This window comes from Rhodoferax bucti, assembly GCF_005876985.1.
GTDB lineage: Bacteria > Pseudomonadota > Gammaproteobacteria > Burkholderiales > Burkholderiaceae_C > Allorhodoferax > Allorhodoferax bucti.
The window spans coordinates 394,427-507,368 of sequence record NZ_VAHD01000002.1 but is presented as its reverse complement, the minus strand read 5'-3'; the positions used below and the strand labels follow the sequence as shown (position 1 = coordinate 507,368).

At 62.0% G+C, this 112,942-nt stretch carries 115 protein-coding genes and 1 pseudogene (2 of these 116 cut by a window edge); 64 read left to right on the top strand and 52 right to left on the bottom strand.

The window, feature by feature from the left end:
• Positions 1–444, bottom strand: the 5' end (the start) of a protein-coding gene (locus tag FDM28_RS09000; RefSeq protein ID WP_138514815.1) for a sensor domain-containing protein. It extends 2,466 nt beyond the left edge of the window; the window shows 444 of its 2,910 coding nt (coding positions 1–444); its start codon is at positions 442–444; its stop codon lies off the left edge, out of view.
• A complete protein-coding gene (locus FDM28_RS08995; RefSeq protein ID WP_138514814.1) occupies positions 441–3,368 on the bottom strand; it encodes an EAL domain-containing protein in 2,928 nt (975 codons plus the stop codon). The genes FDM28_RS09000 and FDM28_RS08995 overlap by 4 nt, the downstream gene beginning before the upstream one ends.
• A gap of 125 nt (positions 3,369–3,493) precedes the next feature.
• Between FDM28_RS08995 and FDM28_RS08990 the strand changes: the two genes are divergently transcribed.
• The 6 genes from FDM28_RS08990 (at position 3,494) to FDM28_RS18115 (ending at position 12,512) form a co-directional block, all read left to right on the top strand.
• Positions 3,494–4,696 carry an MFS transporter gene (locus FDM28_RS08990; protein WP_138514813.1) on the top strand — a complete coding sequence of 401 codons (1,203 nt, stop codon included), beginning with the start codon at positions 3,494–3,496 and terminating at the stop codon, positions 4,694–4,696.
• A gap of 72 nt (positions 4,697–4,768) precedes the next feature.
• On the top strand, positions 4,769–7,396 hold the full coding sequence (mutS, locus tag FDM28_RS08985; protein ID WP_138514812.1) for a DNA mismatch repair protein MutS: 2,628 nt from the start codon (positions 4,769–4,771) through the stop codon (positions 7,394–7,396).
• Positions 7,397–7,718: 322 nt separating this feature from the next.
• Complete coding sequence (locus FDM28_RS08980; protein ID WP_138514811.1) at positions 7,719–8,546, top strand: proteasome-type protease; 828 nt, start codon at positions 7,719–7,721, stop codon at positions 8,544–8,546.
• Between the two features lie 10 nt (positions 8,547–8,556).
• Positions 8,557–9,366, top strand: a complete 810-nt coding sequence (locus FDM28_RS08975) for an alpha/beta hydrolase (protein WP_138514810.1) — start codon at positions 8,557–8,559, stop codon at positions 9,364–9,366.
• 78 nt (positions 9,367–9,444) lie between these two features.
• Positions 9,445–10,323, top strand: coding sequence for a c-type heme family protein (locus tag FDM28_RS08970; protein ID WP_138514809.1), 879 nt, complete (start codon positions 9,445–9,447; stop codon positions 10,321–10,323).
• Positions 10,320–12,512, top strand: a complete 2,193-nt coding sequence (locus FDM28_RS18115) for a protein kinase domain-containing protein (RefSeq protein ID WP_138514808.1) — start codon at positions 10,320–10,322, stop codon at positions 12,510–12,512. Before FDM28_RS08970 ends, FDM28_RS18115 begins: the two co-directional genes overlap by 4 nt.
• A 61-nt stretch (positions 12,513–12,573) precedes the next feature.
• Here FDM28_RS18115 and FDM28_RS08960 read toward each other — a convergent pair whose 3' ends face one another.
• The 4 genes from FDM28_RS08960 to FDM28_RS08945 all read right to left on the bottom strand — a co-directional run bounded on the left by FDM28_RS08960 (position 12,574) and on the right by FDM28_RS08945 (position 16,775).
• Complete coding sequence (locus FDM28_RS08960) at positions 12,574–13,458, bottom strand: undecaprenyl-diphosphate phosphatase (protein ID WP_138514807.1); 885 nt, start codon at positions 13,456–13,458, stop codon at positions 12,574–12,576.
• A gap of 95 nt (positions 13,459–13,553) precedes the next feature.
• A complete protein-coding gene (locus tag FDM28_RS08955; RefSeq protein ID WP_138514806.1) occupies positions 13,554–14,789 on the bottom strand; it encodes an ABC transporter permease in 1,236 nt (411 codons plus the stop codon).
• Entirely contained in the window at positions 14,786–15,478 is a 693-nt protein-coding gene (locus tag FDM28_RS08950; protein ID WP_206021941.1) for an ABC transporter ATP-binding protein, read from the bottom strand. Before FDM28_RS08950 ends, FDM28_RS08955 begins: the two co-directional genes overlap by 4 nt.
• Before the next feature lie 10 nt (positions 15,479–15,488).
• On the bottom strand, positions 15,489–16,775 hold the full coding sequence (locus tag FDM28_RS08945) for an efflux RND transporter periplasmic adaptor subunit (protein ID WP_138514805.1): 1,287 nt from the start codon (positions 16,773–16,775) through the stop codon (positions 15,489–15,491).
• 213 nt (positions 16,776–16,988) lie between these two features.
• Between FDM28_RS08945 and FDM28_RS08940 the strand changes: the two genes are divergently transcribed.
• From FDM28_RS08940 to FDM28_RS08905, 8 genes are all read left to right on the top strand, one after another.
• A complete protein-coding gene (locus tag FDM28_RS08940; protein WP_138514804.1) occupies positions 16,989–17,402 on the top strand; it encodes a DUF2306 domain-containing protein in 414 nt (137 codons plus the stop codon).
• A 25-nt stretch (positions 17,403–17,427) separates the two neighbouring features.
• The gene (locus FDM28_RS08935; RefSeq protein ID WP_138514803.1) at positions 17,428–17,724 is read left to right on the top strand and encodes a 2TM domain-containing protein; all 297 of its coding nucleotides are present in this window, start codon (positions 17,428–17,430) and stop codon (positions 17,722–17,724) included.
• Positions 17,725–17,757: 33 nt separating this feature from the next.
• On the top strand, positions 17,758–18,816 hold the full coding sequence (locus tag FDM28_RS08930; RefSeq protein WP_138514802.1) for a sensor histidine kinase: 1,059 nt from the start codon (positions 17,758–17,760) through the stop codon (positions 18,814–18,816).
• 7 nt (positions 18,817–18,823) lie between these two features.
• Complete coding sequence (locus FDM28_RS08925; protein ID WP_138514801.1) at positions 18,824–19,696, top strand: LytR/AlgR family response regulator transcription factor; 873 nt, start codon at positions 18,824–18,826, stop codon at positions 19,694–19,696.
• 117 nt (positions 19,697–19,813) lie between these two features.
• Positions 19,814–20,974, top strand: coding sequence for a branched-chain amino acid ABC transporter substrate-binding protein (locus tag FDM28_RS08920; protein WP_138514800.1), 1,161 nt, complete (start codon positions 19,814–19,816; stop codon positions 20,972–20,974).
• 48 nt (positions 20,975–21,022) lie between these two features.
• A complete protein-coding gene (locus tag FDM28_RS08915) occupies positions 21,023–21,613 on the top strand; it encodes a hypothetical protein (RefSeq protein ID WP_138514799.1) in 591 nt (196 codons plus the stop codon).
• Positions 21,614–21,836: 223 nt separating this feature from the next.
• Positions 21,837–22,979 carry a branched-chain amino acid ABC transporter substrate-binding protein gene (locus tag FDM28_RS08910; RefSeq protein ID WP_138514798.1) on the top strand — a complete coding sequence of 381 codons (1,143 nt, stop codon included), beginning with the start codon at positions 21,837–21,839 and terminating at the stop codon, positions 22,977–22,979.
• Between the two features lie 187 nt (positions 22,980–23,166).
• Positions 23,167–24,042, top strand: a complete 876-nt coding sequence (locus tag FDM28_RS08905) for a substrate-binding periplasmic protein (protein WP_170211682.1) — start codon at positions 23,167–23,169, stop codon at positions 24,040–24,042.
• Here the strand turns inward: FDM28_RS08905 and FDM28_RS08900 are convergent, their stop codons facing one another.
• Entirely contained in the window at positions 24,043–24,978 is a 936-nt protein-coding gene (locus FDM28_RS08900; protein WP_206021940.1) for a sensor domain-containing diguanylate cyclase, read from the bottom strand.
• Positions 24,979–25,100: 122 nt separating this feature from the next.
• Between FDM28_RS08900 and FDM28_RS08895 the strand changes: the two genes are divergently transcribed.
• The 14 genes from FDM28_RS08895 (at position 25,101) to udk (ending at position 33,989) form a co-directional block, all read left to right on the top strand.
• On the top strand, positions 25,101–26,924 hold the full coding sequence (locus tag FDM28_RS08895; RefSeq protein WP_138514796.1) for a glutamine--tRNA ligase/YqeY domain fusion protein: 1,824 nt from the start codon (positions 25,101–25,103) through the stop codon (positions 26,922–26,924).
• A 68-nt stretch (positions 26,925–26,992) separates the two neighbouring features.
• Positions 26,993–27,928: a pentapeptide repeat-containing protein gene (locus FDM28_RS08890; RefSeq protein WP_138514795.1), complete on the top strand. Its 936-nt coding sequence runs from the start codon at positions 26,993–26,995 to the stop codon at positions 27,926–27,928.
• Positions 27,929–28,669: a hypothetical protein gene (locus FDM28_RS08885; protein ID WP_138514794.1), complete on the top strand. Its 741-nt coding sequence runs from the start codon at positions 27,929–27,931 to the stop codon at positions 28,667–28,669.
• Positions 28,670–28,881: 212 nt separating this feature from the next.
• Positions 28,882–29,025, top strand: coding sequence for a DUF924 family protein (locus tag FDM28_RS08880; protein ID WP_240791957.1), 144 nt, complete (start codon positions 28,882–28,884; stop codon positions 29,023–29,025).
• 85 nt (positions 29,026–29,110) lie between these two features.
• Positions 29,111–29,437 (top strand): type II toxin-antitoxin system RelE/ParE family toxin, encoded by a 327-nt coding sequence (locus tag FDM28_RS08875; RefSeq protein WP_138514793.1) that lies wholly within the window; start codon positions 29,111–29,113, stop codon positions 29,435–29,437.
• Positions 29,430–29,738: a helix-turn-helix domain-containing protein gene (locus FDM28_RS08870; RefSeq protein WP_170211680.1), complete on the top strand. Its 309-nt coding sequence runs from the start codon at positions 29,430–29,432 to the stop codon at positions 29,736–29,738. The genes FDM28_RS08875 and FDM28_RS08870 overlap by 8 nt, the downstream gene beginning before the upstream one ends.
• Before the next feature lie 27 nt (positions 29,739–29,765).
• Positions 29,766–30,296, top strand: coding sequence for a DUF924 family protein (locus FDM28_RS08865; RefSeq protein WP_138514791.1), 531 nt, complete (start codon positions 29,766–29,768; stop codon positions 30,294–30,296).
• 108 nt (positions 30,297–30,404) lie between these two features.
• Entirely contained in the window at positions 30,405–30,695 is a 291-nt protein-coding gene (locus tag FDM28_RS08860) for a nucleotidyltransferase family protein (protein ID WP_138514790.1), read from the top strand.
• A complete protein-coding gene (locus tag FDM28_RS08855) occupies positions 30,692–31,042 on the top strand; it encodes a HepT-like ribonuclease domain-containing protein (protein WP_138514789.1) in 351 nt (116 codons plus the stop codon). The genes FDM28_RS08860 and FDM28_RS08855 overlap by 4 nt, the downstream gene beginning before the upstream one ends.
• A gap of 184 nt (positions 31,043–31,226) precedes the next feature.
• Positions 31,227–32,162 (top strand): DUF6929 family protein, encoded by a 936-nt coding sequence (locus FDM28_RS08850; protein WP_138514788.1) that lies wholly within the window; start codon positions 31,227–31,229, stop codon positions 32,160–32,162.
• Between the two features lie 22 nt (positions 32,163–32,184).
• On the top strand, positions 32,185–32,511 hold the full coding sequence (locus FDM28_RS08845; protein WP_138514787.1) for a hypothetical protein: 327 nt from the start codon (positions 32,185–32,187) through the stop codon (positions 32,509–32,511).
• Between the two features lie 23 nt (positions 32,512–32,534).
• Entirely contained in the window at positions 32,535–32,843 is a 309-nt protein-coding gene (locus tag FDM28_RS08840; protein WP_138514786.1) for a nucleotidyltransferase family protein, read from the top strand.
• A gap of 169 nt (positions 32,844–33,012) precedes the next feature.
• Positions 33,013–33,297, top strand: a complete 285-nt coding sequence (locus tag FDM28_RS08835; RefSeq protein ID WP_138514785.1) for a hypothetical protein — start codon at positions 33,013–33,015, stop codon at positions 33,295–33,297.
• 50 nt (positions 33,298–33,347) lie between these two features.
• On the top strand, positions 33,348–33,989 hold the full coding sequence (udk, locus tag FDM28_RS08830) for a uridine kinase (RefSeq protein ID WP_138514784.1): 642 nt from the start codon (positions 33,348–33,350) through the stop codon (positions 33,987–33,989).
• On the opposite strand, the gene FDM28_RS08825 is transcribed toward udk, so the two are convergent.
• Positions 33,986–34,492: a hemerythrin domain-containing protein gene (locus FDM28_RS08825; protein WP_138514783.1), complete on the bottom strand. Its 507-nt coding sequence runs from the start codon at positions 34,490–34,492 to the stop codon at positions 33,986–33,988. The two genes, udk and FDM28_RS08825, sit on opposite strands and share 4 nt — an antisense overlap.
• Positions 34,493–34,586: 94 nt before the next feature.
• Positions 34,587–35,525: a M14 family metallopeptidase gene (locus FDM28_RS08820; protein WP_138514782.1), complete on the bottom strand. Its 939-nt coding sequence runs from the start codon at positions 35,523–35,525 to the stop codon at positions 34,587–34,589.
• A 225-nt stretch (positions 35,526–35,750) separates the two neighbouring features.
• Here FDM28_RS08820 and FDM28_RS08815 point away from each other — a divergent pair, with 225 nt between their 5' ends.
• From FDM28_RS08815 to FDM28_RS08805, 3 genes are all read left to right on the top strand, one after another.
• Positions 35,751–36,374, top strand: coding sequence for a glutathione S-transferase family protein (locus tag FDM28_RS08815; protein WP_138514781.1), 624 nt, complete (start codon positions 35,751–35,753; stop codon positions 36,372–36,374).
• Between the two features lie 9 nt (positions 36,375–36,383).
• Complete coding sequence (locus FDM28_RS08810; protein ID WP_138514780.1) at positions 36,384–36,944, top strand: hypothetical protein; 561 nt, start codon at positions 36,384–36,386, stop codon at positions 36,942–36,944.
• 121 nt (positions 36,945–37,065) lie between these two features.
• Positions 37,066–38,127, top strand: a complete 1,062-nt coding sequence (locus FDM28_RS08805) for an alkene reductase (protein WP_138514779.1) — start codon at positions 37,066–37,068, stop codon at positions 38,125–38,127.
• A 69-nt stretch (positions 38,128–38,196) separates the two neighbouring features.
• Here FDM28_RS08805 and FDM28_RS08800 read toward each other — a convergent pair whose 3' ends face one another.
• The gene (locus tag FDM28_RS08800; protein WP_138514778.1) at positions 38,197–38,463 is read right to left on the bottom strand and encodes a hypothetical protein; all 267 of its coding nucleotides are present in this window, start codon (positions 38,461–38,463) and stop codon (positions 38,197–38,199) included.
• 122 nt (positions 38,464–38,585) lie between these two features.
• On the opposite strand from FDM28_RS08800, the gene trxC reads away from it, so the two are divergent.
• The 3 genes from trxC (at position 38,586) to FDM28_RS08785 (ending at position 40,188) form a co-directional block, all read left to right on the top strand.
• Positions 38,586–39,035, top strand: coding sequence for a thioredoxin TrxC (gene trxC / locus FDM28_RS08795; protein ID WP_138514777.1), 450 nt, complete (start codon positions 38,586–38,588; stop codon positions 39,033–39,035).
• 238 nt (positions 39,036–39,273) lie between these two features.
• Positions 39,274–39,522, top strand: a complete 249-nt coding sequence (locus FDM28_RS08790; protein ID WP_138514776.1) for a hypothetical protein — start codon at positions 39,274–39,276, stop codon at positions 39,520–39,522.
• Positions 39,523–39,525: 3 nt separating this feature from the next.
• Positions 39,526–40,188 (top strand): DUF938 domain-containing protein, encoded by a 663-nt coding sequence (locus tag FDM28_RS08785; RefSeq protein ID WP_240791956.1) that lies wholly within the window; start codon positions 39,526–39,528, stop codon positions 40,186–40,188.
• On the opposite strand, the gene FDM28_RS08780 is transcribed toward FDM28_RS08785, so the two are convergent.
• Complete coding sequence (locus FDM28_RS08780; protein ID WP_138514775.1) at positions 40,157–40,762, bottom strand: 3'-5' exonuclease; 606 nt, start codon at positions 40,760–40,762, stop codon at positions 40,157–40,159. The genes FDM28_RS08785 and FDM28_RS08780 overlap by 32 nt on opposite strands.
• A 42-nt stretch (positions 40,763–40,804) precedes the next feature.
• Here FDM28_RS08780 and FDM28_RS08775 point away from each other — a divergent pair, with 42 nt between their 5' ends.
• Positions 40,805–41,131, top strand: a complete 327-nt coding sequence (locus tag FDM28_RS08775) for a DUF6172 family protein (RefSeq protein WP_138514774.1) — start codon at positions 40,805–40,807, stop codon at positions 41,129–41,131.
• A gap of 225 nt (positions 41,132–41,356) precedes the next feature.
• Here FDM28_RS08775 and FDM28_RS08770 read toward each other — a convergent pair whose 3' ends face one another.
• Positions 41,357–42,910 carry a sensor domain-containing diguanylate cyclase gene (locus FDM28_RS08770; protein WP_138514773.1) on the bottom strand — a complete coding sequence of 518 codons (1,554 nt, stop codon included), beginning with the start codon at positions 42,908–42,910 and terminating at the stop codon, positions 41,357–41,359.
• A gap of 506 nt (positions 42,911–43,416) precedes the next feature.
• On the opposite strand from FDM28_RS08770, the gene FDM28_RS08765 reads away from it, so the two are divergent.
• Complete coding sequence (locus FDM28_RS08765; protein WP_240791955.1) at positions 43,417–44,052, top strand: thioredoxin domain-containing protein; 636 nt, start codon at positions 43,417–43,419, stop codon at positions 44,050–44,052.
• A 14-nt stretch (positions 44,053–44,066) separates the two neighbouring features.
• Here FDM28_RS08765 and FDM28_RS08760 read toward each other — a convergent pair whose 3' ends face one another.
• From FDM28_RS08760 to FDM28_RS08750, 3 genes are all read right to left on the bottom strand, one after another.
• Positions 44,067–44,741 carry a YitT family protein gene (locus FDM28_RS08760; RefSeq protein WP_138514772.1) on the bottom strand — a complete coding sequence of 225 codons (675 nt, stop codon included), beginning with the start codon at positions 44,739–44,741 and terminating at the stop codon, positions 44,067–44,069.
• A gap of 57 nt (positions 44,742–44,798) precedes the next feature.
• Positions 44,799–45,638, bottom strand: a complete 840-nt coding sequence (locus FDM28_RS08755; protein ID WP_206021939.1) for a M90 family metallopeptidase — start codon at positions 45,636–45,638, stop codon at positions 44,799–44,801.
• A gap of 104 nt (positions 45,639–45,742) precedes the next feature.
• Positions 45,743–46,180 carry a universal stress protein gene (locus tag FDM28_RS08750; protein WP_138514771.1) on the bottom strand — a complete coding sequence of 146 codons (438 nt, stop codon included), beginning with the start codon at positions 46,178–46,180 and terminating at the stop codon, positions 45,743–45,745.
• Between the two features lie 79 nt (positions 46,181–46,259).
• On the opposite strand from FDM28_RS08750, the gene FDM28_RS08745 reads away from it, so the two are divergent.
• Together FDM28_RS08745 and FDM28_RS08740 are read left to right on the top strand one after the other, a co-directional pair.
• Positions 46,260–47,429 carry a toxin-antitoxin system YwqK family antitoxin gene (locus FDM28_RS08745; protein ID WP_170211678.1) on the top strand — a complete coding sequence of 390 codons (1,170 nt, stop codon included), beginning with the start codon at positions 46,260–46,262 and terminating at the stop codon, positions 47,427–47,429.
• Between the two features lie 78 nt (positions 47,430–47,507).
• On the top strand, positions 47,508–48,407 hold the full coding sequence (locus FDM28_RS08740) for a type 2 periplasmic-binding domain-containing protein (protein ID WP_138514769.1): 900 nt from the start codon (positions 47,508–47,510) through the stop codon (positions 48,405–48,407).
• Positions 48,408–48,473: 66 nt separating this feature from the next.
• Here FDM28_RS08740 and ylqF read toward each other — a convergent pair whose 3' ends face one another.
• On the bottom strand, positions 48,474–49,493 hold the full coding sequence (ylqF, locus tag FDM28_RS08735; RefSeq protein WP_138514768.1) for a ribosome biogenesis GTPase YlqF: 1,020 nt from the start codon (positions 49,491–49,493) through the stop codon (positions 48,474–48,476).
• A 186-nt stretch (positions 49,494–49,679) separates the two neighbouring features.
• Here ylqF and FDM28_RS08730 point away from each other — a divergent pair, with 186 nt between their 5' ends.
• Positions 49,680–50,276 (top strand): hypothetical protein, encoded by a 597-nt coding sequence (locus tag FDM28_RS08730; protein ID WP_138514767.1) that lies wholly within the window; start codon positions 49,680–49,682, stop codon positions 50,274–50,276.
• Here the strand turns inward: FDM28_RS08730 and gshA are convergent.
• Positions 50,273–51,811 carry a glutamate--cysteine ligase gene (gshA, locus tag FDM28_RS08725; RefSeq protein ID WP_138514766.1) on the bottom strand — a complete coding sequence of 513 codons (1,539 nt, stop codon included), beginning with the start codon at positions 51,809–51,811 and terminating at the stop codon, positions 50,273–50,275. The two genes, FDM28_RS08730 and gshA, sit on opposite strands and share 4 nt — an antisense overlap.
• 171 nt (positions 51,812–51,982) lie before the next feature.
• Entirely contained in the window at positions 51,983–52,900 is a 918-nt protein-coding gene (locus tag FDM28_RS08720) for an SDR family oxidoreductase (RefSeq protein WP_138514765.1), read from the bottom strand.
• A gap of 119 nt (positions 52,901–53,019) precedes the next feature.
• Between FDM28_RS08720 and FDM28_RS08715 the strand changes: the two genes are divergently transcribed.
• On the top strand, positions 53,020–53,874 hold the full coding sequence (locus FDM28_RS08715) for an NUDIX hydrolase (RefSeq protein WP_138514764.1): 855 nt from the start codon (positions 53,020–53,022) through the stop codon (positions 53,872–53,874).
• 73 nt (positions 53,875–53,947) lie between these two features.
• On the opposite strand, the gene FDM28_RS08710 is transcribed toward FDM28_RS08715, so the two are convergent.
• Entirely contained in the window at positions 53,948–54,898 is a 951-nt protein-coding gene (locus FDM28_RS08710; RefSeq protein WP_240791954.1) for a tRNA dihydrouridine synthase, read from the bottom strand.
• A gap of 346 nt (positions 54,899–55,244) precedes the next feature.
• On the opposite strand from FDM28_RS08710, the gene FDM28_RS08705 reads away from it, so the two are divergent.
• Complete coding sequence (locus FDM28_RS08705; RefSeq protein WP_138514762.1) at positions 55,245–55,517, top strand: hypothetical protein; 273 nt, start codon at positions 55,245–55,247, stop codon at positions 55,515–55,517.
• Between the two features lie 42 nt (positions 55,518–55,559).
• Here the strand turns inward: FDM28_RS08705 and FDM28_RS08700 are convergent, their stop codons facing one another.
• The 12 genes from FDM28_RS08700 to FDM28_RS08645 form a co-directional block, all read right to left on the bottom strand.
• A complete protein-coding gene (locus FDM28_RS08700; protein WP_206021938.1) occupies positions 55,560–56,084 on the bottom strand; it encodes a GNAT family N-acetyltransferase in 525 nt (174 codons plus the stop codon).
• The gene (locus FDM28_RS08695; protein WP_138514760.1) at positions 56,084–56,731 is read right to left on the bottom strand and encodes a dihydrofolate reductase family protein; all 648 of its coding nucleotides are present in this window, start codon (positions 56,729–56,731) and stop codon (positions 56,084–56,086) included. The genes FDM28_RS08700 and FDM28_RS08695 overlap by 1 nt, the downstream gene beginning before the upstream one ends.
• Positions 56,732–56,870: 139 nt before the next feature.
• Positions 56,871–57,356 (bottom strand): hypothetical protein, encoded by a 486-nt coding sequence (locus FDM28_RS17640; RefSeq protein WP_170211674.1) that lies wholly within the window; start codon positions 57,354–57,356, stop codon positions 56,871–56,873.
• A 607-nt stretch (positions 57,357–57,963) separates the two neighbouring features.
• Entirely contained in the window at positions 57,964–59,520 is a 1,557-nt protein-coding gene (gene ahpF, locus FDM28_RS08685; protein WP_138514758.1) for an alkyl hydroperoxide reductase subunit F, read from the bottom strand.
• A 177-nt stretch (positions 59,521–59,697) separates the two neighbouring features.
• Positions 59,698–60,261: an alkyl hydroperoxide reductase subunit C gene (ahpC, locus tag FDM28_RS08680; protein ID WP_138514757.1), complete on the bottom strand. Its 564-nt coding sequence runs from the start codon at positions 60,259–60,261 to the stop codon at positions 59,698–59,700.
• A gap of 174 nt (positions 60,262–60,435) precedes the next feature.
• A complete protein-coding gene (locus tag FDM28_RS08675; RefSeq protein WP_138514756.1) occupies positions 60,436–61,947 on the bottom strand; it encodes a tripartite tricarboxylate transporter permease in 1,512 nt (503 codons plus the stop codon).
• A gap of 23 nt (positions 61,948–61,970) precedes the next feature.
• Positions 61,971–62,459, bottom strand: a complete 489-nt coding sequence (locus tag FDM28_RS08670; protein WP_138514755.1) for a tripartite tricarboxylate transporter TctB family protein — start codon at positions 62,457–62,459, stop codon at positions 61,971–61,973.
• A gap of 53 nt (positions 62,460–62,512) precedes the next feature.
• Entirely contained in the window at positions 62,513–64,297 is a 1,785-nt protein-coding gene (tfpB, locus tag FDM28_RS08665) for a type IV pilus assembly ATPase TfpB (protein ID WP_138514754.1), read from the bottom strand.
• A complete protein-coding gene (locus FDM28_RS08660; protein WP_138514753.1) occupies positions 64,294–65,052 on the bottom strand; it encodes a class I SAM-dependent methyltransferase in 759 nt (252 codons plus the stop codon). Before FDM28_RS08660 ends, tfpB begins: the two co-directional genes overlap by 4 nt.
• Positions 65,053–65,058: 6 nt before the next feature.
• The gene (locus FDM28_RS08655; RefSeq protein WP_138514752.1) at positions 65,059–65,904 is read right to left on the bottom strand and encodes a TatD family hydrolase; all 846 of its coding nucleotides are present in this window, start codon (positions 65,902–65,904) and stop codon (positions 65,059–65,061) included.
• A gap of 22 nt (positions 65,905–65,926) precedes the next feature.
• Positions 65,927–66,700: a lipoprotein-releasing ABC transporter ATP-binding protein LolD gene (gene lolD, locus FDM28_RS08650; RefSeq protein ID WP_138514751.1), complete on the bottom strand. Its 774-nt coding sequence runs from the start codon at positions 66,698–66,700 to the stop codon at positions 65,927–65,929.
• A complete protein-coding gene (locus FDM28_RS08645; RefSeq protein WP_138514750.1) occupies positions 66,693–67,949 on the bottom strand; it encodes a lipoprotein-releasing ABC transporter permease subunit in 1,257 nt (418 codons plus the stop codon). Before FDM28_RS08645 ends, lolD begins: the two co-directional genes overlap by 8 nt.
• 60 nt (positions 67,950–68,009) lie before the next feature.
• Between FDM28_RS08645 and FDM28_RS08640 the strand changes: the two genes are divergently transcribed.
• The 6 genes from FDM28_RS08640 to FDM28_RS08615 all read left to right on the top strand — a co-directional run bounded on the left by FDM28_RS08640 (position 68,010) and on the right by FDM28_RS08615 (position 75,298).
• Positions 68,010–68,954, top strand: a complete 945-nt coding sequence (locus FDM28_RS08640; RefSeq protein WP_138514749.1) for a phosphoglycerate mutase — start codon at positions 68,010–68,012, stop codon at positions 68,952–68,954.
• Between the two features lie 19 nt (positions 68,955–68,973).
• Positions 68,974–70,689, top strand: a complete 1,716-nt coding sequence (gene recJ, locus FDM28_RS08635) for a single-stranded-DNA-specific exonuclease RecJ (RefSeq protein WP_138514748.1) — start codon at positions 68,974–68,976, stop codon at positions 70,687–70,689.
• 45 nt (positions 70,690–70,734) lie between these two features.
• Entirely contained in the window at positions 70,735–72,507 is a 1,773-nt protein-coding gene (locus FDM28_RS08630; protein ID WP_138514747.1) for an ATP-binding protein, read from the top strand.
• Positions 72,504–73,445 carry an NUDIX hydrolase gene (locus FDM28_RS08625; protein ID WP_138514746.1) on the top strand — a complete coding sequence of 314 codons (942 nt, stop codon included), beginning with the start codon at positions 72,504–72,506 and terminating at the stop codon, positions 73,443–73,445. The genes FDM28_RS08630 and FDM28_RS08625 overlap by 4 nt, the downstream gene beginning before the upstream one ends.
• Positions 73,442–74,455 carry a transporter gene (locus FDM28_RS08620; RefSeq protein WP_138514745.1) on the top strand — a complete coding sequence of 338 codons (1,014 nt, stop codon included), beginning with the start codon at positions 73,442–73,444 and terminating at the stop codon, positions 74,453–74,455. The genes FDM28_RS08625 and FDM28_RS08620 overlap by 4 nt, the downstream gene beginning before the upstream one ends.
• A gap of 78 nt (positions 74,456–74,533) precedes the next feature.
• Positions 74,534–75,298, top strand: coding sequence for an SDR family NAD(P)-dependent oxidoreductase (locus tag FDM28_RS08615; RefSeq protein ID WP_138514744.1), 765 nt, complete (start codon positions 74,534–74,536; stop codon positions 75,296–75,298).
• Positions 75,299–75,354: 56 nt separating this feature from the next.
• Here FDM28_RS08615 and ppk2 read toward each other — a convergent pair whose 3' ends face one another.
• The gene (gene ppk2, locus FDM28_RS08610; protein ID WP_138515221.1) at positions 75,355–76,251 is read right to left on the bottom strand and encodes a polyphosphate kinase 2; all 897 of its coding nucleotides are present in this window, start codon (positions 76,249–76,251) and stop codon (positions 75,355–75,357) included.
• Positions 76,252–76,431: 180 nt separating this feature from the next.
• Here ppk2 and bktB point away from each other — a divergent pair, with 180 nt between their 5' ends.
• A complete protein-coding gene (gene bktB / locus FDM28_RS08605) occupies positions 76,432–77,619 on the top strand; it encodes a beta-ketothiolase BktB (RefSeq protein WP_138514743.1) in 1,188 nt (395 codons plus the stop codon).
• A gap of 25 nt (positions 77,620–77,644) precedes the next feature.
• On the opposite strand, the gene FDM28_RS08600 is transcribed toward bktB, so the two are convergent.
• Positions 77,645–78,682: a GGDEF domain-containing protein gene (locus FDM28_RS08600; protein WP_138514742.1), complete on the bottom strand. Its 1,038-nt coding sequence runs from the start codon at positions 78,680–78,682 to the stop codon at positions 77,645–77,647.
• A 158-nt stretch (positions 78,683–78,840) separates the two neighbouring features.
• On the opposite strand from FDM28_RS08600, the gene FDM28_RS08595 reads away from it, so the two are divergent.
• Positions 78,841–80,043, top strand: a complete 1,203-nt coding sequence (locus FDM28_RS08595; protein ID WP_138515220.1) for an NAD(P)H-dependent flavin oxidoreductase — start codon at positions 78,841–78,843, stop codon at positions 80,041–80,043.
• Here the strand turns inward: FDM28_RS08595 and FDM28_RS08590 are convergent, their stop codons facing one another.
• Positions 80,044–81,630 carry a methyl-accepting chemotaxis protein gene (locus tag FDM28_RS08590; protein WP_138514741.1) on the bottom strand — a complete coding sequence of 529 codons (1,587 nt, stop codon included), beginning with the start codon at positions 81,628–81,630 and terminating at the stop codon, positions 80,044–80,046.
• Positions 81,631–81,712: 82 nt separating this feature from the next.
• The gene (locus FDM28_RS08585; protein ID WP_138514740.1) at positions 81,713–82,447 is read right to left on the bottom strand and encodes a 2OG-Fe dioxygenase family protein; all 735 of its coding nucleotides are present in this window, start codon (positions 82,445–82,447) and stop codon (positions 81,713–81,715) included.
• A 101-nt stretch (positions 82,448–82,548) separates the two neighbouring features.
• On the opposite strand from FDM28_RS08585, the gene FDM28_RS08580 reads away from it, so the two are divergent.
• From FDM28_RS08580 to FDM28_RS08565, 4 genes are all read left to right on the top strand, one after another.
• Complete coding sequence (locus FDM28_RS08580) at positions 82,549–83,058, top strand: hemerythrin domain-containing protein (protein WP_138514739.1); 510 nt, start codon at positions 82,549–82,551, stop codon at positions 83,056–83,058.
• A 13-nt stretch (positions 83,059–83,071) separates the two neighbouring features.
• The gene (locus FDM28_RS08575; RefSeq protein WP_138514738.1) at positions 83,072–83,683 is read left to right on the top strand and encodes a YitT family protein; all 612 of its coding nucleotides are present in this window, start codon (positions 83,072–83,074) and stop codon (positions 83,681–83,683) included.
• 52 nt (positions 83,684–83,735) lie between these two features.
• Positions 83,736–84,317, top strand: coding sequence for a DUF1003 domain-containing protein (locus FDM28_RS08570; protein ID WP_138514737.1), 582 nt, complete (start codon positions 83,736–83,738; stop codon positions 84,315–84,317).
• A 109-nt stretch (positions 84,318–84,426) separates the two neighbouring features.
• Entirely contained in the window at positions 84,427–85,482 is a 1,056-nt protein-coding gene (locus FDM28_RS08565; protein WP_138514736.1) for an NADP-dependent oxidoreductase, read from the top strand.
• A gap of 79 nt (positions 85,483–85,561) precedes the next feature.
• On the opposite strand, the gene FDM28_RS08560 is transcribed toward FDM28_RS08565, so the two are convergent.
• Positions 85,562–86,758, bottom strand: a complete 1,197-nt coding sequence (locus tag FDM28_RS08560) for a serine hydrolase domain-containing protein (protein ID WP_138514735.1) — start codon at positions 86,756–86,758, stop codon at positions 85,562–85,564.
• 28 nt (positions 86,759–86,786) lie between these two features.
• A pseudogene (locus FDM28_RS08555) lies at positions 86,787–87,660 on the bottom strand (ion transporter).
• Positions 87,661–87,922: 262 nt separating this feature from the next.
• Here FDM28_RS08555 and FDM28_RS08550 point away from each other — a divergent pair.
• From FDM28_RS08550 to FDM28_RS08530, 5 genes are all read left to right on the top strand, one after another.
• Positions 87,923–88,957 (top strand): amino acid ABC transporter substrate-binding protein, encoded by a 1,035-nt coding sequence (locus FDM28_RS08550; protein ID WP_138514734.1) that lies wholly within the window; start codon positions 87,923–87,925, stop codon positions 88,955–88,957.
• 115 nt (positions 88,958–89,072) lie between these two features.
• Positions 89,073–90,248 (top strand): amino acid ABC transporter permease, encoded by a 1,176-nt coding sequence (locus FDM28_RS08545; protein ID WP_138514733.1) that lies wholly within the window; start codon positions 89,073–89,075, stop codon positions 90,246–90,248.
• A gap of 9 nt (positions 90,249–90,257) precedes the next feature.
• Complete coding sequence (locus FDM28_RS08540) at positions 90,258–91,361, top strand: amino acid ABC transporter permease (protein ID WP_138514732.1); 1,104 nt, start codon at positions 90,258–90,260, stop codon at positions 91,359–91,361.
• A gap of 9 nt (positions 91,362–91,370) precedes the next feature.
• Positions 91,371–92,114, top strand: a complete 744-nt coding sequence (locus tag FDM28_RS08535; RefSeq protein ID WP_138514731.1) for an amino acid ABC transporter ATP-binding protein — start codon at positions 91,371–91,373, stop codon at positions 92,112–92,114.
• 5 nt (positions 92,115–92,119) lie between these two features.
• Positions 92,120–92,422, top strand: coding sequence for a hypothetical protein (locus FDM28_RS08530; RefSeq protein ID WP_138514730.1), 303 nt, complete (start codon positions 92,120–92,122; stop codon positions 92,420–92,422).
• Between the two features lies 1 nt (position 92,423).
• Here FDM28_RS08530 and FDM28_RS08525 read toward each other — a convergent pair whose 3' ends face one another.
• Positions 92,424–93,266 (bottom strand): M14 family murein peptide amidase A, encoded by an 843-nt coding sequence (locus FDM28_RS08525; RefSeq protein ID WP_240791953.1) that lies wholly within the window; start codon positions 93,264–93,266, stop codon positions 92,424–92,426.
• Positions 93,267–93,298: 32 nt separating this feature from the next.
• Between FDM28_RS08525 and FDM28_RS08520 the strand changes: the two genes are divergently transcribed.
• Both FDM28_RS08520 and FDM28_RS08515 read left to right on the top strand, forming a co-directional pair.
• On the top strand, positions 93,299–93,817 hold the full coding sequence (locus FDM28_RS08520; RefSeq protein ID WP_138514728.1) for a flavin reductase family protein: 519 nt from the start codon (positions 93,299–93,301) through the stop codon (positions 93,815–93,817).
• A 2-nt stretch (positions 93,818–93,819) separates the two neighbouring features.
• Positions 93,820–95,157 (top strand): TAXI family TRAP transporter solute-binding subunit, encoded by a 1,338-nt coding sequence (locus FDM28_RS08515; RefSeq protein WP_138514727.1) that lies wholly within the window; start codon positions 93,820–93,822, stop codon positions 95,155–95,157.
• Here FDM28_RS08515 and FDM28_RS08510 read toward each other — a convergent pair.
• From FDM28_RS08510 to FDM28_RS08500, 3 genes are all read right to left on the bottom strand, one after another.
• Positions 95,147–97,549, bottom strand: coding sequence for a DUF1631 family protein (locus FDM28_RS08510; RefSeq protein WP_138514726.1), 2,403 nt, complete (start codon positions 97,547–97,549; stop codon positions 95,147–95,149). The two genes, FDM28_RS08515 and FDM28_RS08510, sit on opposite strands and share 11 nt — an antisense overlap.
• Positions 97,550–97,570: 21 nt before the next feature.
• A complete protein-coding gene (ettA, locus tag FDM28_RS08505) occupies positions 97,571–99,232 on the bottom strand; it encodes an energy-dependent translational throttle protein EttA (RefSeq protein ID WP_138514725.1) in 1,662 nt (553 codons plus the stop codon).
• Positions 99,233–99,296: 64 nt separating this feature from the next.
• Positions 99,297–101,546 (bottom strand): DUF1631 family protein, encoded by a 2,250-nt coding sequence (locus tag FDM28_RS08500; RefSeq protein WP_138514724.1) that lies wholly within the window; start codon positions 101,544–101,546, stop codon positions 99,297–99,299.
• Between the two features lie 255 nt (positions 101,547–101,801).
• On the opposite strand from FDM28_RS08500, the gene FDM28_RS08495 reads away from it, so the two are divergent.
• Positions 101,802–103,592, top strand: coding sequence for a DEAD/DEAH box helicase (locus FDM28_RS08495; protein WP_138514723.1), 1,791 nt, complete (start codon positions 101,802–101,804; stop codon positions 103,590–103,592).
• Between the two features lie 43 nt (positions 103,593–103,635).
• Complete coding sequence (locus FDM28_RS08490; protein WP_240791952.1) at positions 103,636–104,184, top strand: Rossmann-fold NAD(P)-binding domain-containing protein; 549 nt, start codon at positions 103,636–103,638, stop codon at positions 104,182–104,184.
• Here FDM28_RS08490 and FDM28_RS08485 read toward each other — a convergent pair.
• The gene (locus FDM28_RS08485; RefSeq protein WP_138514722.1) at positions 104,181–104,561 is read right to left on the bottom strand and encodes a cupin domain-containing protein; all 381 of its coding nucleotides are present in this window, start codon (positions 104,559–104,561) and stop codon (positions 104,181–104,183) included. The two genes, FDM28_RS08490 and FDM28_RS08485, sit on opposite strands and share 4 nt — an antisense overlap.
• A 39-nt stretch (positions 104,562–104,600) precedes the next feature.
• On the opposite strand from FDM28_RS08485, the gene gloA reads away from it, so the two are divergent.
• Positions 104,601–105,014: a lactoylglutathione lyase gene (gene gloA / locus FDM28_RS08480; protein WP_138514721.1), complete on the top strand. Its 414-nt coding sequence runs from the start codon at positions 104,601–104,603 to the stop codon at positions 105,012–105,014.
• Here the strand turns inward: gloA and FDM28_RS08475 are convergent.
• The 5 genes from FDM28_RS08475 to FDM28_RS08455 all read right to left on the bottom strand — a co-directional run bounded on the left by FDM28_RS08475 (position 105,011) and on the right by FDM28_RS08455 (position 108,978).
• Positions 105,011–105,445 (bottom strand): SRPBCC domain-containing protein, encoded by a 435-nt coding sequence (locus FDM28_RS08475; RefSeq protein WP_170211670.1) that lies wholly within the window; start codon positions 105,443–105,445, stop codon positions 105,011–105,013. The two genes, gloA and FDM28_RS08475, sit on opposite strands and share 4 nt — an antisense overlap.
• Positions 105,446–105,455: 10 nt before the next feature.
• Positions 105,456–105,935, bottom strand: coding sequence for a VOC family protein (locus tag FDM28_RS08470; protein WP_138514719.1), 480 nt, complete (start codon positions 105,933–105,935; stop codon positions 105,456–105,458).
• 111 nt (positions 105,936–106,046) lie between these two features.
• Positions 106,047–106,688, bottom strand: a complete 642-nt coding sequence (gene eda, locus FDM28_RS08465; protein WP_138514718.1) for a bifunctional 4-hydroxy-2-oxoglutarate aldolase/2-dehydro-3-deoxy-phosphogluconate aldolase — start codon at positions 106,686–106,688, stop codon at positions 106,047–106,049.
• A gap of 34 nt (positions 106,689–106,722) precedes the next feature.
• Positions 106,723–108,591, bottom strand: coding sequence for a phosphogluconate dehydratase (gene edd / locus FDM28_RS08460; protein WP_138514717.1), 1,869 nt, complete (start codon positions 108,589–108,591; stop codon positions 106,723–106,725).
• 177 nt (positions 108,592–108,768) lie between these two features.
• Positions 108,769–108,978, bottom strand: a complete 210-nt coding sequence (locus tag FDM28_RS08455; RefSeq protein WP_138514716.1) for a hypothetical protein — start codon at positions 108,976–108,978, stop codon at positions 108,769–108,771.
• Between the two features lie 115 nt (positions 108,979–109,093).
• Between FDM28_RS08455 and pdxH the strand changes: the two genes are divergently transcribed.
• Positions 109,094–109,732, top strand: a complete 639-nt coding sequence (gene pdxH, locus FDM28_RS08450; protein ID WP_138514715.1) for a pyridoxamine 5'-phosphate oxidase — start codon at positions 109,094–109,096, stop codon at positions 109,730–109,732.
• 27 nt (positions 109,733–109,759) lie between these two features.
• Here the strand turns inward: pdxH and FDM28_RS08445 are convergent, their stop codons facing one another.
• The 5 genes in view from FDM28_RS08445 to FDM28_RS08425 are tightly spaced (at most 38 nt apart) and all read right to left on the bottom strand, a layout consistent with a single transcriptional unit that may run on beyond the window.
• Positions 109,760–110,719, bottom strand: coding sequence for an AEC family transporter (locus FDM28_RS08445; protein ID WP_420853009.1), 960 nt, complete (start codon positions 110,717–110,719; stop codon positions 109,760–109,762).
• A gap of 21 nt (positions 110,720–110,740) precedes the next feature.
• Positions 110,741–111,265, bottom strand: a complete 525-nt coding sequence (locus tag FDM28_RS08440; protein ID WP_138514714.1) for a DUF3299 domain-containing protein — start codon at positions 111,263–111,265, stop codon at positions 110,741–110,743.
• Between the two features lie 38 nt (positions 111,266–111,303).
• Positions 111,304–111,546: a hypothetical protein gene (locus FDM28_RS08435; RefSeq protein WP_138514713.1), complete on the bottom strand. Its 243-nt coding sequence runs from the start codon at positions 111,544–111,546 to the stop codon at positions 111,304–111,306.
• 27 nt (positions 111,547–111,573) lie between these two features.
• Positions 111,574–112,776, bottom strand: a complete 1,203-nt coding sequence (locus tag FDM28_RS08430) for an ABC transporter permease (protein WP_138514712.1) — start codon at positions 112,774–112,776, stop codon at positions 111,574–111,576.
• 4 nt (positions 112,777–112,780) lie between these two features.
• Positions 112,781–112,942, bottom strand: partial view of an ATP-binding cassette domain-containing protein gene (locus FDM28_RS08425; protein ID WP_138514711.1) — the 3' end only. The gene runs 519 nt beyond the window's last position; the window shows 162 of its 681 coding nt (coding positions 520–681); its start codon lies beyond the right edge, outside the window; its stop codon occupies positions 112,781–112,783.

Below are 112,942 nucleotides of genomic sequence, written 5' to 3'. Positions count from 1 at the left end.
GCTCTCAGCAACCGCCTCTTGGGCAATGCGTTGCGCGGTGATGTCGGTCAAATACTCGACCACATGCGCCTCACCGCCTATCTGCATCAGCGTGCCGCGCCACTCCAGCAGCAAGTCTTCCCCGGCAGAGGTTGTGAAGTTAATTTCCACCCCGGCAAGCGCGGGGTGGTCTCGCAGCTCGTTCAGCGCCTCATTGCGGGCCTGAAGCGAAACCCAAAAGCCGAGCGCTACCGAGTTGCTTTGCGTGGCCTCTTCCCAGCTATAGCCGGTGAGCTGCTGCCAGCGGGCATTGGCATCGACCAGCCCGCCATCGGCATAACGCTGCACCGAAATGGCAACAGGGCTGCGGGCAAACAAGGCCTCCAGCATGTCGTACTGGCGGCGACTGGCCGCCTCCAGGGACTGCACCTGCGCGCGCAAACGCTCCAGTTCCGTGTCGCTCATGGCTTGTGCAACACCAGTTGCTCCACCGGCACGGGCCGGCCGAAGAAGTAGCCCTGAAATGCCCTGCAGCCTTCGCGCATCAAGAAGTCACGCTGACCCGCGGTTTCCACCCCCTCGGCAACAACCCCCAAATCCAGGCTCTTGGCCAGGCTGAGAATCGTGCGGGCGATGGCCGCGTCGTTCGGGTCGGTCAGCACATCACGCACAAAAGACTGGTCAATCTTGAGCTGGTCCAGCGGCAAACGCTTGAGGTAGGCGAGTGAGGAGTACCCGGTGCCGAAATCGTCCAGCGAAAAGCTCACGCCAATGGAGCGCAACTCGCTCATCTTCTGGATGGCCTCTTCAAAATCCGTGAGCAGCAGGCTCTCGGTCAGCTCCAGCTTCAAACGGTAGGGATTGGCCCCACTGACCCGCAACAGGTTCAGGATGTGGTTCGAAAAATCCGGATGGCGGAACTGGCGGGCACTCACGTTGACGGCAATGCTCAGCCGCTGGGTATGCGGATTCGCGCTCCACGCGACCAACTGGGCGCATGCGGCCTCCAGCACCCATTGCCCCAGGGGCAGAATCAGACCGGTTTGCTCGGCAACCGGGATAAATGCATTCGGGGGCACCATGCCCTTGACCGGATGTTGCCAGCGCAGCAAGGCTTCAACCCCCGTCACGCCTCCTTCCAGGTCCACCACGGGCTGGTAGTACAGCAAGAACTCTTCGTCCTGCAAACCCTTGCGCAAATCGGCTTCCATGCCGGCACGCGCAGAGGCGGCCGCCTGCATCTCGGGGTCGAAAAAGCGCAAGGTATTGCGCCCTGCCCCTTTGGCCTGGTACATGGCCAAGTCGGCCCGCTTGAGCAGCTCCTCCACGCTGAGCTGGCTCTGGAAAAACAGCGTCACCCCGATGCTGGGTGAACTGTGCATGTTGTGATTGCCCAAGGCAAATTGCTTGCTCAGCGACGTCAGCACCTTCTTGGCCACCAGCTCCGCCTGGCTGGCAGCAGCCGTCGCATCGGTGTCCAGCTCCTCCAGCATGACCACGAATTCATCGCCTCCTAGGCGGGCGACCGTATCCACACTGCGCACACACTCCTGTAAACGCTGCGAGACCTGCTGCAAGAGCAAGTCCCCCATGTGGTGGCCCAGGGTGTCGTTCAGAATCTTGAAGTTGTCCAAATCGATGAACAACAACGCGCCGTGCTGATGGTTGCGCACGCTCGACAGCAGCGCATGGTTCAGGCGGTCAATCAACATGCGCCGGTTGGGCAGCCCGGTGAGCGCATCGTAAAAAGCCAGGCGCTCGATTTCCGCCTCGGCTTGCTTGCGGGCGGAAATATCGCGCCCGGTGCCCCGGTAGCCGCAGAACTTGCCATCTTCATCAAACATGGGGGCTCCGCTGATGGCCACCCACATGTAGCTGCCATCGGCCAGAACCCGCTGCATCTCGAAGTCCTGAAACGTCTCATGCGCCTCCAGCACCGCACGGTGCGCCGCCCACTGCGCCGGTGTGACGCCACGGGCACCTGAATCCCAGCGGGTTTTGCCGATTGCGTGCTGCGGCGCCAAACGGTCAGCACTGCTGCCGTTGCCATCCACCCGCACAAACCGGAACTCTGCATCCTGCTCCCAATACCAGTCTGACGAGAGGCTGGAGAGGCTGCGAAAGCGCTCTTCACTGACTTGCAGCTGCAGCAAGGCCCGTTTCTGGGGGCTGATATCGATGATGGAGCCGGTGAAAAGCACCGACCCATCTGGCATGGCCTGGGGTACCGAGGTACCCAAAAACCAGCGTTGCGCCTTGCCTTCCTTGCGGTTACGGAACTCGCACTGCCAGGGCGCCATGGCGTCGCGTGCGGCCACGCTGGTCTGTATGACCTGGCCCACATCTGCCTTGTGGATGTTGCGCATGATGTTGTTGGCATCCAGGCGCGCGTCTTCCATACTGACCTCGAACATGGGCTGGACCGCTGCGCTCACAAACGGAAAGGCAAACCGGCCGTCCGGCCACATCTGAAACTCGAACACCATGCCCGGCGCGCGGCTGGTGATTTTTTGAATGAAGTCCAGCTGCTTTTGCACGGCATCGCGCGCCTCTTTTTCTGCGGTGAACTCTTGCACGATGCCAAAATCCGCCCGCACCCGCCCATCGGCCATTTGCCGGTGCATGCGCGAACGCACCCACAAAATCTGGCCGTCCGGGGCCTGCCAGCGGTACTCCACCATGCTGCCGTCCATGCGCTCCCGTGCAGCGCGTACCGCTTGCGTGTCCTCTGGCACCACCCCGGCCCACAACACGGCCTGCGGCACCAACGTCACATCGCCCAGGCGGGCGATCGAGGCAAATCCGCGCGACACCTGCACCATGCTGTCCCCGGGGTAAGCCACCCAGTGACCCACTTTGGCAACCGACTCCGTCAACTCATGCAGTTTGATTTGGCGGTGCAAGTCCTCATAGGCGTGGGCCAAGGCCTGCTCTCCGGCTTGCAACGCCTCACGGGCCATGCGGTCAGCAGTCACATCGCGCAGGTAAATGACCAGGTAGCGCGTGCCGCCGTCCTGCATCATGGCGGCGTTGAGGCGCACAACGCGGGGCACGCGGTCTTTCATGACCAGGGTGACGTCGATATCCGTGACCCGGCCACCAATGTCGAGCCCGCCGAACACCCGGTCCCGCTCCTGCGGGTCCAGCCAGTGTCCCAGCTCGACGGCGGTACGGCCCAACACCTCGTCCCGGGCGTAGCCGGTCATGTGGAGCCACTCGGTATTGACCTGCACCAGCACCCCATCCGCCACCCGCGTGAGGGCGATGGCCTCGGGGCTACCCTCAAAAATAGCCTGAAAAACAGACGGCCCCACTGCAGCCGCCGGCCCCGGCATGGCCACAGGAGTCGTACTGCTAGCTGCCGGCAAGGGTTCCGAAGAGGATTGCACTAAGGAGGGCTGTCGTTAAATGGGACTCCTTATGATAGGGCCTGAACGCAGTGCCGGCCATGCACCGCACCCCGTAGATACCCCATTTTTGCTGCGGCGAATCGGGGCACACCCACCCCATTTTTATGCCCCCAGCGCGCACGCCCAACCCACTCCGCCAAATTCCGGGCGGCATCTGGGTCCTTGGTTTTGTGAGCATGTTGATGGACATTTCTTCCGAAATGATCCACAGCCTGCTACCCATGTTCATGGTCACGGTGCTGGGCACCAGCGCCTTAACCGTGGGCGTGATTGAAGGGCTGGCGGAATCCACCGCCTTGATTGTGAAAGTGTTTTCCGGCGCGCTGAGCGACTACCTGGGCAAGCGCAAAGGCCTGGCGCTACTGGGCTACGGGCTGGGTGCCTTGACCAAGCCTTTGTTCGCCATAGCCTCGGGCACCGGCCTCATCATCACTGCGCGGCTGCTGGACCGGGTGGGCAAAGGCATACGCGGAGCCCCGCGGGATGCGCTGGTGGCCGACATCACCCCGGAGCACTTGCGGGGCGCCTCTTTTGGCTTGCGCCAATCGCTGGACACTGTGGGCGCGTTCACCGGGCCGCTGCTGGCTGTGGGCTTGATGCTGCTGTGGGCCAACGACTTTCGGGCGGTTTTCTGGGTGGCGGTGGTGCCGGGCATGCTCGCGGTGGCCCTGCTGGCCTTGGGAGTGAGAGAGCCGGAGTCCACCACCGCACCACGCCGCAGCAACCCCATCCAGCGGGCCAACCTGGTGCGGCTGAGCCCTGCCTACTGGTGGGTGGTGGCCGTGGGCGCCGCCTTCACGCTGGCCCGCTTTAGCGAGGCCTTTCTGGTGCTGCGGGCCCAGCAAATCGGCATTCCCATGGCCTTGGTGCCTTTGGTGATGGTGGCCATGAACCTGGTGTATTCGGTGTCGGCCTACCCGTTTGGGGTGTTGTCCGACCGCATGTCGCACACCCGGCTGCTGGCTATGGGGATGCTGGTGTTGATTGCGTCTGACCTATTGCTGGCGTACAGCCCCCACTGGCCTGCCTTGCTGGGCGGTGTGGCGCTGTGGGGCATCCACATGGGCATGACGCAGGGGCTGCTGGCCACCATGGTGGCGGACACCGCCCCGGCCGACTTGCGTGGCACGGCCTACGGCTTTTTCAACCTTGCCAGCGGCGTGGCCATGCTCCTGGCCAGTGTGGTGGCCGGCTGGCTATGGGATGCCTATGGCGCCAGCACCACCTTTGTCGGCAGCGCCGTATTTGCAGCGCTGGCCCTGATCGGTTTGCTGGTCAGGCAGGCCCCGGGCGCAAACGCCAGATAATTGCACCTCGCCCCACGGGCTGCCAGTTGCGCAGCCCCGCCCCGATTGACAGAGAGTAGGCGCCACCCGTTGATGCACCCCGAAAAAACACCCACCTCTGTGAGCGCCACCACCGACATGAGCGCGCACACGCCCATGATGCAGCAGTACCTCGGCCTGAAAGCGGCCTATCCGGACACGCTGTTGTTCTACCGCATGGGCGACTTCTACGAGATGTTTTACGCCGATGCCGAGAAGGCGGCCCGCATTCTGGACATCACGGTCACCACCCGTGGGCAGTCCGCCGGGCAGCCGGTGGTGATGGCGGGGGTGCCTTTCCACTCCATGGAAGGGTATCTGGCCAAACTGATTCGCCACGGCGAGTCGGTGGCCATCTGCGAGCAAACCGGCGAAGTGGGCGCGACCAAAGGCCCGGTGGAACGCAAAGTGGTGCGGGTCGTGACCCCCGGCACCCTGACCGACGCCGAGCTGCTGTCCGAGAAAACCGAATCCATGCTGATGGCCGTGCACCAAGGCCCGCGCAACCGCTGCGGCCTGGCCTGGCTGTCTGTCACCCAAGGCGTGGTGTTTCTGGCCGAATGCACGCCTGACGAGGTGCCCGACTGGGTGAGCCGCATTGCCCCCAGCGAATTGACTTACAGCGCGGGATGCACCACCACCTTTGAAGACCGCCTCAAGCGCCTGCGCCACGGCACGGCCGTCTACCTGACCGCCCGTCCCGAATGGCAGTTCGACAGCGCCTTGGGCCAGCGCAAATTGCTGGACGCGCTGCAAGCCGCCAGCCTCACCAGCTGGAATGCGCAAGAGCTGACACTGGCCCATGCTGCGGCCGGCGCCCTGATCGGCTATGCCGAACACACCCAGGGCCGCACGCTCACCCATATCCACAGCGTGCAGGTGCAGCGCGACGACGCACTCATCGACCTGCCCGCCACCACCCGCCGCAACCTGGAGCTGGTGCAGACCCTGCGCGGCGAGGACAGCCCCACCCTGTTCAGCCTGCTCGACACCTGCATGACCGGCATGGGCAGCCGCCTGCTCAAACGCTGGCTGCTGGAGCCCCTACGCGACCGCACCGAGGCCCAACACCGCCTGCTGGCGATTGCCACCCTGCGGAACAATATCTGGCAAACCCTGCGCGGCCAGCTCAAGGGCTGTGCGGACGTGGAACGCATCACCGCCCGCATCGCCCTGCGCCAGGTGCGCCCGCGCGAGCTGGTAGCGCTGGTGCAAACGCTACAAAAAACAGAGCTCCTCGCGCACAACCTGCGGGCGCTAGAGGGCTATTTGGCTCATATTTGCAGCCATCTTCAGCCACCGGCAGAAGCCATCGCCCTGCTGGGGCGCGCTATCGCGCCCGAACCTGCTGCACTGGTACGCGATGGCGGCGTGATCGCCGACGGTTTTGATGCCGAGCTGGACGAGCTGCGCGCCATCCAGACCAACTGCGATGCCTTTTTGCTGGACCTCGAAGTCCGCGAAAAAACCCGCACCGGCATTGCCAACCTGCGGGTGCAATTCAACAAGGTGCACGGCTTCTACATCGAAGTCACGACCGGCCAGGTGGACAAAGTGCCCGAGGACTACCGCCGCCGCCAGACCTTGAAGAACGCCGAGCGCTTCATCACCCCTGAGCTCAAGGCCTTTGAAGACAAAGCCCTAAGCGCCCAAGAGCGGGCCTTGGCCCGCGAGAAATGGTTGTTCGAGCAGGTGCTGGACCAGTTGCAGGCCCACATCCCCGCCCTCACCGCCGTGGCCCAGTCCCTCGCCGCGCTGGACACTTTGTGCGCCTTGACCGAACGCTCGCTCACACTGGACTGGAACGCCCCGCAGTTTGTGACCGAGCCCTGCATCGACATCACCCAAGGCCGTCACCCCGTGGTGCAGGCGCGCTTGGCTGAACTCAGCAGCGGCAACTTCATTGCCAATGACACGCGGTTGGGCATGAAGCAGCGCATGCAGATCATCACCGGGCCCAACATGGGCGGTAAATCGACCTACATGCGCCAGGTTGCCCTGATCGTGCTGCTGGCCAGTATGGGCAGCTACGTGCCGGCACAAGCTTGCCGACTAGGCCCGATTGACGCCATCCACACCCGCATCGGCGCGGCGGACGATTTGGCCAACGCCCAGTCCACCTTCATGCTGGAAATGACCGAGGCTGCGCAGATCCTGCACAGCGCCACGCCGCACAGCCTGGTGCTCATGGACGAAATCGGCCGGGGCACCAGCACCTTCGACGGCCTGGCTCTGGCCAGCGCGATTGCCACCCAGCTGCACGACAAAACGCAGGCTTTCACCCTGTTTGCCACCCACTATTTCGAGCTGACCGAGTTCCCCGCCACCCACCATGCGGCGCTGAATGTGCATGTGAGCGCCACCGAAGCGGGCCGCGACATCGTGTTCCTGCACGCCATCGAACCCGGCCCGGCCAGCAAAAGCTACGGTGTGCAAGTGGCCCGCCTGGCCGGCATGCCCGCCGCCGTGCTGAACCACGCCCGCCACACCTTGGACGCGCTGGAAGCCCAGGCCAGCGAGTCGCAAGCGCAGGTGGACTTGTTTGCTGCGCCACCCGCTACGGAAACCATAGCTGCTAGCGCAGTAGAGACGGCGCTGGCAGCCATTAATCCTGATGCACTAAGTCCGCGGGAAGCCATGGACGCGCTGTACCAGTTGAAAGCACTGGCGAGCAAGGCTTAGCTCTTTCGCTCCGGCGGGGCGTGTATGGGGTATTCGGCTAGCGCTCATACGCCTTGCTTTTTGAAATCGCGCTAGCCGAATCCCCCATACCCGCTTTGGCTGCGTGACACGTCTCGCCGGAGAGGCAAAGCGTTTGCGCAGCGCCAAAGGCGCGTACCGCAAACCCATGTCCTTAGCGGGAGGGAAGCCGGTGTGCGGGTTGGGGGCGATTTGGGAACCGAAGGTTCATGAGCCCCCGGCCCGCACACCGGCTTCCCTCCCGCTAAGGACTAGCAGCCTCGCCCCGATACACTCTAGGGTTTACCCCTCACGCACTGACCACATGACCTACTGCGTCGCCATCAAACTCAACGCCGGCATGGTGTTTCTCTCTGACTCCCGCACCAACGCCGGGCTCGACCAGATCAGCACCTTCCGCAAAATGATCGTGTACGAAAAGGCCGATGACCGCTTCATGGTGCTGCTCTCTGCCGGCAACCTGAGCATCTCGCAATCGGTGCGCGAGATTTTGCAGATCGAGCGCCTCAAAGACCATGAAGACGATGAAGGCATCACTATCTGGAACGCCAAGAGCATGTTCGATGCCGCCCGCGTGTTGGGTTCGGCCATCCGCAAAGTGCAGGAGCGCGATGGCGCAGCCCTCAAGAACGCAGGCGTGGACTTCAATGTGTCGCTGATCTTCGGCGGCCAGATCCAGGGCGAAGGCATGCGCCTGTTTCAGGTGTACTCGGCCGGCAACTTCATCGAAGCCACCCCCGAGACGCCGTACTTCCAAGTCGGCGAATCCAAGTACGGCAAGCCGGTGCTGGACCGCGTGATCACCCCCACCACCCCGCTGGACGAAGCCGCCAAGTGCGCGTTGGTGTCCATGGACTCCACCCTCAAGTCCAACCTGTCGGTGGGCCTGCCGCTGGACATGGTGGTGTACGAAGCCAACAGCTTTGCCACCGACAAGGTCGTCTGCATCGACGAAAACAACCCCTACTTCAAGATGCTGCACAACAGCTGGGGCCAGAAGCTGCGCGAGGTATTTGACAGCATTGAAGACCCGATGTGGAACGGCGGCCAGACCCCGGTGCCCTTGCTGGTTCCCAGCACCCGCAGCCTGCCACTCAAGAAGATCACCACCCCCGACGAGAAGCTGATCTGAGCCTGCCTGCATGACGAGTATTGTTTTCTCCCACGCCAACAGTTTTCCCGCGGCGACCTACAAAGTCCTGTTCAAAAGTCTGCGTGCACGCGGCTTCAGCGTGAAGGCCATCGACAAGTTCGGCCACGACCCGCGTTTTCCCGTCAGCAACAACTGGCCGCATGTGGTGCAGCAGCTGGTGGAATTCACCACCAAGGTGGCCGAGCGCTCCGGCGGGCCGGTGTGGCTGGTGGGCCATTCGTTGGGCGGCTTTCTGAGTCTGATGGCTGCCGCTCAGCACCCCGAGCTGGCACGCGGCGTAGTGCTGGTGGACTCGCCCCTGGTGGGCGGCTGGAAGTCCAAGATGGTGGGGCTAGCCAAATCCACACAGTTGGTGGGTTCCATTTCGCCGGGTGCGGTCAGCCGCAAACGGCGCAACCACTGGCCGGATGCCGATGCTGCGCTGGAGCACTTCCGCCACAAAAAGGCCTTTGCCAAATGGGACCCGCAGGTGCTGCAGGACTATGTTGACGACTTTCCACTGGATGCCGAGGGCCGGCGCGAGCTGGCTTTTGACCGAGACGTGGAAACCGCTTTCTACAACACTCTGCCCAATAACCTGGAAAAGCTGCTGTCACGCCACCCTCTCAAATGCCCGGTCACCTTCATTGGTGGTGACCAGTCGGCAGAGATGAAGCAGGTGGGCATGGACATGACCCGCAAAGTTACCAAGGGCCGCATCATGATGCTGGACGGCAGCCACCTTTTCCCCATGGAAAAGCCACTCGCCACGGCCGCCGCCATCGAGGCAGCGCTGCGGAACATGGGGCACCGCGCCTAAAAACCGGGCCGCACTGTGCATTGCATGAAACAACATGCAAAATGAGCGGCCTAACAATTGGTTATCTAGGGAGTAGATATGGGACTGCGACTCAAATTCAATCTGGTGCTGATCACCGTGTTTCTGGTGGGGTTTGCAGCGGCCAGCATGATGTCCCGCCAGCTCTTGCAGGAAAACGCGCGGGATGAGGTCATCCGCAACGCCCGCCTGCTCATGGACACCGCGATTGCGGTGCGCTCCTACACCGTGGAGCAAATCAAGCCCCAGCTGGACCCGCAACTGGCTGAAGTCTTTTTGCCACAAACCGTGCCGGCCTATGCAGCCACCGAAACGCTGGCGCACGTGCAAAAGAAATACCCCGACTACAGCTACAAGGAAGCCACCCTCAACCCCACCAACCCCCGGGACCGCGCCACCGATTGGGAAGCTGACTTGGTGCAGCAATTCCGCCAGTCCAGCGATGCCAAAGAGCTGATCTCCGAGCGCATGGGCGCCACCGGCCGCCAGCTTTACATCGCCAAGCCTATCCAGATCAGCAATGCCGCCTGCCTGGCCTGCCACAGCGTACCCGCCGCCGCCCCTGCCAGCATGCTCAAGGTATATGGCGAAGCCAACGGCTTCGGCTGGAAGCACAACGAAGTCATCGGCGCGCAGGTGGTGACCGTGCCCATGGAAATTGCCATCCGCAATGCAGACCGTGCGCTCAACACCTTCATGCTCTCGCTGGCCGGCGTGTTCTTTGTGGTGTTTGTGGTGCTGAACCTGATGCTGAGCTGGCTCATTGTCCAGCCGATTCGCGCCATGGCGGGTGCCGCCGACAAGATCAGCACCGGCGACTTTGACGTGCCTGAGTTTGCCGAAAAAGGCACCGACGAAATGTCGGTGCTGGGCAGTGCCTTCAACCGCATGCGCCGCAGCTTGGACAAGGCCATGCAAATGATTGAGCGCGACGCGTGACCTCCGACAGACGGGAAGACGTCGCCGCACTGGAGCCCGGCCAGTCGGTGCTGGAGTACCGCATCGACAAGGTGCTGGGTGGCGGGGGCTTCGGCATCACCTACCTGGCGCAGGACACTAACCTGCAACTGCCGGTAGCGATCAAAGAGTTCTTCCCGTCCAGCCTGGTGGTGCGCGGTGCCCAGCACGAAGTGCTGGGCCGCAATGAAGATGCCGATGGCCAATTCCAATGGGGCCTGGAGCGCTTTATTGACGAGGCCCGCACGCTGGCGTCTTTCCGCCACCCCCACATCGTGCGGGTGCTGCGCTACTTCAAGGCCAACGGCACCGCCTACATCGTCATGGAGTACGAGTCGGGCCAGCCCTTACCCAAGTGGCTGTCGCAAAACCGCGACCTCGACCAGGCCGCGCTGCTGCGCATCGTCTACCCCCTCTTGGATGGGCTGGACGCGGTGCACAAGCTGGAGTTCCTGCACCGCGATATCAAGCCTGACAACATCTACATCCGCGCCGACGGCAGCCCGGTGCTGCTGGACTTCGGCGCCGCGCGTCGGGTCACGCCGGACAGCGATGTGACCAACATCGTCAGCCCCGGTTTTGCACCGTTTGAGCAGTACCACAGCCGTGGCAACCAGGGCCCGTGGACGGACCTGTATTCGCTGGGCGCGGTGATGTACTGGATCACTACCGGCAAAAAGCCCATGGAATCCGCCTCGCGCGTGCGGGACGATGCCATGCCCAAAGCCTCCAAGCTGGGCAGCCGCGCGGTATTTGGCGAGCAGTTGCTGCAGGCCATCGACTGGGCCCTGACCCCTGACGAAACCCTGCGCCCCCGCAACGTCAAGGCCTTCCGCACCGTGCTGCAGCAGTCCGAGCATGTGGTAACCCAGGTGCTGACGCGACCCGTCGCCAACGCCCCTGTGGCCTCCACCGTGCAACTGCCCTCAGGCACCAGCAGCGTGCAGGCCGAAGATGCCCTGCGCAAGAACGTGATGGGCACCATCATGTTTCTGGACTTGGTGGCCTACTCCACCCACTCGGTGGACCAGCAGGTGGCGATCAAAACCCTGTTCAACGAGCTGATCAACAAAGCCATCGGCGGGGTGGATCCGATGTCTCGCATCCTGCTCGACACCGGCGACGGTGCGGCCATCTGCTTTCTGGGTGACCCCGAAGAGGCGCTGCGCTCGGCGCTCATCCTGCGCGACCTGCTGGTGCAGAAGTACGGGCAAAAGCTCTCGATGCGCGTGGGCCTGCACATGGGCCCGGTGCGCATGCTCATGGACATCAACAACCGGGTGAATGTGGTGGGCGACGGCATCAACGTGGCGCAGCGCATCATGGACTTCTCCAGCGCCAACCAGATCACCGTGTCGCGGGCGTATTTCGATGTGATCTCGCGCATCAGCGATGGTGCAGACCGCATGTTCGAGTACCTGGGCCCGCGCTTTGACAAGCACAAGCGCCCCCACGAAATTTATGCGCTGGTGGACACCAATGCGGTGCGCACAGTGGTGGCGCACGCACAGCCCCACGCAACGCCCTCCCCTGCGCAACCGCCTTCACAGCAGCCCGCGGTGCAGGCCCCCTTGGCGGCCACCACGACCACCGTGCAGGCGGGGGTAGAGCCGGCGCAACTCCAAGCGATCGAGGCGGAACTCACCAAAGCCATCGGCCCGCTGGCCCAGGTGCTGGTGCGCAAGGCCCAAGCGCGCTATGCCGATGCGCAGGCGCTGCGGGAGTTGCTGTCCATCTCCATCCAGGACCCGGTGGCGCGCGAAAATTTCGCCCGGCCGAAGGTAGCCGGCAAGTCCGCCACCACCGGCAGCCCGACCCGCACCTGGGGTGCCTCCACCGTGGACGCCAACAGCGCCTTGCGCGGCACCGGCAACACCCTGGACCCGGCCTGGCCGCCTTCCGGCACACCCAGCACCACAGCGCCGGCCACAGGCGCGAGCACCACAGTCTCCGGCTTGCAAGGCCTGAACCCCGACCAAGTAGGTGCCATTGAGAAGGCACTCAGCCTCTACATCGGCCCGCTGGCACGCACGCTGGTGCGCAAAGAATCCACTCGGCACGCTGACGCCACCTCAGTCATCCAGGCACTGGCGCGGCACATCGACCGCCCGGGCGACCAAACCCTGTTTCTGCAAGCGGCCAACAAGGCGCTGGGCCGCAGCGCCAAATAAACGCCCCTGCACCCATAAAAAAGGGCCGCATTTGCGGCCCTTGCTCATGCGGCGTGCTGCCTCAGTCCGCCCACACCACCAGCCCGCTCCATGCGGTGGCGAGCACCACGATGCCAAACACGATACGGTAGTAGGCAAAGCCCACAAAGCTGTGGGTGGAGATGAACTTGAGCAACCAGCGCACGCACAGCCAGGCGCTGATGAATGAGAACACCAGACCTACGAGGAACATGGGCGCATCTGCCATCGACAGCAGCGCTCGCTCTTTGTAGAGGCTGTAGGCGCCCGCGCCTATCAAGGTGGGAATCGCCAGAAAGAACGAGAAATCGGTCGCCGCCTTGCGGGACAGGCCCAGCAACATGCCCCCGATGATGGTGGAGCCACTGCGGCTGGTGCCCGGAATCATGGCCAGGCACTGCACCAGACCGACCTTGAGAGCGTCCAGCGCGGTCATGTCGTCCACGCTGTGAATGCGGATTGAGCCGGCCTCTTTAGTCATGTCAATGACATCACCAGAAATTGAGGTTGGCTTGTAGCGGTCCAGCTGCTGACGACGCTCCGCCCACAGAATGATGAAGCCCCCCACAATGAAGGTGGTGGCCACCACCGCCGGGGTGAACAAATGCGCCTTGATGGCCTTGCCGAAGAGCAAGCCCAGCACCACGGCGGGCAAAAAGCCGATCAGCACATTCAGCGCAAACCGCTGAGCTGCCTTCTCGGTGGGCAGGGCCACCAGCGTGTCGCGGATTTTTTGCCAGTACACCAAAATCACGGCAAAGATGGCGCCGGTCTGGATGGCAATGTCAAACACCTTGGCCTTGGCGTCGGCAAAGTCCAAAAGAGAACCCGCCAGAATCAAATGACCGGTGCTGGAAATCGGCAAAAACTCGGTCAGCCCTTCCACCACACCCATGATGGCGGCCTTGATCAACAACGCAATATCCAAAACACTTCTCCCTGATATTCAAAAAAAATAGGCTTCTAGCGCACGTGCAATATGCGCGAGCAGCTCACTTATTCATAGCAACTGCATCACCACAATCACTCGTAACGCAAAGCTTGAATGGGCAACAGCTTCGCCGCCCGGCGCGCCGGGTAGTAGCCAAAAAACACGCCCACCACCGCCGAAAACCCCACTGCCAACAGCACCGAGCCGGCGCTCAAGCTCACTTGCCACCCTGCGAAGTGTCCCACACCCCAGGTGGCCAGCGCCCCGAACGCCACCCCGATCGCACCGCCCAGCAGGCTCAAGGTCACCGCCTCAATCAGGAATTGCGCCAGGATGTCGCGCCCCCGCGCGCCCACCGCCATGCGCAGCCCGATCTCGCGGGTGCGCTCGGTCACGCTGACCAGCATGATGTTCATGATGCCGATGCCACCAATCACCAGGCTGATGCCCGCCACGGCCGCCAGCAACAAGGTCATGACGCGGCTGCTCTCCTCCTGCGCCTGCAAGATCTCGGTGAGGTTGCGCACCACGAAGGGATCGTCCGTGCCTTCCTGCACCTTGAAGCGCTGGCGCAGCAAGTCCTTGATGCTGTCTTCCACCGCCCGCATGTCCTGACCTTCGCGAACCTTCACGCTGATGCTGCCCACGCGCTTGAGCCGGCTGGTGGCGTCGCCGCCCCAGATACGGTTGCGCAGCGTCCCCAGCGGCACCATGACCACGTCGTCCTGATCCTGCCCCATGGAGTTCTGGCCCTTGGGCGCCAACACACCGATCACCGTCATCGGGATGTTGCGCACCCGGATGACTTGTTCCACCGGATCCTGGTCGCCGAACAGTTCGCGCGCCACCGTGCTGCCTATCCAGGCCACCTTGGCGGAGCCGGCCAGCTCGCCTGCATCGAACATGCGGCCGGTGGCCAGCGGCCAGTCGCGCGCTTCCAGATAGTCGTTATTTGCCCCGAAGATGGTGGAGCTCCAATTGGTGTTGCCGAACACCAGCTGCCCGCTGGTGCGCGACGTGGGTGCTGCCACCTGCACCTCGGGAATCTCGAGTCCGATGGCGGTGGCGTCTTCTTCGGTCAGTCGCTGGCGGGTCTGTGCTCCCAGGCGCACACCGGCTTGCGACACGCCGCCGGGCAGCACCAGCATGATGTTGGAGCCCAGCCCCTTCATCTGCTCCTGCACCCGGTCGGTCGCACCCCGGCCCACTGCAATCATGGTGATCACCGCCGCCACCCCGATGATGATGCCCAGCATGGTCAAAAAGCTGCGCAGGGTGTTGGCCGCGAGGGACCGCCAGGCGCTGCGCAATGCCGCAAAAAAATTCATTTCGGAGCCCCCGCCTGCACCGTGTCTTCCACCATGCGGCCGTCCTTGAAGACCAGCTTGCGGCGGGCCCAGGCGGCGATGTCGGGTTCGTGGGTCACCAGCACCACGGTCATGCCTTGGCGGTTGAGGTCGGTGAGCAGTTGCATGATGTCTTCGCTGGTTTCCGAGTCCAGCGCACCGGTGGGCTCATCGGCCAGGATGAGCTGCGGCCGGTTCACCAGCGCACGCGCAATGGCCACCCGCTGCTGCTGTCCGCCCGATAACTCAGCGGGAGTGTGGTGCGCGCGCTCGTCCAACCCCACGCGCTGCAGCGCTTCCAGCGCGCGGGCGTGGCGCTCGGGCGCCTTGATGCCGGCGTACACCATGGGCAGCTCCACATTTTCCAGCGCGCTGGTACGGGCCAGCAGGTTGAACTGCTGGAACACAAAGCCGATGCGCCGGTTGCGGATGGAGGCCAGCGCATCCGGCGCCATGTCCTGCACGGCTTCGCCGGCCAAGAGGTAACTGCCGCTGCCGGGCTGGTCCAGACAACCCAAAATGTTCATCAAGGTCGATTTGCCCGAGCCCGACGTCCCCATGATGGCCACCATTTCGCCCTCGGCAATGTCCAGCGACACGCCGCGCAGGGCGTGCACCGTCTGGTCGCCCATGGCGTAGGTTTTGGTCAGCTCGCGGGCCGAAATCAGCATGCTTGTCGCCTCAGAACGGCGGGCGTGGGCCATTCCCACCTGCCCCGCCGGCCTTGGCCGTCGCCGCGTTTTTGATGCCGGTGATCACCTCGGTGCCCTCTGCCAATGCAGAGCCACCTTCACCGCCCTCCAGCACTTCGGTGCTGCTGCCATCACTCACACCAATGCGCACGGCGAGCACCTCCGGTTTGCCATCGGCACCCAGGGTGTAGACCCGGCCCTTGCCTTGCCCACGCGCGCCCGCCGGCGCGCCCACACCCTCAATGCGCATGCGCAATGCGGCGTTGGGCACCTTGAGCGCTTTGTCGCGCTGGTCGGTAATCACACGCACATTGGCCGTCATGCCGGGCAGCAGCTTGCCGCCTTCGTTCTTGAAGCCGACGATGGCCACATAGGTCACCACATTCGCCACGTTGGTGGCCGCCTTGCGCACTTGGCGGATGCTGCCCTCAAAGGTCTGGCCGGGGAAGGCATCCACCGTAAAGCTCGCCTTCTGGCCGGTTTGCAGGCGGCCCACATCGCTTTCGTCAATCGCAGCTTCTACCTGCATGTCCGAGAGGTTCTGGGCAATCACAAACAGCTCAGGCGCCTGCAGGCTGCTGGCCACCGTCTGGCCGCGCTCGATGGTGCGCTTGATCACAATGCCGTTCACGGGGGACGTAATGCGGGTGCGGGCCAGGTCGATACGTGCCTGCGCCAACGCGGCCTCGCGCTGGGCCACATTGGCCTGCGCAGTCTTGACCTGCGCCTGCGCCACGCCTACCTGGGCCTGCACGCTCTTCATGGCCTCCAGGCTGGTGTTCACCAAAGCACGGGCCTTGTCGGCCTCGCTGGTGGCGATGAACTGCTTGTCGGCCAAGCTTTGTTTGCGGTCGGAGTCGCGGCGGGCTTCGTCCAGGTCCACCTGCGCGCGCGACACCTGGGTTTGTGCGGCCAGCGCGTTCGCCTGCGCGGTCAGCACGGCGGCGCGGGCAGCATCCACATCGGCCTGGGCGCTGCGCACACGGTATTCAAAGGTCTCGGGGTCGATCTGGGCAATCAGCTGGCCGGCTTTGACTTCGCTGTTGAAATCCACCAGCACGTCGCGGATCTGCCCGCTCACCTGGGTGCCCACACTCACCTGCGCCACCGGGCTCACGGCGCCACTGGCGGCGACCGTGGCCTGCAGGTTGCCCCGCGTGATGGCGGCGGTGCGGTACTCGACCCGGCCCGTGCCGGACTGCTGCGCCCACCACCAGGCGCCCGCGCCCATGGCGGCCACCAAGACCACGGCGGCCCCTATGCGTTGTGTATTCATGCCCCGATTTTAGGAAGGCCGTATGGCAGACAGATTGCGCCCGGCTTAAGACCCCGCCACGGGCAGTGCCGGGGCTGCCGTGCACGCCTGTTTGGGCCCATTCACGCGCGCGCTCTGCATTTCGCACCCCGCAAACGGCGGTCTGTCGCATGCGGCTGGCGGCGCAAGCGGCGCCCGGGCACAGTGCGGCCAACGCCTCACCGGAGCCTTGCCATGCCACTCAGCCCTGTTATTGCCATTCACATGACTGCCGCACTCGCCGCCGTGCTCCTTGGCCCGGTGGCGCTGTGGGCCCGCCAGGGCCGGGTGCAGCGCAGCCGCCTGCACCGGGCAGCGGGCTATGCCTGGGTGACGCTGATGCTGGCGACCGCACTGAGCGCCCTCTTTATCCGCGACTACCTGCAATTCAACCTGGCCGGCTACACCTGGATTCACCTGTTTGTGCCGCTGGTGCTGTGGGGCCTGTACAAGGCCTTCCGGGCGCTGTTGCAGGGCGAGATTGCGCTGCACCGCAAGCACATGCGCGGGCTGTATTTCGGCGGCTGCGTGGGCGCCGGCCTGTTCACCCTGCTGCCCGGCCGCTACCTGGGCCAATTGGTCTGGGGCCAGTGGCTGGGCCTTTTGTAAAACACCACATCCACCGGAGCACTCCATGAACGCCTTGACCCCCCTCACCCCCGAAGAACTCGACCAACTGGCCCGCAAACGCGCCAGCGCCCGCATGGGTTGGTATCTGCACGCCGCCGTGTTCGTGCTCGTCAATGCCGGGTTGGCCCTGCTGGCAGCGCTACATGGCCGTGGTGCGCCGCTCTTTCCGGCCGCCGGCTGGAGCATAGGCTTGGCGGTGCATGGCGCCGTGGTCTGGCTCAAGCTGCACGATGTGAGCCTCTACCAGACGGTACTCCAGCGGGAGCGCCAGCGCTTGGAAGCGCAGCGCGACCCTTGGTAATACGCGCGCAGCAAGCGGCATACTCTGCCACCTATGCGACCCTTTTTCACCCACGCGCTGGCCCTGCGCGGCCTGAAGGTGCTGGCACTCAACACTGTGATCGCCATCGCCATCACCCTGTTTGACAACCACGAGCTCGGGCTGAACCTGGTGTATTCGCAGTGCATCGGCATCAGCATTTGGGCCTACATCGAGGGGGCCAACCATGTGCTGGTGGGCAACTGGCATGAGCATGTGCACCGGCTGCTGCTGATCGTGCCGGTGGCGGTGGTGCTGGGCTACTTCACCGGGCATTTATTTACCGACTTGTTGCTGGGCACCACCTCGTTCCAATACTGGAAGCAAACGCCCCGCATGGCCTGGGGCATGCTGTTTGTGAGCCTGGTGGCGGGCGGCATCATCAGCTGGGTGTTTGTGAGCCGCGAGCAGCTGGCTGCCGAGCGCCAGCACCTGGAGGCAGCGCGTCGTCAGGCCAGCGAAGCCCAGCTCAAGCTGCTCGAAGCCCAGCTGGAGCCGCACATGCTGTTCAACACCCTGGCCAACCTGCGGGTGCTGATTGCCCTGGACCCGCAGCGCGCGCAAACCATGCTGGACCACCTGATTGCCTACCTGCGGGCCACCCTGTCTGCCTCGCGCACACCCGCCGGCAGCAGCAGCCACACCCTGGCCGACGAGTTTGCCCGCCTGCAAGACTACCTGGAGCTCATGGCCATCCGCATGGGCCCGCGCCTGCAGTTCCGCTTGGAGCTGCCGGACGCCCTGCGCACGCAGCCGGTGCCGCCCCTGCTGCTGCAACCGCTGGTGGAAAACAGCATCCAACACGGGCTGGAGCCCAAGGTGGAGGGCGGCAGCATCTGCGTGAGTGCGCGCACCGCCCATGGTTTGCTAACGCTAGAGGTGCAAGACACCGGCTTGGGCGCAGACCCCGCCCGCCTCCAGCCCCCCACCGGCGAGGCCGCAGGCCACGGCTTCGGGCTGCAACAGGTGCGCGAGCGCCTGGCTACCACCTACGGCCCGCAAGGCGCTATGGTTTTAATAGCTGCTCCCGCAGGTGGCATGAGCGCCAGCATCACTTTTCCCTTAAAAACCTGACATCGCCATGCCCACCGCCCTGATTGCTGAAGACGAGCCCCTGCTGGCCCAGGCCTTGCAAGCCGAGCTGGCCCGCGCCTGGCCCGATCTGCAGGTGCTGCGCACCGTGGGCGATGGCGCCTCGGCCGTGCAAGCCACGCTGGAGCTGGCACCGCAGCTGCTGTTTTTTGACATCCGCATGCCCGGCCTCAGCGGGCTGGACGCCGCGCTGGAGCTGGCCGACCTGTGGCCGCCGGCCCACGCGCCGCAGCAACCCTTTCCCGCCCTGGTGTTTGTGACGGCTTACGACCAGTACGCCGTGCAAGCCTTTGAAGCCCAGGCGGTGGACTACCTGCTCAAACCGGTGCAGCCAGCCCGGTTGCTCAAAACCGTATCCAAACTGCAGCTAGCGCTTGCAGAACGTGCGCAAGCAGCTCCTGAAACCATAGCAGGCACACTACCAGCAACGCACACCGACCCGGCGCTGGAAGCCGCACTCACCCAGCTGCGCGGTCTGCTGCAAGCCCACGCTACCGCAGGCCCCATCGCAGGAGCGGCACCGGTGGCACCAGTGGCACCGTTGCAGGTGCTGCAAGCCAGCGTGGGCAGCCAGATCCACCTCGTGCCGGTGGACGAGGTGCTGTATCTGGAGGCGGCCGACAAATATTTGCGCGTGCTGACCGCCCAGCGCGAGTACCTGCTGCGCACCGCCCTCAAAGACCTGCTGCCCCAGCTGGACCCGCTGGTGTTCTGGCAAGTGCACCGCGGCACCGTGGTGCGGGCCATGGCCATCGACACGGTGAGCCGCGACGAGGCCGGCCGCATGCACCTGCGCCTGCGCGGCCGCAGCGAGACGCTGGCCGTGAGCCGGCTCTACGCACCGCGTTTCAAGGCCATGTAAGGGCGGCTGCACAGGGTATCGGCGGTGCCACTCTGCGGGTAAACCAGCGCCTGGTGGCACGGTGGTTGCGAGGCATTGCTCCCTACAATGCGCCATCGCTTCATCAGGACACTTCTCATGCCTTTGAACCTCTCCCGCCGCCAAACGCTGCGTTTGCTCTCTGTGACGGCTGCGGCCTCTGCGACCTTGCTGCAGGGCTGCGACAGCACGCCGGCCGTGATCAAGATCGGGGTGGCCCAACCCCTCTCCGGCAATCTCGCGGCACTGGGGCAGGACTTGCTCAATGGCGTGACCATGGCGGTTGAGGAGCTCAACAAAGAGGGCTACAAACTCAAGGGCAAACCGCTGCAGTTTGAAGTGGTGTCGGTTGACGACAAAGCCAGCCCCGACACCGGCAAAGAGGTGGCCCAGCAACTGGTGGAGGCCGGGGTGGTGGCCGTCATCGGGCACCTGAACTCGGGCGTCAGCATTGCCGCCGCGCCGGTGTACGCAGCCCAGGGCATTCCGCAACTGGCCATCTCCACCAACCCCAAGTTCACCCAGCTCGGGCTGGACACCACCTTCCGCCTGGTAGCCAACGACACCTTGCAGGCCAAGGCCATTGGCAGCTACTCGGCCTCGCAATTCAGCGGCACCCGCTACGCCCTGCAAGACGATGGCACCCCCTATGGCAAAGACCTGGCCGCCGGCGCAGAAACACAGCTCAAGCTGGCAAAGAAAGAAATCGTCTTCAAGCAAAGTTTTGACGACAAGACCGTGGCCTTTGACGAGTTTGCCGCCAAGCTCAAGACCGAAAACGTGCAGGTGCTGGTGTCCACCGCCAGCGACTTCCAGATCCTCGCCGTGATTGAGGCGCTCAAAAAGATCGGCTACACCGGCATCACCATCCTGGGGGCCGACACCATCAAAACCACCGACATGCTCAAGGGCTCCAACCAGGTGAAAGGCTTGTACGCCACCTCACCGGTGCTGGATGCGCGCGAGTTCACCGCGGGTGCGGCCTTCCTCGACAAGTACCGCGCCAAGTTCAAAAAAGACCCCGCCTACGCCGGCCACTACACCTACGACGCCATGTACGTGCTGGCGGCGGCCATCCGGCGCGGGGAGTCTGCCAAGTCCAAAGACATCGTGGCGGCCCTCAAAAAGATTGATGGCTACGCCCCGGTCACCGGCTCCATGAAGTGGGACGACAAGGGCGAGCAGCGCTACGGCGTGATCGGGGTGTACAGTGCCAACGCAGGGCTCTGGGAATCCCAGATGCGGTCCGACAGCTGGTAATTCAGCCGGCTCACGATAGGCCGGCCCCTGACCACCGAGGAGAACAGCATGACACTGCGCTACACCACCGTGCCCAACACCTTGCCCGAGAGCAAGATGCGCCTCTACCCCACCAAGGTGATCAACATCATTGGCGGGCCGGGGAGCGACAAGTCGCTGTTCTCCGCTGCCATCATTCTGTTTTTGAACCTCCACCATAAAACCGTGGAGACCATTCCCGACTACGCCAAGTCGCTCGTCTGGCAGCAAAACTTTGAGGTGCTGAAAAACCAGTACTTCATCGCCCAGCGCCAGTACGAGATGCTCAACCTGCTGGACGGGCAGGTGCAGTTCCTGATTACTGAGTGCTCACTGCCCCAGGTGCTCTACTACAACGAGCACTACGTTGAGAACATTTGCGATGTGGGCAAGACCCGCGCGCAGATTCTGGAGTGGTACAAGCAGCACAACAACGTGAACATCCTGGTGGAGCGCGGCGACAAAAAATATGTGCACACCGGCCGCTTTCAGGACGAAGAACAAGCCCGCTCAGTGGACCATGGCTTGCGTGCCACGCTGGTTCGCGAAGGCTTGCCCTTCACCACCCTGCCACCGGATGTCGAAGCGATCAACAGCTTCGCCCGCACGCTGGTCGAATGACCCTGCAACCGCACCAGAAAAGTGCGGTTTGCTCAGCACAGGCACCAGTTCAAGACGTTTCTCCTAGGGAAATCCCTGTTTTGGGAGAAATCGAATTCATGATCCATTAGACATTTGAATACTAGTACCATATCAGTACAAGCCTGATGCTCACCTTTCAAGACTTGCGCTAATGTTCGCCCTGGTGAGAAATTTATTCACACTTTTTTAATTTGGAGTTTTTATGAAGTTGAAAATTGTTGCAGCCGCAGCCATCGCCTTGTCTACCGGTATGGCCTTCGCACAGAACGCGGTTGTCACTATCGCTCACGTTGGCCCCACCAGTGGCGCTATCGCCCACTTGGGTAAGGACAACGAAAACGGCGCAATCCTTGCCGTGGAAGAACTCAACGCAGCCGGCGTCACCATCGGTGGCAAAAAAGTCACCCTGAAGCTGATGACTGAAGACGACGCCGCTGACCCCAAGCAAGGTACCGCTGTTGCCCAAAAGTTGGCTGACGCCAAAGTGGCCGGCGTGGTGGGTCACTTGAACTCCGGCACCACTATTCCAGCTTCCAGCATTTACTCCGACGCTGGCATCCCCCAAGTTTCTCCTTCCGCTACCAACCCCAAGTACACACGCCAAGGCTTCAAGACCGCCTTCCGTTTGGTGGCTGACGATGCTCAACTGGGCGGCACATTGGGCCGCTACGCTGTCAAGGAATTGAAGGGCAAGTCCATCGCCGTGATCGACGACCGTACTGCTTACGGCCAAGGCGTGGCACAAGAGTTCACCAAAGCCGTGGAAGCCGCTGGCGGCACCGTGGTTGCCAAAGAATTCACAACCGACAAAGCCACAGACTTCTCCGCTATCTTGACCACCATCAAGGGCAAGAAAGCCGACGTCGTGTTCTTCGGCGGTATGGACGCTGTTGCCGGCCCCATGCTGCGTCAAATGAAGTCCTTGGGCATCAACGCCAAGTTCATGGGCGGCGACGGCATCTGCTCCACTGAATTGGTGAAGCTGGGTGGCGACTCCATCGCAGACAACCAAGTGTTCTGCGCGGAAGCCGGTGGTGTGGAGCCAGGCAGCAAGTTTGAAAAGGCTCAAACCGAATTCAAATCCAAGTTCAAGACTCGTTTCGGTACCGAAGTGCAGGTGTACGCACCCTACGTGTATGACGGCGTGAAGGTCATGGTGGCTGCTATGGTTAAGGCAGGTTCTTCCGACCCCGCCAAATACCTGCCTGTGTTGGCCGCTACCAAAGACTACCAAGGCGTGACCGGCAACATCTCCTTTGACAACAAGGGCGACATCTTGAATGGCGCGTTGACCTTGAAGACTGTCAAGGGCGGCAAGCTGTCCACCGTGTCTGTGATCCGTTAATCACACTCCGTCTCCGGGCAACGCAAGTTGCCCAGACACAAAAAGCGCACTGCTTGCAGTGCGCTTTTTTTATGCCTGCGCCGCCTGAGGACACAGGGTTGAGGGGGCTTACGCAAGCGGTACAACAGGTTTAGCATGGCCGCTGAATTGACGTATGTCATGCACCACCGGGCCGCAGGAGGGCGCTATGAATCTTAGGCTGTTGATCTTCCACACGCTCATGGCGTGCCTGCCGTGGCTGGCCGCACCAGTGGGGGCGGAGCCCCTGGTCATCACCTACGCGCGCGACCTGCCAACCAGCGATGGCCGCTTGCAATACCCCCTGCGCATGCTGGGCCTGGCCATGCAGAAGTCGGGCGTACCGTACCAGATTCACCCCTCCGAGCGGCCGCTCCCGCAGGGCGCAGCGGTGAGTCGCATCATGAATGGCAAGGGCGTGAACCTCATGTGGAGCATGACCTCGCTGGAGCGCGAAGCGCAGTTGCACCCCATCCGCATCCCGCTGGACAAAGGCTTGTTCGGCTACCGCATTGCCCTGCTGCGCGCACAACACAAAGACATGCTGGCCGGCGTGAAACAACTCGAAGACCTGGCCCCCTACACCGCCGGCCAAGGGCACGATTGGCCGGATGTGGCTATTCTGCAAAGCAATGGCTTGCAGGTGCTGACCGGCAACACCCGCGAGGCCTTGTTTTCCATGCTGGAGGGCGGCCGGTTTGACTACTTTCCCCGCTCGGTGCTGGAGATCAGCAAGGAGCTGGAAGGCGGCAGCCACCCGCAACTGGTGGTGGACGAGCACCTGCTGCTCTACTACCCGGCCGCCATCTATTTCTTTGTGCGCAAGGGCGACACCGCTTTGGCCCGCGCCCTGGAGAGCGGCCTGCAAAAAGCCCTGGCTGACGGCAGTTTTGACGCGCTGTTTTACGAGTACTTTGCCGACACCATCAAACACACTAGGCTCAAAGACCGCACGCTGCTCAAGCTCAACAACCCCGCCCTGCCACCCGCCACCCCGCTGGCGGACAAACGCCTGTGGCTCAACCTCAAAGACGCGGGCAAATAGTCAGCTCGCCCACTCCCACCGGTCGCGCCCACTGCGCTTGGCGGCATAGAGGGCGCGGTCGGCATCGCGGATGTTTTGAATCGCGTCCTTCTCGGGCGAGAGCATCACCAAGCCTGCCGAGCAGGTGTAGCGGAACGCCGGTACCTCCGCCAGCGGCGCGGCATGGCGCACCTGCGCGAGCAGCTGATCGACCTTGTGGGCCAAATCCGCCGGCTCAATGTTGGGCACCAGCAGCATGAACTCCTCACCCCCCAAGCGGCCAAAGCCATCTTCACGGCGCAGCGCACTGGCCACCAGCTGCGCAAAATGCCGCAGCACCTCGTCACCGGCCACATGGCCATAGGTATCGTTGACCTGCTTGAAATGGTCCAGGTCCAGCATCACCAGCCCGCAGGGGCGCTGCCGGGTGCTGAGCTGGGCGAGCTGCGTTTCCAGCTGCTGCAGCACATGGCTGCGGTTGCTGATGCCGGTGAGCGGGTCCGATTGCGCGGCGCGCAGCGCCACATCGCGGTCTACCCGCAGGCGCCGGCTGCTGGCCTGGAAGTGCGTGGTCTCAAAAGCCACGCACAGCATCCAGCCCTCGGTGCTCACTGTTTCGGTCATGCAAAACCAGCGGCCGTCTTGCACATCGGTTTCAAACGCGCGGTAAGGCAACTTGCCCCGGCGCGAGCGCGCGGAGGCCAGCCACGCCTCAAAGTCTGTGGTTTGTATGGCGGTGCCCACACCGCGCTTATAGGCCTTGCGCATCAGCGCCGCCCAGGTGGCAGGCTCGTCAGGCGCTACCTCAAACAGGTTGCGAAACGCCGGGTTGGCGTAGCGGAGCACATCGCTCACATCAAACACAGCCACCATCAAGGGCGACTGTTGGTACAAAAGTGCCATTTGCTGCGTAACGACGTCCAGGCCCTGGGTCGGAGTCGAGTCCGAGGTCGTCATGGGGTGGCACTCCTGCAGAGTTCAAAATTATCAAATTCAGTGTACGCCCAGGCCCAAAGCCCCCTCCAACAGTAGATACCCGCATGCAAGGGCGCGCGGCGGGCCGCGTCTAAAATCAGCGAATGAGCACCCCCACCCCAGCGAACACCGCCCCAGACACCGTCAAGCCCAGCAATTTTTTGCGCCAGATCATCGAGTCCGATCTGGAAAAAGGCACCTACGCCACACGCCGCTGGGCCGGCACCCCCGGCGACGCCGCGCACCACGCTGCTGGCGAGCCCGACCCCGCCAAAATTCGCACCCGCTTTCCGCCCGAGCCCAACGGCTACCTGCACGTAGGCCACGCCAAGAGCATCTGCATCAACTTCGGGCTGGCGCGCGACTACGGTGGCGTGTGCCACCTGCGCTTTGACGACACCAACCCCGAAAAAGAAGACACCGAATACGTCAACAGCATCATCGACGCGGTGAAGTGGCTGGGCTTTGACTGGAACGGCAGCCAGGGCGACTACAGCGTGGCCCCCTACCAGGCCAGCGATTACTTTGACTTTATGTACCGCGCCGCCGAAGCGCTGATCGAAGCCGGCCACGCCTATGTGGACGAGCAAACGCCCGAGCAAATGCGCGTGAACCGGGGCGACTTCGGCAAGCCCGGTGTGGACAGCCCTTTCCGCACCCGCACGCCCGCTGAAAACCTGGCCCGCTTCCGCGAAATGCGCGATGGCAAGCACGAGGATGGATCGATGGTGCTGCGCGCCAAGATCGACATGGCCAGCCCCAACATCAACATGCGCGACCCGGCCATCTACCGCATCCGCCGCGCCACGCACCACAACACGGGTGACACCTGGTGCATCTACCCCATGTACACCTTTGCGCACCCGATTGAGGACGCACTGGAGCAAATCACCCACAGCATCTGCACGCTGGAGTTTGAAGACCAGCGCCCGTTTTACGACTGGCTGATGGACCGCCTGTGTGAGAGCGGCCTGCTGGCAGCCCCCGCGCCTAAGCAGTATGAATTTGCCCGCCTGAACCTCACCTATGTGATTACCAGTAAACGCAAGCTGGCCGCGCTGGTGAACGAAGGCAAAGTCAGCGGTTGGGACGACCCGCGCATGCCCACCATCGTGGGCCTGCGCCGCCGTGGCTACACGCCCGCCGCCATCCAACTGTTTGCCGAACGCATTGGCGTGACCAAGAGCGACAGCTGGATCGACTACAGCACCCTGGAAGGCTGCCTGCGCGAAGACCTGGAAAACACCGCCCACCGCGGCATGGCCGTGCTGAACCCCGTGAAGCTGGTGCTGACCAACTGGGGCGAAGTGTTTGCCGCCCAAGGTGGCGACGCCTATCTGGACGCATGCAGTATGCCTGCCCTGCCCCACCCGCCCGAGGGAACCGAATCACCGGTTCGCCACTTCACCATCGGCAAAGAGGTGTGGATCGAGCGCGAAGACTTTGAAGAAGTGCCCCCCAAGGGCTACAAGCGCCTCTTCCCCGGCAACAAGGTGCGCCTGAAGGGCGGCCACGTGATCGAGTGCACCGGCTGCACCAAAGACGCCAATGGCGTGATTACCGAAGTGCTGGCCACAGTGGTACCCGACACCAAGAGCGGCACCCCCGGCGCCGACCTGGTGAAGGTGAAAGCAGCCATCACCTGGGTGGGCGTGGCCGACGGCGTGTCGGCGCAAGTGCGCATGTACGACCGCCTGTTCAGCGACGCCCAGCCCGACGCGGGCGGCAAAGACTTCCTGGAAAGCCTGAACCCCAACAGCCTGAAGGTGGTGACCGCCATCGTGGAGCCGTCACTGGCCAATGCCCAACCTGACCAGAAGTTCCAGTTTGAACGCCACGGCTACTTTGTGGCCGACCGCGTGGACCACAAGGCGGACAAGCCGGTGTTTAACTTGGCGGTGGGGTTGAAGGATTCTTGGGGGAAGTAATACTTGCGTGTCGCGCTTGTGCTGCAGATCTAAACACTCATCCAACGACAGAACAACAGGGGGGCGTATTGAGCAAAGGTAAACCGAATGTGAAAATGGCAAAAAATTCAACTGACTGGTTAAAGATACTCAAAATATGTCTCCAATTTGGGATCCCGATCGCGGCAATGGCGGCACTTTTAGGAAATGTCACTACAATTTGTGATCGCGATGCACTGCGAAGCAGATGTCTATCACTTGGATTTCAAATTGAATCTACTGAGAAATTAATAACAGCTCTCAACTCAACAGAACCAGTTACTCAAGCTGCAGCCTTTGCAAAATTAACTGAGTTACTAACGAAACAGCCAGAAGTATCCACGGTTGCAAAGCCTCTATTTATCGCGTACTTTAATCAACGATACGCAATTGGATCGCTTAAACAGGCAGCAACGGACTCCACCATCCATGACGCACTCAATTTAATTAGCATTCTTTCCAAAAATTTAAATGACAAAGAAAAGTTTGAAATCAATAATGTCGACTTACAAAATGTAGATTTTTCAAATTTGAATTTTGACGGAATAATAATTACCAAAACTTTTCTTCAAGATTCAAATATGAAAAACTTTAGCTTAAAGGGTGCAACAATAACTGAATCTCGTTTGGATAGAATTACAGCACCCAAACTTAATCTTCGAAATACAAATATCTCAAAAACATGTTTTGAAAGTGCCGAACTAAGAGATGCGAATCTAAAAAACTCCAGCATCGCAGACACAGATTTTAACAATGCGAATTTAGCCAAGGCAGATTTATCATTTTCCAATCTCAACAGAGTCCGTTTTGCTGGATCAAATATTTCGGGTGTAGTTTTTACAAAAGCGGAGGCAATTGCGATATCCACTCTCCAGAAATCGCAAACGCGAGAGCAGATTGCTATCCAATTCCCGAATGTATCAATTCAGGATATTTCCTTTGATCCAAGGAAATATTCTCAATGTGAACTTATTGAGACTAGATAAATGCTAAGACGCGCATTTATTGCTCTGGGCAGCGTTCTATTTTTAGGTGCAAGCACGCGCGCTCAAAAAATTGACACAAATAAGTTACTAGTGCTCGATCAAAGCGGGATTTTTGGCCACCCAGAGTTTATATTCGGCAGTTGGTTAATTTCAAATGAAAATATTACTCGAAGCGAAATCTATGCCATAAAAAAATCAACAAGATATCGACGTCGACTAAGCTATCGCAGCACCGACAAGTACAAAAAAATATTTGCGGAAAGTGCAACCAAATATATTCTTAAAAAACCGAATAATTCGGTCCGATTAGTCTCTTTCAAGCCTAACCCGCAACAATCACTTTCTAAGTATGCTGATCGTTACCTTAAATTTTTGATCCAGGAAATCGAAACGACAGCTCCAACCACAGAAAGCTTTACCATCATTTGTCAACGACGATTTTCAGGTGATTTGGATAGAAAAATAAGAGAAAAACTCATCTCTCAAATTCCAAACTTGAAAGATGTAGTTTACAAAAAAGAACGCGAAGAGATTTTGATCCAATGCCTAGGACAGGTAACAGGTAGTGCAAATGCGTTTCTTGAAGGGTATGCGAATACACAATCAATCGATTTAAATTGGAAGCCAAATAAAACAAAAGAACAACTCAAGTTATTTTTGGCAAGAGTTGCTCAACTCTCTTCCCCTTGGATACCGAAAAGACACAGTGCGCTAGTAGTAGCCACTCGGCACGAAAGATAGGTGTGGCGGGCGCGAGTTAGTTGCAAAAGCGGTAACGCACGTTAATCCCACCACATCGGGATGTTACTGGATATTTTTTGCTTCTCACGACTTGATATGAATTGGAAGACAGAGAGTCGTTCATCCGGGCACTTTTTATGCATTCAAACAGAATCCTCCACTTCTGTTTCACCTAGCTAACCCCAAAGCAGCACTTCACCGAAGACGCTGCCTTGGCCGAAGCCATCCGCACTCGCTTGGGTGCCAAGCCCGAGGGACGACTGGCGGAGGTGTTGGTGCTGGACCCGTTCTCGCGCAGTGTGTACCGCAACACCGCCTGCGCCTTTGCGCAGGACGCGCTAGAGTCGGCGCAATAAACAGAGTCTTCGCCTCAGGTTTATGGACTGATTCAGCTTGTACTGAGATGCCAATACTTAGCGAATATGCTAATATTCATACTTAATGACTTGGTCCATCACCTACTACAACGATCGTGTTCGAAAAGAAGTTCTGGCCATGCCGGCGGGCATCGTCGCGGACTATGTTCGTCTCACGGATGCGATGGCCTTACATGGCGCTGATCTACGTATGCCGCATTCCAAGGCCATGGGCGCAGGCCTTTTCGAATTGCGCCCCAAGGGGCCAGAGGGCATTGGACGGGTCTTCTATTGCACACAAGTGGGCCACACCATTGTGGTACTCCACTCATTCGTGAAGAAGACCCAAGAGACACCAGACACAGAGTTACGTCTGGCCCGTAAACGACTGAAGGATGTGCAATATGGCTGAAACTGGCTACAAACCTGTGCCGCATGACACGGCGTTCCGCAAGGCGCTGCTGGCCAAACCTGGCGTAAAGAAAGCATTTGACGCACTGGAAGAGGAATACACCGCCCTGCACACCATGCTTGACGCGCGCCAAGCAGCGGGCCTGACCCAGGCGGATGTGGCAAGCCGCATGGGAACTACGGTGTCTGCTGTCTCGCGCTTGGAAGCATCCTTGCGCAGCGAAAAGCATTCCCCATCGTTTGCGACCCTGCGCAAGTACGCGCAAGCCTGTGGCAAAAAGCTTGTCATTCAAATGGTCTGATTGGCTAGCCCCAAAGCGCCTACACCTGTGACAGCCCAATCCATCCTCCACTTCTGGTTCAACGAGCTAACCCCCAAACAGCACTTCGCCAAAGACGCTGCCTTGGACGAAGCCATCCGCACCCGCTTCGGCGCCACGCTGGAGGCTGCGGCGCGGTGTGAGCTGTTTGCCTGGTGCGCCACGCCCGAGGGGCGGCTGGCGGAGGTGTTGGTGCTGGACCAGTTCTCGCGCAATGTGTACCGCGACACCGCCCGCGCCTTTGCGCAAGACGCGCTGGCCTTGGTGCTGGCGCAAGAGCTGGTGGCCAGTGGGCAGGACCGCAGCCTGCCCCTGGCGCAGCGCAGCTTTGCCTACATGCACAGCGAGTCCGCGCTGGTGCACGCGCAAGCCGTGGCCCTGTTCTCGCAGCCGGGCATGGAAGACACCCTGCGCTTTGAGCTGCGCCACAAAGAGATCATCGACCGCTTTGGCCGCTACCCCCACCGCAACGCCATCATGGGGCGCACGTCAACGCCCGAGGAGCTGGCTTTCTTGAGCGAACCGGGGTCTTCGTTCTAGGCTTGTGGCAGTATGCTTGCTACGCTTTTAGTAGCTGCTTGCGCATACTCCATGAGCGCCAGAGGCCAATTTGGCACATAAGTAGCCTGCTCCGGTAAACTCCCATCCATGCGCCCCTCCGAAGCCCTCTCCCTGCACCGCACGCAAATCCGCGAGATTGCGCTGCGCCACCGTGTAAGCGGTGTACGGGTGTTTGGATCGGCACTACACGGCGACGATACGACTGACAGCGACTTGGACTTGCTGGTGGAACCCACAGCACAAACCACGCTGATGGACATTGGCGCCATCCGGTTTGAGCTGAAACAGCTTCTGGGCATGGATGTGGATGTACTCACACCGAACAGCCTCCCCGCCAAGTTCCGCGATCAGGTGCTGCGCGAGGCCATGGCCGTATGAGCCGTGCGCACCCGTTGCGGGTGGCAGACTACCTGCAGCACATTCTGGAAGCAATTGGCAACATTCAGGAATACACCACGGGCATGGACCTGACCGGATTTATGGCGGACCGCAAGACCCGCGATGCTGTCATTCGCAACCTGGAAGTCATAGGCGAAGCCTGCAACAACATCGCAAAAAATCACCCCGACTTTGCTGCGCAGCACGCTACCGTACCTTGGGGTTTTGCCTATGAAATGCGCAATGCACTGGCGCACGGCTATTTCACGGTAGACCTTGCCATCGTTTGGCAAACCATCCAGAACGATTTGCCGCCACTCTCGCAGCAAATACTTACCCTTCGTTGAAGGAGCGCATTTATGAGCCGCACCTCCACGCCCGAGGAGCTGGCTTATCTGAGCGAACCGGGGTCTTCGTTCTAGGTTTTCGGCAGCATGCTTGCTACACTTTTAGTAGCTACTCGCGCATATTCCACGTGTGCTAGAGGCCTATTCCGCTTAGATCCGGCAATCCAGATCTCTATACTCCCGCATGCCCCAAGCTAGCCATACCCTCACCCCACAGCTGCTGCGCCAGCTAACACTCAACCCGGCAGACCACCCGCGTGGTGTGGCGCACTTGAGTGCGGCCAGCGGCTTGGTGCGCGTGGGCGATCGCCTGTATGTGGTGGCCGACGACGAGGTGCACCTGGGCGTGTTTGACAGCAGCGCCATGCACGCACCCGGCGCGCTGCTTCGCTTGTTGGAGGGCAACTTGCCGCACGACAAGGGCGCGCGCAAAAAAGCCAAACCCGACTTCGAAACCCTGGCCCAATTGCCGCCCCTCCCCGGCCACGCCCACGGGGCCTTGCTGGCCTTGGGGTCTGGCTCCAAACCGCAGCGCGAAACCGGCGTGCTGCTGCCGCTGAATGCGCAGGGCGCCCCGGCTGGGCAAGTGGGTACTGTCGATCTGGCGCCACTGTATGCGCCGCTGCGCGAGCGGTTTGCAGACCTGAACATCGAAGGCGCATTCCTGCTGGGCAACGAGTTGCTCTTGCTGCAGCGGGGCAACAAGGGCAACGCCTTGAGCGCCTGCATTCGCTACGAGTGGAGCCACTTTGCCCCTTGGTTGGCAGGCCTGCAGCCCCAGCCGCCCGCCCCCCACAATGTGCAGACCATGGACTTGGGCGAGGTAGACGGTGTGCCTCTGAGCCTGACCGATGGCACGCCCCTGCACGGCGGTGCCTGGGCCTTTTGCGCCGTGGCCGAGAGCACCGACGACAGCTACCACGACGGCGCCTGCGTGGGCTCCGCCATTGGCATCGTCACCCCCGACGGGCAAGTAAAGCTGCAGTTGCTGGCCGGCGCACCCAAGGTGGAGGGCATTGCCGCCCAAGCCGCAGGCGATGGCTGGCAGATTACCCTGGTGACCGACCCCGACGAGCCCCGCACTCCCGCGCAGATGCTGCAAACGCACTGGGTGCTGTAACCACGCACTAGCAACTCGCCGCATGGCCCGCCGCAAGCACCACTACGTCTATGTGATTGAGCTGCACCAAGACGTGCTGCTGGAGCCCCGCTTTCGCAAAAACAACCCGGGCTATGTGGACGGCAAGCCCTGCGTGTACGTGGGCATGACCGGCCTGGACCCGGATGTGCGCTTCGACAAACACAAAGCCGGCATCCAGGCCAACCGCTTCGCCCAGCAATACGGCCTGCGCCTGCTGCCCGACTTGTACGAGGGCTTTAACCCCATGAGCTACGACGACGCGGTGGACAAAGAAATCGAGGTCGCCATAGACCTGCAATCCGCCGGGTTTGGGGTTTGGCAGGCTTAGGTCCCTCCAGTAAACTCCCGCGCATGCACCCCGCTATTGCTCAACACCGTACCGGCATCTCCGCCATTTGCCAGCGCTATCAGATTCAGCGCCTGGAGGTGTTTGGCTCGGCAGCGCGGGCCGTGGACTTTGACCCCGACAGCAGCGATGCAGATTTTTTGGTCGAGTTCGCACCGGGTGTGCAGCCAGGGCTCCGAGCGCTTTACGGTGCCAAGGCAGACCTGGAAGCTTTGCTGGGGCGCGGGGTGGACTTGGTAGAACCTAGCGCTATCCGCAACCCTTACGTGCTGGCCAGCATCAACGGAAATCGCGAAGCAGTTTATGCAGCGTGACCCGCGCGCCCTCTGGTCGGATGTGGACGAGGCAGCCCTTCCACCGCTGCTGGCATCAGTGCAAAGCCTGCTGGACGAACTCAAGTAGCTTGCGCTACGCTTTTAGTAGCTACTAGCGCACCCTCCACCGGCGCTAGCACTGCTTTTTATCCACAACGAACAGCAAGCCATGGCTCTTATCCCCAAATTCATCCACCTGCCTGATGGCCCTGTAGCAGGCCCTTTGCAGCTGCTACCCGTGAATGCCGATGTGCTGGCCGTGCACACGGCCGATGGCGCGCATGTGGGTTCGCTCAAGAAGATTGGCGCGGTCTGGAAGTTCAAGGCCATGGGCTACGACGCAGCCGGCGCCATGGAGCCCGGCGGTGGCCCGCTCACTGAGCAGCACAACATGCAGTTCACCACGCCCGATGCCGCCGAGGTGAGCGCGCGACTGCTGGCGGCGGGTTCTTAGGCCCCGCTCGTAAAATAGCGCGCTTTGTCGTCACGGAAGCGGAACACCCCATGCCTAAAACCAATAACAAACCTTTCGTGATCGGCGTAGCCGGGGGCAGCGGCAGCGGCAAGTCCACGGTGACGCGCCAGGTGCTGGCCTCCATCGGCCCCGAGATGGCCTCGGTGGTCTACCAGGACGACTACTACTGCGACCAGACGCACCTCTCGCTCGAAGAGCGCGTCAAAACCAATTACGACCACCCCGATGCCTTTGACTGGCCGCTGATGGTGCAGCACATGCAAGCCCTGCGTAGCGGCGAAGCCATTGACATGCCTACCTACGATTTCGTGAAGCACAACCGCGCGCCCACCACGGTGGTGGTGAAGCCGGCACCGGTGATCGTGATCGAAGGCCTGTTTGCACTGTTTGACCCCGACCTGCGCAAGATGATGTCGCTGAAGATTTTTGTGGATACAGCCGCCGACGTGCGCTTTATCCGCCGCCTGCAACGCGACATTACTGAGCGCGGCCGCAGCACCGAGAGCGTGATCGCGCAGTACCTGGAAACCGTGCGCCCCATGCACAAACAGTTCATCGAGCCCACCAAGCGGCACGCCCACGTCATCCTGCCCCACGGCGCCAACGACCCGGCGGTGGACATCATCACCACCAAGGTGAAGACGCTGATTCAGGACCTGGAACGCAGTTAAGCGGCCTGCGGTGCACCCAAGCGCTGGCGGCGCGCGGCCACAGCCTGCGCCCAGCGGGCTTTGGACTCGGGGTAGATAAGCGTTTCTTCCAGCGCAATGTGGTCTTCCATCAGCGCGGTGAACACATCCACGTAGCTCAGTAACTCGGCCTCGTCGATCCACCCCTGGCCGGTGGCAATGGCGCGCAGGCGCGGGGCCAGCTCGATCCAGTTTTCTTCAATCCAGCCGTGGTCTTGTTGCAGGCTGCGCACGGCGGCCACCAAGGCGGCATCGCCGCTGTGCAGCAGCGCGGGGAAAACTTTGGCTTCTTCTTCAGCATGGTGCTCGCGCGAGGTGCTGGAAAAAAACGCTTCAATGGCAGCGGCCTGTGCACGTACTACGTCGTCCACCCCTTGCGCGGCCAGCCGCTCGACCATCGCTTTCAACACAAACACATGCTCCTGAATCTGCCGGTGGCAGGCGTCCAAGGCGTCATACGTGGGCTGCTCGGTGGTGCGGGTCATGAAAGCCTCCAAAGTGATGGAAAGCATTTTTGGGCGAGCGGGCCGTGGCCGGTTTAATCAAGATCAAACAGCGGTGGGATGCCCCCGCCAGCGCTTACCGCTTGTCTGAAATCACAAAGTCCAAAGCTGCACACACCGCTGCCACTTGCGCGGCAATGCATTGCTCGGGCGTGGCGCGGGGGCTGTCGGGGTAGACCTCGGTGGTGCTGGTGTAGCGCGCGCCGGTGATGCCGGCGCACAGGCCCAGGCCGCGCATGTCGTACTCAATGACTCCACGCGCCACCAAAGGTGTGCCGATGATGCCGCCCTCCCCGTCAGTGGGCGCAATGTGCGTGACACGCTCTACCGCCTGCAGGATGGCTTGCTGGAATGCGGGTTGGGGGTTGCCGGTGTCGTCCACCAGATAGAAGCCATCAGGGATAGTGGCGGGCTCAAACGGCTTGCCATCGCGCGCGGCCACGGCGGGGCGGTATTCGCTCTCATCGGTGTCGGTGGTTTCGTGCAGGTCGATGTGCGCGGCAAACTGGCCCAGCAGGGGTGCCACCAGACGCATGAGGGCCGCGCTCTCTTGGGCGGGGCTGTCGGCGCGGAAGCTGCGGTTGGGGTCCAGCGCATCAAAGTTCCAGCGCTGAATGCGCTCATAGGCCCAGGGGCTGACACAGGGGGCCACCAGCAGGTTCACCTTATCCGCATACGCCGCAGCATGCTCCGCTGCAAAGCGCAATGCGCCATGCACGCCGCTGGTTTCGTAGCCGTGCACCCCGCCGGTGACCAGCACCGTGGGTAAGGTGCTGCGCCAGCCCCGGCTGCGTAGCGCCATGAGCGGGAAGCGCTCTTCACCTTGGGCGGCGGCGGCATAGACCACCTCGCCATAGCTTTCCACATCCCACTGCGCGCGCAGCGGCTCAATGGCGGCGAGCACGTCGTCGGCATAGCTGCGCTGGCGCACTTGGCGTGCACGCCACTGTTGCACGTCGGCCGGGCCCCACGCTTGGCCAGGGGTTCCGATGGGGTAGAAACGGGAAGAGGTCATACAGCAAGCTCAGGTAAAGAGTATTTTTGCTACGATTTTAGTAGCTGCTCGCGCACAGTATTCGGGCGCCAGAGGCCATTTTTGCTTGTAATGGGGCGCGAACGGCCGGTGTGGGCAAAGGCCATCGCCACCAGCCAGGCAGCGGCGGCCACGCGCTGCATAGAATGCGCTGGCCCCAGCCTCGTGTGCTGCAGGCAACCCCTACCCCCCACCAGGATTCCTCACATGGCCCAACTCCAACTCAACTACTTCGACATGCACGGCGGTCGCGCCGAGCCCGTGCGCCTGGCGCTGCACATCGGCGGCGTGGCGTTTGAAGACCACCGCTTTGCCTTCCCAGCATTTGCCGAGTTCCGCAAGTCCACACCCTTCGGCCAGGTGCCGACGCTCCATGTCGACGGCGCCCAGTTCACCCAGAGCGACGCCATCCTGCGCTTTGCCGGCAAGCTCGCCGGCCTGTACCCCACCGACCCGCTGCAAGCGTTGCTGTGCGACGAAGTGACCTATGTGGTGGAAGAAGCCGGCGTGAAGATGGGCCCCACCTTCCGCATGAGCGGCGAAGAGCAAAAAGCCGCGCGCCTGGCGCTGGTCAACGGCTCCATGCCCGTGTACTTGGGCTGGCTGCAGCAGCGCCTGCAAGCCCAAGGCGGCGAGTTTTTTGCCGACGGCCGCCTCACCGTAGCCGACCTCAAAGTGTTTGTGGACGTGCGCGCCCTAAACTCCGGCCGCTTCGACCACGTGCCCACCGACCTGGTAGAGCGCGTGGCCCCGGCCCTCAACGCCCACATGCAGCGCGTTGGCGAGACACCCACCATACAAGCCTACTACGCCCAATTCGCGGCCAAGTAAGCACACTCCATGGAGCTGATCGAGCGGCTCATGCCGCAGTACCAGTTCAGCGAAAAGCACCGGCTGCTCACCGCAGCGCGACCCGCGGCCTTACTGGACGCGGTGCTGCAGCCGGGGGTGAGCGACGACCCGTGGGCACGCCGCTTCATCCAGCTGCGCGAGCTGCCGGACCGCTTGCGGGGCGCCTTGGGTGGCCACAGCCACTTGAGCACCCAAGCGCCCTTTGGCATTGACAACTTCACCCTGCTGGGGCGCGATGGCGACCGCGAAATCGCCCTCGGGCTGGTGGGCAAGTTCTGGCAGGCGGACTACGGGCAAGTCCTTATGGCCGGGCCGGACCACTTTGCAGCGTTCAACGAACCGGGCTTTGTCAAACTGGTGCTCAACTTCAGCACCCGCCCCGATGCAGGTGGCGGCACTTGGCTGCACACCGAAACACGGGTGTTTTGCAACGACCGGGCGTCCACGCTGCGCTTCACGCCCTACTGGTGGCTGATCCGCCCGGTGAGCGGGCTGATCCGGCAGCGGCTACTGGCCCGTGTGCGTGACGCGGCGCTGGCAGCGGGTTAAACCGCGCGCATTACACCGGATGCACTAACCCAAAACCGAGTAACCCCACCGCACCGGACTTAATGCGCCGGTGCCACACTCGCGCCCCTCACAACCCATTTCACTGTTTTCTGAAGGCTTTATGACTGAACTATTCAAGCCCCTCCAAGTCGGTGCGCTCACCCTGCCAAACCGCTTTGTGCTCGCCCCCCTGACCCGCACCCGCGCTGGTGTGGAGCACCTGCCCAACGATTTGATGGCCGAGTACTACGCCCAGCGCGCCAGCGGTGGCCTGCTGATCACCGAGTGCACCATGGTCACCGAGGGCACCTCTGCCTTCGTGGCCGAGCCGGGTGTGTACTCCGCCGAGCAAATTGCCGGCTGGAAGAAAACCACTGACGCGGTGCACGCCAAGGGCGGCCGCATCTTCATGCAAATCTGGCACGCCGGCCGCGCGGCCCACCCCGACATCAATGGCGGTGTCCGCACCGTGTCCAGCAGCGCTACCGCGATTGAAGGCGAGATCCACACTCTCAACGGCAAAGTGCCGCACGCGGTGCCCCATGCGCTGACCGAGGAAGAGATCAAAGACATCGTCGCGGCCTTCGCCCAAGGTGCCAAAAATGCCATCGCCGCCGGCTTTGACGGGGTGGAAGTGCACGGCGCCAACGGCTACCTGATTGACCAGTTCCTGCGCGACGGCTGCAACCAGCGCACCGACGCCTATGGCGGCTCGCTAGAAAACCGTGCGCGTTTCTTATTTGAAGTGTTGGCCGCTGTAAGCGACGCCATCGGCTCAGAGCGCGTGGGCGTGCGCCTGTCGCCGCTGAACAGCTACAACAGCATGCAAGACAGCGACCCCGTGGGCCTGATTACCTACCTAGCGGACAAGCTCAACGGCTTCAAACTGGCGTACCTGCACCTGATGCGCGCTGACTTTTTTGGTGTGCAAAAGGCCGACGTGATGACGGTCGCACGGAAAAACTACCGAGGGGTACTGATCGGCAACATGGGCTACACGCCCCAAGAGGCAGAGCAAGCGATCAAAGACGGGAAACTGGATGCGGTCGCGTTCGGCAACAGCTACATTGCCAACCCGGACCTGCCGGAACGCGTGAAAGCGGGGGCGGCGTTGAACACGCCTGACAGCAGCACCTACTACACGCCCGGTGCCAAGGGCTACACCGATTACCCCACGATGTAAGGGGGCCTGCGGGCACCACCCGGCCAGCACAGCCGGTGTGGTGTCTGCATCACGAGGGCAGAGAAGGGCTTACAAGCCTTCGTGACGGTCAGCGGCTGCAAACAGGTCCGAGGCGAACTCGGGGTCCGACTTCTGGATGCTGGCAGCGTAAGTGCGCAGTTCTTCGGCTTCCTGGAAACGCACGCTGGTGGCTTCCACCACGGTGGCGCCAAAGGCAACTTGCCACAGAGCCACCGTCAGACTCTTGCCGGCCACCCACAGCGCCTGCAAAGAAGCGCCCACAGTGGGTTGTGCGTTCTGGGGCAGAGAGATTGCATTGAGTGTCGTGCTGGCCATGGTGAGCTCCTTAAGTAAAAACAAGTGATGTTGCACCGCAGTATAGGGTTAACCCTAAATGCATGCAAGGGTTAACCCTAGTGCCTGTTGTTTCTTAGGGAGTAAGGCCTAAGCTACTGCGCATGACTGACGCCCTCCACATTGTTTGCCCCCACTGCCACACCACCAACCGCGTGCGTGTCGACCAACTGGGCAGCGCCCCCGACTGCGGCAGCTGCAAGGGCAGCCTCTTTACCGGCAAGCCGCTGGAGCTGACGGTAGCCACCTTCGACAAACACCTGCACCGCAGCCACATCCCGTTGCTGGTGGACTTCTGGGCGCCCTGGTGTGGCCCTTGCCGCTCCATGGCACCAGCTTATGCAGCGGCCACGGCACAGCTGGAGCCGCAGCTCCGTGTAGCCAAAGTGGACACCGATGCCCAGCAGGCACTGGGCGCGCGCTATCAGATCCGCAGCATCCCCACACTGGCGCTCTTTGTAGGCGGCCGCGAGGTGGCCCGCCAGCCGGGTGCCATGGGGCAAGCCGATATCGTGCGCTGGGTGCAGATGCACCTGCCGGTGCAAAAAAAGTAAAAAAACTTACCCCAAGCACCTGTGGGCTGTTGTGTGGATAAGCGTGTTTACAAACGCCGGAATCCGCGCCGGCATTGGGTTTGACAAGCATGCTCAAAAAATGGGCAGTGCAAAACACCTCGCCTCCGGGCGTAAAAACCTGTGTTAAGGCAGCCGCCTGCGACCTGCGGCGCTCCGCCATTCACGCAACTGGGTTAACCTCGCCGCCTCACACCATTCCCCCCACAAGGACCTTTCCATGAAAAAACTCAAAGTCACCATCCAACTGGAAATGTCGGTACCCGACGATTGGGCGCTGGTCGAAACCTCCGAAGGCACCCCCGTGCTGAGCCTGCCCAACGGCCAGTTCCTGGACATCGCCATCGAGCCCCTGTTTGCCACCGACCCCGAAGACACCTGGAGCAGCACCGAGAGCGAAGACGAGCTCAACGACATCCTCGACATGGTGGAAAGCGAAGAAGTCAGCTACGAGTTCGTGACCCACTGAACCATGCCCAGCGCGGTATTGCCCATGGCGCAGCCCGACCACAGCCCCTCTGCTGAGCGTAACAAGCACCCCATCCTGGAGGTGCTGCAAGCCCTGCTGCCCGCCAGCGGCAGGGCGCTGGAGATTGCTTCGGGCACCGGGCAACACGTGGTTTGGTTTGCGCAGCATTTGCCGCAGTGGACTTGGCAACCCACCGAGGTGCACCGCGGCGCGCTCTACAACATTGAAGTGCGCGCCAACGAATCAGATCTAGCCAATATCGACATCGCCCGGCAGCTCGATGTGTGCCAGGAGCCCTGGTTTGCGCCGGACTCAGAACTCGCAGGCCCCTACGACCTGGTGCTGTGCATCAACATGCTGCACATCGCGCCCTGGGCATCCTGCGGTGCACTCATACGTGGCGCCGCACAGTACCTGGCCAATGGCGGCGTGTTGGTGACCTACGGCCCCTACTTTGAAGCCGGGGTGCCGCCCACACAAAGCAATATCGAGTTCGATGCCAGCCTCCGAGCCCATGACGCCAGCTTTGGCATCCGCCAGCTGGCCGACGTGGAAGCCCAAGCCGCACTCGCCGGGCTGCAGTTGCAAGCCCGCCATGCCCTGCCGGCCAACAACCTGCTGCTGGTGTGGGGGTTTACAGACCCAGCGCGTCGTACACGCGGATAGCGGCATACGCATCGTTGGCCGCGTAGACCAGTTGGGCATCTGTCAAACGCGGAGCCGCCCAGTTGCTGGTGGCCGCCTTCTTGCTCTTGATAAAACGCTGCTTGAACAGCACCGCCACCGCGCCCTTGACGCCCATGTCTTTGCGGTACCCCCGCTCGCGGAACACATGGTTCAGCTCCAGCACGCCTAGGGGCTCTACCCCCAACTTGTGCAGGATGCGCTTGCGGTCGTCCCCCAGGCCGAAGCCCGCTTTCACCACGCCCGGCAAGGCCATCAGCTGTGCAGCCACCGCACGGCACTCCGGCTCATGCAGCTGAAACACCCATGCACGCTGCGGGGTAGAGAGCTGCAACACGTGCGGCCCGTCCGACACCTCACCCACTTTGAAGGTGGGTTTGGACTCGGTATCAAAACCCCAGACGCGGGCTTGGCTCAGTAGCGCCATCGCGGCATGGGCTTGCGGGCCCGTGCTGACCAAGGTGATGCGGTCCAGCCCCAAGCGGCCGAACTCGGGCAGCAGGGCAATGGCGTCTTTGTCGGGAGTGGAGTGCTGTTCGCGGGGGGTATGGTGCATGGGGCGTATCATCGCCCACCCGCGTACGCAAGGATTTCCCCCATGAAAAAGACATTCCCCCTTCAGGTTGAAGGCAAACACCCCGATCGCCTGTTGGATGCCACCAAGCACGAAATCCGCAAATACATGAAGCGCGAGCGCAACCGCGCCTTGCCCGAAGGCGTGGACTTTTGGGACTTTGACTGCCGCTTTGGCGCCACCGAGCAAGATGCCGTGGTGGCCCACTCCGCCGAGCTGATCGGCCTGGTGGACGCCATCGCCAAAGAAGGCGGCAAGCAGTTTTACATCGAAATTTTGGCCAAGCACGGTGTACGCAAGCCGCGTGACCCAGCTGCCGGCGCCACGATTGCCAACTTTTTGGAAGAGTAAGCCCCGGCTAGCACAAACCCACGGTCTGTTTGCCGCGCGCGGGGCAAAAAAAGTTGAAAAAAACTTACCCCAAGCGCATGTGGACTGCATTGTGGATAAGCGTGTTCACAAGGGCGAAAACCCGCATCCCGCTTGGCTTGTGACACGACGCACAAAAAATAAGCAGCTCTAGCAGCCCCCGTTGCGGGGCTGTTTTTTTGTGGTAACAGTGGCCGGCTGCTTTGCTCAACGCACCAGCACCGCACGGCGCTTGCCTGCGGCTTTGGCGGCATACAGCGCCTGGTCTGCGGCCTGGATCAGGGCTTTCATGTCTTTGCCATGCTGGGGAAACATGGCCACCCCCACACTCGCACCCACAGGGGCCAGCACCCCGGCGTAGGGGGCGGACAGCAGCTCCACCAGGCGCTCCGCGCTTTGCATGGCGGCCTCGGCCGTCATGTCGACCAGCAGGATGATGAACTCATCCCCCCCAATGCGGGCCGCCACATCCGACGCGCGGATGCTCTGCAATATTCGCAACGCCACGGTTTTAAGCACTTCATCGCCCTTGGCGTGACCTAGGGTGTCGTTCACCGCCTTGAAGCCATCAAGATCAAGTGCCAGCAAGGCCATGGGCTGGCCCCGCCGGGTGGCCAGTGCCATGCCCCGGGTGGCCAGTTCATCGAACAGCAGGCGGTTGGGCAGCTCGGTCAAGGCGTCGTGTTGGGCAAAAAACTTCACCTGCCGCATGGCATCGGCCGCCTGCAACATCGCGGTGCCCACCGCCTGCGCTTCTTGCAACTCCAGGGTCGGCAAGGTCACGTCGTCCCCACGGCCCAGGGCCAAGGCTGCATCGTTGAGTTGGCGCACCGAGGACAGCACCCGCAAACCCGCCCTGTGCGCCAACCACAAGCTCAAGGCAAACGCCGCCGCTAAGCCCGCCAGCACCTGGGCGAGCTGCCAGATCAAGTCCCGGCTGAGTTGCTCGCGCGGTGCGCCAGCCGCGACCGTCCACCCCAAGGTCGGAGATGGAGCCAGCGCGGTAATGACCGGAATACCGTCTTTGGTGTGCGACTCCAGCACTCCCCCGCTGCGCTTGACGATCAAGGCCAACACCTCAGCTCCAGCTTTTTGCCCCACAAAACGCTCAGGATCGCGGGACCGCCCGACGATGCTGCCGCTGCTGTCCAGCACCGCCACCACCCAACCGTCCGGAATGTTGTGGCGGGCAATCAACTGGTTGATGCGTGCCGGCACTAGGCCAATATTGAGGCTGTACACCACCCTGCCCTGCACGAGTACCGGCACTCCCATGGCAATGATGTGGTTCTTGGTAGTGACGCCGGTGAACATGTCGGTCAGTACCGTGGTTTTGTCGTCAAACACCTTGCTCAGTTGTGCGGGCGTACCCGTCTGGGGCAAGGGCGCGCCATAGGGCAGCAAGGTATTGAGCTGCTGGTGGCCGTCTTGGTCCGTCAGGATGTAATTGAGCACCGAGCCAGACGCCAGCGCATTCTGGGCACGCTGGTGGAAGCCCGCGAGGTTGCCGGTTGCCAGCTCGGGTGCTGTGGCCAGGGTTTTGAGGGCGGCCTCGATGGCGGCCATTTCCCGCTCTAGGTCGGTTTGGATGGCGCGGGCCACCAGCATGGTTTGCTGCTCCACGTTGTCGCGCTGCAACCGGTAGTTGGCATAGGCCAAGAGCCCACTCACCACGGCAGCCGGCAACACGCTGCAGATGACCAGCATCCGCAAAGATCGTCGCAATGACACGCTACGGCGTAGCTTCAACCGATGGGGCATGTGGAGGCCACCTTTGTATTTGTTACTTCCCTGACGGCACTATCGCAGATGTAACAAAACCCGGCAATGCACGCCCCTCACGCGTGCGGTACACAAGGGCTGTTGCACAAAAAAAGTTGCCCCATTTCTGTGTGGGCCACATTGTGGATAACCCTAGGCACAAGCCGCCAAATCCGCGCCAGCATTGGCTTTCCACACGATGCCTCATTTTTCAGCAGATGCAGGCCTCAAAAAATTCAAATCAGCATGTTTTGCGAATGAAGAATGGATTTGTGCTAGCAGTTTTAAAAAATCGGTTTAGTTGAAGAAAACGACGTCAAACCACGCCAGATTACCCCCTGAAACTGTGCGCCACTTTGTGGATAACTATGTTCACAAGCCTCCAAACCCGCATCAACAGGGGCTTGCATGGGGGTGCCTGTAAAGTAACCACTGCGGGAACCAATGCCGGTTTGAACGACTCTACCCGCGCTGAATATCATCTCCATCCCCCCTTCATACCTCCCATGCCTGTGAAAAACGCCACTTCTTCCGCTTCCTCCCTCCCCCAACGTCACCGCCTGCACCTGCTGGCTTTGCCCATGTTGCTGGGCGTGGGGGCCTTGGCCGCCTGCGGCAAGCAAGAAGACGGTGCGGCCAAGCCTGCCGAGAAATCGGGTGCCCTGGCGCCCGCACAGGCCTATGACAAGATTGCCGCTGAAGGCAAAGGCTTTACCGTGGGGGCACTCATGGCCGCCAACCCGGTCTATGTGCTGTTTGACCCCCAATGCCCGCACTGCGGCCACCTGTGGCAAAACTCGCAGGCTTTGCTGCCCAAAGTGAAGTTTGTGTGGATTCCGGTGTCGTTCATCAACGGCAAAAGCGCGCCACAAGGGGCGGCCATCTTGAGCGCGTCCAATCCGGCAGAGTTCATGGCAGCGCATGAAACCTCCATCCTCGCGGGCACCGGCGGCACGCCCTTGCCCAGCACGGTGGCGCCGGAGGTAGAAGCCACCATCAAGGCCAACACCGAGTTGTTCAATAAGCTGGCGGTGGAATCGGTGCCCTATGTGGTGGCCAAAAACATCAAAACCGGCCAGGTCGTGACCAATGCCGGTGCCATGGAAACCGCCGCGCTGGCCGAGTTCCTGGGTGTGAACTAAGCCCCACCCGGCTTCTAGAGCACCGCGTAGCGCCCGGGGCGGTGGTTGATGGCAATAAAAAGGTTCATCACCACCGCAGCCAACACCGAGTAGGCCACCCGCACCGGGTCCACCACGGTGAGCGCCAACAGCACGATGGTGCAATCCATGCCCATTTGCACCATGCCCGCCCGCCAACCGCGTGAGCGCTGGAGATACAGCGACACGATGGTGGCACCGCCCAAGCTGGCGCGGTGCCGGGCCAGAAACAGGCAGCCCGACCCCAGCAACAAGCCCCCGAGCACCGCCGCATAGGCCGGGTGCAGGCGCTCAATGGCAAACAAGCGGGGCGACCACTCGGCCATGGCCGAGAGAAACGTAATGGCCACAAAGGTTTTGACCGTGAACTCCCGCCCCATGCGGTGCCAGGCAAACCAGTAAAACGGCAGGTTGATCAAGAAGAACAGCTTACCCAAGCTCACCCCGGTGGCGTAGTGCAGCACAAAGGCGGCGCCGGCCGTGCCGCCCGTTAGCAACCCCGCCTGGCCAAACAAGATGAGCGCCAGGCTCACAAACAGGGTGCCGGTGAAAATGGCCTGCGCATCCTCAAACCAGGTGTGCTGCTGCACCTCGCCCTGCAAGGCAGACGACAAATCCAGCGGCCCGTTCAGGGGCTTGGCAGGGGAAGAAGTGGGGGCGGGCGAAGACATAGACCAGACAGAGCAAGCATTGTGCCGCGCACCCGCAGGCCGCGCTTGACGCCCGGCTTACCAGCTGGCCGGGTCCACCTTGAAGTAGCTTTGCAACTCGCGGTACAGCGCCTCGTCGTAACTGCGCAGCGCATCACCCTGCTCGAAAAACACCTCGGACACCACCGAAAAGAACTCGGCAGGGTCTTGCGCACCGTAGTGGTCCAGCAGCACCTGCTGGTGCATAAAGGCTTCGCCCTGCAAGCGCTGGTAGGCGGCAGTGAGCACCGTTTTCCAGCGTTGCGGGTTGTGGCTGGCATCACCTGCCAGCGGCAAGGGTGCGCCTATGGCCTGGCCGTTTTCCTGGTCGAGCTGGTGGGCGAATTCGTGGATGACCACATTGCGGCCATCGTGCGCATCGGCCGCGCCCTGCAACACGTCCTGCCACGACAAGATCACCTGCCCTTGCGACCACGACTCCCCGGCTAACGCCTGCCGCCCGGCATGGTGGACTCCGGCCGCATCGGTGTGGCTGCGGTCCACCACAAAAGCGGCCGGATACAGCAATATCTGGAGCACGCCAGCAAAGTAGTCGGCGGGCACACCGCGCGTGCGGTTCAGCAACAGCAAGCAGGCATGGGCGGCGACCACCACCCGCATTTCATCCGTCACCCGCAAGCCGTCGCAGCCGATAAAGGCTTTTTCGGCCACAAACACCTGAATGTGTTTTTTGAGCTGCAACTGCAAGTCGGCAGGCAAGCGCGCAAACATCGGCACCCGCTTGCGCAAATGCTTGCGCCACGCGGCAGGAAATGGCTGCTGCTGCCAGCGCGCACGCCGCCAACGCAACCAACGCGGGTAGCCCACCAAGGCGACCAGCAGCGAGAGCGCTGCCAGGCAAAACAAAAGAAAGGCCACAGGTCTCCCAAGTGCGGCGTTGCAGGAACGCTGTAACTGGAGGCCGTGCAGCCTTTTTCAAGCACCCGCACGCGAAGACGCTTGCGGGCGATGGGCGGGTGTGCCTAGCGGGCCACCAGCACAGGCAGCGGGCTCTGGGCCACCACCTTGGCAGCCACGCTACCCAGCACCAGGCGCGCCACGCCCGAGCGGCCATGGGAGCCGATAACGATCAAGTCAGCACCCACCGCTTGCGCGCTTTGCACAATGCCGTTGACGGCCGTAGCGTCTTCCACCAAGCGGGCATCTAGCTCCACCGGAGCGCCCGCGCGGCACAGCGCATCCACATGGGCATGAGCCTGCGCAGCAAGCTGCTGGCCGGCCGAGGCGTAGGCTTGCAGGCCGGCAGGATTCATCTCGCCAATGCCGATATAGGGGTACGGGTCGGCCACATACAAAGCGGTGAGTTTGGCGCCGTGGGTGCGGGCCAGGTTAACTGCGAGCTGGGCGGCGTGCTCGGAAGATGCGGAGCCATCGGTAGCCAAAAGAATGTGTTTGAACATGGTGTCCTCCTGTGAATCGATGGCTCCACTGTGCGCGCCGGCTGCGCTACAGTGCTTGACCTACATCATCTGCACGACCATGCGCCCCACGCTTCTCGCCACTCTTTTGATCTGCGTCACACCCGCCGCCTTCGCGGTGCAAGACTGCGAATTCATCGGCCAATCCATCAACACCAACAATGGCGCGGAAACCGCCGGCAAAAGCGGCATGGTGCGCTGCAAAGACCGCGATACCGGCCGCATGGAGCGGGAATACGAATTGCGCAACGGCAGCATGTTCGGCCTGATGCGCTACTACCGCGATGGCAAGCTGAACAAGGAATTCACCACCACCGCCAACGGCCCCCGCGAAGGCCTGGAGCGCGAGTGGGCGCCCAATGGTCAGCTGATCGAAGAATTCACCAACGTGAACGGCAACACCCGCGGTCTGCGCCGCAGCTGGTATGACGATGGCAGCCTCAAGCGGGTGGAGTGGGTGGCGGACAACGAGCGCGACGGCGCCTCCGTGCAATTCAACCGCGCCAAACAAGTCAGCGAACTGCGCTGCGGCCCCAAGCCCTTGCTGGCGCCGCATGCGGATGACGCTGCGCTGTGCGGCTTTGCCGGCAAACCCAGCACCGTGTCCAGCTACTCCAGCGACGGCAAGCTGCGCAGCACCCAGACGCTGCTGGCCGGCACCGTGCAAAAGGCAGTGCGCTTTGCCAACAACGGCCAGCCAACCGATGAGGAGGAACGCAGTGGCACCCAACGCAGCGAGCGTTTCTTTGGTGACGACGGTGTCAAACGCCGTGAAAAACTGTGGGACGAAAGCAGCCGCCCCGCCCTGCTGCTGCGTGACGCCGAATACCACGCCAGCGGCACCTTGGTGCGCGAGCGTAGCTACGTGGTGGCCGAGAGCAACGGCCGCAAGCGCAGCCGCCTGAGCACCGATGCCCGCTTCTTCCTGAACGGCCAGCCGCAAAGCAAAGACAGCTACACCCCGGAGGGCAACCAGGAGGTGCGCCGTACCCAGCGCTTTCTGGACAACGGCAAACTCCGCTTCGAGGGCAGCTACCTGCTGGAGGGCAATTACCGGGAGCGCCCCATCGGCCTGCACCTGAGCTACTTCGACAATGGCAAGGTACAAACCGAGGACCGCTACGACAACAAGGGCAACGTCCAGCGCCAGCGCACGTGGGACGCCACAGGCACCCTGCTGAGCGACGACGAGCTGTTTGAAGACGGCTCACGCAAAGCCGTCGGCAAGTAAGCCCCAACCGGTCCCCCCGGTAGCCGGCCACTGTCATATAGCCGCTTTACAATGCACCAAAACATAGCGGAAGCAGTAATGCGGCAACTCCCCGCCTTTCGGATATTCGTGGGACTCCTCAGCGCCTTGCTGCTGCACACCGCAGCCCTGGGCGGCCCCATGAACTACATCTACCCGCCCCCCGAGAGCGGGGCGGATGTGCGCATGAATTTTTACTGGGACGTGCTGCAACTCGCGCTGGACGAAACCAGCGCCAAGTGGGGCCCCTACACCCTGCAGGCATCCCCAAAAGTGATGACGCCCGGCCGCGCCGAGGTGCAGCTCAGCGCGGCGCAAGACATCACCCTCATGGCGCGCACCACCAGCGTGGAGCGCGAGAAAAAACTTATTCCCCTGCGCATCCCGCTGGACAAGGGGCTCACCGGCTACCGCCTGTTTCTCATCAAAGGCAACAACCAGGCGGCGCTCGGCAGCATTCGCGGCCTCAAGGAGTTGCGGCAATTCAGCATCGGCCAGGCGGGCAATTGGGTGGATGGGGACATCCTGCGCCACTCGGAGTTGCAAGTGGTGCCCGGGCCCACGTATGAGAGCCTGTTCTCCATGCTGGATGCCGGCCGCTTCGACCTGTTTTCCCGCGGAGTGAACGAGATCAGCGCGGAGCTGGCGGCCAACGCGCACACCTATCCATCGCTGACGATCGAGAAAAAGCTGCTGCTGTACTACCCGCTGCCGCGCTACTTTTTCTTCTCACGCACGCCAGAGGGCGAGCAGCTCGCCGCGCGGGCCGAAGAGGGTTTGCGCATCCTGATGCGCAACGGCAAATTTCAAAAGCGCTACGCCGTATTCAAGAAAAGCCTGCTGGAAGACCTGCAGCTGTCTGGCCGCCGCATCCTCCGCATTCCCAACCCTCTGCTGCCGCCGGAAACGCCCTTGGCCGACAAGGCGCTGTGGGATGACCTGAGCGCCGAGCTGCGCTGAGTCCGCAAGCAAACGCTATCAATTCAGGAGCTACTCGCGCACATTCCACGTGCGCTAGAGACCTATTTAACCCTCAACCCCGGGTTCTTCCGGCCCGGCAGCGCTGCCTGCCGCTGCTTCGCGCGCATCGCTGTGGCGGGGTTGGTCGGGGCGCTTGACCTTTTTGAGGCGGATGAGGCGGGCCATCTCAATGGCGTCTTTCTTCATCTGGCGCTCGGCGTCGATCTGCTTGCCCTCTGCCAGCCACTGGGCAAATTGCTCCGGCGTTTCCAGGGTGATGCGGCCCATCACCGCACTGCGGAAGTCGTGGATCACGATCTCAGCCGCCTTGTTCAGGTTGATGCGCCCGCCCGATTGCAAGGCACCGCGCTTGCGGCCGATGGCGTCCAGCAGCTGCTCGTCGGTTTGCTCCGCCACGCCGCTGAGCTTGTAGCGGGCCTCCAGCGCACCGGCGTAGTGCTGGCGCAGGTAGTCCAGCAGCTCCAGGGCCACCTCTTCTTCGTCAAACGCGTTTTTGCCGATGGCACCGCTGGCTGCCAGGTTGTAGCCGCTCTTGGCCACGATGATGCGCGGCCACAGCACGCCGGGCGTGTCGTACAAATAGAAGTCGTCGGCAATCGTGATGCGCTGCTCGATTTTGGTGACCCCGGCCTCGTCACCGGTTTTGGCGGCACGCTTGCCCTTGAGGGTATTGATCAGTGTGGACTTGCCCACGTTGGGAATGCCGCAAATCAGCACCCGCATGGGCTTGGCCATGCCGCCCCGGTTGGGGGCCAGCTCGTGGCAGGCGGCCACCAGTGCCTTGGCCGGGGTGCTCATGCTGGCATCCAGCGGCAAGGCACGCACGCCGGGCATGGCGTTGTAGTGGGCCAGCCAAAGCGCGGTGCGCTCGGGGTCGGCCAGGTCTTGCTTGTTGAGCACCTTGAGCGCAGGCTTGCCGGAGGTGAGCTCGGCCAGCATGGGGTTGGCGCTGGAGCCGGGCAGGCGGGAGTCCAGCAGCTCGATGACTACGTCGATCTCCTTGATGCGCTCCTGAATTGCCTTGCGGGTCAGGTGCATATGCCCCGGGAACCACTGAATTGCCATGCCGTGTGTCTTTCTGCCTGTCGCTAAACCCTGCATTGTCCGGCATGTGGCCGCCCCGCGCTGCTTAGGCAGCCGCCCCTAGGAAAGTGGCCGGATTTAAGGTGCCTTCACTAGGGGGCTTCTTGAGAATCCATGTATCGATAGTCCGATTCTCGGTTTACGTTCACGATTCACAAGGAGTTTTCCATGCGCACCACCCTGTCCACCGCCACCCACGACCTGATTGCCACCTACGGCAACACCGCCAAAAACGTGATCCACGCCTACCGCGTGGGCAATGCCCGTGCCGCCGGCTACGTGGAGAAAACCTGGTCTGCTGCCGTGCAAAAAGCCGGCAAGCGCATCAGCAGCGAAGTGCGCACCAACGCCCTGAGCGCTCAGAAAAAACTCACCGGCTACTACGTGCAAGGCGTGACCCTGACCACCGACACCGCGGACACGGCGGTGAACAAGGCCGTCGAGCTGGCTGGCAAGGGCCTGGAGCAAGTGGCCGCCAACGCCACCCGCTTTGAGCAGACCACCGGCCTGAGCACCCTGAGCACCGTGGCCAACGCTGCCGTGCCCGCCGTGGTGGCTGTGAACAAAGTGGCTGCCAAGCTGGAAGCCAAGAGCGGCGATTTGGTAACCCGCATGGGCGGTGCCAAGGCAAAAGTGAAAGCCAAGCCCAAGGCTACCGCAGCCAAGCGCCCGGTCGCCAAGGTCGCTCGCAAGGCGGCTCCCCGCGTGCGCAAAGCAGCAGTAGCTACCGAAGCCGCAGCACCGGCTGCAGCAACCGCCGCTTAAGCCGTTGCGTTGCGGCGCCCCGCCACCAGGCGGTGGGGTGCCAAAAACTCTTTCAGGTAGACATCAAACGGCATGGTGTCTGCCGCCTCAATGGCGCGCTGCGCCTCCCACGATTGGGCAGACTCCTGTTCGAACTGCGCTTGTTGCGCGGGCGCCAAGGGTTGCGCCAACATCGATTCACGAATCTGGTTGCTCTGCTCCAAGGCGAAGTGGGCAAACGAGCCACCGTGCGCCTGCTGCATGGCCTGCAATACACGGGCAGACGGCAAGGTATCCGGCTGGTCCAGCCCGACGCTGGCTGCAGCCAGTGCCTCGGTGTAGAGCGTGTTGCCGTGCGCGGCGTCCAGGGCCTGCGCAAAAGGCTGCATTTGGGCCAGCAAATCGCGGCCCCAATCCACCAGGGTGACCGGTTCGCCGTTGCGCTGCAAGAGCAAGCCCGGCTGGCGGCCGCGTTCAGCCACATCCTGCTGGTTGCGCGCCAAGGCCGTGATTTCGGCTGGCGTGTCGTCCGGGCTGGGGGTAGCCAGGCTGTGCAGCAAGAACACATCCAAAAAGCGCATGGTGGTGCTGTTGATGCCCACCACCTCAAAGGGGTCCAGGTCCATCAAACGCACTTCCACATACTCCACACCGCGCTCGCGCAGCGCGTGCAAGGGGCGCTCGCCGGGAAAGGTGACCCGCTTGGGGCGGATGGTGCCGTAAAACTCGTTTTCAATTTGCAGCAGGCTGGTCGCCAGCTGGCGGTATTCACCGTCCGGGCCTTGTACGCCAATGGCTTCGTAGGCCGGGTAGGCTTGGGTGAGCGCGCCGTGCAGCGAGTGGCCGTAGCCTTCCAGGCTGTTGTAGCTCACCGCGAGCGACGATTGCGCGTCGCTCTGGTAACCCAAGCGCCCCATGCGCAGCGAAGTGGCATAGGGCAAGTACATGGTGCCTTCGCTCAAAGGCTGCAGCTGGTGCTGGCGCCCGGCCACAAAGGTGGCGCACACCGCAGGCGATGCGCCGAACAGGTACAGCAGCAAAAACGCATGGCGGCGGAAGTTGCGGATCAGGCCGAAATACGCCTCGCTGGACACCTCCGGCAGCGACCAGTTGTAGTGAATGCCCGAGATGGTTTGCATGCGCCGCCCGTAGCGGTGGCCCAGGCCCATGCGGTACACGGTTTTGGAGCGGCCCACATTCGAGCTACCGTACTGGCCCAGCGGAATCGCGTCGTCCCCCGGCAAACAACAGGGCATGCTGGACGCCCACAAGCGCTCTTCGCCCATGCTTTGCAGGGTAAAGCGCTGCACATTGGTGAGCTCTTGCAGGCAGTCTTCCGGCTGGGCGTGGACCCCGGTAATCAACTCCACCTGGGACTCGCTGAAGTCGGTGGTGATGTGGGGGTGCGTCAACGCCGAGCCCATGGCCTGCGGGTGCGGCGTCATGGCGAGTGCGCCCGTGGGCAAGGCGCGCAGGCTCTCTTTTTCCAACCCGCGGCGGATGCCGCGCAGTCTCTCGGGGGTCAGGGCACTGAGGGCCTCTTGTTGTCTGTCCATTACCAGTGGCCCTTAGCTTGTGTACGGTGAGGTGGGGGGCGCAAAGGTACCACAGGCGCATGAAACATGCAGAGCGCCGGTTTTCCCTCTGGCTATTGCGCTCAGATGGAGCCCCGGCGGGCTATTTCAAGTCTGCCGCTGCCCCTCGCGCTCAAGGCAGCATGCTCATCATCAGGCTTTGCCGGCCAGGTGGGACAAAGCGCGAGTCACTTCCTGGCTGCCTTGCGCTGCACCACTCTCCGGCACCATGTCGCCCGCGCGGGCCAGCACCTGCCGCAGGTTGGCAGCCAATGTTTCGGGCGCTTGCGCATCCAGCCCTATCCACGCGCCTTGCGTCAGCGTGATGTGCGCGGCCTCCACACTGCCGGCACCGGCACACAGCGTGGTGCGGGTGGGCGCGTCCTCCGACACCAGCACCAGCATGGCGGGCACCACGGCTTCGGGCTTGAGGGCTTCCAGCACTTGCGGCGGCATCAGGCCCTCGGTCATGCGGGTGGCAGCCGTGGGGGCCAGGCTGTTGACGTGGATGTTGTTTTTGGCGCCTTCCAGTGCCAGGGTCTGCATCAGGCCCACCAGCGCCAGCTTGGCAGCGCCATAGTTGCTCTGGCCGAAGTTGCCGTACAGGCCGGAGCTGGAAGTGGTCATCAAAATGCGGCCGTACTTTTGCTCGGTCATGTGGGGCCACACGGCTTTACAGCAATGCACGGCGCCCATGAGGTGCACGTCCACCACGGTCCGGAAGTCGGCAATCTCCATCTTGGCGAAGCTCTTGTCGCGCAGGATGCCGGCGTTGTTCACCAAAATGTCCACCCGGCCCCAGGCGGCTATGGCCTGCTGCACCATGGCCTGCACCGCTTCAAAGTCGGTGACTGAGGCGCCGTTGGCCATCGCCTCGCCACCCGCCGCGCGGATCTCGGCTACGACCGACTCGGCCGCAGAGAGCGAGCCACCGGAGCCATCGCGCGCGCCGCCCAGGTCATTCACCACCACTTTGGCGCCGCGTGCGGCCAGGGCCAGCGCATGTTGGCGACCCAAGCCGCCGCCTGCGCCCGTTACGATGGCCACGCGGCCTTTGAAATCCAGATTCATGACTCGTCTCCTCGGGTTGTGGGTTCCGACCAAGGGCAAGTCCGTAGGCCCCCAGTCAGCTGCAGGTACTTTAATTCAAGCAGTTGCTCACCAAAAAACAAAACAGAAACAACAGTCCCATGCAAGACACCCTCGCCCCCGCCAGCGGCACGCCGCGAGATGCCTCCACCGTCGTGCTGCTGCGCGATGCCCGTCACGGCCTGGAGGTGTTTTTGATGAAGCGCAGCGGCCTTTCAGACACCTTTGGCGAGGCCTATGTGTTCCCCGGTGGCAAGCTGGACGCGCACGACAGCAGCCCTGCGGCCCTGGCAGCTCTGGACGAGCCGGCCACCGCCTTGGCGCAGCGCCTCGGTGAGGCGGACCAAAGCCCCGAGTTGGCTGCCGGCCTGTATGTGGCGGCCCTGCGCGAGCTATACGAAGAGGCCGGTGTGCTGTTGGCTCTCGGAGAGCGGCGCCCGGCCAGCCTGCAAAGTGCCGACTGGCAGGCCTGGGTGGACGAATCTGCCGCTCAGCTTGCAGCCAGCGCCCTGGTGCCCTGGAGCCGCTGGATCACGCCCCGCATGGCGGCGCTGAGCAAAAAGCGGTTTGACACACGCTTCTTCCTCGCGCTGGCGCCCAGCGACCAAATCGCCAGCCACGACAACTATGAAACCACCGCCAGCATCTGGCTGCCGCCGGTGGAGGCCCTGCAGCGCTACCACCGGGGCGAGATTGAAATGGCGCCGCCCCAGATGATGAGCCTAGGCCACCTGGCCCGCTACACCACGGCAGCCGAGGCCTTGGCAGCGGCCCGCGCGCAACTGCCACCCTGCATCTGCCCTGAAAACTTTGAGGAAGACGGCACGGTCATCCTCAGCTACCCCGGTGACCCACGCCACTCGGTGCAAGCACGCGCCCTGCCCGGCCCGACCCGCATGCTGGTGCGCAACAAGCGCTTTGTACCCGAGGGGCCGCTGGAGAGTTTGTGGAGCTGAGGGGAGCGCCAAACGCTACAAAATCAATAGCTGCTAGCGCATATTCCATGTGGGCTAACGGCCGATTTGACTCTTAAACAGGAATAGAGCGACGTATCCACGCATCCACATCGCTGGGCTTGACCAGCGTGCGCATGTCATCAAACGCGACCTGCGCTTCGGGGTAGTGGCGGCGCAGCAGGTTGAGCCACTGCTTCACGCGGCCGGCCTGCTGCTTTTGCTCCAGGCGCGTGCTGGCCACTTGCCAGAAGGCGTGCATGAGTGGACCCAGGTCTTGCCAGGTCCAGTCCTCGCCCGGCTGGGCAATGCTGCCCTCTACGGTGCCCATGGTGGCCAGAATGCTGCGGGCCAGCGCAGGGCGGGCCACGATGCCACGGCCCAGCATGAGCGCGCTACAGCCGCTTTGCGCCACGGCGGCTTGGGCGTCTTGCACGTTCCAGATTTCGCCGTTCACCACCACCGGCACTTGCACCGCACCCCGCACATCGGCCACGCGGTCCCAGTAGGCGGGCGGGCGATAGCCCTGGGCCTTGGTGCGGGCGTGCACCACGATCTCAGCCGCGCCGCCAACCTCCAGCGCGCGGGCGCAGTCAAGGGCCAGGCTGTCGTCGTTGTAGCCCAAGCGCATCTTGGCCGTCACAGGAATGTGGGCCGGTACCGCAGCACGTACAGCAGCCACGATGGTGTGCAGTATCTCGGGGTCTTGCAAGAGCGTGGCACCCCCGCCATGGCGGTTGACCACTTTGGCCGGGCAGCCGAAGTTCAGGTCAATGCCGGGCGAGCCCATCTCGGCCAAGCGGGCGGCGTTCTCGGCCATGCAGGGCGCGTCTGACCCCAGTAGTTGCGGCCACACGGGCACGCCCGCATAGGTGCGCGCACCGAAAGCCAACTCGGGCACCGTACGCAGCAGCGCCTTCTCGGACATCAGCGAATGCGTGATGCGAATGAACTCCGACACGCACTTCTCCACCCCGCCCACACGGGTCAGGATGTCGCGCAACACAAAGTCGAGAAGCCCCTCCATGGGGGCGAGGTAGATACGTACGGGCACTGGAAAAGGGGCGTGGCCACCCCGTGAAAGGAGGGACGCATTGTCCCCCAAGGGCGCGCGCGCGTCCGACCCCGTAAAGCGAGCCACAGCAAGACACATTTTTTAACAAGCTGGGGGGCGTGGGGCAGATCCCCCACATCGGCTCTTGAGCCCCTGCGAAAACCCAGTGTTATTTTGAGTGAATATAGAAAAACTTCATACAAATCAATGACTTAACAAACTGATGTGTGTTGGCCCGCTAGTTGCAAATCATGCGGTGCTGTGGGCACGACAGTCTGCGGCATTCACCTCAACCACTCTGTGAAAAGGAACGCACACCATGAACATCGCACTCAAATTGACAGTGGTCGCAGCCGCACTGGTTGCCGGGTCCGCCATCGCCGCCGCCGATACATCTGCTAGCAAAACCACGCGCATCGAAGCGGGCAAAGCCATCAACACCCTTCTTGCACGTGAAGGCAGCTCCGGCGGACATCGCCAGCGCCGGGGTGGCGAAGGTGGCGCAGCGAGCGACGCACCTGCCAGTGCTGACCAACTGGCTCGCGAAGGTGGTTCTGGTGGCAACCGCCAGCGCCGCAGTGGCACAGCGTAATTGCGCGGACCATGGAGTGGCAGCGGTCACTCCGCACGCCGACTACACGCGGCGCCACATATGCACTTTGCCCTTGAACCCATCCGGCGTGCGGATGGCCATGGGCTCGGTGCCAAAAGGCTCAAACCCCACCGAGCGGTAAAGCCGCAGGGCGGCTTCGTTGCCCTCGGTCACCGTCAAATTCAACACCTGCACGCCCGAGCGCTTCGCAGCGAGCGCCAGTAGCGTATCCATCAAAGCCCTGCCGGCCCCGCAGGCACGAAACTCCTGCTTCACATACATCCCCAGCACATGCGCCTTGTGCCGGGTTTTGGGCTTGGCAGAAAACTCCAGCGCCACCGTACCCATCAGTACCTCGCCCGCAAAAGCACCCAGCACGACACCCTGGGAATTGTTGATGCGCTGGGCCCACCAGGTCAGCGGCTCGGCAGCGCGCTCCTGCGGCGTGGAGGTGAATGCGTCGGCAGCCAACTCATAAGCCTCCAACATCAGCGCCCGGTAGCGGGCGGCGTCCGACGATTGCAGGGGCGCAACGCGCAGGGTGGGCAAAGCGGCGGTGTTCGGCATCATTGCTTGGACAACACGATATGCGTGGCCCGCGCCGACGCCACTTGCTGCGTGCAGGCATAGCCCAGCGACGGCAAATCCACGCCCTCGAACAGGCGCTCACCAGCGCCCAACAACACGGGCGAGATGGCGATGTGCATCTCGTCAATCAAGCCGAGGCGCAGGTATTGCTGAATGGTGTGGACGCCACCGCCCACGCGCACGTCTTTGCCCCCGGCCGCCGCACGGGCGCGCTCCAGCGCAAGCAGCGGGCCTTCGGTCACGAAGTGGAAGGTGGTGCCCCCCTCCATGACGAGCGGCGGGCGCGCATGGTGCGTCAGCACAAACACCGGCACGTGGTACACCGGGTTGTCACCCCACCAACCGCGCCAACTCTCGTCCGGCCACGGGCCGCGCACCGGCCCGAACATGTTGCGCCCCAGTATCCATGCGCCCACGTTCTGAAAGCCCCGCGCCGCAAAGTCTTCGTCCACCCCCGTCTCACCACTGTCATTGCCGAACAGGTTTTTCTGAAACGTCTTGGTGGGTATCGCCCAGCCATGCAAGGCCGTGCCACCCACGCCGAGGGGATGGTTCAAATCCTGATCAGACCCGGCACCAAAGCCGTCTAGGGAGATGGTGAAACTTTCTACACGGAGTTTGGACATGGGGAACTTATGTCAGGCGGAGTAAAACAGTCCTCCACCTTGTTCGTTCGATTGATATTTGTTGCGATACTCCCAAATCCTGCAAAGAGAGGAACTGTGCACTTGGCATTATTGAAATTTATGATTTTTGGAAGAAAAATCAAAGCACATTGTTTTCAACATCTGACCGAAATAACTTGTAAATTTCATCCGCCAAACTTTGGTTCGTAGCTTGGTTGAAATCAAACGCCACCTCGCTTGTGTACGAAGCCCGCCAGCTTTTACTCTTGCTGTCATTTACTGCAAACAGTTCATACGCTTCAATATCGGTTCTTTTGCTGAGATAAACAGTGAAGCGCTCTCTGTTTATTTCAATTGATTCTGTACGATAAATTTGGAATGAAAGGATATCCGTCATGCTTTTCCTATATGTAAAACTCGTGTTTGAAATGCATCTAAACGCTCGACTTACCTGATTACCGAAGCTCAACCAATCGAGGGATACATTGAGTCTGCGTAGTTGCGTACCTTTAGCGGCAACGAAATCCACCGAGACCGTTGGGTGAACAGCTAGTGCCATCGCTATTGCGAAAACCCCCGAGGCCATCGGGTCGAGAGCTCGTACCGTCGCTGCTTCGATATCCACCTAAACCATCGGGGCTCGTAACAGTGCCGTTGTTGTGTCGATAACCACCAAGACCATTTGGGCTTGATGTGTTGCCGTTGCTATCTCGCCAACCTCCAAGCCCATCCGGACTGATGGTGGTGCCGTTGTCACAACGAAAACCCCCGAGACCGTTGGAACTACAGTTCTGAGCGTAGGTGGTGGAGTAAATTGCCAGAGATGCGAACAGACAAACCGATGCAATCTTTCGGATAGTGATAGATGTAGCCCGAGGCACGTTTTGCAAAACATGCCGAAAACCTAGTGAAAATTCACAACTATTTGCAATTGACTCTCTCATTTAAACCCCCTTAATTTTTCGTTTGCGCAAGGCCAATTTAACCCTGCATTACGCCGCCTCACCCTGTCCGTCTGATGCGTTAAATTCGCGAGTGAATTCGGCTTCCTCACTATAACTCCAACAAAAAAATCGACCTCCACTGCATTGGCATTAGTGTTCACTGTATCTTTTGATACGCAAACGAGGCATCCGCGCGGTTCAGAGAAATGCTACAAATTTCATAGCTTTTACCTCAATAAAAAAGGGCGCCGCAGCGCCCTTTTTTATTCAAACCCTGGCTCAACCAGCTCAGTGCCGGATCAAGTGGTCAAACGCGCTCAGCGCGGCCTTGGAGCCTTCGCTGGCGGCAATCACGATTTGCTTGTAGGGCACGGTGGTGCAGTCGCCCGCAGCAAACACGCCGGGCACGTTGGTGTGGCCCTTGGCGTCCACCACGATTTCGCCGAACTTGCTCAGGTCCACCACGCCCTTCAGGAACTCGGTGTTGGGCACCAGGCCGATTTGCACGAACACGCCCTCCAGCGCCACGTGGTGCTCCACGCCGGTGGCGCGGTCTTTGTACTTCAAGCCGTTCACTTTGCCGTCCGCACCGGTGATCTCGGTGGTCTGGGCATTGGTGTGCACGGCTACGTTGGGCAGGCTGTGCAGCTTTTTGACCAACACGGCGTCGGCCTTCAGCTGGTCGGCAAACTCGATCACTGTCACGTACTTCACCACGCCGGCCAGGTCGATGGCAGCTTCGATGCCGGAGTTGCCACCGCCGATCACCGCCACGTCCTTGCCCTTGAACAGGGGGCCGTCGCAGTGCGGGCAGTAGGCCACACCTTTGTTTTTGTATTCGGCCTCTCCAGGCACGTTCACATTGCGCCAGCGGGCGCCGGTGGACAAGATCACGGTCTTGGCCTTGAGCGTGCCGCCATTGGCCAGCACCACTTCGGTCAAACCACCGGCTTCGGCGGCGGGCACGATTTTGTCGGCGCGCTGCAGGTTCATGATGTCCACGCCGTACGAGCGGGTCTGGGCTTCCAGGGCAGCGGCGAACTTGGGGCCATCGGTTTCTTGCACCGAGGGGTAGTTTTCAATGGCCATGGTGTCGTTCACCTGCCCGCCAAAGCGCTCGGCCGCCACCCCCACGCGGATGCCTTTGCGGGCGGCGTACACCGCAGCCGCCGCACCGGCAGGGCCACCGCCGACGATGAGCACGTCATACGGGTCTTTGGCACTCAACTTGGCCGCGTCTTTGTCGGCCGCGCCGGTGTCGAGCTTGGCCACAATTTCTTCCACCAGCATGCGGCCATTGCCGAACAGCGCGCCATTCAGGTAGACGCTGGGCACCGCCATGATTTCGCGGGCGTTGATTTCGTCCTGGAAAGCGCCGCCTTCGATCACCGTGGTTTTGACCTTGGGGTTCAAAATGGCCATGAGGCTCAGGGCCTGCACCACGTCCGGGCAGTTGTGGCAGGTGAGGCTCATGTAGACCTCGAAGTTGAAGTCACCGTCCAAGCCCTTGATTTGGTCGATCACGTCTTGCTCGACCTTGGGCGGGTGGCCGCCGGTCCACAGCAGGGCCAGCACCAGCGAGGTGAATTCGTGGCCAAGGGGCAAGCCGGCAAAACGCAGGCTGGTGGCAGTGCCAGCGCGCTGGAGACTGAAAGAAGGTTTGCGGGCATCGGTGCCGTCGTAGGCGACCGTGATCTTGTCGCTGCGCAGGCTCTGGATGGTTTGCAACAGATCGCGCATTTGCGCAGAGTTGTCGTCCTCACCGAGGGACGCCACGATCTCGATCGGTAGCGTCACGCGTTCCAGGTAAGCGCCGAGCTGGGATTTGAGTGTGTCGTCAAGCATGGTGATTCCTCTACTTACTGTCTGTTTACTATCAATTTCGTAGCTACTTGCGCTTATTACGCGGGCGCTACAGCCATATTTTGGGTATAAAAAAGCCGGACGGCCTTGCGCATACGCACAAGGACGCTGTCCGGCCATGGGGAGCACACCGGGCGCTCCCGCTTGAAAGCCGCAGGATTAGATCTTGCCGACCAGGTCCAGGGAAGGAGTGATGGTCTTGGAGCCTTCGTTCCACTTGGCGGGGCACACTTGGCCGGGGTTGGCGGCGGTGTACTGGGCAGCCTTCAGCTTGCGCAGGGTTTCCTTCACATCGCGGGCGATTTCGTTGGAGTGGATTTCCAAGGTTTTGATCTGGCCTTCGGGGTTGATGATGAAGGTGCCGCGCAGTGCCAGGCCTTCTTCGTCGATATGCACGTCAAAAGCACGTGTCAGGGCGTGGGTGGGGTCACCGATCAGGGGGAACTTGGCCTTGCCCACGGCGGGGGAAGTTTCGTGCCACACCTTGTGAGCGAAGTGGGTGTCGGTGGTCACGATGTAAACCTCGGCACCGGCCTTTTGGAATTCAGCGTAGTTGTCCGCTGCATCTTCCACTTCGGTGGGGCAGTTGAAAGTGAACGCTGCGGGCATGAAAATGAACACGTTCCACTTGCCCTTGATGGACTCGTTGGTCACGGTCACGAACTTGCCGTTGTGGAAAGCTTCGTTCTTGAAGGGAGCGATGGTGGTGTTAATCAAAGACATGGTGATTTCCTCTTGAATTGGTTGTTCGGTAAGTGAACGGGTTGAATCTTAGTTCGACTTTGCGATGTTGAGGGTTGATTGATCCAATGAAGCCCATTGGTTTTACCTATGGCCCTCGACGCCATAAAAAAGGCACCCGAAGGTGCCTTTTCACATAGAGCCTTGCGCAGGAAATCAATCCTCCACAAACGCCTCTTCCCGCTTGGCCTTGATGGAAGGCAGCATCACCACCACCAAGAGAGCCAGAGCCGCCACCAACAGGCTGGCTGAGAGCGGCCGCGTGACGAACACACTCCAGTCCCCACGGGACAGCAGAAGCGCCCGGCGCAAATACTCCTCCATCATCGGCCCCAGAATAAAGCCCAGCAAGAGCGGTGCGGGTTCTGTGCCCAGCTTGATGAACAGATAACCGATCACCCCGAACAGACCCACCATCCAGATATCGAAGGTGTTGTTGTTGGTCGAATACACCCCGATCGCACAGAACAGCACGATGGAGGGAAAGAGCCAGCGGTAAGGCACTGTGAGCAGTTTGATCCAGATACCGATCAAAGGCAGGTTCAGGATCACCAGCATCAGGTTGCCGATCCACATGGAGGCAATCAGGCCCCAAAACAGTTCGGGGTTACTTGTCATCACCTGCGGTCCGGGCTGGATGTTGTGGATGGTCATCGCACCCACCATCAAGGCCATTACCGCATTGGGTGGGATGCCCAGGGTCAGGAGAGGAATGAAAGAAGTCTGGCTTCCTGCGTTGTTAGCCGACTCGGGAGCGGCCACACCACGGATGTTGCCCTTACCGAAGGGAACTTCACCGGGACGCAGCTTGGTCTTCTTCTCCAGGGTGTAGGCCGCAAAGGCCGCCATCACCGCACCACCACCGGGCAGGATACCCAGCAAGGAGCCCAAAGCGGTTCCACGCAGCACGGCGGGGAACATGTTCTTGAAGTCTTCCTTGGTGGGCAAGAGACCGGAGACGGAGGCCGAGAAGACTTCACGTTCACTCTCGCTCTTGGCCAGGTTGCTGATGATTTCTCCGTAGCCGAACACGCCCATGGCGATCACGATGAAGCCGATGCCGTCGGTGAGCTCCGGGATATCAAAGCTGAAACGGGCCACGCCGGAGTTCACATCGGTACCCACCATGCCCAGCAAGAGACCCAGCACGATCATGGCAATGGCTTTGAGCAGGGAGCCAGATGCCAGCACCACCGCACCGATCAGGCCCAGAATCATCAGGCTGAAGTATTCGGCAGGGCCGAACTTGAAGGCCAGCTCGGTCAAGGGGCCTGCAAAGGCTGCCAGGATCAAGGTACCCACGCAACCGGCGAAGAACGAACCCAGACCCGCTGCGGCCAGCGCAGGACCGGCTCGCCCGTTACGGGCCATCTGGTAGCCGTCAATCACCGTGACCACCGAGGAAGACTCCCCGGGCAGGTTCACCAGAATGGCAGTAGTCGATCCCCCGTACTGGGCGCCGTAGTAGATACCGGCGAGCATGATCAAGGCAGCTACCGGCGGGAGCGCATAGGTAGCCGGCAAGAGCATGGCGATGGTGGCCAGGGGGCCGATGCCGGGCAGGACCCCGATCAAGGTACCCAGCAGACAGCCGATGAAGGCGTAGATCAGGTTCTGGCCGGTGAAGGCCACGCCAAAGCCCAGAGAGAGGTTGTTAAAGAGTTCCATGGTGCAGTCTCAGTAGGCGGTGATCAGGCGGTGAAGTACGCAGGCCAGACGGGGAACTGCAGCTTGAGGAGGAGGATGAAGGCAACAAAACTCAAGGCGGCCAGGATGGTGGCAAGCACTGCCACTTCCTTCAAGTTGTGTTCTTCACCGGCGTGGCTGGCGATGTAGGTGAGCAGGTAGATGCCCACGATCAGGCCCAGAGGTTTCAAGCCAATGATGGGCATGCCACCGATGCAGGCGCCGAACACGAGGTTGGCGGCGATGATGAAGAACAAGGGCTTCCAAGCAAACTTGCCTATCTTGTCGCCGTCAATGGTCTCCACCACCAGCGCCTTGAAGGTGATGGCGCCGCCCAGAATGGCCAGCAATATGCCCAGTGCCAAAGGAAAGTAGCCCGGGCCCATGCGGGCTCCGTTGCCGATGGTGTAGCCGCTGGCGCCAAACGCAAACGCGGCACCTACGCCCATGAACATCAGGCCCGAGAAGAAGTCTTTTTGACTTTTTATATTCACTGTTTGTCTCCAAATAAATCCAGCGGGCGATTCTGCCCCTAAATCAAACCGGTTTAGCCACTCATGGGCGGTGTGGCGGACATGACTTCCTCCATCACCGTGCCCCCTTCCGAGACCCGCAACGCACCTGCCAAACGCAGGGGCCGCATGCCATCGGCAATGGCTTGGCGGCGCAGGGCATCAGTGCCCGGCTCGCCACTCACCTTGGATTTGAAACCTTCTGAGACAACAAGCAATTCGTACAAACCCATGCGGCCCATGTAGCCGGTCATGCGGCAATCCACACAACCCACAGCCTTGTAAGGCTTGTAGCCGCCGTTGATTTGCCACGGTTTTACCAATTCGCCCAGGGACTCACGGGTGGCCTCTTCATCGCGCACCTTGCATTGCTTGCAGAGCGTGCGCACCAGGCGCTGGGCCAGCACACCCAAGAGCGTGGCGTTGATGAGGTACGGCGGAATGCCCAACTCCATCAAGCGCGTCACCGCGGAAGGCGCGTCGTTGGTGTGCAAGGTGGAGAACACCAGGTGGCCGGTGAGCGCGGCCTGCACCGCCATTTCGGCGGTCTCCAGATCGCGGATTTCGCCCACCATGATGATGTCCGGGTCCTGCCGCATCAGGGCACGCAGGCCTTGCGGAAAGCCAAAATCCAGCTGCGGCTGCACCTGCGTCTGGTTGAAGGAGGGCTCAATCATTTCGATCGGGTCCTCCACCGTGCTCACGTTCACCTCTTCGGTGGCGACACGCTTCAAGGTGGAATACAACGTGGTGGTCTTGCCGGAGCCCGTGGGCCCGGTCACCAAAATGATGCCGTGCGGACGCTTCACCAGCTGTTCCCAACGGGTGGCGTCGTGGCTACTGAAGCCCAAGGCGTCCAGGTCTTTGACCGCGTTGTCGGGGTCAAAAATACGCATCACCATCTTTTCGCCAAACGCCGTGGGCAAGGTGGAGATACGCATTTCAATTTCATCACCACGCGGGTTACGCGTCTTGATGCGGCCATCCTGCGGGCGGCGTTTTTCAATCACGTCCATGCGGCCCAGCAGCTTGATGCGGGCCGTCATGGCGTTGAGCACGCCCATGGGCATCTGGTAGACCGGGTGCAACACACCGTCGATGCGGAAGCGGATCACGCCCTGCTCGCGCCGGGGCTCCAGGTGGATGTCACTGGCACGCTGGTCGAAGGCGTATTGCCACAGCCAGTCCACCACCTGCACCACGCCTTGGTCGTTGGCGTCGAGCTGTTTGTTGCTCTTGCCCAGCTCCACCAGCTGCTCGAAGCTGGCGCCGTTATTGGAGCCCGTTTTGCTGGCCGCGCGCACGCTCTTGGCCAGCGCATAAAACTCGGCGGTGTAGCGGGTGATCTCCTGCGGGCTGGCCACCACGCGCTTCACACTGCGGCGGCTCTGGCGCTCGACTTCAGCCACCCAATCCGTGATGAAAGGTTCGGCCGTGGCCACCGTGATCTCGTTGGCGGTCACCACCACCGGCAGAATTTTGTGCCGCTCGGCATAAGCCGCGCCCATGGCATCGGCCACTTTACCCACATCGACTTTGAGCGGGTCAATCCGCAAATAATCCAGCGCCGCACGCAGCGAGAGCCATTGGGTGAGCATCTCAATATCCAGCGGCTTCTGGTCCGCCGCACGGCGCATGGAAACTGCCGTCAGGCGCACCAAGGGGTGCTGCGCGCTCTCGGCCTGCGAGCAACGCGCAATCGTGCGCACCGCCTCATCTTCGGAAATGACTTTGTCCTGCTTGAGCCAATCGACCAGCAGGCGCCAGTCCAGCGGGCCGTTGTGCGGCAGGGCTGCCGACTTTTTGGCGTGCGGGCTCATGACTTCACCGGCTTGAACACACGCACCCACTTGTCAGCCGGCAAGCCCCACTCGCTTTGGATGAACTCCGCGCGCTCCAACATCAGTGCCCGCTTGGGGCGGCTGGGGGTGCGCTGGGCCATGACCACCGTATTGCCCTCGCGGGTGGACTTGAAGGCCCAGATGGCGTCTTCGCCAAAGGCCTCGGCAATCTTGTCGACGCTGTTGTCAAAGCTGGAGGAGCGGCCGAACAGGTTGACCGTCATGCAGCCCTCTTCGGTCAGCGTGGCGCGGCAGTCGGCATAAAACTCGGCGCTGTCGAGCACCGGGGCTGCGGCCTCTTCGTCGTACAGGTCCACCTGCAAGGCGTCGACTGCGCCCAGCCATTTGTCTTGCTTGATTTCTTGCGACGCATCGGCCAGCACCACCTGCATGCGACTGTTGTCGGCCGGCAGCTTGAACCAACCACGGCAGGCATGCAGCACCTGCGGGTTGAGCTCGATGGCGGTGGTTTTCATCTTGAGTTCTTTGTGGCAGAACTTGGTGAGCGAGCCCGCGCCCAAGCCCAGTTGCAGTGCTTGGCGCTTGTTCAGGGTGTGGGGGTCCATGAACAGCATCCACGCCATCATGCGCTGGATGTATTCATGCACCAGCACCGTGGGCGCATCGACCAGCATGGAGCCTTGTATCCACTCACTGCCCAGGTGCAGGTGGCGGATGGGGCCTTCTTCAGAAAAATTGACTTCGGGGAGGGTAATGGGTGCTTTTCTTGCCATGGGGATTTATACCAGCAGCGCCCCCAGCTTCGGCAGGGCTTGCAGGCTGTTGTGTAAAGCCGCGGTGGCCAAAGCGTCCACGCTGATGCCCCGCAGCGTCGCCACGCATTCGGCAATGCGCGGCAACTCCGCCGGCGTGTTGCGGCCCTGCTCCATGCCCGCGGCCCGCTGCTCGGCGGTGGTGTAGAGCCAGTGCGGGGGAATATCGGGCGCATCGGTCTCCAGCACCAACGCATCCAGCGGCAAGGTTTTGGCCAAGTGGCGCAACTGCAAGGCGCGGTCAAACGTGACCGCACCACCGAAGCCCAGCTTGAAGCCGAGCTTGATGAACTCGGCCGCCTGCACCTCGCTGCCATTGAAGGCATGGGCAATGCCGCGCCAGCGGCCACCCGGCCCAGCCACCTCGCGCAGGTGCTTCAGCACCCGGTCTGAGGACTTGCGCACATGCAACATCACCGGCAAATCGTGCTTGCGGGCCAGCTTGAGTTGCTGGCGATACACCACCTCTTGCCGCTCGCGCAAAGGGCTTTTGCACAAGGCGGGTACAAAATAGTCCAGCCCGATTTCACCTACGGCCACCAAGCGCGGGTCGGCATGGTGAAGCGTCAGGGCCTCGTCCAGGGCGGCAAGGTCTGCATCCTCTGCTCCCGCCACATACAGGGGGTGAATACCCAAGCCGTAGCTGTCGCCGCCTGCATGGGCCAGCAGGCGCACGGTGTCGAAGTTGCTGCGCTCCACCGCCGGTATCACGCAATGCGCCACGCCGGCCGCTCGCGCCTGCTGGCGCACCACGTTGCGGTCGGCATCGAAAGAGCCGGCATCCAGGTGAACATGGGTGTCTATCCAGCGCATGGCGCGGCGGCTTGTGAAAGGCTCAGTCCACCAAACGGCCGGACACCAACTGGAGCTGCCGGCTACAGCGCGCGGCCAAGGTGGTGTCGTGGGTCACCAACACGAAGGCGGTGCCCTGCTCGCGGGCGAGTTGCAGCATCAGCGCGAACACACCGTCCGCCGTGCTGCGGTCCAGATTGCCGGTGGGCTCGTCGGCCAGCACACAGTCAGGGCGGGTCACCAAGGCACGGGCAATCGCCACGCGCTGGCGCTCGCCGCCCGACAGCTCGGCCGGGCGGTGGTGCATGCGGTGCTCCAACCCTACCAGCGCTAGCATTTTCATAGCTGCTTGCGCACATTCTGCGGGCGCCAGACGACGAATTGTCAATGGCATGGCCACATTGTCCAGCGCACTGAACTCCGGCAACAGATGGTGAAACTGGTACACAAAACCCAGGTGCTGGTTGCGCAAACGGCCTTGCTCGGCCGCCGAGCGCTGCGCCAGCGGCTGGCCCAAGAGCTCCACGCTGCCGCTGGTAGGCGCATCCAGCCCCCCCATGAGGTGCAACAAGGTGCTTTTGCCGGAACCGGAGGCGCCCACAATCGCCAGCGTTTCGCCACGGTGCACCTGCAAATCCACGCCTTGCAGCACGGTGACATCCAGGCGGCCCTCTTCAAACCGCTTGCTCAGGCCACGCACTTGCAGCACCACCTCGCCGGAGGGGGTCGCGGTGGCCGCGCCGGCTGTCAAATCTGCCACCTGCTGGTACTGGGCGGCGGCCAGCGCTTGCTCGACCGAAGACACGGGCTTATTCATAACGCAAGGCCTCCGCCGGGTTCACGCGGCTGGCACGCCAGCTCGGGTACAGGGTGGCCACAAAAGCCATCAACAAGGAAATGACCGCAATCGGAATGATGTCGCCCTGCTGCGGCTCACTCGGCATGCGGCTGATGAGGTAAATGTCTTTGGGCAAAAAGCTCGCGCCCAGCGCCTGCTCCAGCGCAGGCACGATCACGTCAATATTGAACGCCACACCCAGCCCCAGCAGCAGGCCGGCCAGCGTGCCGATCACGCCCACCATGGCACCCTGCACCACAAAAATGCCCATGATGCTGCCCGGGCTCGCACCCAGGGTGCGCAAGATAGCGATGTCGGCGCGCTTGTCCGTCACCGTCATCACCAGGGTCGACACCAGATTAAAGGCGGCCACTGCCACGATGAGGGTGAGGATGATGAACATCATGCGTTTCTCGACCTGCACCGCCGCAAACCAGCTGCGGTTCTGGCGCGTCCAGTCACGCAGCACCAGGTCACCGCTCAGGCTGCGGGCGAGCTGGTCGGCCACCTCGCGCGCCTGGTGCAAGTCTTTGAGCTTCAGGCGCACGCCACTGGGGCCTTCGAGCCGGAAGATGCGGGCTGCGTCTTCCCAGTGCAGCAGGGCCAGCGCCGAGTCGTATTCGTAGTGGCCGAAGTCAAAAGTACCCACCACCGTCATTTGCTTCAAGCGTGGCACCACGCCCGCCGGGGTGACCTGCCCGCTGGGCGCCACCAGCGTGACCTTGTCGCCCACCCGCACACCCATGCTGCGCGCCAGCTCGCCACCCAGCACCACCCCGAACTCGCCGGGCACCAGCCGGGCCAGCGCCTCTTGCTGGGCGCCAGTGGCAAAGTCGCTCACCTGGGGCTCAAGTGCCGGGTCGATGCCGCGCACCATGGCGCCCTTCATCTCCTCGCCACGCGCTATCAAGGCCTGTGCGGCAATGAAAGGGGCCGCGCCCATCACCTGCGGGTTCTGCTTGGCCTGGTCCATGGTGGTTACCACATTGGGCAAGGCCTGGCCGTCGGCCGCATACACCTCAATGTGCGACACCACGCCCAGCATGCGGTCGCGCACTTCTTTTTGAAAGCCGTTCATCACGCTGAGCACAATGATCAGGGCCGCCACGCCCAGCGCAATGCCCAGCATGGACACGCCGGAGATAAAGGAGATAAAGCCGTTGCGCCGCGTCGCGCGGCCAGCGCGGGTGTAGCGCCAGCCTATGGTCAGCTCAAAGGGGAGTTGCATGAATGGTGACAAAGTGCTTCGACGGGCGGATTGTGGCATCCATGCGGGACAATCCGGCGTATGCACACCCTTATTCCCTTCGCGGCACCGGCCGGCCCGCAATGCCAAGACGCGTTGGCCCGCCTGGAGCTGCCGAACCTGGCCCAGTTGCTCGAACTGCTCACCCCCACCCCGCCGCTGTTGGGCGCGGAAGATTCGCTCTCGCCCCTGTTTGAACGGGTGCACGCCAAAAGCCTGGGCCTGCAAGGCGCCGACGGGCTGCTGCCCTGGGCCGCGCTGGACGCACGCCAGCTGGGCCTCACCCGCACCCACGGCGGCGAGGACTGGGCCTGGATCACGCCCTGCCACTGGCAGATCAACGCCGACCATGTGGCCATGGAGCACCCGGACGCACTGGCTCTGGATGCTGATGAAATCGACGCCCTGCGCACCGCCATGCAACCCTACTTTGCCGAAGACGGCATTACCCTGCATGCGCTGAATCACAGCACCTGGCTGGCCCAGGGCGAAGTGCTGCGCGAGCTGCCTACGGCGGCACTGGCCCGCGCCTGTGGTGCCCGGGTAGACCAGTGGATGCCCCGCGCGCCGCAGGCCCGCAGCCTGCGCCGCCTGCAAAATGAAATGCAAATGCTGCTCTACCGCCACCCGGTGAACGACACGCGGGCGGCCCAGCGGCAGCTCACGGTGAACTCGTTCTGGATCAGCGGCACCGGCACCCTGCCCGAAGGCGCCTTGGAGAAGTCCGGCACCATGTCTGTCCACCACGACCTGGAAGCGGCCGCCCTGCGGGACGACGCCCACGCCTGGACCCAGGCATGGCATACGCTGGACGGCACCGTGCTGGCGACCCTGCTGCGCCAGGCCAAAGCCAACCAGCCGCTGGAGTTGACGCTGTGCGGCGAACGCATGGCCGCCAGCTTTGTGCTGCAAAACACCGCCTGGTGGAACCGCATCCAGCGCAAGTTCACCACCCCCACACCGGCCGGCATGCTGGCCACCCTTTGAGCGCAAGCGCTTTGAGCTTATGAAAATCGTTCCCCGCGACATTCCCCCCCGCGCCGCCTGGGCCCTGGAGCAAGCCGGCCTGCATCCGCTTTTGGCGCGCCTGTATGCGGCCCGTGGCGTCACTGGCAAAGACGAGCTGGACGACGCCCTGGGCAAACTGCTGCCCCCACAAGGCCTGCTGGGTGCCGACCGCGCCGCCGTGCTGCTGGCCGACGCCATCGCCCAAGACAAAAAGCTTTGTGTGGTGGCGGACTATGACTGTGACGGTGCTACCGCCTGTGCCGTGGCCGTGCGCGGACTGCGCCTGCTGGGCGCCCGCCATGTGGACTACCTGGTGCCCGACCGCGTGGTCGATGGCTACGGCCTGACCGCCCCCATCAGCGAGCGCGTCAAAAAATCCGGCGCCGATGTGCTGATCACCGTGGACAACGGCATTGCCAGCGTGGACGGCGTGGCCCGCGCCAAGGCACTGGGCCTGCAAGTGCTGGTCACCGACCACCATTTGCCCGGCAACGAGTTGCCGGCTGCGGACGTCATCGTCAACCCCAACCAACCGGGCTGCACCTTTGAGAGCAAGTCCATGGCCGGGGTGGGCGTGATGTTTTACACCTTGCTGGCGCTGCGCTCCGAGTTGCGCAACCGCGGTGTGTTTGATGCCGCCACACAACCCAAGCTGGACACCCTGCTGCCCTTGGTGGCGCTGGGCACCGTGGCCGATGTGGTCAAGCTCGATGCCAATAACCGCCGCCTCGTAGCCCAAGGGCTCAAACGGGTGCGAGCGCTCGCCATGCCTGCGGGACTAGCTCACCTTTTTATAGCAGCGGGCCGCAAGGCCGAGGTGGCCACCACCTTCGATTTCGGCTTCGCACTGGGGCCGCGCATCAACGCCGCCGGCCGTTTGAGCGACATGACCCTGGGCATTGAATGCCTGCTGACCGACGACCCGGGCCGCGCCGACGAGCTGGCCAAAACGCTGGACGGTATCAACCGCGAGCGCCGCGAAATTGAAGGCGACATGCGCGAGCAGGCCATGATGATTGCCGAGAGCCTGTTTGACGAAGGCGACGAGCCGCCGCCCGCCATCTGCGTGTTCGACCCCGACTTCCACGAAGGCGTGGTGGGCATCGTGGCCAGCCGCATCAAAGACAAGCTGCACCGCCCCACCTTTGTGTTCGCCGCCAGCGCCGCCGAAGGCAAAGAGCATGAACTCAAGGGCTCGGGCCGTAGCATTCCCGGCTTTCATTTGCGTGACGCGCTGGACCTGGTGGCCAAACGCTACCCCGGCGTCATCCTGCGCTTCGGTGGCCACGCCATGGCGGCAGGCTGCACCGTGGCCGAAGAATTTTTTGACGATTTTGAGAACGGCATGAATGAGGTGGCCCAGGAATGGCTGGACGCCGCCACGCTCACCCGCCGCATGGAGACCGACGGCCCCTTGGCTGCCGAATACCGCCGCGTGGATCTGGTGGACGCTTTGCACAAAGAGGTGTGGGGCCAGGGCTTTGCCGCCCCTACCTTCAGCGAGGAGGTCGAGGTCGTTTCGCAGCGCCTTGTGGGTGAAAAACACCTTGCGCTCAAGCTCAAGCACCAGGGCGAGCCGGTGGACGGCATCTGGTTCGGGCACACCGAGCCGCTGCCGCCCAAGGTCACGCTGGCTTTCCGGCTGGATGCCGACGAGTGGAACGGCGTGCGCCGCGTGCGCTTTCTGGTGGAGGCAGCGCAAACCGGGGCCTGAAAAGGCCCTACTATCTAGCCTGCCATTTTTCCAAGGAAAGCCGCCGTGTCCGACGCCGAAGGGGATTCTTTCGATCCCCAAAAACTCCAACTGCTCAGGCAATTCGGCTGGACCGTCGCATTTTTCTCTCTCGTTTACAGCGCCTACAGCTGGCACATCGATTACCCGCGCGGCACGCTGATCATGGCGGTGAACTGCGCCCTGCTCTTGGTCTACCAGCAGGTGTGCCTGCGTGTGACCACCCGCCGGGGCTACCTGTGGTGTGCCAACGTTTTTCTAGGTATCAACTGCTTTGTGGCGGTGCTGGGCAGCACCTATTTCTCCGGCGGGCTGTACTCCCCCGTCATCCCGTGGTTTGCGCTGGTGCCGGTGAGCGCCACGCTGATGTTCGGCTTCAACCGCAACACCCAGGCCTGGGTGGCCGTGGCCATGGCCTGCGTACTGGGCTTTAGCGCACTGGAATTTATGGGCCTGGAAGCGCCTGTGCTGTTTGACCACCGCTACACCGGCCAGTTCTTCGCGGTGTGCCTGGCGGGGTTTGTGCTGCTGCTGTTTTTACTGACCCAGATTTTCGAGATGGCCAAAAACCGCGCGCTGCAAGAGTCCTTGCAGCGCAATGCCGAGCTGCGGCTGGCGCACGCGCAAGTCGAGGCGGCGTACCTCGCCAAATCCCGCTTTCTGGCCGCTGCCAGCCACGACTTGCGCCAACCTGCCCATGCGCTGGGCATGTTTGTGTCGCGCCTCACCCAAACGGCTGGCCAGGTGCCCAGCAGCGACGTCGTGAACGGCGTGGCCGCCTCGGTCACGGCCATGCAGGAACTGCTGGACGAGCTGTTTGACTACTCGCGGCTGGAGTCCCAATCGGCCCAGCTGGAGCAGCGTCCGGTGCCGCTGGAAGACATTTTTGGGCACTTGAATCTGTTTTTCAGCAATATTGCGACAGCCAAAGGTCTGCGACTGCGCATCCGGCCCACCCGCACCTGGGTGCATAGCGACCCCATCCTGTTGCAGCGCATCTTGCTCAACCTGGTGAGCAACGCCCTGCAATACACCCAGCGCGGCACCGTGCTGGTGGCCTGCCGCCCGAGCGGCGATGGCAGCCATGTGCGCATTGAGGTGCGCGACAGCGGCATCGGCATCGACCCCGCGCTGCACGACCGGGTGTTTGAGGAGTTTTTCCAGGTGCAAAACCCGGAGCGCGACAGCGCCAAAGGCCTAGGGCTGGGCCTGAGCATGGTGGACCGCTCCTGCAAGCTGCTGGGCCATCAGTTGATGCTGGACTCCCGCCTGGGGCAAGGCAGCCGCTTTGTACTCACACTGCCGTTGGCACATGCCACCCCTGCTATACCCGCCCACTTGCCCACCCCGGACCCCACCGGACTGCAGAGTGACTTGGAGGGCCGCACCCTTTGGGTGATTGAAGACAATACTCTGGGCGGCCTGGCGCTCAAGAGCCTGCTGGAGTCCTGGGGCAGTACGGTGCACCTGTTTGAAGAGCCCGAGGACGCACTACGCACCCTGGCGCACACCTGCCCGCCCGACTTCGTGATTTGCGACTACCGCCTGCGTGACGGACACAACGGCATCCAGAGCATCCAGGCGCTGCGGGAGCGCTGCGGCATGGAATTGCCAGCCTGCCTGATCAGCGGCGATATTGAAGACGACCTGCGCACCACCGCCCAAGAGGCCGGTCTGGTGCTTCTCAAAAAGCCGGTGCAAGCCGCCAAGTTGCGCAGCGTGCTGCGCCACGGCCTCAAAAACCGGCAAAGCCCGGCGGTGGATGTAGCGCCCACCATATCGACCGCACTCGCCGCGTGAGCCTGCCTGCCAGCGCACGCCGTTTTCTGGTCGCATTGGGCCCCGCAGGCGCGCACACCTTGCACACCGCGCTGCGCAACATGCGCCACACCCCGCCCGCCGACTGGGTGCCTTGGTACTGCACCGACGCGGCCGGCCACGCACCGCCCCAGCATGTGGGGGTGCTGTCACCGGAGCGGGCCGCTCTGCTGCTGGCCCATTTGCCAGCTAGCGTGATGCAGTCATCCGGGGGCACGCCTTGCCTGCATTGGCAAACGCTGCATCACTCTGAGCCACAGCGCAGCGCCGCCTTGCAGCGCGCGCTGGAAATCTGGCAGCAGCAAGGGCTGGTGCATGGCTGGCGAGGCGAGCTGTTTGCGTTTTGGGCGCACGATACCGCCTTGCCACCCACAACCACCCCACCGCTGTTGCAGGTGGAACGCGCAGGCTTTCGCTTTCTGGGCATGCCCAGCCACGCTGTGCACATCAATGGCTTCACCCCGGAAGGCCGGCTGTGGTGCGGCCGGCGGGCACTCAGCAAAGCCACCGACCCCAACATGCTCGACAACGTGACCGCCGGAGGCCTGCCCGCCGGCGAATCCCCGCGGAGCTGCGCACTGCGTGAGCTGCACGAGGAAGCAGGCGCCGTCATCGACGACCCGGCCAGAGTGGTACCCGCCGGCACCATACGCACCGCACGACAGGACACCGGCGGTTGGCACGAAGAAACGCTGCTGGTCTACCACTGGGACTGCCCCACCGGCTGGCTGCCAGCCAACCAGGACGGCGAAGTGGCCGAATTCCTGTGCCTGCACGCCTTGGAGGTGCTGGAGCGCATCCGGGCCGGCGCCTTCACGCACGATGCGGTGGCCTCGCTTGCGCAGGGCTTGGGCTTGACACACGAGGCCGCTACCATAAGCCCTGCTTTTGACAACCCTCACCCGGCGCACCCTTCATGAACCTCCCCGCCAAAAACTACGGTGCCGATACCTCCGGATTGATTTACGGCTTCGTGTTTGACAAAGACGGCACGGCAACCCCTGCCGGGACGGATGACGCCTTGCGCTGGCTACGCGAGGCCAGCCCCGACACGGGGGGCTTTGTGTGGCTGCATTTCAACCTCTCGCACACCGCCAGCGCCAAGTGGCTCAAAGACCATCTTCCGCTCTCCGACCTGTTTCACGAGTCGCTGACCGACGGCTCCCGCTCCACCCGGGTGGAGATGGACGACGACATGCTCGTCGCCGTGGTCAACGATGTGCACTACGACTTTGCCTTCGAGCCCACCGACATTTCCACCCTATGGCTCTCGGTCGGCCCGCGTCTGGTGGTGAGTGCGCGCTTGCAGCCGCTGCGCTCCATTGACCGGCTGCGCGATGCGGTGCGCCATGGTGCCAAGCTCATGTCGCCGGTGGCCTTGCTGGTACACCTGATGCACGACCAGGGCGACGTGCTCATCCACATCGTGCGCAACACCACTGCCCGCGTGGATGACATAGAAGACACCCTGCTCGCCGGCCGCCTGGAAACCAAGCGGGCTGACCTGGGTGCCCTGCGCCGGCTGCTGGTGCGGCTGCAGCGTCTGCTGGCACCGGAGCCGGCTGCCCTTTTCCGCCTGCTGCGCAAGCCGCCGGAGTGGATCGTGGAGGAGGACCTGGCCGACCTGCGCCAGTCCACCGAAGAGTTCAACGTGGCGCTGAGCGACATGGCAGCGCTGCAGGAACGCATCAAATTGCTGCAGGAAGAAATTGCCGGCCGCGTAGCCGAGGCCAACAACCGCAGCCTGTTTGTGCTGACTATCGTGACGGTGCTGGCCCTGCCGATCAACATCATTGCGGGCTTGCTAGGCATGAATGTGGGCGGTATCCCGCTCGCGGACCACCCCCATGGCTTCTGGTGGATCGTGGCGCTCATTGTGAGCTTCACCGTGGTGGCCGGCTACATCGCCATGCGCCGCCACCGCGAATAAGCATTTTCAAAGCCTTTTAGGCCTCTAGCGCTCGTGGAATATGTGCAAGCAGCTCCTGAATTCATAGCAAATTACGCCATGTCCGACTCCCCACTGCATCTCTACATCGTGACCGGCGCTTCGCGCGGCATGGGCTTGGCCATGGCGCATGCGCTGCTGGTGCCCGGCCACCGGCTGCTGTGTATCTCACGCCATCACCATGCCGAGCTGCAAGCACAGGCTGCAACGGCCGGCATCCCCCTGGAGCAATGGACCGCAGACTTGGCCGATGGCGCCCCGGTAGCCGTCCGCCTGCGCGACTGGCTGAGCGCCTTGCCAGCGCACGCCGTGGCTAGCGCCGCCCTCATCAACAACGCCGGCGTGATCCCCGCCCTGGTGCCGCTGCGCGAAAGCGAGCCGGCCGATCTGGCCCACGCCCTGCGCGTCGGGCTGGAAGCGCCCATGCAGCTGTGTGCTGCGTTTCTGGGTGCGACCCGCAGCTGGGAAGGCCCCCGCAAGGTGCTGAATGTGTCCTCCGGCCTGGGCCGGCGCGCCATGGCCTCCCAAGCGGGCTACTGCGCCGCCAAAGCCGGCATGGACCATTTCACCCGCTGCCTAGCGCTGGATGAAGCGCTGGTGCCCCATGGTGCCAAGGTGTGCTCGCTGGCACCGGGGGTGATCGACACCGACATGCAAGTGCAGTTGCGCAGCGCCGATGCCACGCAGTTCCCCGACCAAGCGGGGTTTGACAACTTGCATACCCACGGCCAGCTCACCAGCCCGCACGACGCGGCGCAGCGGGTGCTGGCGTATTTGGCGCGGCCGGACTTTGGTGAGCAGCCGGTGGCGGACGTGCGCAGCTGAACGCACATCAGCGTCGCTATAAGCCGGGCTGCGCGTGCCCCGGCGCTTAGCCCGACTTAGTAGATTTCCGGCACGTACATCTCTGCAGGCACCGGGTGGCGCTCGTAATCCTGATGGCGCACCCGCTCTGGCAGCTCCACGGGCGGGTGAATGATTTCCTCGTAGGGCATTTGGCCCAGCAGGTGCTGAATGCAGTTCAGGCGGGCCTTCTTTTTGTCCACCGCCTGCACCACCCACCACGGAGCTTCGGGGATGTGGGTGCGCTCCAGCATGGCCTCTTTGGCGTGGGTGTAAGCCTCCCAGCGCACGCGGGACTGCAAGTCCATAGGGCTGAGCTTCCATTGCTTGAGCGGATCGTGGATACGGCCCAAAAAGCGGGTGTGCTGCTCTTCATCAGAAATGGAGAACCAGTATTTGATGACTTGGATGCCCGAGCGCACCAGCATCTTTTCAAACTCTGGCACAGTTCGGAAGAACTCTTCGAGCTGCTCGTCGTTGCAAAAGCCCATGACACGTTCGACGCCCGCGCGGTTGTACCAACTGCGGTCAAACAACACGATTTCGCCGGCCGCAGGCAGGTGGCTCACATAGCGCTGGAAGTACCACTGGGTACGTTCGCGGTCGTTGGGCGCAGGCAGCGCTGCCACGCGGCACACACGAGGGTTGAGGCGCTGGGTAATGCGCTTGATGGCCCCACCCTTGCCGGCCGCATCGCGCCCTTCAAAAATCACCACCACTTTGTGGCCGGTAGCCACCACCCAGTCCTGCAGCTTGACCAGTTCGCCCTGCATGCGGAAGAGTTCGCGGAAGTAGGTGCGCCGGTCCTGTTTTTGTTGCGCGCTCAGCTCGGGCCTCAGGCCATCGGCCAGTTCGTCCTGGTTGTGGTCGTCGAGCTCCATTTCCAGCTCTTCGTCATAGCTGTCCAACATGTCGCTGCGGATGCGACGGATCATTTCTTCTTCACTGGAACTCACGGGCAACTCCTGAACGGGCAGATTTTTAACAGCCTGAGGGTAGGCGCCTCTAATGTCAATTTCATGACAAAACCATGACCAAGCGAACCGTAAGATGCCTGTATTGCAAGCGGCGCACACTGGCTGCTGCACCCATTTTTATTTTTAGAGGAGCCTTGTATGTCCCGTGAAGTCGTTGTCGTCAGCGCTGTGCGCACCGCCATTGGTACCTTTGGTGGCAGCCTCAAAGACATTCCCCCCACCGACCTGGCAGCCCAGGTGGTGCGCGAATCCCTGGCCCGCGCCAATGTCGAAGGCAAAGACGTGGGCCATGTGGTGTTCGGCCACGTGGTGAACACCGAGCCCAAGGATATGTACCTCAGCCGCGTCGCCGCCCTCAACGGCGGCTGCGCGCAGGAAACACCGGCCTACAACGTGAACCGCCTGTGCGGCTCCGGGCTGCAAGCCATCGTGAACGCAAGCCAGAGCATCTTGCTGGGCGATGCCGATGTGGCCATTGGCGGTGGCGCCGAAAACATGAGCCGCGCGCCCTTTGCCAGCCTCAACATGCGCTGGGGCGCCCGCATGGGTGACACCAAGATGGTGGACATGATGATCGGCGCCCTGCATGACCCCTTTCACACCATCCACATGGGCGTGACGGCGGAGAACATTGCCGCCAAGTGGGGCATCAGCCGCGAAACGCAGGACGCTTTGGCGGTAGAGAGCCACAACCGCGCCCAAAAGGCCACTGCTGCCGGTTACTTCACCAGCCAGATCACGCCTGTCATGCTCAAGAGTAAAAAAGGCGAAATAGCCTACGCAACCGACGAGCACTTCCGCCCCGACTGCAAGCTCGAAGACATGACCAAGCTCAAGCCGGTCTTCGTCAAGGAAAACGGCACCGTGACCGCAGGCAACGCTTCCGGCATCAATGACGCCGCGGCTGCTGTGGTGCTCATGGAAAAAAGCGTAGCCCAGGCCCGTGGCCTCAAGCCGTTGGCCCGTCTAGTGGCTTACGCCCATGCGGGCGTAGACCCCAAATACATGGGCATCGGCCCGGTGCCCGCCACCAAGCTGGCATTACAAAAAGCCGGTTTGACGGTGAACGACCTCGATGTGATTGAAGCCAACGAAGCTTTTGCAGCCCAGGCTTGTGCAGTCACCAAAGATTTGGGCCTGGACCCGGCCAAGGTGAACCCCAATGGCTCCGGCATCTCTCTGGGTCATCCGATTGGGGCAACCGGCGCCTTGATTACCGTGAAGGCTTTGTATGAGCTGGAGCGCATCAACGGCCGCTATGCGCTGGTGACCATGTGCATCGGTGGCGGCCAGGGTATTGCCGCTATCTTTGAGCGCGACCGCTAAACGCTAATTACCAAGGTGGGCCTGTTCAGAACAGGTCCACATCCATTTCGTCCGCCACCTGCTCGACCAGTTTGCCCTCAGCTACCAGGGTCTGGTAGTTACAGACCTGGTTGCGGCCATGCTCTTTGGCGTAATACACCGCCTTGTCCGCGCGCCCGAAGGCACTGCTCGGCGTGTCATTGGGTAGCAAGGTGGACACGCCGATGCTGACCGTGATGGTGCCGACCTGCGGAAACGCATAAGCCAGCACCCGCTCGCGCAGGCGCTCCAGTGCGCCCTCGGCGTGGTCCGCACTGTCGCAGCGCATCAAAATGACAAACTCTTCGCCCCCAAAGCGGTACAGCTGGTCGTGAAAGCGGAAGTTGGTGCGCATCAGGCGGGCCATCAACAGCAACACCTCATCGCCAATCAGGTGGCCGAAGTTGTCGTTGACCCGCTTGAAGTGGTCAATATCCAGCACCGCCAGCCATACGCCGCCCTCAGGGGTCTGGTGGCGGCGATCGGGCATGTCATCGGGCAGCGCGGGGTTGTGGTCGGCCGTGGCTTTGAAAAAGGCGCCGTCAAAGGTTTTGCGGTTGAGTAACTCAGTGAGTGAGTCGCGCTCGCCATAGTCCAGCAAACCCAGCAGGTTCTGGTAGGTGAGCAAAATGCTTTGCAGCAAATCAATGGTGGTGGGGGTCAGCGGGTGGGGCGCTGTCACCTCCAGCAAGATCTGCAAGCCTTGCGGCGTGCCGATGGGCAGCACCACCTGGTAAGGACTGCCGGTGCTGGTGGCGGCGCGGCCTTTTTCGAGCGCAGTGGCGCGCAGGGGGAAGTCGCTCACATGGGGCAGCAAGCTCCAGTCCGACCACAGCACATCACGGGTGGGTTCGGTTTGGCCCGGCTGCAAGGCGGCCAGGGTGAGGCAGCGGCGCTCGTCACTTTCGCCCACGATGCGCACCAGCGTAGCGGCCTCCAGCGCAACGCCGGCACTGGTCAGCACCAGGCGCACCAACTCTGTGTCCAACGCGTCCCTGTCCCGCAGCCCGCCCAACGCTGCAAGGCTTTGCACCAAAACGTTCATGAAGTCTGTCTACCTTGTTCTTGTCATCATCGGGTCCCAACCACCGATTGCGCCAGATCTTGACCCACCTCAAACCACCCGTTGCTTGAGAAACCTAAGCTCTGCGCCTGTTAATCGCTGCCATCTTAGACCACACCATGAACGAACCCAAGCCTGACATGTCGTATTTGCCACAAGAATCCAACGATTGGTTGGCCCGCAGTGGTCTGGGCGCACTGAAGATCGCAGGCCGCCGCGTGCTGCCCATCGTGCAGGGCGGCATGGGCATCGGTATTTCGGGCAACCGCCTGGCGGGCAGCGTCGCGGCAGCGGGCGGTGTGGGCACCCTCTCCAGCGTGGATTTGCGCCGCCACCACCCCGACCTGATGGACCGCACCCGCGAACTCGCACCCGGCGACGAAGCCAAAGCCGGCATCAACGCCGCCAACCTGGAAGCGATTGACCGCGAAATCAAAGCCGCCCGCGAGCGCACCGGAGGCAAAGGCCTGCTGGCCATCAACGTGATGCGCGCCGTAAGCGAGTACGCCGCCAACGTCACCCGCGCCCTGGAGGCTGGTATCGACGCCGTGGTGGTGGGTGCCGGCCTGCCGCTGGATTTGCCTGATTTGGCCAAAGACCACCCCCAGGCAGCGCTAATCCCCATCCTCTCCGACGCACGCGGTGTGCAACTGATGGTGAAAAAGTGGGAACGCAAAAAGCGCCTGCCGGATGCCATCGTCATTGAACACCCCCGCCTGGCCGGTGGCCACTTGGGTGCGGCCAAAATTGCCGACCTGCAAGACACGCGCTTCGACTTTGAAAACGTGATTCCGCAAGTACGCCAGTTTTTCAAAGACGCGGGCTACGAGCAACACATTCCGCTGATTGCCGCCGGTGGCATCCGTACCCACGAAGATATTGCCCGCCTGCAAGCCTTGGGCGCTGACGGTGTGCAACTGGGCACTGCCTTTGCCGTGACCGAGGAAAGCGACGCCCACGCCGAGTTCAAGCGCGTGCTGGCCGAAGCGCGCGAAGAAGACATGGTGGAGTTCACCAGCGTGGCCGGCCTGCCCGCCCGCGCGGTGGGCACGCCATGGCTGCGCGCCTACATGAAGATCGAACCCAAGCTGCAAGCCGTGGCCCATGTGAAAAGCCGCTGCACCAAAAGCTTTGACTGCCTGGGCCAGTGCGGCCTGCGAGACGGACTGCAAGGCTGGGGCCAGTTTTGCATCGACAACCAGTTGGCCGCGGCATTGCGGGGCGATTTGAAAAAAGGCCTGTTCTTCCGGGGTGCGGGTCGCCTGCCTTTTGGCGACCAGATCAAAACGGTGCGTGAGCTGATGCAGCGCTTGTTGACACCCGGCTTGGCGGGCGCCCACTGATCAATTCAACAGCCGAGCATCCTGAAAATCGGAAGTGGCCATGTGACCGATTTTGAAGCGGTTGATGGTCTTCTTAAGGGCCTGCACCTGGTCATCCAGGTTTTTGGAGGCCGCCGCATTTTCTTCCACCAGCGCGGCGTTCTGCTGGGTCATTTGATCCAGCTGCGCAACCGCCTCGCCCACTTGCTGGATACCGGTTTTTTGCTCTCCGTTGGCCAAGGTCACATCGGACACCGATTGCCTGACCTGCTGGATGGAAGCCACCACCTGCGACACCGCCTGACCGGCCTGCCGCGCCACATCATTGCCCTGGTCCATCTTTTCCACGTTGTCCTGGATGATGGTTTTGATTTCCCGCGCAGCCTCTGCAGACCGGCCAGCCAGGGACCGCACCTCTGACGCCACCACCGCAAAGCCCCGCCCCTGCTCCCCGGCGCGCGCGGCTTCCACCGCCGCATTCAGCGCCAAAATGTTGGTCTGAAACGCAATCGAGTCGATGGTGCCGATGATGTCGTGAATCCGCTGGGACGACGCATGAATACCGCCCATGGTCTCCACCACCGCACGCACCAGTTTGCCCACCTCGTCCGCAGACACGCTGACCTGCGCCACCAGCTGGTTCGCGGCCTCCGTCGAGTCCGCTGTTTGGGCGACCGTGCCCGTCATTTCCTCCATCGCCGCTGCGGTTTGCTCCAGCGAGCTGGCTTGTGACTCGGTGCGAGCGCTCAAATCAAAATTGGCCGCCGCAATTTGCTGCGAGGCGGTGGCCACCGAGCCTGCGCTTTGCTGGATGCGCATCATCACATGCATCAAAAACTCTTTCATGGCATTGAGCGCGACCAGCATGTCGGTCAGCTCGTTGTTGCCATGGGCTTCAAACTGCACATCCAGATTACCCTTGCCAATCTCACCCGCTACCGATACGGCGACGGCCAATGGCTGCATGATGGACCGGATCAGCGCTACCGCGAGCGCAATACCCAGCAGCACCGCACCCCCGCCGATCGCCAAACTCCAGGTGTTTTGGGACTGGTTGCTCCGCGCAATCTCGTCAGCACGCTCTTGGGCTTGTGTTTTTTGCAAGGCCAGCATTTCCTGGATAGGCGCTTTCAGGGCATCGACAGCGGGCAATACCTTGTTGCGCAGCAGCCCCTGTGCCTCGGTCAGCTCACCCGCTTGCAACGCTGCACCGGCCGCCGTAAACGCGGTCACGAACTCCTGCCGGCGTGTGCGAATTTCCGCATACAAAGCCAGCTCTTTGTCGCCGTGCAGCATGGGCTCCAGCGAGGCAAACAAGCCATCAATGTGTTTCTTGAGGGTGCCTATGCGCCCTCGCACCTCGGCTTGGCGCTCCGGATCCACCATGAAAAGCTCGATAGTGTTGCGGGTGTTCTCTTTGGTGGCGCTGTCGATGGCGGCCGCCAACTCGAAGGTCACGTAATCCTGCTCCACCATGGCTTGCACGCTATGGCCGGTGGCCACGGTGTTGCGCAAACTGAAGCCGATGATCAAGACCATGGCCAGGATCAAAATGCCGTGCGAAAAAACAAGGCGATTGCGGACGCTGATGTTGTCCAGAAATTTCATATTGACACTCCCTGTTGAACCTACAAATTATTGGTATTTGTTTTGTTCTGTTTGCAAAAAATGCGCCACAGCGCGGTAACCATTATTCTTGGAATCCTCCTGCCCGCAGCGTCACCACCAGCGTATCGCGGTAGCCCCCATCTGCCAAGGGCTGAATGGGGGTGGACTCATGGATCACCCGCTGGTCGTCGAGCAGCAGCAAGGACCATGGTTCGCTGAGTGTGAAGCGCTGGCCATTCGGGCCATCGGCCTCAAACACACGGGTTTCGCCGCCCTTGACGCCCTCGCGCGCCACCATGAACACGGCCACCAAATCGACGCCATCGCGGTGCGCGCCCTCGGGCGTGGGGCGGCCGATGCCATCGGTGGTGTCGATGCGGAACTGGTGCGCTTCGGCAAACCAGGTGCGGTGGCCTTTCAAGTCGTCGGCCACACGGCCCAGCCACGCCAGCAATTGCAACCAAGGGCTTTGGGTGGTGAGGCTGCGCTCCATGGGCTCAAAGTGGCGCTGCATGCCGCCGTGCAAGGCGTTGTAGGCCAAGGGCTGCCAGTGCGGGCGGTGCGGGGCCTGGGTCACGCCCTGGGCATCCATCACAAAACAGGAGTGGCGGCGGCGGCGGTAGCGGCCACCGTCTTTGAGATAGTTGTCCGGCGGCAGGTCGTCCCACAAGCCACACCAGCCCAGCATGGCCTCCAGCGGCACGCCGGACAAGCCCGCCACCTGGGACGCCCCGACTACGGCATAGCCCTGGCGAAACAGGGTGGCACCCAAATCGGCAGGGCGGGCAATGAGGGGTGGCGGAAAGGCAATAGTCATAGCGTCGCATTATCAACCGCGCTCTTGCGCCAGTGACTGATGTGCATCAATACGCGCGAGCGCCTTCGCACCTAAGCTGCGGCCTCTCAAGGAGACCCGCTATGACCCAGCCCACTGCCACCCCATCCACCCCCCTCGCCTGGAGCGATGCCCTGGTACTCGACATGCCGGTGATGGACGAAGTCCATGAAGAGTTTGTGGAACTGCTGGCCCAAGTGGTGCGTGCCCCCGATGACATGCTCCTGCCACTCTGGAGCCGCCTGATTGCGCACACCCAGGACCACTTTGACCGCGAAGACCAATGGATGCAGGCCACCGGCTTTTCTGCGGCCAACTGCCACTCCACCCAACACAAAGTAGTGCTCCAGGTACTACGCGAAGGCGAAGCACGCGGCCACGGCGGTGACCTGGACGTGGTGCGGCAAATGGCCGACGAGCTGGGCATCTGGTTTCCCCAGCACGCGCAGACCATGGATGCGTCCCTGGCACTGCACTTGCGTTCAGCAGGTTACGACCCTGTAACAGGCGCCCTGGCGCAGCCCGAACGATTGCCGCAAAAGCAAATCCACGGTTGCGGCGGTGTTACCTGCTCGGACACCGAAACCGTTTGACTAGACTTCGCTAATGCCCCACACCCCTGCCACGCTGCGCCACCGCCCCTTTGAAGACCTGCAAGCCCTGCTGACCGGCACCATTTTTGTGGCGCTGGGGGTCTTGATGTTCAAACAAGTGGGGCTGCTCACCGGGGGGACCGCAGGGGTGGCTTTCTGGCTGCACTACGCCACGGGCTGGAATTTCGGGCTCATCTTTTTCACGATTAACCTGCCCTTTTACGCGCTGGCCTACCAGCGCATGGGGCGGGTGTTCACCGTCAAAACCTTTATGGCGGTCGCTCTGCTGGCGGTATGGACCAACCTGCTGCCGCAATGGGTGGGCTTTGAGCACCTGCACCCCGCGGTAACCGCCGTGTTGGGCGGCTTGCTCATGGGCACGGGCATGCTGATCTTGTTCCGGCACAAATCCAGCCTGGGTGGCTTCAATGTGCTGGTGCTCTACCTGCAGGAAAAACACGGCTGGCGCGCCGGCCGCATCCAGATGGCGTTGGACTGCACCATCGTGCTGCTAGCCTTTGGCGTGACCGACTGGCAGCACGTGCTGCTGAGCGTGTTGGGCGCCGTCACCCTGAACCAGACCCTGGCCACCAACCACCGAGCAGGGCGCTACATGGCCCACTGAGCGCACACTCGGGGCACCAGCGGCCCTGCGCCGCATACCACCGGAGGCCCGCATGTCCACCACGACCACCACTGCAGCCCACACCCCATTGGTAGACCAGCACCAGCTCGGCCTGCTGCGTGAACACCGGCGCAAACACCGCCGCAAGCACCCACCAAAAGTAACCGCTGCACCCGAGCATTTCGACCTGCCACCCCCCACCCGCGGCCAACGCATGGCCGACGTGGTGGCGCGCACGGTGGGCTCCTGGCGCTTTATCCTGATCCAAAGCGGCCTGATCGTGGTGTGGATCACGGGCAACGTGCTGACCGGCTCGCACGCCTGGGACCCCTACCCCTTCATCCTGCTCAACCTGCTGCTGTCTTTTCAGGCGGCCTACACGGCGCCGGCCATCATGATGAGCCAGAACCGCCAGTCGGAGCTGGACCGCAAGCATGCCGAGAGCGACTACGAAGTCAATGTGAAGGCGGAGTTGGAGATTGAACTGCTGCACGAAAAGATTGATCTCCTCAAAGACAAAGAGCTTCTGCTGCTGACGCAGGCGGTGAAAGACTTGTCCAGCCAGCTGGCGGAGTTGCGCGGGGCGGCATCGATACCACAATCAGCCAACGCACCACCGCACGCGGAGGCCTAACAACCCGGCGCCGGGGCTTGTCACCTTGGCAACCAGCTTGGGCGCTGTGCGGGGCTACGATGCGCGGCCGTTGCACAGCACCCGGTCTGTGCCCCACTCTGGAGCCTTTATGAGCACGCCTTTGTCATCTCTCGCCCACCTGGTGAATCACCAAATCCGTCTGGCCGCCCGCCCCGTGGGCATGCCCAAGGCATCGGACTGGAGCCATACCACCGAGCCGGTAGCCGAGCCCGCTGAGGGCGGCGTCACCCTCAAGACCCTCGCCCTGAGCCTGGACCCGGCCATGCGTGGCTGGATGAACGAAGGCAAGAGCTATATCCCGCCCGTGGGCATTGGCGAAGTCATGCGCGCCGGGGGCGTCGGTGTGGTGGTGGCCAGCAAGAGCGACAAGTTCGCGGTGGGCGACCATGTGAGCGCAGGCTTTGGCGTGCAGGAATACCTCACGCTGGCGCCGGCCGACTTCAAGCGCGCCGGGCTGCTCAAGATCGACCTGCGCGCAGGCAGCCTTACCCAGTGGCTCAACGTGCTGGGCATGCCCGGCATGACCGGCTACTTCGGCCTGATGGATGTGGGCCAGCCGCAAGCGGGCGAAACCGTGGTGGTGTCGGGTGCGGCCGGCGCCGTGGGCCAAACCGTGGGCCAGATGGCCAAAATCAAGGGCTGCCGCGTGGTGGGCATTGCCGGCGGTGCAGCCAAGTGCGAGTGGGTGGTGAAGGAGCTGGGTTTTGACGCCTGCATTGACTACAAGGCCGGCCCCGGTGCGGTGCGCGCCGGCCTGAAAGAACACTGCCCCGGCGGCGTGGACATTTACTTTGACAACGTGGGCGGCGACATCCTCGACGACGTGCTGGCCCGCATCAACCGCAAGGCCCGCATCATCATCTGCGGCGCCATCAGCCAGTACAACAACACGACCGCCGTGCAAGGCCCCAAGAACTACCTGAGCCTGCTGGTGAACCGCGCGCGCATGGAAGGCATTGTGGTGTTCGACTACGCCGACCGCAACCACCTGGCCGTGGCCGAGATGGCCGGCTACCTGAAAGACGGCCGCATGAAGAGCAAGGAAGACGTGGTGGTAGGCCTGCAAACCTTCCCCGACACGCTGCTCAAGCTCTTCAATGGCGAGAACTTCGGCAAGCTGGTGCTGGAAGTGGCCAAGGGTTAAGACCTTTGCACCTTCTGAATGCTACATTTTTAGGAGCTACTCGCGCATATTCCACGAGCGCTAGAGGCCAATTTGGCACTTAATCGCTCAGTGCTGCGTACACCAGGTTGCGAAACAGCGGCCGGTAGAAAGCGCGCTGGTTGGGCGCCTGCGTGAGCAGGATGGCGAAGAAGTCTCTGGCTGGATCGACAAAAAACACCGTGCCCGAGATACCGCTCCAGTAGTACATGCCTTGGCTGCCCAGCTGGGTGGCCAAGCCATCTTCCAGGCGCACCGCAAAGCCCAGCCCAAAGCCGTGGCCAGGCGGCAGCAAATCCGCACCACGGCCGGTGCGGTTGACCGGAATGCTGCCCAGGTGGTCCGCCGTCATCAGCCGCACCGAGGCGGGGCTCAGGATACGGGCGCCATCCAGCGTGCCGCCATTCAACATGCATTGCAAAAAGCGCGCGTAGTCGGCGGCGGTGGAACCCAAGCCGGCACCACCGGCTTGCATAGGGGTAGGGTGGCGCAAGTCCATCAAGGGCATTTGCTCGCCGCCGTCCGGGTCTTGCGCAAACGGCTCGGCAATGCGCTGGTGCTTGTCGGGCGGCACGGCAAAGGTGGTATCCGCCATACCCAGCGGGCCGAGAATGTGGGCCTGCAGATAGTCTCCCAGCGGCTGGCCGGTCACCCGCTCCAGCAAGGCGCCCAGCAGGTCGGTGGCACGGCTGTATTGCCAGATGCTGCCCGGCTCGTAGCGGTAAGGAATGGCAGCCAAGGCATGCGCAAAGCCGGTGTTGCTGAGCTGGCGGGTGCCCAAACCCGCTTGGGCGTAGCGCTGCTGGATGGGGTCGTCCCCCAATATGTCATAGGTAAGTCCGGCGGTGTGACGCAACAGATCTTGCACCGTGGGTGGGTGGGCCGGCGCACGCGGGGTGCGACCTGCAGCGTCATCAGCCACGCGCACCTCGGCAAACTCGCTCAGGTGCTGGCCCACCGGATCGCTCAATAGCAGTTGCCCGCGCTCCAGCAACTGCATGATGGCCACGGACACGATGGGCTTGGTCATTGAGTAGATGCGGAAGATGCTGTCCCGTGCCATGGGCGTGCCCGCCGCCGGGTCTTGCCAGCCCCAGGCCTGGTGCACCACGGGCTGCCCGTGGCGAGCGATGTAGGCCACCGCGCCGGGCAGGCGGCCCCGGTCCACATGGGATTGCAAAACTTGGTCGAGGCGGGCCAATGCCGGAGCGGAAAAGCCCAGCCCATCAAGCGTGGGGATGGAAGTGGCAAAGGTCATAGGACGGCTCCTGGGTGGGTAGAGGGGCTTACTCGTGCACGTATTCGGGCAAGTGGGCGCCGCAATGCATACAGTAGCGGGCATCGGGGGCATGGCCTTCGGTCAGGCACTCATGGCACGTGCGGGTGGTGGCTGTGGTGACCACACCGCGCAGGGCCGCCATCTCGGAGGTCACGATACCCGTGGGCACCGCCAGGGTGCCCCAGCCCAGCAACATCATGCAAGAGGCAATGAAGCGCCCGAGATCGGTCTTGGGCGTAATGTCGCCAAAACCCACGGTCGTCATGGTGGTCACCGCCCAATAAACGCCGGTGGGAATGCTGGTGAAACCATTGGTAGGCCCCTCCACCACATACATGAGCGTGCCCATGACCAGCACGATCATCAGCACCGCTGACAGAAACACCGATATCTTGCGCCGACTAGCCGCCAGCGCCCGGGCCAGAGACTGGTACTCGGCCACATAGGCCGTGAGTTTGAATACTCGAAACACCCGCAGCAACCGCAACACACGCACATCAATCAAGGCAGACACTTCCGGCACCAAAAGGGCCACGTAAGTGGGCAGCAGCGAGAGCAAATCGATCACCCCATAAAAGCTCAGCGCATAGCGCATAGCGCATGGGGTGGCGCACACACAAAAGCCGGGCGATGTATTCCAGCGTAAAGAGCAGGGTAAAGCCCCACTCCAGCACATCAAACACGGAGCCAAAACGTTGGCCGATCGTGCTCACGCTGTCCAGTGCCACCACGCCCACACTCACCAGAATGGCAGCCATCAACCATTGGTCAAACGCACGGCCGGCACGGGTATCCGCCTCAAAAATGACGGTGTAGGCCCGCAACCGCCAACCATTCAGTGGCTTGCCGAGGTGCCCGGAGGCGTCGTGGGAGGTAGTCATGGGTCAATGCAACCAAATCGTGATGAACAACGTGGCACTGTAACGCCCGCCCCAAGCCATCCCGCAGTGGCACGCTTTCTGCTTTGAATGGACAACTTGCTGAGAGGTAGGCGGCGAATTGGGTTATTACTTTTTCGCATACCTTTCGATGGTAAACCCCGATGAGTGCGATAGCGCCTGAGGCTACAGTTCAGCCTCAGAATCGGGGTGCAGACACCAATGTGGTGCGCCCTGCTGATTCAATTCTTTGGAGTACTGATTTATGAGCATGAAAAAACTGAAAACACTGGCAACCGTGGTTGCTGCTCTGGGTGCTGTCGTTGCAGCGCCTGCCCACGCTGGCAAGACACTGGACGCCATCAAGGCCCGTGGCCAAGTGGTCTGCGGTGTGAACACAGGTTTGGCAGGTTTCGGTGCTGCGGATTCCAACGGCAAATGGACTGGCTTGGACGTGGACGTGTGCCGCGCTGTGGCTGCCGCCACTTTGGGCGATGGCGAAAAAGTGAAGTACGTCCCCCTGAATGCACAAGCCCGCTTCACTGCACTGCAGTCCGGCGAAATCGACGTGCTGTCCCGCAACACTACCTTCACATTGACACGTGATGCGTCCTTGGGCCTGTCCCAAACCGCCGTGACCTACTACGACGGCCAAGGCTTCATGGTGCCAGTGAAGAGCAAGCTCAAGAGCGCCAAGCAGCTCAAGGGCCAGACCGTGTGCGTGCAGTCCGGCACCACCACCGAAAAGAACCTGACCGACTTTTCCAAAGCCAACGCGCTGAACATCAAGCCCATCGTGTTTGAAAAGCTCGAAGCCGCTGAAGGCGCTTACTTCGCCGGCCGTTGCGTGGCCTACACCACCGATGCATCCGGCTTGGCTTCCACCCGTAACAAGGTTGCCAAAAACCCCGCTGACCACATGATCCTGCCCGAGCTGATCTCCAAAGAGCCCTTGGGCCCGATGGTTCGCCGCGGTGACGACGAGTGGACCGCCATCGTGAAGTGGACCGTGTACGGCCTGCTGGAAGCCGAAGAAGCAGGCGTGACCCAAGCCAACGTGGACGACCTGAAAGCCAACAGCAAAGACCCCGTCATCGGCCGCCTGCTGGGCTCTACCGAAGACACCGGCAAGCTGCTGGGCTTGGACAAAGAATGGCTGGCACGTGCTGTAAAGACCACCGGCAACTACGGTGAAATCTTTGAGCGCAACGTGGGCCCCAAGTCTCCCTTGCAATTGCCACGTGGTTTGAACAACCTGTGGAGCAAGGGTGGCGTGCAATACGCTCCTCCCGTCCGTTAATCACGGTTAGCGGAGTGCTGTAACCCGGCATGACGCACCAGAAAAGGGCAGTCGCACACACCATGCGCTGCCCTTTTCAATTCGCGAGCGTTTTTTCATAACAACAAGGGCTGATATGTCCACACCCTCTTCACCTCCTAAAAAGTCGTGGTCCTGGCGCAGTCAGGCATTCCGCGGGTTGCTGTACCAAGTGGTGGCCATCGTGGCTGTTCTGGTCACGGTGCTCTACCTGGCCCACAACACCACCACCAACATGAAGTTGCGTGGCATCCAAAGTGGTTTTGATTTTTTGATGGGCCCCGCCGGCTTTGATATCGGCGAGAGCTTTTTTACGTTTGACTCCGGCGAGTCCTACTGGCGCGCCTACCTGGTCGGCTTTGTGAACACCTTGCGCGTGGCAGTGGTGGGCATTGTGCTCACCACCATTCTGGGCACGCTGATCGGCGTGGGCCGCTTCTCGCGCAACGCCTTGATCCGCGGCCTGTGCTCGGTGTATGTCGAGTTCTTCCGCAACATTCCGGTGCTGCTGCAGTTGCTGATGTGGTACCTCATGTTTACCGAGGTACTGCCTGCATCCAATGAGCCCCTGGTGTTCGGCCCCTTCTTCTTGAGCAAGGGCGGCCTGAACTTTCCGATTCCCGAGTGGGCCAGCGGCCACGTGTGGGGCGCATGGGGCCTGCTGGCAGGCATCGTGGGCGCGGTGCTGTACCGTTCGTACGCCACCAAGTCGTTTGAGCAAACCGGCCGTGTCAAAAGCATGTTTTGGGCACCCCTGGCCATCGTGCTGGGTGGCGGCATTCTGGGCTGGCTGCTGGGCGGGGCACCCACGGCGCTCAACATGCCGGTGCAAGGCGAGTTCGCCATTGAAAACGGCGGCGCGCTGACCCCCGAATACCTCTCGGTATTGCTGGGCCTGACCATCTACACCGCCGCTTTTGTGTCGGAAGTGGTGCGCGGCGGTATCCAGTCCGTGGCCTTGGGCCAGTCCGAAGCGGCTGCCGCGTTGGGCTTGAGCCGAGGCCAGACCATGCGCCTGGTGATGTTGCCGCAAGCCTTGCGCGTGATCATTCCACCCGTCACCAACCAATACCTCAACCTCACCAAGAACTCTTCGCTGGCGGTGGCCATTGGCTACCCGGATGTGGTGTCGATTGCCAACACGGCCATCAACCAGACCGGGCGCGCCGTGGAGTGCATTGCCATCATCATGCTGGTGTACCTGAGCACATCGCTGTTCACATCGATCACGATGAATTGGTACAACACCCGCTCCGCCATCAAAGAACGTTAAGAGACGCATATGAGCGCAAGCACATTTCAACCCATTGAAGCCCGCCCCGCCCCGGTCAAGACCGACGGCTTGGTCGCGTGGATTCGCATCAACCTGTTCGCGGACTGGAAAACCACACTGGGCACGCTGCTGATCGGCGCCGCCCTGCTGGCCATCCTGCCGCGTTTCCTGAACTGGGCCCTCTTCCACGCGGTGTGGATGCCCAACTTTGAGGCCTGCCACGTCGAGGGGGCTGGTGCCTGCTGGGGCGTGATTGCGGAGAAATTCCGCATCATCATCTTCGGCCGCTTCCCCTTTGAAGAGCAATGGCGCCCACTGATTGCCACCCTGCTGCTGTGCAGCCTGCTGGTCGTGAGCTGCATGCGCATGGCCTGGAAGCCGGTGCTGGGTCTGGCCTGGATACTGGTGCTGGGCAGCTTCTTCCTGCTCATGGGCGGCGGCGTAGCCGGCCTGAGCAAGGTGGATACCGACCGCTGGGGCGGCCTGCCACTGACGCTGCTGCTGTCTTCCTTGTCCATGGCCATGGCGTTTCCACTGGCGCTGCTGATTGCCTTGGGCCGCCGCTCCAAGCTGCCCGCCATCAAGACCTTCTGCACGATTTATGTGGAGCTGATCCGCGGTGTGCCGCTGATCTCGGTGCTGTTCATGGCATCGTTCATGTTCCCGTTGCTGATGCCTCAGGGTTTCAACATCGACGTGCTGGTGCGAGTGCTGGCCGGTATCACCCTGTTTGCCGCTGCCTACATGGCCGAGGTGATTCGCGGTGGCTTGCAGGCGGTGCCCAAGGGCCAGATTGAGGCTGCTGCCACGCTGGGCCTGAGCTACTGGCAAACCCAGCGCAAGATCGTGCTGCCCCAGGCCCTGTCCATGGTGGTGCCCGGCATCATGAACAACTTCATCTCCACCTTCAAGGACACCTCGCTGGTAACCATCGTGAGCTTGTATGAGCTGACCGGGTCCATGAGCCTGGCCTTGAATTCGGACGCTGACTGGCGTCCCTACAAGATTGAAGGCTACCTCTTCATCGCCCTGATTTACTTCGGATTTTGCTTCTCCATGTCGCGCTACAGCCTGTGGATCGAAAAGCAAGTCAACAAAAGCAAACTCCGCTAAGGAACGAATATGTCTGAACCCATCATCACCTTCAACAAAGTCAACAAGTGGTACGGCAACAATTTCCACGTACTACGCGATATTGACCTGACCGTCACCAAAGGCGAACGCATCGTGGTCTGCGGCCCCTCTGGCTCCGGCAAGTCCACCATGATCCGCTGTATCAACCGCCTCGAAGAGCACCAGCAGGGCAACCTCATCGTGGATGGCGTAGAGCTGACCGACGACGTAAAAGCCATTGACGACGTACGCAAAAAAGTCGGCATGGTGTTCCAGCAGTTCAACCTGTTCCCGCACCTCACCGTGCTGGAAAACCTGACGCTCTCCCCCATGTGGGTCGGCAAAATGCCAAAGAAAGAGGCAGAAGAAAAAGCCATGGTCCAGCTGGAACGTGTGCGCATTGCCAACCAGGCCAACAAGTACCCGCTGCAACTCTCCGGCGGTCAGCAGCAGCGCGTGGCGATTGCCCGTGCCCTGTGCCTGAAGCCCAAGATCATGCTGTTCGATGAGCCCACATCGGCCCTCGACCCCGAGATGATCAAGGAAGTGCTGGACGTGATGATCGAGATGGCCGGCCAGGGCATCACCATGATTTGCGTGACCCACGAAATGGGCTTTGCCAAGGCTGTGGCAGACCGCGTGATCTTCATGGACCAGGGCCAGATCGTGGAGCAAAACACGCCCCACGAGTTCTTCAACAACCCGCAGAACGAGCGCAGCCGCGACTTCCTGTCCAAAATCCTGGGCCACTAAGTCACATGAGCACCGCCAACCCCACCACTGCACACGCACAACTCCAGGTGTTGCAAGACGCCCTGGACCAGTTCCGTGCGGATGGGCTGGCGGCACATGCCTTGTCAGAATTGGCACGCGGCCAGAGTGCATTGCTCGCCGCGCTGCCAGCCAAATTTACCGAGGTGCTGCACCAGTTGATGGACCGGCTGGAGTCCAGCGCCTTATTCAGCGAAGAAAGCTGCTCCTTCAGCCAGCGCGATCTGGTGGACAGCCTGCAACTCTGGGCCGACAAGGCCTCCCAGCGCCTCGCCCAAGCAGCGGCCTGACTCAGGGTGCGCTGGCTGCCGCAACCGGCCCCAAGCGCTCATTGGTCCAGCGCAGCAAATCCATCCACATCTGCCGGACTTCGGCATCCTGCGGCAAGCGGCCTGCACTGGGTAGCTCAATCGTCACGACCGGTATGCGCCGGTGCACCCCAGCGTAGTTGCCCAAAGAGCCCGGAAAGATGCCCACCTGGTCCAGATACAAACGCCCCAGTTTGCTGGGTGGCACCGAGGGTCCGTCAAAGTCCAGCACGCCGTAAGGCGCATGCACGCTGACGATCAGGTTAGGCTTGAAGCTGTCCATTTGCTCCAAGAGAAAGCGGGACTCCGGCTCCGACACCGGCTTGGTACCCGGCCAGCGGCGTGGATCCCGCTGGGTGCGCTGCTCCCAATACACCTTGGCATCACGCGCCCAATTGGGCGTGGGGAAATTGCGATTCAAATCCACACCGCTGCCATTGGTGCGGCGAGCGGGTTTGGCAAACAGTCCGTCGGGGTTCAGGCTGGGGATGAAGCGCCAATGGATATCCAAGGGCGAATCCGAAGGCGGTGTCATCGCCAGATTCAGCCAGTGGTAGACCAGCGAGGTGGAAGACATCTCATCTCCGTGGATCCCCCCCACCACCAGCACTTTGAAGTTCGCGTCCGCAGCCCCCACATCCCGCCCCCACAGTACCCGCCCCTGACCGGAGCGGGCCTTCAAATCCTGCAGGCCTGCGGCATCGCACATGGCCGGGGAGACACTCGGTATTTTGGAAGAATAATCCACGCAAGCCCTCGACATATCTGCGCGAGCAGCTATCGAAAACATAGCAATCAACAAGGCGGCGAACATCGGTTTGTGCATGAAGGGCATTGTAAATGGGGTAAATTCGATGCATGACACCCCCCTCCCGTGCCCACCGCGCCACGCCACCCAACTTTTCCAGCCCTCAGTTCCGCCAGGCGCTAGGCATGTTTGCGACCGGGGTCACCATCGTCACCGCTCGCACCAGTGACGGCACACTGGTCGGTCTGACCGCCAATTCGTTCAACTCGGTGTCGCTCTCCCCCCCGCTGGTGCTCTGGAGTCTGGCGCAAAAAGCCGGCTCCATGGCCGCATTCAGCCGCGGCGCGCATTACGCCATCAATATCCTAGCGGCGGACCAGCAGGCATTGGCGCTGCAATTCGCCGCCAAAGACGTAGACCGCTACGCGGGCGTGGACTTTGAATTGGGGTACAACGGTGCACCGCTGTTAACCGGTGCAGCAGCCAGCTTCGAGTGCTTTAACCGCAGCCAATATGAAGAAGGCGATCACGTGATTTTTGTGGGCGAAGTGGAGCGCTGCAGCCACCGGGTCGGCGCTTCGCCGCTGCTCTACCATGGCGGCAAGTTTTACGCCGAGCATCCGCTGTAAGCATGTCATTGCATGTACCCCGCCCCGTCAAAGCTGCCCTGCTCGCGGTATGGGACCTATTCACCTCTGCCAGCCCCCTGTTGATTGCCGGCGCCGCCTTGATCTGGCTGGCCTATTGGTGGATGGACCCCATGCCCCCGAAACAGCTCACCCTGGTCACCGGGCCGGAGCAAAGTGCATATGCCGATATGGGCGAGCAATACGCGGCCCTGCTACGGCGCCACGGCATTACCGTGGAGCTCGTCCACACCGAAGGCTCGGCAGACAACCTGCGGCGGCTGCAAAGCGGTGAAGCTGATGCGGGCTTTGTACAAGGCGGCAGCTCCACCACACCACCCAACGAGGATGCGGAAGACCTACTCACCCTCGGTAATTTGTTTGTTGAGCCTGTGTGGCTCTTTTATCGCAGCAGTGCCGCTGCGGCAGTGACTCCTTCCGGCAAGCTGACCTCCCTGAACCAGCTGGCATCTCTACGCATCAATGCCGGCACGGCGGGTAGCGGCGTGCCTCCCTTGATGGATTCGCTACTCGATATGCACCGCATGGATCCGAAGAAGGTGCACCTCAGCCACCTGGAGCAAACCCCTGCCACGGTGCAACTGCTACAGGGCAAGCTGGATGCTGTCGTATTTGCCTCCGCCCCCCAGGCCCCCATGGTGCAAATGCTGCTGCAAACCCCGGGCATCCGGCTGATGGACTTTCCGCAGAACGAGGCCTACGCGCGGCGCCTGCCCTTCATCACCCCGGTCACCCTGCCGCGCGGCGTCGTGGACCTGGCCCGCAATGTACCGGCGCAGGATGTGCACCTGATCGCAACCACCACCAGCATGCTGGTCCGCGAGGGTTTGCACCCCGGCCTGCGCCAATTGCTGGCGCAAGCGGCCGTACAGACCCACGGGCAATCGGGCTGGTTCAACCGGGCTCGCGAGTTTCCCAACGCGTCCAACAGCGAGTTTCCTTTGGCACCGGAAGCCGAGCGGACCTTGAAAAACGGCGTCCCCACCCTGCAGCGCTACATCCCGTTCACACTCGCCAACCTCGTAGAACGCATGTGGCTGGCCATGGGCATCATCATTGCGGTACTGCTGCCCTTGGGCAAGATTGCGCCCCCGCTCTACGCGTACCGGGTGCGCTCACGGGTGTTCCGCTGGTACGGGCAGTTGCGGGATATTGAAACCCGCTTTGAGGCCGACGCCTCGCTCGCGCCAGAGCTGCTGAAAGAGCTGAGCACCATCGAAGCCCGTGTAGGCAAAGTAATTTTGCCGCTCTCGTATGCGGACGAACTCTATGCGCTGCGCAACCACATCGGGCTGGTGCGCCAGAGGCTGGCTACAGCGTAGAGTCCACGCTGTTTTTCATGGCCTGCTGGGCTACCGCATCGAGCGCACTATCCACTACTGGCTGTGCAGAAATCACCCGCAACTGACCCGCAGCCACCAGCTTGTCGTGGGTGCGGCGCGTCATCGACTGTGTGGTGCCCGCTGCGCTGGTAAACAGGAACAAGGTGCCATGCGGACTGGCCCATGTGAGTTGGGTACGTACCCAATCGCCTTGCGACTGCAACTCCACCCAGGACCCGAGCGGCAAGCCACCGGCTCCCGTGCCACTCATGACCGGTGCAGCAGTAGCACCCAAGCCGGTGATGACCGGCAAATCGCCTTCCGGCGCGGCCACAGGCGCATCGTCAGGCATATCGAGGAAGTTGGAGTCTTGTGCCTCTGAGGGTGCCACCCACGGATTGCCCTCTTCCACCGGACGATGGCGCACCAAAGTCGCCACCGAAGGGGGCTTGAGCTCCGCAGGCACCGCAGCGACTGTTGCCGTATTGTCACGCTGCACCGCTCGGAAGGCCGCCTGGTGCAGGCCCATGAGCACTTCAAAAAAAGCACTGGTTTTGGTGGCGGGGTATTGGATGGTGTCCAGGCCATCGCGCAAGGTATTGAGCAACAAAGGCACCAACTTCGTCAGCTTGGCCACATTCTTGTGGGCCAGCTCGGGGTGGGCACTCCAGAGCAATGCAGATATCAGCGCTTGGTATTTGTCGGCAGCGGCAGAGCCCGCACCGCCGGCCAAGCGGGCCTGCGCAACCACCTGCGCCCACGGGCCACACAAAAAGTTCACCACCACTTCAGGCACCTTGGCGGCGTCCGGGTGGGAGTCAATATCACGCGCAATTTTTTCTGCGAGCAAGTTGCGTTGCTCCACTTTTTCCAGCGCCTTCACCGCTTGGGTACGGGCTTGGAGCTGTTTATTGGCCTCTTGCTGCCAGATCGTCTTTAGGTCATTCAGCGCTTGCGCGAACAGCTCGGGACCCTCTAGCATGGCGTCTGCCAGAGGGGCGATCGCCTCGCGCACTTCGTCGAGAAACGCCAAAAACCCCGGCGCTTGGACATTCGGAAATGCCAGACTGCGGTGCGTGATTTCCTGTACCAGCAAACGCGCTACATGGTGTTTGTCGGTGAACAAGCGGGGGTCTATCAGCGCCAAGCGCATCAGCGCAGGCTCCAGCTCCCGGATGACTTGTTGCACAGGCTCCAGCAAGCGGGGGTCGCGGGCAATGTTGTCCACCATCAAACCCACCACTTCCAGGCTCAGGGCCTGCGCGACACCGTTGGCGGTTTGGCGAATGGCCTCGCGGGTGGCTTGCAAGCCCTGCTGACCGCCCACAGGCAACAGGCCGCCGCGCCGCTGCTCCAAGCGCTGCACCACGCGCTCCACCTGCTTCATCTCGGTGAGTGCCTCAAACGCCGCAGGCACCGTGGCCGCGAAATCCGCCTGCACATCTTCCGCCGGCGGGGCACCACCCGGCGACTCAAACTGGCGGGCAAATTGCTGGGCAAAAGCGGCAACGCGATGTGGAGTCCCCAATTGATCCAACTCGCCCGCCAGCAAGCGGCGCAGGCGATCCAGCGTCAACAACGCGGGGTCGGCTACAGGCCGTGGCGCACGAATTTCCCGTGCAATGATGGCTTCCCGCTCCGCACTCCCCGGCGCTCCATAACGCGCCGACTCCGCAAACGGGGATGGCGTTGCAACTGACTCCCGTGGTTTTCCAAAAGGTGCGCCGGCATTCAGAGGTGCTGGAGTGACTGCATAGCCTGCAGCCACGACACCTTCCGCCTTCAATTTGTTGGCAAGCTTGGCATACAACTCGCGCAGCTCCACCCCCAAAGCCACACCCATGCCGGTCACCCACTCCAAGCGGATTCCGGCGGCAACAGGAGTGCGCTCTACGGTAACTTTCAGTGCGTTGATGTAGGCCTGCGGGCGCAACGGGTTGCGCTCCGGCCGCACGGTGGGCAACCCCAGGGTGGCGCAAATCAGGGTGTTGAGTTCGGCCAGGCTCACCTCTGCCGCGAGCATGGCCATTTGCTGGGCACGGGCCATGTTGACGCTCTCCTGCACCTGGAGTTCATCCATCAACTCCAGTTGATCGAAGTGCATGTCGTGGATGCTGGGAACCGCCGCCTTCACCGTTTCCACCGGGCGGGTGAACTCCTCCAGCAGGGCCACCTCGTAGCCCTCTCGCAAAGCACCTTCGTGGATGCGGAGTTGCTTGAGGGACTCTGCATACACATCGCGCTCACGCAACTCACGTGCTGCCATTTCCCGGGCCTGCAAGCCCTTGCGCAAGGTGTCGATCAGGCGCCCCATGATGACACCACCGCTGCTGGCCGCGTCACGGACTGTTGCTTGGTACAAAGACTGGTGGCGGGCGGTGGAGTCCATCATGGCGGGCGGCTGAAAAAAGACTTACTTCAAGGCCTTGTAACGCATGCGCTTGGGCTTGGCACCTTCTTCACCCAGGCGCTTCTTCTTGTCGGCTTCGTACTCTTGGTAGTTGCCGTCAAAGAAGGTCCACTGGCTGTCGCCTTCGGCTGCGAGGATGTGGGTGGCAATACGGTCCAGGAACCAGCGATCGTGGGAAATCACCAGCATGGTGCCGGCAAATTCGAGCAACGCGTCTTCCAAGGCGCGCAAGGTTTCCACGTCCAAGTCGTTAGACGGCTCATCAAGCATCAGCACGTTGCCGCCCGCGATCAGGGTTTTGGCCAAGTGCAAACGGCCGCGCTCACCGCCGGAGAGCATGCCCACCTTTTTCTGCTGATCGCCACCGTTGAAGTTGAAACGGCCGCAGTACGCACGGCTGGCCATCTGGAACTTGCCGACGTTGAGAATGTCGAGTCCACCGGACACGTCTTCCCACACGGTTTTTTCGTCCGACAGTGCGTCGCGGTGCTGGTCCACAAACGCCATCTTCACGGTGGAGCCGATCACCACTTCGCCAGAATCGGGCTTCTCGCGGCCTGCGATCAGCTTGAACAAGGTCGACTTACCGGCACCGTTGGGGCCGATGATGCCGACGATCGCACCTGCCGGAATATTGAAACTCAGGTTGTCAATCAACAACCGGTCACCAAAGGACTTGCTCACGCCCTTGAACTCGATCACCTGGCTGCCCAAGCGGTCGGCCACGGGGATGAAGATTTCGTTGGTTTCGTTGCGCTTCTGGTATTCGAAGTCGCTCAATTCTTCAAAGCGGGCCAAACGGGCCTTGCTCTTGGCTTGGCGGGCCTTGGGGTTTTGGCGGGACCATTCCAATTCCTTCTTCAAGGCCTTGGCGCGGGCTTCTTCGCCCTTCTGCTCAGCTTCCAAACGGGCGCCCTTTTGGGTCAACCAATCCGAGTAATTGCCCTTGTACGGAATGCCGGAGCCACGGTCCAATTCCAGAATCCACTCAGCCGCGTTGTCCAAGAAGTAGCGATCGTGGGTAATGGCCACCACGGTGCCGGAATAGCGCTGCAGGAACTGCTCCAGCCAGTCCACCGATTCGGCGTCCAAGTGGTTGGTGGGTTCGTCGAGCAGCAGCATGTCGGGCTTGGAGAGCAGCAAGCGGCACAGCGCCACACGGCGCTTTTCACCACCGGAAAGCACGCCGATGTTGGCATCCCATGGGGGCAAACGCAGCGCGTCGGCAGCGATTTCGAGTTGGTGCTCGGAGTCGGTGCCAGCAGTCGCAATGATGGCCTCCAGCTCGGCCTGCTCCGCAGCCAAAGCATCAAAGTCGGCGTCTTCCGCACCGTAGGCGGTGTATACCTCTTCAAGACGGGCCTTGGCGGCGAACACGTTGCCCATGCCGCTTTCCACTGCCTCACGCACGGTGTGATTTGGGTCGAGCTGGGGTTCCTGGGGCAGGTAGCCGATGTTCAAGCCGGCCATGGGGATGGCTTCGCCCTCGATTTCCTTGTCCACACCCGCCATGATCTTGAGCAGGGTGGATTTACCGGAACCGTTGGTACCCAAGACGCCGATCTTGGCGCCAGGGAAGAAGGACAGGGAGATGTCTTTAAGAATGTGCCGCTTGGGGGGCACGATCTTGCCGACGCGGTTCATGGAGAAAACGTATTGAGCCATTGCGATTCTGGTTATTCAGCGGTAAACCACTATTATCGACTGCGGCGCCCCGCTTGCACTTTCCTTAGTCGACAGAACCGTCTTCTGACGCATTTTTTACATCGTTGCGCAAGGCCTGGCGGGCAACGGCATCCAGCGCGTTGTCCACCACGTGCCCGTCGGATACGAGATGAATTAAGCCCAGCCCGCGCAAGCGGTCCATGGTGCGGCGGGACATGGAGTGCGCCAAGCCACCACCCGAGGTGAACATGAACAAGGTGCGGTGCGGGCTGCTCCAGGTCAACTGCGCCCGCACCCAGACACCGCCCAAAGCCATATCCACCCAGGCACCAGTGTGCAGGCTCTCCGCACTCCAGGCGCTTTGCAGCTCGGGATCGGCCACCTCGGGAGCGTCCGGTGGCGTTATCGGCACAGCAGTATCAAACACGAAGCCGGAGTCTTGGGCCTCTTCCTCCGCCAGCCACAGCTCTTCTGCAGACAATTCTGCAGGCGGCGCCGCAGGGGAAGCAGGCGCATCCCGTTGGGCCACAAATTTGGCGTTGTCAAACGCCTGTTCATGCACTGCAATCAGCGCATCGAAGAAAAGTGGAATGCGCTCTTCCGGAAAGTCGATACGCGCCAAGCCCTGCCGGATTTGCACCAGCATTTGCGGCACTAACGCGACCAGGCGGGCGCGGCTTTTGCGCACCAGCCGGGGTTGCACGCTCCAGATCAAATCGTCAACCAAGGCGAGATAACCATCGGCGTCTTCCCGGCCATCGGTGCAACGCAGTTGGCTCTCTGCAACCACCTGCGCCCAGGGCCCCCGCAAAAAGGCCAGTACAAACTCCGGCGCATTTTTAAACGTCATCCGCTGCACAAACTCCTGCGCTAAGCGCTGTGCAAGCATCTGGCGCTGCTCCGCATGCATGAGGCCGCGCGCTGCTTCGGCTGCCAGCTGACGCTGTTGCAGCTCATCTTGCGACCAGCCCTCCTCCAGCTTGCGCACCATGCGCTCAAAGGCTTTGGCATCCCCCTCGCCCCCCGCCAGCACGCTAATCGCGTTGACCAGGGTTTTATGGAAGCGGGCAAAACCGGCGTCATTCTCCGACTGGAAAGCCAAGCTGCGGTGTGTCATCCGGTCCAAAAAAATACGAGCCGGGTGCTTACGATCGGCAAAAAAGCGCGGATCCAGCACCGACAAACGCTGCAGCACCGGCTCCATTCTCAAAATCGATTGGCGCACGCCAGGGAGCAGGCGGCGGTCTTGCATCAGGTTTTCCAGCATGAGCCGCACGACCTCTTGCCCAAGCTCCTTGCCCAGAGCCCTGCCTTGCAGCACATCCCCCTTGCCCCTGGCGGCCACCGCCCGCGGTGAAGTGCCGTCTTCAGCGTCGATCACGGGCTGGCTCGCCCGCAGGGCAAGGCGCTTAAGCATGGGCTCGACCAGCTTCATGTCCTCCAACGCTACAAACGAGGCCGGCACAGTGTGAGAAAAATCCACGCTACCCGACGGGCTGACCGGAGAATCCAACTCCCCGGAGAGCAAGCGTCGCAGCTTGTCGAGCGTGAGCAGGCTGCGGGTTACCGGCGTGTCAGGCGCTTTGACCGGCCCGCCAAAGGGGTTGCTGCTTGCCGCAGCGGTGGCCACCGGCTCCACCCCATGGGATTTGAGCCACTCCACCAACTCGCGGTACATCTGGCTGAGCGCGGTGCCCATCAACCCTGCGGCCGGCGCCATGACCGCCGCACGGGCCTCGTCGTCCGGAATGACTTGCCCCAAGGACTCACGCAGGGCATGCACAAAGGCCTCCGGCTTGAGCGGGTTAAGGTGAGCTTGCACACTGGCCCAGCCCATGAGGCTGCTAACCAGCGCATTGAGCGCGGGTAGTACGCCTTCTACCGAGCGGTTGACTTCCTGCTCGGTCACCGCCCACTCAATGTTGGCGTCAATCTGGTCTTCTTCCAGAAACTGGAAGTCATCAAACCGCACCTGGCTGATTTGAGGCTTGCGAAAAGAGCCGCCGCCATAAATGGCGCTGCGCAACTCCACCCGGAATACCGCTTTGGCTTCATGGCCCTGCGCCAGCAGCTTTTCCACCGTGGCACGCCGCACAGGGTGCTGGCGGGCATGCAAGGTATTGCCGCCCGCCACGCCCAGCATGGCCTGCAGGCCGGCAAATACATCGTCCAGCAAGGCATCGCTTTGCTCCAGCACCGCTTCGATGCAGGTAGAGAGCGAGGGTTTGGTGTCGCCCGGCTCATGGGCCACACCGAGACGCCGGAGCAGGTATTTCTTCATCTTGGGGCCATTTTTATCACCGGAATCGGGCATGGCCAGTGTAGTGACACATTGTTACCCGCAGGTAAACCACGGCTCGGGCAGGAGGGGCCTAAAGGGTATGTGCGCCAAGCGTGCGACAATACGGGCCATTGCAGCTTTTCAGTTGCCTGCAATATCAGCAACTTGCTGGGGACTGCTACGTGACAGGGCATCCCACTTTTGAATCCATCTGCCTTTGACTGACTGCGCACCGAGTGTCCGCAGAACGGCCGATTCCCAAGCGTCCCGGACGGACGCATCTATCCAATGAACTTTGAAGAATTGAAGCTGGCACCTGCCATCGTGAAGGCCGTGCGCGAGCAGGGTTACGAAACGCCCACCGCCATCCAGGCGCAGGCCATTCCCCTGGTGCTCGAAGGCCACGACCTGCTGGGCGGCGCCCAGACCGGTACCGGCAAGACCGCTGCCTTCACCCTGCCCCTGCTGCACCGTCTCTCCATGAGCCGCAGCGCGCAGAACAAATTCGGCGGCACCGGCATCCGCGCCCTTGTGCTGACCCCCACCCGCGAACTCGCCGCCCAAGTTGAAGAGTCGGTGCGCCAGTACGGCAAATACCTGCAACTCAGCTCCACCGTCGTGTTCGGCGGCGTGGGCATGAACCCCCAGATTTCCAAAGTCAAAAAAGGCGTGGACATCTTGGTGGCCACCCCAGGCCGTCTGCTGGATTTGGCCCAACAAGGCATGCTGGACCTGGGCCAGGTGCAAATGCTGGTGCTGGACGAAGCCGACCGTATGCTGGACATGGGTTTCATCCATGACGTGAAAAAAGTGCTGGCTCTGGTGCCCAAGGAAAAGCAAAGCCTGCTGTTCTCCGCCACCTTCAGCGATGAAATCCGCGAGCTGGCCAACGGCCTGCTGAAGAACCCGCAAAGCGTACAGGTCACCCCGCGCAACACTACGGTACAGCGCATCACCCAGGTGATCCACCCCGTGGGCCGCGGCAAGAAAAAGGCATTGCTCGCCCACATCATCAACGAGCAAAACTGGAGCCAGGTGCTGGTGTTCACCCGCACCAAGTTTGGCGCCAACAACGTGGCCGAGTTCCTTGAGAAAAACGGCATCACCGCCATGGCGCTGCACGGCAACAAAAGCCAAGCTGCCCGTACCCAGGCGCTGTCCGGCTTCAAGAGCGGCGATGTGCGCGCCTTGGTGGCCACCGACATTGCCGCCCGCGGTATCGACATTGACGACTTGCCGCACGTGGTGAACTACGAAATCCCTAACGTGAGCGAAGACTATGTGCACCGCATCGGCCGTACCGGCCGTGCCGGTGCCGATGGCGCCGCGGTGAACCTGGTGTGCCTGGATGAAGAAGGCTTCATGCAGGACATCGAGCGCTTCACCAAGCAAAAAATCGAAGTCAAAGTGGTTGAGGGCTTTGCCCCTGAGCCGGGTGAAAAGGCAGAACCCATCGCCATGGGCCGCCAGACCATCTGGGGCGGCGCAGGTAAGCCCCCAAGCCGTGATGTGATGCAGGCAGCCGCCAAGGCCGCCCGCACCGAAATGCTGCAGCGCGTGCGCGATAGCAAAGCCGGCCAAGGCGGCGGTCGCAGTGGCAATGCCGGCGCTGGTGGCGGTGGCAACGGTGGTGGCCGTGGTGGCCAAGGCGCCCGTGGTAACGGTGGCAATGGTGGCGGTAATGGCGGCGGTGGCCGTGGTCCCGATCGCGGCGGCGAATTTCAACCAGCCCGTTCGCAAGGCCCGCGTCCCGCTCAAAATCGTGGCCCGCGCCGTGAAGGCGGTGGTAGCGCCGAGTTCCAGCCGCCCGCAGGCTTCACCCACGAAGGTCGCGCACCGCGCCCCTCTACCGCTCAACCTGACCCCATGCGCACCAGCGTCGATATGATGGCCGGTCGCGGCGCCCGCCGCGGTGGTGGCGGTGGCTTTGGCGGCGGTGGCCGCAGTGGAGGTGGTAATGGCGGCGGATACGGTGGTGGCGGAGGCAGCTTCGGCGGCGGTGGACGCTCGGGTGGCGGTGGTCGCGGGGGCAACGGGCCTCGTGGGCCGCGCGGTCCTGGCGGCTCTTCTAGCCGATAAACACACCAGCGCGGTACACAGTCTGGGGCGGCGCACGCTGCCCTTGACTCACACGAAGCTGACACAACACATCGTCGACTTTGCGGCGCTCCCGGAGCTGCCGCAGATCGACGATGTTTTTATTTGTCTGGGCACCACGATCAAGGTAGCCGGCAGCCAAGCGGCTTTCCGCGCGGTGGATTACGAGGCTGTTGTGGCTGTAGCGCAGATGGGACGTGCGCGAGGCGCTACCAAATTAGGAGTAGTCAGCGCCATGGGCGCGGATGCCAAATCCAGCGTTTTTTATAACCGCGTCAAAGGCGAGATGGAAGACGCAATTGCGCGGCTGGGCTACGCCAGCGTCAGCATTGTTCGCCCGTCTCTCCTGGTGGGCGACCGTGGTCCGCTGAACCAACCCGAGCGACCCGGCGAGCGTATCGGCCTCTTGGTCAGCAAATGGCTCAAGCCACTCATTCCTGCCAACTACCTGCCAGTGCAAGCGGAAGACGTGGCTGCTGGCTTGGTGCAAGCAGTCAAAGCTGGGCAACCCGGCGTGCAACACATCTTGTCAGGTGCGCTGCAGGGCGCAGCGGCCCGTGCGGCTGCGACTTAGCCCCGCACAAACAGGGTGACCAAAGGCTGGTCACCCACTTGGCGGCTCCAGTGACCGTGGATGGCAGGGTCAAACTTGGCGTCCTCCGGCAGCAAGTCTGCCGAGTAAAAGTGCTGGCCGGGCCCGAACACGCGCGAGCTGCCGTGCACACCAATCTCCATCTGCCCTTGCAAGATAAAGCACCACTGCGTGTGCCCCGAGCAATGGAACTGGCTGCGAAAACCGACCGGGCTGGTGCGCAGCTGATAACCCCCCGACGCAAACACTTGGGAGAGCATGGACTGCGGATTGCCCTCGTTCAGAGGAATCGGCTCTTCGCGGAACTTGGCAAAACCGTCGGTGTCGGTGTACAGAATGACTTGGGTGAACGTGCTCATGGTGTGCCTTTGAATGGTGGCGGGATTATCATCCGGCGCATGCAATTCCTCCACACCATGCTGCGCGTTGGCAACCTTCAACGCTCCATCGATTTCTACACCGGCGTGCTGGGCATGCAGGTGCTGCGCACCTCCGAAAACCCCGAGTACAAATACAGCCTCGCCTTCCTGGGCTTTGAGGGCGGCAACCCCGGCCAGGCCGAGATCGAATTAACCTACAACTGGGGCGTGGAGAGCTACGAACTGGGCACCGCCTACGGCCACATCGCCCTGGGCGTGCCCGACGCCTACGCAGCCTGCGAGAAGATCAAGGCCGCTGGCGGCAACGTGACGCGCGAAGCCGGTCCGGTCAAGGGCGGTACCACCGTGATTGCGTTTGTGACCGACCCTGATGGCTACAAGATCGAGCTGATCCAGAAAGCCCCGCAGCAAGCGGGCGTGGGCCTGCGTTAACGCAGCACCTCGGCGGCCAATCGCTCCAGATTCTGCCGGTTGGCCGCTGCCACAAACGTGGCCAAGCCTTGGTAATGCGCGACGGTGTCAAACGCCTGCTGCCACCGGACTTCAGTGCCCTCACCTGAGGCGTGAAGGGTAATGGTGAGCACGAAATGATGACCATTCAGGTGCTCGATTTCAAAGAGTGCGCCCTCTTCCAGGCGCAAAAAACGGCTTTCATTCGGGTAATCGGTGCCACCAGGTCCGTGCATGGTGAGCACCCAGCTGCCTCCGGGGCGGAAATTAAAGGTATGCATGGTGCTGCTGAATCCATCCGGCCCCCACCAGCGGGCTACCCGCTCCGGGTCGCGCATGGCGGCAAACACCTGTGAGGGCGTCGCCGCAATAAAGTGGCTTCGGGTATCGGCACGCAGTTCTACGGGTTCCATCACATCTCCTTTATCCATGGCGAGCCGCCTCCAGGGTGGCGATATCAATTTTGCCCATGCGCATCATGGCCTCAAACACCCGCTTGGCGGCAGCCCTGTCCGGGCCGGCAATCGCCTGCGTAAGAGCGCGGGGGGTGATTTGCCAGGACACACCCCATTTGTCTTTGCACCAGCCGCACTGACTTGCCTGGCCGCCGTTACCCACAATCGCGTGCCAGAGGCGGTCTGTTTCCGCTTGGTCATCGGTTGCGACCTGGAATGAAAATGCCTCCGAGTGCTGAAACACCGGCCCGCCGTTGATCCCGATACACGGGATGCCCATGACCGTGAACTCCACCGTCAACACCTGGCCCTCTTGCCCCATGGGATAGTCACCCGGAGCGTAGTGCACGCGGCCCACCACACTGTCCGGGAAGGTTTGGGCGTAAAAGGTTGCCGCCTCCAGTGCCGCATGGTCGTACCAGATACACACCGTATTTTTGGGGGTCATGAAAGGTCTCCTGTGCGCAGAAATCGCATCCGGCTTTGTAACGCCCGGAAAGACATATGGCAATAAAAAAGGGCGCCAGTGCGCCCTTTTGCTTGTAATCCGCGTAGTGCCTTACTTGCGCAGCGCCTGCGTGTCTTTCGCCAGCTGGGTGATCTTGTCCCAGTCGCCTTTGGCCATCGCGTCGGCCGGCACCATCCACGAGCCGCCTACGCACACCACGTTGGGCAGGGCCAGAAACTCAGGCGCGTTTTGCAAAGTCACGCCACCGGTGGGGCAGAACTTGACGTCGAAGAAGGGGCCGCTCCAAGCCTTGAGCATGGCGGGGCCGCCGGCTTGCATGGCGGGGAAGAACTTGAGCTGGGTAAAGCCGTCTTCCTGCGCCATCATGATCTCGCTGCCGGTGGCCACACCGGGCAACAAAGACAAGCCCAAATCACGGCAGGCCTGGCCCACCGCACTGGTGTAACCGGGGCTCACGGCAAAGCGGGCCCCGGCGCTGGCAGCGGCTTGCGCATCGGCCTTGCTGCGCACGGTGCCGGCGCCGACCACGGCTTCGGGCACGTCACGGGCAATGGCTTCCATGCAGGCGAGGGCCTGAGGAGTGCGCAAGGTTACTTCCAGCATGCGCACGCCGCCGGCGACCAAAGCGCGGGCCATAGGCACGGCGTGGGCCACATCGTTGAGCACGATCACGGGGATGACGGGGGCGTCCTGCATCACTTGCAGGGCGGTAAAGGCGGGAGCGTTAGACATTGAAGTTTTCCAGATCGACGTTGTAGGGGGAGGTTCAGAACCAGGTGCAGGCGCCTTCTTCAGCAGCCAGTGCATTGCGGCGGAAGTTGGCAAACAGTTCGCGACCCATGCCGATGCCGTTGGCAGCGCACAAGGCTTCGGGCATGGCGTCCAAGGAGCGGGCGTTCCACTCAGCTTCGCTCACCAGGACTTCCAAAGTCTCCGCGGTAGCGTCCAGGCGGATGATGTCGCCGTCACGCACCTTGGCCAAGGGGCCGCCAGCCGCCGCTTCGGGCGACACGTGGATGGCAGCAGGCACTTTGCCGGATGCACCACTCATGCGGCCATCGGTGACCAGCGCCACGCGGAAGCCTTTGCCTTGCAGCACGGCCAGCGGCGGCGTGAGCTTGTGCAGCTCGGGCATGCCGTTGGCCTGGGGGCCTTGCCAGCGCACCACACAAATCAGGTCCCGGTTGAGCTCATCGGCGCTGAAGGCTTTGTGCAATGCCTCTTGCGAGTCAAACACGCGGCAAGGGGCTTCGATAACGTGGCGATCTTCGGGCACCGCAGACACCTTGATGACGCTACGGCCCAGATTGCCCTTGAGCAACTTGAGGCCACCGCTGGCGCTGAACGGGCTCCTGGCGGGGCGCACCACGGTCTCGTCCTTGCTCGCACCGGGGTCAGCCCACTGCAGGCTGCCATCGGCCTGGGCCGATGGAATACCGGTGAACTCGCGCAGGCCACCGCTGCGCACGGTCAGCACGTCGGCGTGCATGAAGCCGGCATCCAGCAGCTCCCGGATCACGTAGCCGGGGCCACCTGCGGCTTGAAACTGGTTCACATCCGCACTGCCGTTGGGGTACACGCGGGTCAACAAGGGCACCACGTCTGACAGGGACGAGAAGTCGTTCCAGTCAATCACGATGCCAGCCGCGCGGGCCACGGCTACCCAATGGATCAGGTGGTTGGTAGAACCACCCGTGGCCAGCAGAGCCACCATAGCGTTGACGATGCAGCGCTCGTCCACCACCTGCCCAATGGGCGCAAAGCGCTTGGACTTGGTGATGCCCAACACGGTGCGCACCGATTCGCGGGTCAGCTCCTGGCGCACACCTTCGGCGGGGTTGATGAAGGCGGTGCCGGGCACATGCAGGCCCATGGCTTCGAGCAGCATCTGGTTGCTGTTGGCGGTGCCGTAAAAAGTGCAGGTGCCCTCACCGTGGTACGCCGCACTCTCGGCAGCCAGCAACTCGGGGCGACCCACCAGGCCTTGGGCGGCTTTCTCGCGCACCTTGGCTTTTTCGTTATTGGGCAGGCCCGAGGTCATGGGGCCGGCGGGCACAAACACCGTGGGCAGGTGGCCGAAGTGCAGTGCGCCGATCAACAAGCCGGGCACGATCTTGTCGCACACGCCCAGCATCAGGGCGGCATCAAACACATCGTGGCTCAAGGACACGGCAGTGGCCATGGCGATGGCGTCGCGGCTGAACAGGCTCAGCTCCATACCGGCGGTGCCTTGGGTCACGCCATCGCACATGGCGGGCACACCGCCAGCCACTTGAGCGGTAGCACCGTGTTTGCGGGCCTCCACCTTGATCAAGTCAGGGTAGTGCTGCAGGGGCGCGTGGGCCGAGAGCAGGTCGTTGTAAGCGTTGACGATGCCGATGTTCGGGCCCTTCTCGGCCACGATCTTGAGTTTGTCCAAGCCGGTCACGCGGGTCTTGTCGGCGTCCGGCATGGCAGCAAAAGCGTGGGCCACGTTGGCACAGCCCATGCGGTCCGCACCGGGTTTGCGATCGGCCATCTGCGCAATCTGGGCCAGGTAGGCGCTGCGGGTAGGCGCACTGCGCTCCACAATGCGGCGGGTCACCGCCTCCACAACAGGGTGCAAAGCGACGGGGGTAGAGGTGGTGTCTGGCATAGGTCTTTTTGTAACTAAATTACACATCTGATGGTAACTTGGAAACACCTGTTTGTGTACAGGCAGAGTTACCAGGCAGGTACAAACTATGCGAAGGGGAAACAGCGCGCCAGCAGAACGCTGGCGGCCAAGGAGACGCGGCCGGCACAGAAGCGCTGTGCCAGCGCAAAGAGAGGCTTACTGCGCGGCGGAAGCAGGCGCTGCAGGGGCAGATGCGGCGGCATCTGCAGGCTCTGCCACGGGGGCTGCCACGGACACGGGGGCTGCCACAGGCTTGGCGCGGGACTTGTGAACCGCAAAGCCGATCACGCCGGCCAGAATGGCGACGATGATGAAAGCGACGACGACAGTGACCACGGTTTGGTCGTTATTTTCCTGGGCAGACATGCAAAACACTCCGGTTGAAAAAAGCAACCCATGATTGTAGGTGCTTGCCGCAGGCGCCCCCTTGCACATGACCCAGCGCAAGCCACAGGAAGCCTGCACTTCCTATACTGCAGGCATGACATCCATTGCCGACCTCCGCAAAAGCTACGAACGTGCCGAACTCGACGAGCAGGCATCGCACCCCGACCCGCTCCAGCAATTTGACCGCTGGTTGAAAGAAGCCATTCAGGGCGAGGTGCCCGAACCCAATGCCATGACCTTGGCCACCGTGGGCAGCGACCTGCGCCCCAGCACGCGCGTGGTACTCATTAAAGGGTATGACGAGCAGGGCATCGTCTGGTACACCAACTATGAAAGCCGCAAAGGCAAGGAACTGGCCGGCAACCCCTACGCCGCGCTGCAGTTTCATTGGGTAGAGCTGGAGCGCGTGGTGCGCATTGAAGGCGTGGTCGAAAAAGTGAGTGATGAAGAAAGCGATGCCTACTTCCACAGCCGGCCGCTGGACTCGCGCATTGGCGCCTGGGCCTCCCCGCAAAGCGAAGTGATTCCGGGGCGCACCGTGCTGGTCACCAATGCGGCCAAGTACGCCGCCCAGTTTTTGTTGCAGCCGCCCCGCCCGCCCCACTGGGGGGGTTACCGGCTGAAACCGGACAACTGGCAGTTCTGGCAAGGGCGCAAAAGCCGCTTGCATGACCGGCTGCGTTACAGCCTGGGTACAGACGGGCAGTGGCTGCGCGAACGCCTGGCCCCCTGAATCTGGCGCCGGAGCGGCGAGTCTGCGTCAGCCCGCGATCAGCGGCACCAGAGTCATGGTGAGTGTGACGGTAAGCAGGGCCACCACGGTGGATACGGCTACGCTGGCAGTCACCAGGTCCTCCGCCTTCTGGTAGCGCTGGGAGAATAGAAACACATTGGCCCCAATGGGCAACGAAGCGGCCACCACCAGCACCGTGAGCGACATGCCCCGCAGGCCCGCCAGATAGCCTGCGAGTGCCATGAGTGCAGGATGCAGCAAGGTTTTCACCCCCGAAATCGCGAGCGCCCCTTTCAAATTGCGGCCTATGGCGGCGCCCGACAAGGTCACCCCCACCAGCACCAAGGCCACCGGGCCGAAGGCATTGCCCAGCAGTTGCAGCGGCCGGTCCACCACGTCCGGCAGGCCCCAACCCGTCTGCGCATAGAGCAAGCCGGCAATGATGGGCATGGGCACCGGGTGCACCACTGCATTGCGCACCGCCAGCCCTACCGATTTCAGCGGATGGCGTGGCGGGCCATCGTGCTGGGCACTCTGCTCACGCGCACTCAGCAACTCCAGCACTACCGTGGCAAAGGTCAGCAGCACCAAGGCGTGCAGCGAAATCAAGGTGAAAAGCAGCACCAGCGCATCTTTGCCATAGGCCAAGCCCACCAGCGGAATGCCGATCATCACCGTGTTGCTGAAGGTGCCGGACAACGCAATCACCGCCGCCTTGCTGCTCGCGCCCTGCAGCAGCAACATGGCGGTGAACAGACCGGCCGCCACCGCAAAGTACAGCGACACGGGCGCAAAGTCCAAGTCCTGCACATGCACGCTGCTCATGGTGCGAAACAGCAGCGCCTGGGTCAGCACCAGAAACACGAGGTTGGAGAGATCGCGCACCGCCTCCTGGCGAATGAGCCTCATCTTGCCGGTGATGACACCGACCAGAATCAGCAAAACCACCGGCAGCAGGGACGATACGACCGGATGGTCCAAAGGCATACGACGATAGAGCGTTGGGAGTTATTTGACAGCCACGCCGTCAGTGATGCGGTAGTACAAGCCATAAGGGTCGTCGTTGAGGACGGCGAACTGCCCCTCCACCACCACCACTTCCATGGAGTATTTGACTGGGGTTTTGGTTTTCACCTCCACCATGCTCTCGGGGCCGCCTGGCACGCAGAATGAACAGGTCAGCGGCACGGAGCTGATAAGGAAATGCTTTTGCTTTTCACCCGGCTCCAGCGGCATCATGAAGCCTTGGATGCGCTGCACTTTTTTGTTCAGAGCCTGCACGTCCGAGGGGAACACGGGAAGCAGCCGGTTCTTCTCCGTTTTGGTTTTCACCGCCGTCAGTACCGACCAGGGCAGCACATCCGCCCGTTCTTTGAGGGGAGCAAAGGGGCTGTTGGGGCTGTGCACCCCGGCCCCGGTGCCTGCCGGCACACCGGGCATGGGGGAGCTGAGCTGGGCCATGGCGGGCACCAGCGCCGCAGCCAGGGCGACGCCCAGCAATGCACGACGGACAGGGACATATTCAGCACGCATACAAGACCTCCGGACGAGAGCCACAGTTTAGTGCGGCCTCAATGCTCATGCTTCATGCCGCAGAATTTGCCGATGGCCAGCCCCTTGCAGGCGGCTTGCAGCTCTTTGTTGCACACGTCTTCGCCCTTGCCGGCTTCGCGGCATTTGGCAGCGGCTTCGTGGGCGGCGGCCATGGCGCGGTGTTTGGCCACGTCTTCCCGGGTTTCCTTGTCAGACTCTGCTGCTACAGAAAACATAGCTGCTTGCGCAAGCAATACAAGGGCCAGAAGGCTTTTTTTCATAAAAACTCCATACAGGTAACGACAAAATCAACGACTCTGCAGCAAGCGCAACACGCTCACCCGGTAGGCCGCCACCGTGGGCAACACGGCAGATGCCAACGACACCACCAGCGCCAAGGCCGGCACCCCCCACAGGGCGGCGGGCCAGACCATGCCGCCCAGCAGCAGGGAGTGGTCCAGGCTCAAAAACCGGGCCAGCGCAGCAGCAAAACCCTGCCCCAAAGCCACACCGAGCACCGAGGCCAGCAGCCCCAGCCACAGGGCTTCGCTCAAGAGCAGTGTGGCCACCTTGGCGGGCGAGGCGCCCAGCATGCGCAACAGCGCGAGGTCGCTGCGCCGCTCGCGCACCGCGCTCCACAGGGCAATGAACACGCTCAGGCCCGCCGTGAGCAGTAGCACCGCTGCAAAGGCACGCAGCACATCGGTGCCCAGCCCCAGCATGCTGAGCAGGCGGCTGATCTCCAGCGCAGGGGCGGCCGCCTGCATCTCGGTGCTGGTATTCACATAACGGGGCAGGCTCACGGCAGCCATGGGCGTTTTGTACAGAACCAGCGCCATGGTGACTTCGCGCTCCTCCTCCATGACCTGGCGGTCGTCGTCGTCCAGGGCGGTGGCGTCTTCGTGCACTTTCCAAACCGACGCCGTATCGGTGAGGATCAGGCGGTCGAGCACACTGCCGCCGGGCGCCAGAATGCCGACCACCGTGTAGGCGTTGTCGCCGTGGGCGTGCCCCCCGCCGCCCAGCCCGTGGGAGCCGATAAAGGTCTGCCCGACCTGCAGCCCCAGACTCTTGGCCACCGCCGCACCCAGCACTGCTTGCATGGGCTGCGTCCACAGTGCGCCTTGGGCGAGCTGCGCGCCGTAATGCGCTGGGTAGGCCGAGGTGGTGCCCACAATGCGATAACCCGCCAGGTTGTCCCCCAGGCTGATGGGAATGACCTGCGCCACCAGCGGGTGCCGGGCCAGCTCTTGCACCGCTTTGAGCGGCACATTGCCCGGCGGCACATCAATATGCAACACGCCCGACAAAATCAGCTGCATGGGGCTGCCCTTGGCACCCACCACGAGGTCGATGCCGGCCAGATCGCGGTCAAACGCCTTGCTGAGTTGCGCCCCCACCAGCAACAAAAAAGTCATGGAGGCCAGCCCCAGACTGAGCAGCAGCAGATTGAGCGCAGCTCCCAAGGGCCGGGACCACAGGTAGCGCCATGCGAAAAAAAGTGTTTTCATGGCACTATGCTTTTGATAGCTGCTCGCGCACAAGGGACAAGCGCTGGAAGCCGATTTGACCATCATCCAATGGCGGTATCAGCCCGGCCACCCGGGCGTCGTGGGTGGCAATCACCAGCACGGCTTGGTGGGCCAGGGCGGTGGCCAGCAGCAGACCGATGGCATC

Coding starts and splice junctions, on each gene's coding strand:
- FDM28_RS08950 (WP_206021941.1), bottom strand. CDS start 15,478: ATGCTGATTTCGGCCCGCGAGCTGACCAAAACCTACGCCATGGGCGAC.
- FDM28_RS08920 (WP_138514800.1), top strand. CDS start 19,814: ATGCCTTTGAACCTCTCCCGCCGCCAAACGCTGCGTTTGCTCTCTGTG.
- gshA (WP_138514766.1), bottom strand. CDS start 51,811: ATGGACAGACAACAAGAGGCCCTCAGTGCCCTGACCCCCGAGAGACTG.
- FDM28_RS08730 (WP_138514767.1), top strand. CDS start 49,680: ATGCGCACCACCCTGTCCACCGCCACCCACGACCTGATTGCCACCTAC.
- FDM28_RS08530 (WP_138514730.1), top strand. CDS start 92,120: ATGAGCACCGCCAACCCCACCACTGCACACGCACAACTCCAGGTGTTG.
- FDM28_RS08550 (WP_138514734.1), top strand. CDS start 87,923: ATGAGCATGAAAAAACTGAAAACACTGGCAACCGTGGTTGCTGCTCTG.
- FDM28_RS08885 (WP_138514794.1), top strand. CDS start 27,929: ATGCTAAGACGCGCATTTATTGCTCTGGGCAGCGTTCTATTTTTAGGT.
- FDM28_RS08440 (WP_138514714.1), bottom strand. CDS start 111,265: ATGCGTGCTGAATATGTCCCTGTCCGTCGTGCATTGCTGGGCGTCGCC.
- FDM28_RS08910 (WP_138514798.1), top strand. CDS start 21,837: ATGAAGTTGAAAATTGTTGCAGCCGCAGCCATCGCCTTGTCTACCGGT.
- FDM28_RS08700 (WP_206021938.1), bottom strand. CDS start 56,084: ATGCCGAACACCGCCGCTTTGCCCACCCTGCGCGTTGCGCCCCTGCAA.
- FDM28_RS08900 (WP_206021940.1), bottom strand. CDS start 24,978: ATGACGACCTCGGACTCGACTCCGACCCAGGGCCTGGACGTCGTTACG.
- FDM28_RS08800 (WP_138514778.1), bottom strand. CDS start 38,463: ATGGCCAGCACGACACTCAATGCAATCTCTCTGCCCCAGAACGCACAA.
- FDM28_RS08750 (WP_138514771.1), bottom strand. CDS start 46,180: ATGTTCAAACACATTCTTTTGGCTACCGATGGCTCCGCATCTTCCGAG.
- FDM28_RS08815 (WP_138514781.1), top strand. CDS start 35,751: ATGGCCCAACTCCAACTCAACTACTTCGACATGCACGGCGGTCGCGCC.
- FDM28_RS08695 (WP_138514760.1), bottom strand. CDS start 56,731: ATGTCCAAACTCCGTGTAGAAAGTTTCACCATCTCCCTAGACGGCTTT.
- FDM28_RS08845 (WP_138514787.1), top strand. CDS start 32,185: ATGGCCCGCCGCAAGCACCACTACGTCTATGTGATTGAGCTGCACCAA.
- FDM28_RS08660 (WP_138514753.1), bottom strand. CDS start 65,052: ATGGCAAGAAAAGCACCCATTACCCTCCCCGAAGTCAATTTTTCTGAA.
- lolD (WP_138514751.1), bottom strand. CDS start 66,700: ATGAATAAGCCCGTGTCTTCGGTCGAGCAAGCGCTGGCCGCCGCCCAG.
- FDM28_RS08640 (WP_138514749.1), top strand. CDS start 68,010: ATGCACACCCTTATTCCCTTCGCGGCACCGGCCGGCCCGCAATGCCAA.
- FDM28_RS08545 (WP_138514733.1), top strand. CDS start 89,073: ATGTCCACACCCTCTTCACCTCCTAAAAAGTCGTGGTCCTGGCGCAGT.
- mutS (WP_138514812.1), top strand. CDS start 4,769: ATGCACCCCGAAAAAACACCCACCTCTGTGAGCGCCACCACCGACATG.
- FDM28_RS08590 (WP_138514741.1), bottom strand. CDS start 81,630: ATGAAATTTCTGGACAACATCAGCGTCCGCAATCGCCTTGTTTTTTCG.
- FDM28_RS08560 (WP_138514735.1), bottom strand. CDS start 86,758: ATGACCTTTGCCACTTCCATCCCCACGCTTGATGGGCTGGGCTTTTCC.
- FDM28_RS08790 (WP_138514776.1), top strand. CDS start 39,274: ATGAAAAAACTCAAAGTCACCATCCAACTGGAAATGTCGGTACCCGAC.
- FDM28_RS08705 (WP_138514762.1), top strand. CDS start 55,245: ATGAACATCGCACTCAAATTGACAGTGGTCGCAGCCGCACTGGTTGCC.
- FDM28_RS08775 (WP_138514774.1), top strand. CDS start 40,805: ATGAAAAAGACATTCCCCCTTCAGGTTGAAGGCAAACACCCCGATCGC.
- FDM28_RS08525 (WP_240791953.1), bottom strand. CDS start 93,266: ATGCACAAACCGATGTTCGCCGCCTTGTTGATTGCTATGTTTTCGATA.
- FDM28_RS08585 (WP_138514740.1), bottom strand. CDS start 82,447: ATGACTATTGCCTTTCCGCCACCCCTCATTGCCCGCCCTGCCGATTTG.
- FDM28_RS08925 (WP_138514801.1), top strand. CDS start 18,824: ATGCCCACCGCCCTGATTGCTGAAGACGAGCCCCTGCTGGCCCAGGCC.
- ahpF (WP_138514758.1), bottom strand. CDS start 59,520: ATGCTTGACGACACACTCAAATCCCAGCTCGGCGCTTACCTGGAACGC.
- FDM28_RS08770 (WP_138514773.1), bottom strand. CDS start 42,910: ATGCCCCATCGGTTGAAGCTACGCCGTAGCGTGTCATTGCGACGATCT.
- FDM28_RS08620 (WP_138514745.1), top strand. CDS start 73,442: ATGAACCTCCCCGCCAAAAACTACGGTGCCGATACCTCCGGATTGATT.
- FDM28_RS08540 (WP_138514732.1), top strand. CDS start 90,258: ATGAGCGCAAGCACATTTCAACCCATTGAAGCCCGCCCCGCCCCGGTC.
- FDM28_RS08805 (WP_138514779.1), top strand. CDS start 37,066: ATGACTGAACTATTCAAGCCCCTCCAAGTCGGTGCGCTCACCCTGCCA.
- tfpB (WP_138514754.1), bottom strand. CDS start 64,297: ATGAGCCCGCACGCCAAAAAGTCGGCAGCCCTGCCGCACAACGGCCCG.
- ettA (WP_138514725.1), bottom strand. CDS start 99,232: ATGGCTCAATACGTTTTCTCCATGAACCGCGTCGGCAAGATCGTGCCC.
- FDM28_RS08655 (WP_138514752.1), bottom strand. CDS start 65,904: ATGCGCTGGATAGACACCCATGTTCACCTGGATGCCGGCTCTTTCGAT.
- ylqF (WP_138514768.1), bottom strand. CDS start 49,493: ATGGCAATTCAGTGGTTCCCGGGGCATATGCACCTGACCCGCAAGGCA.
- udk (WP_138514784.1), top strand. CDS start 33,348: ATGCCTAAAACCAATAACAAACCTTTCGTGATCGGCGTAGCCGGGGGC.
- FDM28_RS08895 (WP_138514796.1), top strand. CDS start 25,101: ATGAGCACCCCCACCCCAGCGAACACCGCCCCAGACACCGTCAAGCCC.
- FDM28_RS08570 (WP_138514737.1), top strand. CDS start 83,736: ATGTCCACCACGACCACCACTGCAGCCCACACCCCATTGGTAGACCAG.
- trxC (WP_138514777.1), top strand. CDS start 38,586: ATGACTGACGCCCTCCACATTGTTTGCCCCCACTGCCACACCACCAAC.
- FDM28_RS08500 (WP_138514724.1), bottom strand. CDS start 101,546: ATGCCCGATTCCGGTGATAAAAATGGCCCCAAGATGAAGAAATACCTG.
- FDM28_RS08930 (WP_138514802.1), top strand. CDS start 17,758: ATGCGACCCTTTTTCACCCACGCGCTGGCCCTGCGCGGCCTGAAGGTG.
- FDM28_RS08975 (WP_138514810.1), top strand. CDS start 8,557: ATGACGAGTATTGTTTTCTCCCACGCCAACAGTTTTCCCGCGGCGACC.
- FDM28_RS08905 (WP_170211682.1), top strand. CDS start 23,167: ATGAATCTTAGGCTGTTGATCTTCCACACGCTCATGGCGTGCCTGCCG.
- FDM28_RS08435 (WP_138514713.1), bottom strand. CDS start 111,546: ATGAAAAAAAGCCTTCTGGCCCTTGTATTGCTTGCGCAAGCAGCTATG.
- FDM28_RS08475 (WP_170211670.1), bottom strand. CDS start 105,445: ATGGAACCCGTAGAACTGCGTGCCGATACCCGAAGCCACTTTATTGCG.
- FDM28_RS08495 (WP_138514723.1), top strand. CDS start 101,802: ATGAACTTTGAAGAATTGAAGCTGGCACCTGCCATCGTGAAGGCCGTG.
- recJ (WP_138514748.1), top strand. CDS start 68,974: ATGAAAATCGTTCCCCGCGACATTCCCCCCCGCGCCGCCTGGGCCCTG.
- gloA (WP_138514721.1), top strand. CDS start 104,601: ATGCAATTCCTCCACACCATGCTGCGCGTTGGCAACCTTCAACGCTCC.
- FDM28_RS08785 (WP_240791956.1), top strand. CDS start 39,526: ATGCCCAGCGCGGTATTGCCCATGGCGCAGCCCGACCACAGCCCCTCT.
- FDM28_RS08940 (WP_138514804.1), top strand. CDS start 16,989: ATGCCACTCAGCCCTGTTATTGCCATTCACATGACTGCCGCACTCGCC.
- FDM28_RS08760 (WP_138514772.1), bottom strand. CDS start 44,741: ATGTCTTCGCCCGCCCCCACTTCTTCCCCTGCCAAGCCCCTGAACGGG.
- FDM28_RS08535 (WP_138514731.1), top strand. CDS start 91,371: ATGTCTGAACCCATCATCACCTTCAACAAAGTCAACAAGTGGTACGGC.
- pdxH (WP_138514715.1), top strand. CDS start 109,094: ATGACATCCATTGCCGACCTCCGCAAAAGCTACGAACGTGCCGAACTC.
- FDM28_RS08720 (WP_138514765.1), bottom strand. CDS start 52,900: ATGAATCTGGATTTCAAAGGCCGCGTGGCCATCGTAACGGGCGCAGGC.
- FDM28_RS08675 (WP_138514756.1), bottom strand. CDS start 61,947: ATGGAACTCTTTAACAACCTCTCTCTGGGCTTTGGCGTGGCCTTCACC.
- FDM28_RS08850 (WP_138514788.1), top strand. CDS start 31,227: ATGCCCCAAGCTAGCCATACCCTCACCCCACAGCTGCTGCGCCAGCTA.
- bktB (WP_138514743.1), top strand. CDS start 76,432: ATGTCCCGTGAAGTCGTTGTCGTCAGCGCTGTGCGCACCGCCATTGGT.
- FDM28_RS08970 (WP_138514809.1), top strand. CDS start 9,445: ATGGGACTGCGACTCAAATTCAATCTGGTGCTGATCACCGTGTTTCTG.
- FDM28_RS08520 (WP_138514728.1), top strand. CDS start 93,299: ATGACACCCCCCTCCCGTGCCCACCGCGCCACGCCACCCAACTTTTCC.
- FDM28_RS08715 (WP_138514764.1), top strand. CDS start 53,020: ATGCAAGACACCCTCGCCCCCGCCAGCGGCACGCCGCGAGATGCCTCC.
- FDM28_RS08840 (WP_138514786.1), top strand. CDS start 32,535: ATGCACCCCGCTATTGCTCAACACCGTACCGGCATCTCCGCCATTTGC.
- FDM28_RS08455 (WP_138514716.1), bottom strand. CDS start 108,978: ATGTCTGCCCAGGAAAATAACGACCAAACCGTGGTCACTGTCGTCGTC.
- FDM28_RS08740 (WP_138514769.1), top strand. CDS start 47,508: ATGCGGCAACTCCCCGCCTTTCGGATATTCGTGGGACTCCTCAGCGCC.
- FDM28_RS08595 (WP_138515220.1), top strand. CDS start 78,841: ATGTCGTATTTGCCACAAGAATCCAACGATTGGTTGGCCCGCAGTGGT.
- FDM28_RS08990 (WP_138514813.1), top strand. CDS start 3,494: ATGCCCCCAGCGCGCACGCCCAACCCACTCCGCCAAATTCCGGGCGGC.
- ppk2 (WP_138515221.1), bottom strand. CDS start 76,251: ATGATCCGTCGCATCCGCAGCGACATGTTGGACAGCTATGACGAAGAG.
- FDM28_RS08875 (WP_138514793.1), top strand. CDS start 29,111: ATGACTTGGTCCATCACCTACTACAACGATCGTGTTCGAAAAGAAGTT.
- FDM28_RS08615 (WP_138514744.1), top strand. CDS start 74,534: ATGTCCGACTCCCCACTGCATCTCTACATCGTGACCGGCGCTTCGCGC.
- FDM28_RS08860 (WP_138514790.1), top strand. CDS start 30,405: ATGCGCCCCTCCGAAGCCCTCTCCCTGCACCGCACGCAAATCCGCGAG.
- FDM28_RS08565 (WP_138514736.1), top strand. CDS start 84,427: ATGAGCACGCCTTTGTCATCTCTCGCCCACCTGGTGAATCACCAAATC.
- FDM28_RS08515 (WP_138514727.1), top strand. CDS start 93,820: ATGTCATTGCATGTACCCCGCCCCGTCAAAGCTGCCCTGCTCGCGGTA.
- eda (WP_138514718.1), bottom strand. CDS start 106,688: ATGTCTAACGCTCCCGCCTTTACCGCCCTGCAAGTGATGCAGGACGCC.
- FDM28_RS08765 (WP_240791955.1), top strand. CDS start 43,417: ATGCCTGTGAAAAACGCCACTTCTTCCGCTTCCTCCCTCCCCCAACGT.
- edd (WP_138514717.1), bottom strand. CDS start 108,591: ATGCCAGACACCACCTCTACCCCCGTCGCTTTGCACCCTGTTGTGGAG.
- FDM28_RS08855 (WP_138514789.1), top strand. CDS start 30,692: ATGAGCCGTGCGCACCCGTTGCGGGTGGCAGACTACCTGCAGCACATT.
- FDM28_RS08780 (WP_138514775.1), bottom strand. CDS start 40,762: ATGCACCATACCCCCCGCGAACAGCACTCCACTCCCGACAAAGACGCC.
- FDM28_RS08710 (WP_240791954.1), bottom strand. CDS start 54,898: ATGGAGGGGCTTCTCGACTTTGTGTTGCGCGACATCCTGACCCGTGTG.
- FDM28_RS08810 (WP_138514780.1), top strand. CDS start 36,384: ATGGAGCTGATCGAGCGGCTCATGCCGCAGTACCAGTTCAGCGAAAAG.
- FDM28_RS08955 (WP_138514806.1), bottom strand. CDS start 14,789: ATGAATTTTTTTGCGGCATTGCGCAGCGCCTGGCGGTCCCTCGCGGCC.
- FDM28_RS08915 (WP_138514799.1), top strand. CDS start 21,023: ATGACACTGCGCTACACCACCGTGCCCAACACCTTGCCCGAGAGCAAG.
- FDM28_RS08430 (WP_138514712.1), bottom strand. CDS start 112,776: ATGAAAACACTTTTTTTCGCATGGCGCTACCTGTGGTCCCGGCCCTTG.
- FDM28_RS08575 (WP_138514738.1), top strand. CDS start 83,072: ATGCCCCACACCCCTGCCACGCTGCGCCACCGCCCCTTTGAAGACCTG.
- FDM28_RS08510 (WP_138514726.1), bottom strand. CDS start 97,549: ATGATGGACTCCACCGCCCGCCACCAGTCTTTGTACCAAGCAACAGTC.
- FDM28_RS08945 (WP_138514805.1), bottom strand. CDS start 16,775: ATGAATACACAACGCATAGGGGCCGCCGTGGTCTTGGTGGCCGCCATG.
- ahpC (WP_138514757.1), bottom strand. CDS start 60,261: ATGTCTTTGATTAACACCACCATCGCTCCCTTCAAGAACGAAGCTTTC.
- FDM28_RS08935 (WP_138514803.1), top strand. CDS start 17,428: ATGAACGCCTTGACCCCCCTCACCCCCGAAGAACTCGACCAACTGGCC.
- FDM28_RS08600 (WP_138514742.1), bottom strand. CDS start 78,682: ATGAACGTTTTGGTGCAAAGCCTTGCAGCGTTGGGCGGGCTGCGGGAC.
- FDM28_RS08820 (WP_138514782.1), bottom strand. CDS start 35,525: ATGACCTCTTCCCGTTTCTACCCCATCGGAACCCCTGGCCAAGCGTGG.
- FDM28_RS08580 (WP_138514739.1), top strand. CDS start 82,549: ATGACCCAGCCCACTGCCACCCCATCCACCCCCCTCGCCTGGAGCGAT.
- FDM28_RS08835 (WP_138514785.1), top strand. CDS start 33,013: ATGGCTCTTATCCCCAAATTCATCCACCTGCCTGATGGCCCTGTAGCA.
- FDM28_RS08645 (WP_138514750.1), bottom strand. CDS start 67,949: ATGCAACTCCCCTTTGAGCTGACCATAGGCTGGCGCTACACCCGCGCT.
- FDM28_RS08445 (WP_420853009.1), bottom strand. CDS start 110,719: ATGCCTTTGGACCATCCGGTCGTATCGTCCCTGCTGCCGGTGGTTTTG.
- FDM28_RS08470 (WP_138514719.1), bottom strand. CDS start 105,935: ATGACCCCCAAAAATACGGTGTGTATCTGGTACGACCATGCGGCACTG.
- FDM28_RS08825 (WP_138514783.1), bottom strand. CDS start 34,492: ATGACCCGCACCACCGAGCAGCCCACGTATGACGCCTTGGACGCCTGC.
- FDM28_RS08870 (WP_170211680.1), top strand. CDS start 29,430: ATGGCTGAAACTGGCTACAAACCTGTGCCGCATGACACGGCGTTCCGC.
- FDM28_RS08745 (WP_170211678.1), top strand. CDS start 46,260: ATGCGCCCCACGCTTCTCGCCACTCTTTTGATCTGCGTCACACCCGCC.
- FDM28_RS08485 (WP_138514722.1), bottom strand. CDS start 104,561: ATGAGCACGTTCACCCAAGTCATTCTGTACACCGACACCGACGGTTTT.
- FDM28_RS08980 (WP_138514811.1), top strand. CDS start 7,719: ATGACCTACTGCGTCGCCATCAAACTCAACGCCGGCATGGTGTTTCTC.